91 protein-coding genes, 1 tRNA gene, 1 pseudogene and 1 riboswitch (1 of these 94 running past the window's edge) are annotated in these 115343 nt (G+C 56.7%); of the genes and pseudogenes, 41 read left to right on the forward strand and 52 right to left on the reverse strand.

Annotated elements, in window-relative coordinates; translation table 11 throughout:
- Nucleotides 1-86: 86 nt before the first annotated feature.
- The 3 genes from AC2A6O_RS26575 to AC2A6O_RS26585 all read right to left on the reverse strand — a co-directional run bounded on the left by AC2A6O_RS26575 (nucleotide 87) and on the right by AC2A6O_RS26585 (nucleotide 5057).
- On the reverse strand, nucleotides 87-2372 hold the full coding sequence (locus AC2A6O_RS26575; RefSeq protein ID WP_498931643.1) for a right-handed parallel beta-helix repeat-containing protein: 2286 nt from the start codon (nucleotides 2370-2372) through the stop codon (nucleotides 87-89).
- Nucleotides 2373-2451: 79 nt separating this feature from the next.
- Nucleotides 2452-4677 carry a tape measure protein gene (locus AC2A6O_RS26580; protein WP_498931645.1) on the reverse strand — a complete coding sequence of 742 codons (2226 nt, stop codon included), beginning with the start codon at nucleotides 4675-4677 and terminating at the stop codon, nucleotides 2452-2454.
- Nucleotides 4677-5057 carry a hypothetical protein gene (locus AC2A6O_RS26585; protein ID WP_498931647.1) on the reverse strand — a complete coding sequence of 127 codons (381 nt, stop codon included), beginning with the start codon at nucleotides 5055-5057 and terminating at the stop codon, nucleotides 4677-4679. The genes AC2A6O_RS26580 and AC2A6O_RS26585 overlap by 1 nt, the downstream gene beginning before the upstream one ends.
- 171 nt (nucleotides 5058-5228) lie before the next feature.
- Here AC2A6O_RS26585 and AC2A6O_RS26590 point away from each other — a divergent pair, with 171 nt between their 5' ends.
- Both AC2A6O_RS26590 and AC2A6O_RS26595 read left to right on the forward strand, forming a co-directional pair.
- Nucleotides 5229-5498: a hypothetical protein gene (locus AC2A6O_RS26590; RefSeq protein WP_498931649.1), complete on the forward strand. Its 270-nt coding sequence runs from the start codon at nucleotides 5229-5231 to the stop codon at nucleotides 5496-5498.
- A gap of 26 nt (nucleotides 5499-5524) precedes the next feature.
- The gene (locus tag AC2A6O_RS26595; RefSeq protein WP_498931651.1) at nucleotides 5525-5989 is read left to right on the forward strand and encodes a hypothetical protein; all 465 of its coding nucleotides are present in this window, start codon (nucleotides 5525-5527) and stop codon (nucleotides 5987-5989) included.
- An 11-nt stretch (nucleotides 5990-6000) separates the two neighbouring features.
- On the opposite strand, the gene AC2A6O_RS26600 is transcribed toward AC2A6O_RS26595, so the two are convergent.
- The 8 genes from AC2A6O_RS26600 to AC2A6O_RS26635 form a co-directional block, all read right to left on the reverse strand.
- Nucleotides 6001-6396: a hypothetical protein gene (locus AC2A6O_RS26600; protein ID WP_498931652.1), complete on the reverse strand. Its 396-nt coding sequence runs from the start codon at nucleotides 6394-6396 to the stop codon at nucleotides 6001-6003.
- Between the two features lie 118 nt (nucleotides 6397-6514).
- A complete protein-coding gene (locus AC2A6O_RS26605) occupies nucleotides 6515-7672 on the reverse strand; it encodes a phage major capsid protein (protein ID WP_498931654.1) in 1158 nt (385 codons plus the stop codon).
- A gap of 14 nt (nucleotides 7673-7686) precedes the next feature.
- The gene (locus AC2A6O_RS26610) at nucleotides 7687-8532 is read right to left on the reverse strand and encodes a head maturation protease, ClpP-related (protein ID WP_498931656.1); all 846 of its coding nucleotides are present in this window, start codon (nucleotides 8530-8532) and stop codon (nucleotides 7687-7689) included.
- Nucleotides 8513-9010 carry a MerR family transcriptional regulator gene (locus AC2A6O_RS26615; RefSeq protein WP_498931658.1) on the reverse strand — a complete coding sequence of 166 codons (498 nt, stop codon included), beginning with the start codon at nucleotides 9008-9010 and terminating at the stop codon, nucleotides 8513-8515. Before AC2A6O_RS26615 ends, AC2A6O_RS26610 begins: the two co-directional genes overlap by 20 nt.
- Before the next feature lie 152 nt (nucleotides 9011-9162).
- Nucleotides 9163-10044 carry a hypothetical protein gene (locus AC2A6O_RS26620; RefSeq protein ID WP_498931660.1) on the reverse strand — a complete coding sequence of 294 codons (882 nt, stop codon included), beginning with the start codon at nucleotides 10042-10044 and terminating at the stop codon, nucleotides 9163-9165.
- Between the two features lie 129 nt (nucleotides 10045-10173).
- Nucleotides 10174-11286, reverse strand: coding sequence for an AAA family ATPase (locus AC2A6O_RS26625; RefSeq protein WP_498931662.1), 1113 nt, complete (start codon nucleotides 11284-11286; stop codon nucleotides 10174-10176).
- Between the two features lie 245 nt (nucleotides 11287-11531).
- The gene (locus AC2A6O_RS26630) at nucleotides 11532-11741 is read right to left on the reverse strand and encodes a helix-turn-helix transcriptional regulator (RefSeq protein WP_498931663.1); all 210 of its coding nucleotides are present in this window, start codon (nucleotides 11739-11741) and stop codon (nucleotides 11532-11534) included.
- Nucleotides 11742-11815: 74 nt separating this feature from the next.
- Complete coding sequence (locus tag AC2A6O_RS26635) at nucleotides 11816-13009, reverse strand: tyrosine-type recombinase/integrase (RefSeq protein ID WP_498931666.1); 1194 nt, start codon at nucleotides 13007-13009, stop codon at nucleotides 11816-11818.
- Nucleotides 13010-13281: 272 nt separating this feature from the next.
- On the opposite strand from AC2A6O_RS26635, the gene AC2A6O_RS26640 reads away from it, so the two are divergent.
- The 15 genes from AC2A6O_RS26640 to AC2A6O_RS26710 all read left to right on the forward strand — a co-directional run bounded on the left by AC2A6O_RS26640 (nucleotide 13282) and on the right by AC2A6O_RS26710 (nucleotide 28026).
- Nucleotides 13282-14544: an MHYT domain-containing protein gene (locus AC2A6O_RS26640; protein WP_498931668.1), complete on the forward strand. Its 1263-nt coding sequence runs from the start codon at nucleotides 13282-13284 to the stop codon at nucleotides 14542-14544.
- Between the two features lie 422 nt (nucleotides 14545-14966).
- Complete coding sequence (locus tag AC2A6O_RS26645) at nucleotides 14967-15833, forward strand: FAD binding domain-containing protein (protein WP_498931670.1); 867 nt, start codon at nucleotides 14967-14969, stop codon at nucleotides 15831-15833.
- Between the two features lie 22 nt (nucleotides 15834-15855).
- Nucleotides 15856-16365, forward strand: coding sequence for a (2Fe-2S)-binding protein (locus AC2A6O_RS26650; protein WP_498931672.1), 510 nt, complete (start codon nucleotides 15856-15858; stop codon nucleotides 16363-16365).
- Nucleotides 16362-18782: an aerobic carbon-monoxide dehydrogenase large subunit gene (locus tag AC2A6O_RS26655; protein ID WP_498931674.1), complete on the forward strand. Its 2421-nt coding sequence runs from the start codon at nucleotides 16362-16364 to the stop codon at nucleotides 18780-18782. The genes AC2A6O_RS26650 and AC2A6O_RS26655 overlap by 4 nt, the downstream gene beginning before the upstream one ends.
- Nucleotides 18783-18912: 130 nt before the next feature.
- A complete protein-coding gene (locus tag AC2A6O_RS26660) occupies nucleotides 18913-19794 on the forward strand; it encodes an AAA family ATPase (protein WP_498931676.1) in 882 nt (293 codons plus the stop codon).
- 3 nt (nucleotides 19795-19797) lie between these two features.
- Complete coding sequence (locus tag AC2A6O_RS26665) at nucleotides 19798-20997, forward strand: vWA domain-containing protein (protein ID WP_498931678.1); 1200 nt, start codon at nucleotides 19798-19800, stop codon at nucleotides 20995-20997.
- A gap of 18 nt (nucleotides 20998-21015) precedes the next feature.
- On the forward strand, nucleotides 21016-21888 hold the full coding sequence (locus AC2A6O_RS26670; protein ID WP_498931680.1) for an XdhC family protein: 873 nt from the start codon (nucleotides 21016-21018) through the stop codon (nucleotides 21886-21888).
- Between the two features lie 21 nt (nucleotides 21889-21909).
- On the forward strand, nucleotides 21910-22515 hold the full coding sequence (locus tag AC2A6O_RS26675) for an SRPBCC family protein (protein WP_498931681.1): 606 nt from the start codon (nucleotides 21910-21912) through the stop codon (nucleotides 22513-22515).
- A gap of 60 nt (nucleotides 22516-22575) precedes the next feature.
- Nucleotides 22576-22761: a hypothetical protein gene (locus tag AC2A6O_RS26680; RefSeq protein WP_498931683.1), complete on the forward strand. Its 186-nt coding sequence runs from the start codon at nucleotides 22576-22578 to the stop codon at nucleotides 22759-22761.
- Between the two features lie 262 nt (nucleotides 22762-23023).
- A riboswitch (guanidine-I (ykkC/yxkD leader) is annotated at nucleotides 23024-23139 on the forward strand.
- A 107-nt stretch (nucleotides 23140-23246) separates the two neighbouring features.
- A complete protein-coding gene (locus AC2A6O_RS26685) occupies nucleotides 23247-24317 on the forward strand; it encodes a putative urea ABC transporter substrate-binding protein (protein WP_498931685.1) in 1071 nt (356 codons plus the stop codon).
- 73 nt (nucleotides 24318-24390) lie between these two features.
- Nucleotides 24391-25212, forward strand: coding sequence for an ABC transporter permease (locus AC2A6O_RS26690; protein ID WP_148586887.1), 822 nt, complete (start codon nucleotides 24391-24393; stop codon nucleotides 25210-25212).
- On the forward strand, nucleotides 25209-26027 hold the full coding sequence (locus AC2A6O_RS26695) for an ABC transporter ATP-binding protein (protein ID WP_498931687.1): 819 nt from the start codon (nucleotides 25209-25211) through the stop codon (nucleotides 26025-26027). Before AC2A6O_RS26690 ends, AC2A6O_RS26695 begins: the two co-directional genes overlap by 4 nt.
- Nucleotides 26028-26037: 10 nt before the next feature.
- Nucleotides 26038-27276 (forward strand): agmatinase family protein, encoded by a 1239-nt coding sequence (locus AC2A6O_RS26700; RefSeq protein ID WP_209001311.1) that lies wholly within the window; start codon nucleotides 26038-26040, stop codon nucleotides 27274-27276.
- A gap of 4 nt (nucleotides 27277-27280) precedes the next feature.
- Nucleotides 27281-27796 carry a hypothetical protein gene (locus AC2A6O_RS26705; RefSeq protein ID WP_498931690.1) on the forward strand — a complete coding sequence of 172 codons (516 nt, stop codon included), beginning with the start codon at nucleotides 27281-27283 and terminating at the stop codon, nucleotides 27794-27796.
- The gene (locus AC2A6O_RS26710) at nucleotides 27793-28026 is read left to right on the forward strand and encodes a hypothetical protein (RefSeq protein ID WP_498931692.1); all 234 of its coding nucleotides are present in this window, start codon (nucleotides 27793-27795) and stop codon (nucleotides 28024-28026) included. The genes AC2A6O_RS26705 and AC2A6O_RS26710 overlap by 4 nt, the downstream gene beginning before the upstream one ends.
- 37 nt (nucleotides 28027-28063) lie before the next feature.
- Here the strand turns inward: AC2A6O_RS26710 and AC2A6O_RS26715 are convergent, their stop codons facing one another.
- On the reverse strand, nucleotides 28064-30022 hold the full coding sequence (locus tag AC2A6O_RS26715) for a putative bifunctional diguanylate cyclase/phosphodiesterase (protein ID WP_148586891.1): 1959 nt from the start codon (nucleotides 30020-30022) through the stop codon (nucleotides 28064-28066).
- A gap of 470 nt (nucleotides 30023-30492) precedes the next feature.
- On the opposite strand from AC2A6O_RS26715, the gene AC2A6O_RS26720 reads away from it, so the two are divergent.
- Nucleotides 30493-32142 (forward strand): alpha/beta hydrolase, encoded by a 1650-nt coding sequence (locus tag AC2A6O_RS26720; protein ID WP_498931694.1) that lies wholly within the window; start codon nucleotides 30493-30495, stop codon nucleotides 32140-32142.
- Nucleotides 32143-32167: 25 nt separating this feature from the next.
- Here AC2A6O_RS26720 and AC2A6O_RS26725 read toward each other — a convergent pair whose 3' ends face one another.
- The 12 genes from AC2A6O_RS26725 to AC2A6O_RS26780 all read right to left on the reverse strand — a co-directional run bounded on the left by AC2A6O_RS26725 (nucleotide 32168) and on the right by AC2A6O_RS26780 (nucleotide 47184).
- On the reverse strand, nucleotides 32168-33112 hold the full coding sequence (locus tag AC2A6O_RS26725; RefSeq protein ID WP_498931696.1) for a patatin-like phospholipase family protein: 945 nt from the start codon (nucleotides 33110-33112) through the stop codon (nucleotides 32168-32170).
- A 221-nt stretch (nucleotides 33113-33333) separates the two neighbouring features.
- Nucleotides 33334-34398, reverse strand: a complete 1065-nt coding sequence (locus AC2A6O_RS26730) for a BMP family ABC transporter substrate-binding protein (protein WP_498931698.1) — start codon at nucleotides 34396-34398, stop codon at nucleotides 33334-33336.
- Between the two features lie 98 nt (nucleotides 34399-34496).
- A complete protein-coding gene (locus AC2A6O_RS26735) occupies nucleotides 34497-35411 on the reverse strand; it encodes an ABC transporter permease (RefSeq protein WP_498931700.1) in 915 nt (304 codons plus the stop codon).
- Entirely contained in the window at nucleotides 35404-36495 is a 1092-nt protein-coding gene (locus AC2A6O_RS26740; protein WP_498931816.1) for an ABC transporter permease, read from the reverse strand. The genes AC2A6O_RS26735 and AC2A6O_RS26740 overlap by 8 nt, the downstream gene beginning before the upstream one ends.
- The gene (locus AC2A6O_RS26745; RefSeq protein WP_162530130.1) at nucleotides 36492-38006 is read right to left on the reverse strand and encodes an ABC transporter ATP-binding protein; all 1515 of its coding nucleotides are present in this window, start codon (nucleotides 38004-38006) and stop codon (nucleotides 36492-36494) included. Before AC2A6O_RS26745 ends, AC2A6O_RS26740 begins: the two co-directional genes overlap by 4 nt.
- Before the next feature lie 93 nt (nucleotides 38007-38099).
- Complete coding sequence (gene xdhC, locus AC2A6O_RS26750; RefSeq protein WP_498931702.1) at nucleotides 38100-39113, reverse strand: xanthine dehydrogenase accessory protein XdhC; 1014 nt, start codon at nucleotides 39111-39113, stop codon at nucleotides 38100-38102.
- A complete protein-coding gene (gene xdhB, locus AC2A6O_RS26755) occupies nucleotides 39113-41449 on the reverse strand; it encodes a xanthine dehydrogenase molybdopterin binding subunit (RefSeq protein WP_498931704.1) in 2337 nt (778 codons plus the stop codon). Before xdhB ends, xdhC begins: the two co-directional genes overlap by 1 nt.
- Entirely contained in the window at nucleotides 41433-42917 is a 1485-nt protein-coding gene (xdhA, locus tag AC2A6O_RS26760; RefSeq protein ID WP_498931706.1) for a xanthine dehydrogenase small subunit, read from the reverse strand. The genes xdhB and xdhA overlap by 17 nt, the downstream gene beginning before the upstream one ends.
- Nucleotides 42918-43175: 258 nt before the next feature.
- Nucleotides 43176-44126 carry a LysR family transcriptional regulator gene (locus tag AC2A6O_RS26765; protein WP_498931708.1) on the reverse strand — a complete coding sequence of 317 codons (951 nt, stop codon included), beginning with the start codon at nucleotides 44124-44126 and terminating at the stop codon, nucleotides 43176-43178.
- Nucleotides 44127-44139: 13 nt separating this feature from the next.
- Nucleotides 44140-45117, reverse strand: a complete 978-nt coding sequence (locus tag AC2A6O_RS26770; protein ID WP_148586902.1) for a quinone oxidoreductase family protein — start codon at nucleotides 45115-45117, stop codon at nucleotides 44140-44142.
- Nucleotides 45118-45347: 230 nt separating this feature from the next.
- Entirely contained in the window at nucleotides 45348-46064 is a 717-nt protein-coding gene (locus AC2A6O_RS26775) for a CDP-alcohol phosphatidyltransferase family protein (RefSeq protein WP_148586903.1), read from the reverse strand.
- 184 nt (nucleotides 46065-46248) lie between these two features.
- Complete coding sequence (locus AC2A6O_RS26780) at nucleotides 46249-47184, reverse strand: DUF2182 domain-containing protein (RefSeq protein WP_498931711.1); 936 nt, start codon at nucleotides 47182-47184, stop codon at nucleotides 46249-46251.
- A gap of 179 nt (nucleotides 47185-47363) precedes the next feature.
- Between AC2A6O_RS26780 and AC2A6O_RS26785 the strand changes: the two genes are divergently transcribed.
- Complete coding sequence (locus AC2A6O_RS26785) at nucleotides 47364-48566, forward strand: UbiH/UbiF family hydroxylase (protein ID WP_148586905.1); 1203 nt, start codon at nucleotides 47364-47366, stop codon at nucleotides 48564-48566.
- A gap of 19 nt (nucleotides 48567-48585) precedes the next feature.
- Here AC2A6O_RS26785 and AC2A6O_RS26790 read toward each other — a convergent pair whose 3' ends face one another.
- Together AC2A6O_RS26790 and AC2A6O_RS26795 are read right to left on the reverse strand one after the other, a co-directional pair.
- Nucleotides 48586-49008 (reverse strand): DUF1801 domain-containing protein, encoded by a 423-nt coding sequence (locus AC2A6O_RS26790; RefSeq protein ID WP_148586906.1) that lies wholly within the window; start codon nucleotides 49006-49008, stop codon nucleotides 48586-48588.
- 42 nt (nucleotides 49009-49050) lie between these two features.
- Nucleotides 49051-50007, reverse strand: coding sequence for an AEC family transporter (locus tag AC2A6O_RS26795; RefSeq protein ID WP_148586907.1), 957 nt, complete (start codon nucleotides 50005-50007; stop codon nucleotides 49051-49053).
- 224 nt (nucleotides 50008-50231) lie between these two features.
- Between AC2A6O_RS26795 and AC2A6O_RS26800 the strand changes: the two genes are divergently transcribed.
- The 3 genes from AC2A6O_RS26800 to hspQ all read left to right on the forward strand — a co-directional run bounded on the left by AC2A6O_RS26800 (nucleotide 50232) and on the right by hspQ (nucleotide 52745).
- The gene (locus tag AC2A6O_RS26800; RefSeq protein ID WP_498931714.1) at nucleotides 50232-51197 is read left to right on the forward strand and encodes a lysophospholipid acyltransferase family protein; all 966 of its coding nucleotides are present in this window, start codon (nucleotides 50232-50234) and stop codon (nucleotides 51195-51197) included.
- 81 nt (nucleotides 51198-51278) lie between these two features.
- Nucleotides 51279-52319, forward strand: a complete 1041-nt coding sequence (locus AC2A6O_RS26805; RefSeq protein WP_498931716.1) for an HpcH/HpaI aldolase/citrate lyase family protein — start codon at nucleotides 51279-51281, stop codon at nucleotides 52317-52319.
- Between the two features lie 102 nt (nucleotides 52320-52421).
- The gene (gene hspQ / locus AC2A6O_RS26810) at nucleotides 52422-52745 is read left to right on the forward strand and encodes a heat shock protein HspQ (RefSeq protein ID WP_022998644.1); all 324 of its coding nucleotides are present in this window, start codon (nucleotides 52422-52424) and stop codon (nucleotides 52743-52745) included.
- Nucleotides 52746-52848: 103 nt separating this feature from the next.
- Here the strand turns inward: hspQ and AC2A6O_RS26815 are convergent, their stop codons facing one another.
- On the reverse strand, nucleotides 52849-53460 hold the full coding sequence (locus AC2A6O_RS26815) for an invasion associated locus B family protein (protein ID WP_148587358.1): 612 nt from the start codon (nucleotides 53458-53460) through the stop codon (nucleotides 52849-52851).
- Between the two features lie 265 nt (nucleotides 53461-53725).
- Here AC2A6O_RS26815 and AC2A6O_RS26820 point away from each other — a divergent pair, with 265 nt between their 5' ends.
- The 4 genes from AC2A6O_RS26820 to AC2A6O_RS26835 all read left to right on the forward strand — a co-directional run bounded on the left by AC2A6O_RS26820 (nucleotide 53726) and on the right by AC2A6O_RS26835 (nucleotide 59242).
- Entirely contained in the window at nucleotides 53726-55597 is a 1872-nt protein-coding gene (locus AC2A6O_RS26820; protein ID WP_498931719.1) for an extracellular solute-binding protein, read from the forward strand.
- A gap of 24 nt (nucleotides 55598-55621) precedes the next feature.
- Complete coding sequence (locus tag AC2A6O_RS26825) at nucleotides 55622-57253, forward strand: AMP-binding protein (RefSeq protein WP_498931721.1); 1632 nt, start codon at nucleotides 55622-55624, stop codon at nucleotides 57251-57253.
- Between the two features lie 12 nt (nucleotides 57254-57265).
- Nucleotides 57266-58447: a PleD family two-component system response regulator gene (locus tag AC2A6O_RS26830; protein WP_498931723.1), complete on the forward strand. Its 1182-nt coding sequence runs from the start codon at nucleotides 57266-57268 to the stop codon at nucleotides 58445-58447.
- Nucleotides 58448-58567: 120 nt separating this feature from the next.
- Nucleotides 58568-59242 carry a DsbA family oxidoreductase gene (locus tag AC2A6O_RS26835; RefSeq protein WP_498931725.1) on the forward strand — a complete coding sequence of 225 codons (675 nt, stop codon included), beginning with the start codon at nucleotides 58568-58570 and terminating at the stop codon, nucleotides 59240-59242.
- Between the two features lie 80 nt (nucleotides 59243-59322).
- Here the strand turns inward: AC2A6O_RS26835 and eno are convergent, their stop codons facing one another.
- Nucleotides 59323-60597, reverse strand: coding sequence for a phosphopyruvate hydratase (gene eno, locus AC2A6O_RS26840; protein ID WP_498931727.1), 1275 nt, complete (start codon nucleotides 60595-60597; stop codon nucleotides 59323-59325).
- 143 nt (nucleotides 60598-60740) lie between these two features.
- On the reverse strand, nucleotides 60741-61589 hold the full coding sequence (gene kdsA, locus AC2A6O_RS26845) for a 3-deoxy-8-phosphooctulonate synthase (RefSeq protein WP_498931729.1): 849 nt from the start codon (nucleotides 61587-61589) through the stop codon (nucleotides 60741-60743).
- Nucleotides 61590-61979: 390 nt separating this feature from the next.
- On the opposite strand from kdsA, the gene galU reads away from it, so the two are divergent.
- The 3 genes from galU (at nucleotide 61980) to AC2A6O_RS26860 (ending at nucleotide 64910) form a co-directional block, all read left to right on the forward strand.
- Nucleotides 61980-62873: a UTP--glucose-1-phosphate uridylyltransferase GalU gene (galU, locus tag AC2A6O_RS26850; RefSeq protein ID WP_498931731.1), complete on the forward strand. Its 894-nt coding sequence runs from the start codon at nucleotides 61980-61982 to the stop codon at nucleotides 62871-62873.
- A 111-nt stretch (nucleotides 62874-62984) separates the two neighbouring features.
- A complete protein-coding gene (locus AC2A6O_RS26855; protein ID WP_498931733.1) occupies nucleotides 62985-64289 on the forward strand; it encodes a nucleotide sugar dehydrogenase in 1305 nt (434 codons plus the stop codon).
- 186 nt (nucleotides 64290-64475) lie between these two features.
- A complete protein-coding gene (locus tag AC2A6O_RS26860; protein ID WP_148586917.1) occupies nucleotides 64476-64910 on the forward strand; it encodes a DUF4864 domain-containing protein in 435 nt (144 codons plus the stop codon).
- A gap of 36 nt (nucleotides 64911-64946) precedes the next feature.
- On the opposite strand, the gene tgt is transcribed toward AC2A6O_RS26860, so the two are convergent.
- From tgt to coaD, 5 genes are all read right to left on the reverse strand, one after another.
- Nucleotides 64947-66101: a tRNA guanosine(34) transglycosylase Tgt gene (gene tgt, locus AC2A6O_RS26865; RefSeq protein WP_498931735.1), complete on the reverse strand. Its 1155-nt coding sequence runs from the start codon at nucleotides 66099-66101 to the stop codon at nucleotides 64947-64949.
- Between the two features lie 9 nt (nucleotides 66102-66110).
- On the reverse strand, nucleotides 66111-67184 hold the full coding sequence (gene queA / locus AC2A6O_RS26870; RefSeq protein WP_498931737.1) for a tRNA preQ1(34) S-adenosylmethionine ribosyltransferase-isomerase QueA: 1074 nt from the start codon (nucleotides 67182-67184) through the stop codon (nucleotides 66111-66113).
- Between the two features lie 194 nt (nucleotides 67185-67378).
- Nucleotides 67379-67852 (reverse strand): peptidylprolyl isomerase, encoded by a 474-nt coding sequence (locus tag AC2A6O_RS26875; protein ID WP_148586920.1) that lies wholly within the window; start codon nucleotides 67850-67852, stop codon nucleotides 67379-67381.
- A 44-nt stretch (nucleotides 67853-67896) separates the two neighbouring features.
- Nucleotides 67897-68436, reverse strand: a complete 540-nt coding sequence (locus AC2A6O_RS26880; protein WP_498931739.1) for a peptidylprolyl isomerase — start codon at nucleotides 68434-68436, stop codon at nucleotides 67897-67899.
- A gap of 40 nt (nucleotides 68437-68476) precedes the next feature.
- Nucleotides 68477-68983, reverse strand: a complete 507-nt coding sequence (coaD, locus tag AC2A6O_RS26885) for a pantetheine-phosphate adenylyltransferase (RefSeq protein ID WP_498931741.1) — start codon at nucleotides 68981-68983, stop codon at nucleotides 68477-68479.
- A gap of 165 nt (nucleotides 68984-69148) precedes the next feature.
- Between coaD and AC2A6O_RS26890 the strand changes: the two genes are divergently transcribed.
- Nucleotides 69149-69565, forward strand: coding sequence for a phosphopantetheine adenylyltransferase (locus tag AC2A6O_RS26890; RefSeq protein ID WP_498931743.1), 417 nt, complete (start codon nucleotides 69149-69151; stop codon nucleotides 69563-69565).
- A 94-nt stretch (nucleotides 69566-69659) separates the two neighbouring features.
- Here AC2A6O_RS26890 and gyrA read toward each other — a convergent pair whose 3' ends face one another.
- Complete coding sequence (gene gyrA / locus AC2A6O_RS26895) at nucleotides 69660-72470, reverse strand: DNA gyrase subunit A (RefSeq protein ID WP_498931744.1); 2811 nt, start codon at nucleotides 72468-72470, stop codon at nucleotides 69660-69662.
- Nucleotides 72471-72696: 226 nt separating this feature from the next.
- Between gyrA and AC2A6O_RS26900 the strand changes: the two genes are divergently transcribed.
- A complete protein-coding gene (locus AC2A6O_RS26900; protein WP_148586924.1) occupies nucleotides 72697-73332 on the forward strand; it encodes a MarC family protein in 636 nt (211 codons plus the stop codon).
- Between the two features lie 7 nt (nucleotides 73333-73339).
- Here AC2A6O_RS26900 and AC2A6O_RS26905 read toward each other — a convergent pair whose 3' ends face one another.
- The gene (locus tag AC2A6O_RS26905; RefSeq protein WP_498931746.1) at nucleotides 73340-73717 is read right to left on the reverse strand and encodes a hypothetical protein; all 378 of its coding nucleotides are present in this window, start codon (nucleotides 73715-73717) and stop codon (nucleotides 73340-73342) included.
- 124 nt (nucleotides 73718-73841) lie between these two features.
- On the opposite strand from AC2A6O_RS26905, the gene AC2A6O_RS26910 reads away from it, so the two are divergent.
- Both AC2A6O_RS26910 and AC2A6O_RS26915 read left to right on the forward strand, forming a co-directional pair.
- Nucleotides 73842-74804, forward strand: a complete 963-nt coding sequence (locus tag AC2A6O_RS26910; RefSeq protein ID WP_148586925.1) for a cation diffusion facilitator family transporter — start codon at nucleotides 73842-73844, stop codon at nucleotides 74802-74804.
- Nucleotides 74805-75060: 256 nt separating this feature from the next.
- Complete coding sequence (locus AC2A6O_RS26915) at nucleotides 75061-75279, forward strand: hypothetical protein (protein WP_498931748.1); 219 nt, start codon at nucleotides 75061-75063, stop codon at nucleotides 75277-75279.
- On the opposite strand, the gene AC2A6O_RS26920 is transcribed toward AC2A6O_RS26915, so the two are convergent.
- From AC2A6O_RS26920 to guaA, 3 genes are all read right to left on the reverse strand, one after another.
- A complete protein-coding gene (locus AC2A6O_RS26920; RefSeq protein WP_498931750.1) occupies nucleotides 75263-75790 on the reverse strand; it encodes a hypothetical protein in 528 nt (175 codons plus the stop codon). The genes AC2A6O_RS26915 and AC2A6O_RS26920 overlap by 17 nt on opposite strands.
- A gap of 114 nt (nucleotides 75791-75904) precedes the next feature.
- Complete coding sequence (locus AC2A6O_RS26925) at nucleotides 75905-76618, reverse strand: class I SAM-dependent methyltransferase (protein ID WP_498931752.1); 714 nt, start codon at nucleotides 76616-76618, stop codon at nucleotides 75905-75907.
- 294 nt (nucleotides 76619-76912) lie between these two features.
- Nucleotides 76913-78484, reverse strand: coding sequence for a glutamine-hydrolyzing GMP synthase (gene guaA / locus AC2A6O_RS26930; RefSeq protein ID WP_498931754.1), 1572 nt, complete (start codon nucleotides 78482-78484; stop codon nucleotides 76913-76915).
- A 266-nt stretch (nucleotides 78485-78750) separates the two neighbouring features.
- On the opposite strand from guaA, the gene AC2A6O_RS26935 reads away from it, so the two are divergent.
- Nucleotides 78751-79965: a tetratricopeptide repeat protein gene (locus AC2A6O_RS26935; protein ID WP_498931756.1), complete on the forward strand. Its 1215-nt coding sequence runs from the start codon at nucleotides 78751-78753 to the stop codon at nucleotides 79963-79965.
- A gap of 19 nt (nucleotides 79966-79984) precedes the next feature.
- Here AC2A6O_RS26935 and AC2A6O_RS26940 read toward each other — a convergent pair whose 3' ends face one another.
- The 4 genes from AC2A6O_RS26940 to AC2A6O_RS26955 all read right to left on the reverse strand — a co-directional run bounded on the left by AC2A6O_RS26940 (nucleotide 79985) and on the right by AC2A6O_RS26955 (nucleotide 85253).
- On the reverse strand, nucleotides 79985-81277 hold the full coding sequence (locus tag AC2A6O_RS26940) for an RsmB/NOP family class I SAM-dependent RNA methyltransferase (RefSeq protein ID WP_498931758.1): 1293 nt from the start codon (nucleotides 81275-81277) through the stop codon (nucleotides 79985-79987).
- A gap of 50 nt (nucleotides 81278-81327) precedes the next feature.
- Complete coding sequence (gene guaB / locus AC2A6O_RS26945; protein WP_148586932.1) at nucleotides 81328-82830, reverse strand: IMP dehydrogenase; 1503 nt, start codon at nucleotides 82828-82830, stop codon at nucleotides 81328-81330.
- A 207-nt stretch (nucleotides 82831-83037) separates the two neighbouring features.
- Complete coding sequence (locus AC2A6O_RS26950; protein ID WP_148586933.1) at nucleotides 83038-83745, reverse strand: RlmE family RNA methyltransferase; 708 nt, start codon at nucleotides 83743-83745, stop codon at nucleotides 83038-83040.
- Nucleotides 83742-85253, reverse strand: coding sequence for a Ppx/GppA phosphatase family protein (locus tag AC2A6O_RS26955; protein ID WP_498931818.1), 1512 nt, complete (start codon nucleotides 85251-85253; stop codon nucleotides 83742-83744). The genes AC2A6O_RS26950 and AC2A6O_RS26955 overlap by 4 nt, the downstream gene beginning before the upstream one ends.
- Nucleotides 85254-85756: 503 nt before the next feature.
- On the opposite strand from AC2A6O_RS26955, the gene AC2A6O_RS26960 reads away from it, so the two are divergent.
- A tRNA-Gln gene (locus tag AC2A6O_RS26960) sits at nucleotides 85757-85830 on the forward strand.
- Nucleotides 85831-86263: 433 nt separating this feature from the next.
- On the opposite strand, the gene AC2A6O_RS26965 is transcribed toward AC2A6O_RS26960, so the two are convergent.
- The 9 genes from AC2A6O_RS26965 to AC2A6O_RS27005 all read right to left on the reverse strand — a co-directional run bounded on the left by AC2A6O_RS26965 (nucleotide 86264) and on the right by AC2A6O_RS27005 (nucleotide 96727).
- Nucleotides 86264-87130, reverse strand: coding sequence for a formylglycine-generating enzyme family protein (locus AC2A6O_RS26965; RefSeq protein WP_498931760.1), 867 nt, complete (start codon nucleotides 87128-87130; stop codon nucleotides 86264-86266).
- Nucleotides 87131-87204: 74 nt separating this feature from the next.
- Nucleotides 87205-87462 carry a formylglycine-generating enzyme family protein gene (locus AC2A6O_RS26970; RefSeq protein WP_498931762.1) on the reverse strand — a complete coding sequence of 86 codons (258 nt, stop codon included), beginning with the start codon at nucleotides 87460-87462 and terminating at the stop codon, nucleotides 87205-87207.
- Entirely contained in the window at nucleotides 87431-88456 is a 1026-nt protein-coding gene (locus AC2A6O_RS26975) for a reverse transcriptase domain-containing protein (protein WP_498931764.1), read from the reverse strand. Before AC2A6O_RS26975 ends, AC2A6O_RS26970 begins: the two co-directional genes overlap by 32 nt.
- On the reverse strand, nucleotides 88453-88923 hold the full coding sequence (locus AC2A6O_RS26980; protein ID WP_498931766.1) for an HRDC domain-containing protein: 471 nt from the start codon (nucleotides 88921-88923) through the stop codon (nucleotides 88453-88455). Before AC2A6O_RS26980 ends, AC2A6O_RS26975 begins: the two co-directional genes overlap by 4 nt.
- A 27-nt stretch (nucleotides 88924-88950) precedes the next feature.
- Complete coding sequence (locus AC2A6O_RS26985) at nucleotides 88951-92901, reverse strand: formylglycine-generating enzyme family protein (protein ID WP_498931768.1); 3951 nt, start codon at nucleotides 92899-92901, stop codon at nucleotides 88951-88953.
- Nucleotides 92901-93917 carry an AAA family ATPase gene (locus AC2A6O_RS26990; RefSeq protein ID WP_498931770.1) on the reverse strand — a complete coding sequence of 339 codons (1017 nt, stop codon included), beginning with the start codon at nucleotides 93915-93917 and terminating at the stop codon, nucleotides 92901-92903. The genes AC2A6O_RS26985 and AC2A6O_RS26990 overlap by 1 nt, the downstream gene beginning before the upstream one ends.
- Nucleotides 93914-95428 carry a S1 family serine peptidase gene (locus tag AC2A6O_RS26995; RefSeq protein WP_498931772.1) on the reverse strand — a complete coding sequence of 505 codons (1515 nt, stop codon included), beginning with the start codon at nucleotides 95426-95428 and terminating at the stop codon, nucleotides 93914-93916. Before AC2A6O_RS26995 ends, AC2A6O_RS26990 begins: the two co-directional genes overlap by 4 nt.
- 12 nt (nucleotides 95429-95440) lie before the next feature.
- A complete protein-coding gene (locus tag AC2A6O_RS27000) occupies nucleotides 95441-95809 on the reverse strand; it encodes a trypco2 family protein (RefSeq protein ID WP_498931774.1) in 369 nt (122 codons plus the stop codon).
- An 84-nt stretch (nucleotides 95810-95893) separates the two neighbouring features.
- On the reverse strand, nucleotides 95894-96727 hold the full coding sequence (locus AC2A6O_RS27005; protein WP_498931776.1) for an IS5 family transposase: 834 nt from the start codon (nucleotides 96725-96727) through the stop codon (nucleotides 95894-95896).
- 191 nt (nucleotides 96728-96918) lie between these two features.
- On the opposite strand from AC2A6O_RS27005, the gene AC2A6O_RS27010 reads away from it, so the two are divergent.
- The 6 genes and pseudogenes from AC2A6O_RS27010 to AC2A6O_RS27035 form a co-directional block, all read left to right on the forward strand.
- Nucleotides 96919-97653: a hypothetical protein gene (locus tag AC2A6O_RS27010; protein ID WP_498931778.1), complete on the forward strand. Its 735-nt coding sequence runs from the start codon at nucleotides 96919-96921 to the stop codon at nucleotides 97651-97653.
- Nucleotides 97654-97825: 172 nt separating this feature from the next.
- Nucleotides 97826-98221, forward strand: a pseudogene (locus AC2A6O_RS27015) (transposase); the annotation flags it as partial.
- Nucleotides 98222-98757: 536 nt separating this feature from the next.
- On the forward strand, nucleotides 98758-99282 hold the full coding sequence (locus tag AC2A6O_RS27020; RefSeq protein ID WP_498931780.1) for a hypothetical protein: 525 nt from the start codon (nucleotides 98758-98760) through the stop codon (nucleotides 99280-99282).
- A 155-nt stretch (nucleotides 99283-99437) separates the two neighbouring features.
- On the forward strand, nucleotides 99438-109103 hold the full coding sequence (locus AC2A6O_RS27025) for a hypothetical protein (protein WP_498931782.1): 9666 nt from the start codon (nucleotides 99438-99440) through the stop codon (nucleotides 109101-109103).
- Between the two features lie 50 nt (nucleotides 109104-109153).
- A complete protein-coding gene (locus AC2A6O_RS27030; protein WP_498931784.1) occupies nucleotides 109154-114772 on the forward strand; it encodes a hypothetical protein in 5619 nt (1872 codons plus the stop codon).
- Nucleotides 114773-114787: 15 nt separating this feature from the next.
- Nucleotides 114788-115343, forward strand: the 5' portion of a protein-coding gene (locus AC2A6O_RS27035) for a M23 family metallopeptidase (RefSeq protein WP_498931785.1). The gene runs 365 nt beyond the window's last position; only the first 556 of its 921 coding nucleotides appear in the window; the start codon lies at nucleotides 114788-114790; the stop codon falls past the right edge of the window.

A 115343-nucleotide genomic window follows, 5' to 3' on the forward strand; every position in this document is an offset into this window, starting at 1 on the left:
CTTCGACATCCCTGATCTCCTTCTCGTCGAAGACCAGAAGACAACAAATCGTAGCTTACGTCAGTGTCCGATTTCCGGGGAGTAGCTCAAATGTCCCCTGCCGAAGAAATGTAGACGTTAGCCGCCGCCGCGATAGTACCGGCGTACGAAGCTCGCGATGCGAGGCCCCTGGTATTGGTGCCTGAGTCTACGAACGACAATCCGCTAAGGTTTGTGTACTCGTTTGAGTGCTCCCTAACGCCGGTCACGTTTGCCGCGACCACGACCCCGTCGTGCACGCCGTCGATTGTGTTGTTGCTGATAATAGAGTTGTCAGCGCCAATCATCACCGAACCGCCGACATAAGAGGCATTAATCCCAACGGTTTCATGGCCCGATGTCGTCGTTTCCGACCAATCAACCATAGTTATGGAGTTTCCAGTAACGACACAATTCGGAGCACGGACACGAACAGCTGCAACCGTACCGATGGTTTGCGCTGCGCCGTCGCTTATCCGCCTGCTGAAGTCCTCGAATTTGTTGTTTGCGATGACGCTTCCAGCGCCATTGGCTCCAATATCAATCGGCCATTCCTGGATCTTTTTGAAATAACAGGCCGTCACTGTCATTTCTTCGCCGCCGTTGTCGTCCAGCCCATCTGCTGTCGGGTTGTAGACAGCACGGCCACATTCCTCGAACGTGCAGCCTGTGATCAGTGTGTTTTTCTTGTTCCTCTTTGCCCCGATCGCATTCTCGCACCTGTAGAAGTGACACCCAATGATCTTGGTATTTTTCCCGCCTGACGCGGAGAGGTAGACACCAAGATCAGGCGCACCAATAAACAGACTTGAAGCAATGATGACTGTGTCGCAACTCGTGGCAAAAACGGACTGGTCGCCTCCACCAACACCGATTGCGTCCCCGCTCGGCGTGGTTGTTCCATGATCCCAGATGTTGTCACGAAGATTAAGACGCATCCCGCCAAGGCTGACCCCGCCAATTGTGGGAACACCTGACGTTGCCGCGGTCGTATCACTCAGATCGACGCGCCAACCACTAAACTCGAAGTCGTTTGTATCGTCTCCTGTGATGCGGAGAACGGTTCCAGGTTCATCTGCAGACTGTGCCGTTGCAGAGCGGATATCGTTATCAGCGAGGATCGTCGCGCCGTTGCCGATAAACCGCAAAGACTGAGACAGACCTTCACGAACGATTGCTTTCGCCTCGTCCACATCGTCGGGGTCATAGCTGGCAAAAAGATAGGTTGCGCCCGGAGAGCCTGAGAAGGTTGTGACACCGGTCAGCAAACCAAGATCGATCATCAAGCGCCAAGCCGGGCCGACATCTGTCGCACCAGTGTCATCAGCCCCAAACCATTCGGGCCGGTAGCCGTCCGGACCAAGCATGCGAACCCAAGCGCCGGAAGATGCTGCTATCGCGGTCGCTTTCACATAGACACCTTCAGCGGTGTCTTCAGCAACTTGCGTCGAGAAGTCGCCCGACTGAAAAACAAAATGACCGGTCCGACCAGCTTCTTTCAAATAGGCCACGGAGTTTTTTGAAGTGTCGACGGCTTTGAGCTCTGTGCGGTCAGACACATTCAGGATTACAACGTTGTTCGCAATTTTGGACAACGTGATGGAACCGTCGTTGACAACGCCGTCAAGAATTTCCAGCCAATCACCAGAACCTCCCGAAACCGGATTATCACCGGTCGCAGATGCAACTTTCAGCTGGTACCACTTATCATCGGAACCGGTAACCACCTGTCCTTCGGTGTAAGTCGTTCCGTTATCATACGCACCCTGGTGGTCAAACTGCGCACCCTCTGCAGAGCTGATAAGCTGACGCCATTCCGAACCGGAGCGGAAAAACACTGTACCAACGCCATCAACAATGTCTCCGATAGCGAGATTTGCCCCTGATGCGGCTTTAACACTTTCAGCACTATCGCCATTTAGAGCGATGGTTACAGTCGCACTGGTGTTGGTTCCAGGCGGATCAGGCAAGACAAGGACCAGCACTTCGGCTGGATCGACACCAGCGTCTGTGTCAGCCGTAATAGCATTCGCCGTGCCGCCAATATTGGTCAGCACCGCAGCCGTGTCAGGAAATCCGCGAAGCTTGGTCCAGGAGCCGCTCAACGACTGATACATGCCGTTGTTCGCCCCCGTAGAATCCGCGACAACCCAAGCCATCTGGTTATCTGTGGCGCCTGTATTGGCGTCGAGCTGAGCCTTCGTGCTATAAATCAGCGCGCCGAGAGATGCGCCCACAGCGAGCTGATTTAGAAGTGCGCGAATGTTTGCCTTTTTGGGCTTGTAACTTCCAGACGACGAAACACCGTCGACGTTGTAATCCCGAAATTCGGTATTTGGAGTGAGAACTGTCATGTAAATTCCAAAAAAATGACGGCGCAATGGCCGTCTCGTTTTAGTAAAAAGTCATTTCTCGAGGCGCTAATCTGATTGATCAACCATTCCTCTTCTTCGCATTCGCCAACAGGCTTGGCATGGACTTATCGACGGCCTTCACGCTAGATTGCACCGCTACCTGAACGATGGATCCGGATCTGGTGCGGATTTGCTGATCAGCAATTTCTGCCATCCTGCCGCTATCGTCCTGAAGGACAATACGAACAACATCATTCGACGCAGAACTGCCGCTGAAAGACGGAATGGACGGAGCGCCAACGGATCCACCATTTGCATAACCGCGGAGCCTCTTGCGCATTGCATCGAGAGCTCCAGGTCCGCCAGCCGCCCTGACCGAGTCCTGATCAAAGACATACTCGCCTTTGTGAACCACGCCGGCCGGCTGGTATTTTCCGCCAGGTCCTGTGTAGCCGCCCTTGTCGTAAGCGCCGAGCAGGCCGCCTAGCAGACTGGTGAATATCCCGCCAATGCCTCCACCGCCTTTACCGGGCATCGGGAACGCGGCGTTAATTGCGATATCGATCAGCTTGTCGCTGATCTTGGTCAGAGCATTGGAAAAGATCTCAGCAGCGTCTTTGCCATCACGAAAGCCGCGAATAATGTCGCCGGCCAACTCTCGCTGGAGGCCAACCATTTCTTCAGCTCGCTCGCGGATTTTATCCTGACTCTCAGCAAGCTTGTTGGACTCTTGCACCGCGGCGGCATATGCCGTGGATAGCCCGTCAACCTGCGCGGCAAGTTGCGGCGTGATTTCCAAACCGTTGCGTTTTGCATCGGCTAAAAGTTGCTGCGCCGTACTGGCTTTGGTGACCGAAAATCCAAAGTCGTCAATCAGCGGGTTAAGCCCACGCTGCGCCTCTGTTTCAGCCTTTAGAGCTTCCGTGCGCTCCCTGATTTGCGCAATGTCGTCAGCGAACTTGGCACCGCCACTCTTCTTGCCGCCACCGCGGCCGCCGCCAGGTTTAGACGGTGGTTTGAAATCTCCGAGAGAAACAGTCTTTGCCGCTTTTCTCCTAGGCCCGTTTCTCGCAGGCGGGCCGTATGAAAGCGGAGCATCACCAAGGCTCGGATTTGGCAACGTGGCTGGAATGTTTGCCGCCTCTGCTCTTAGAGCAGCGAGCGCGCCACGGACTTCGTTGAGCCGTGCTATGGCTTCGGTGTTGTCAACTTCGAGCTTGGTATTATTCTCAATCGCGGCCTGCAGAAGCTCAACTTCGCGCTCCAGGCCCCTGATCTTGGTTTCAGCCTCCGAAACGTCTGGATTTACGACATTTCCCTCTTCGTCCAGAAGGCCGAAAACCTTGTTCAGATCCTCGAATACGGAGGCATTACCGACGTTATTGAGGAATGTTTCAAACGCGCTTCCGGCGTCCTTGATCTTTGTAATGAAACCCGAGATATCGAAATCGTTGATCGCCTTTGCCGCAGCGTCGATACCGCCCGCAAAGTTCTCCGCGGCTCCAGTGCTGTTGTTGAACTCGCGAGTGGACCCGATGAACGCTGTCTGTAGATTTCCAAGTGCCTGGCTAACGGTCAGCTGCGCATCCGCAACCTTGTCTTCAAGGATGCTCGAACCAGCCTCGAAAGCCCGGAAAAAGGCCTCCGACGAAACCTTTCCGTCGACGACCAGCGTGCGGAGCTTTGCGACCGAACCGCCCGCCTCGTCCAACCCGGCCGCAGCCGCCTGGGCGATCGGCAACGCGCCTTCTAGGATGCTGTTGAATTCTTCTGCTCGAACCACACCTGCCCCGAGCGCTTGCGAAAGTTGGAGCAGCGCTCCAGATGACTCCGCGGCCGATTTACCGGATACGCGCAGGGCAACCGCAACCTTATCGGTGAAACCCAGGAGCTCTTCACCCGAGATTCCGAGCTCTTTCTGCACCAAGGCGGCACGGCCGTAGAGTTCGACTAGAGCCTCGATCGGTGCGGCATTCTTGATCGCGCTGTCGCGGAGCTTGCCGTACACGTCGTCCAGCTTTTCACCCGACAGGCCTGCTATCTTGAGGGAGTTGTCAATGCGGGTGGCAGCGTCTGAGAGGCGTTTGAATTGCTGAACAGTAAGTGCAGCGCCGAAGGCTGCGGCCAGGCGCTTGCCGAAGCCGAGGCCTACGCCGTCAAGTTTCTTATCTAAGGCGCGTGCTCTGGTTTCGATTGCGCGGAACTGCTTTGTGGTTTGGCCGCGAGCGCGAACGAGTGATCTCTCGTATTTTGTGATATCCGCGGAAAGCTGAACGACGAGGCGTTCCAAATCCTGTGCAGCCATTATGTCTTGTCGCGCTCCGAAACATACCTGCGCACGAGATCATCGGCATCCAGTTTGGTCTCAGCCGCGGCAAGCGCCAAGCCGACCGCTACCAATGCATCGGCAATTACGATGGCTTCCGCACCCGCCGCGGAAGCCTGCAGCACAAACGTGTCAACGCCAGAGGCAATCTCTTCGAAAGTGAAATTATTGTCTTCGTTCATGGAGACGTGACGGCCGTCGCACGAATAGTCTTTGCTGTTGAGACTATAGGTAGCTCCAACTTCAACAAGAGCTCGGCCAACGTAAAAGGGGGACGCACCCGCAACAATTGCGCCGACCGCAAAGCGGTTAAAGGCCTCTGTGAGTTCTTCATGGGTTATCTGATTTTCAGGGTTCATGTTTTTCCAATCAAAAGTAAAACAGGTTGCAACCTGTTTGGTTAGATGCTTCAGTTGTGCAATCTTTGGGGGAAGAGAATGCGAAAAATTGCCTTTGTGACAATCTGTTGCGTCGCTGTTTCTGCATGTGCTGTAACGCGCCCTGTCGTCGTTATCGGCGATAAAGGCGAAATGCTACGAGGCTCGGCGACAGCCAGTCTTGAAGGCGGGTCTTTCGAGGTATCCGGCAAATGGAATGGTAGGAACCTGACGTGTGCCGGTTCCTATAATTCGCTCGATACGTCGCCCACGATTTCCATGCCGGTTCACTGCAATGATGGCCGCAAAGGCATCGTCATCGCGACACGGTCGAACAGCGGATTGGATGGATCTGGTCGTGTCAGGTTGAATGACGGTACTGAGGCAGACTTCGTATTCGGTACGGCAGCGGCTGCGCTTTAATCTGATCCAATTAGGCGGAAACTATTATGCGAACGAATGTAATTCCAAAAAAATTCTCTGACTTGGAAGCTGGGAATATTTGTATTTACGCGAAAGACAAAGAAACATATCTTGTTCTAGTTGTCGAAGATGGTGAAGACGAAAATGCTTTATTAAAGCTACCATTTGACAAACTACCAGTGTTCGAAAATGTTTCGAATAGTACAATGCTACTTCTGCTCATCGATGCTCGATTTGAGGTAATCGCTTTACCAAACAACATCACAAAACCAGAAGTTCCAGAAGTCGGTAGTCTAGCATTGACGGAATTCGGGCCAGCTCTTGTTGTTCAAGATGAGTTTTCGAGTGGCAAAATGTATCTCGGAATACGTGATGGCAGACACATGAATCCGAAACCGCGCCACTTCTTCGTTTGTTCGCAGTGGAGGGTTACTCAAAAACTTTCAGGAATTGAAAACGAGGCTGTGGTCTACGACTCATCGTCAGAGTAAATTTTTTGAGTTTAGCAGCTCCACTCAAATAGCTCGTCTTCCGGATCTTCTTCCTGGGTCTGGAAATCCACTTTGGAGAAATCTGCCGGTGTCGCGCCCATCTGTCCTAGAATTTGGCGAAATAAGGTCTGCCGCTGAATTCCCACATCAGTTCCTGCCATAATCTGGCCCTGCAAGATCGCAGCCATACCAACAATCACGCGGTGCGATCGATTTAGCCAGGGTAATTTTTGAAAGAGCCTCCAGGCTGACTTAGCCCTGCATTCCGAGGTGTTTTTGATCCAACTTGGTGGTTCGCCAAGTGGCTCTGAGACGAGCGGCTCGCTACGGCTTTTGTAACGGCCGGGATCCTTGTTGATGGAGCCGTCTAACTTCGCCTGAGAGAGGCTTTTTCTAGGTCGTGGCATGTGTCGCCCTCCCCCATCATTTGAATTGCGGATGCGTGCAGAACGGGACCGCGCCGGTCCTAGGCTGGGCGACCCGTGAAGAACCGAAGGGGCATACCCCTCCGGTTGATTTATGGATTTAGGCGGCCACTTTCAGCAGCTTGATGGCTTCAGAATTCGCCACACCACCACCAACGCGGCGGCGGCCGTAAAACTTGGTATAACCCTTAGAGGTCAAAGGATCGCGGAGCAGTTTGATGCCAGGTCGGTCGATAACCGTGTAACCTTCCTCCCAATCACCAAATGCAATTGGAAGCGCGCCAGCACCAACGGCCGGCATTTCTTCTTCGAACTCCACTGGCTTGCCAAGCAGCGTCGGTGGAAGGTCCGCAGAGACACTGTCACGCCAAATATATCGCCCGTTGCCGTCCTTGATCTTATCCACTACGCCTGCGGTTGCGCTCGACATCACCCACTTGGCGTTCCTTCGATAAGGTGCACGTACTGCCCAAAAAAGATCTTTGATGCTATCAAAGTTAACATCAGTTGCCGAACCTGTTTTGACGTGCTGCAACACGCCCCAATCGCGGGTGTCATCATCTGTTTCGACGGAGTCGTAACTCAAGAATCCATGAGGCTTCCCGACACCATTACCGTTAACAAATGCAGCGTTCTCGGTGCGGACAAACTTGCTCGTGATCTTATCAACGACCCATGCGCCAATGTTCCACTGTGAGTCATCGAGCAGTCTTTGCGTCACCTTCTGAAGAGCATAGATTTCATCGAGCGTGATCTTCAACATCATCAGTTTCGGTGTGCTCGTTTCTGGACGTTCATCGGCTTCACCGACCCAACCAGCCCCAGACTCGTCAGCGTCAATTGGTTCCACCCATTCACTGCCCGATTCCATGGTAACGGTGCGGGCCAGTCGGCGCATTGTCACAGCGTCAAACAATTTCATGGTCATCGTCGATGAAACGGCCGGCAGAACCAGATATCCGCCATCAGGATCTGAGCCAACGCTCATCGATGCCTGAATTTCTTTAAGCTTGGAATCGTCGCCATTCGTGATTAGGGCACCGATTGCACAAAACTCGTCACGCAATGCTTGAGCATTCGGAGCGATGTTGTCGTTGTCAGGTTGCCAACCTCCAACACGTTTCATCGAGTTGTCGAGGCGGTCGATCTCGTTTTCCAATGCGGAAAGACCGGCTTCGAAATCCTCGAGCTTACCGTCAGTTTTTGAGCGCAGATCGTCCAGCGCGGCCTGAACAGCCGCGACATTATTGATTGTCAAATTTATCTTCCTGATTATTGAATAGATTGAGCCGCGGCCGATATTGCCGCTGCGATTGCTGCGAGCTCTTCAGCCTCACGCTGCGTTTCCGTCTCGCCGTGGTAGCCGTGCGCCGCCAGCGCCTTGGCTTGCGATCGTGACAACCCTGCCTCACGCAGAGCGGATTCAAGATCGCGAATTGAATTGATTTCCGCCTTGCCGACTTCCGCGGAAAGCGTCTCGGGCGCGTTTGCAAAAACGCTCAAGTCGAACCGGGCCTTAACTGGCGCTGCCTCGAGTTTGGTGTCGGCAAGGCCTGCTTCTATAGCCGCATCAGCGTCCAGCCAGGTTTCTGCCTCCAACATCTTCCTGATGGCGTCCTCTGAATTGCCTGATCGACCTGCATAGGTTCGCGCAAGCGCACCATCGACCTGCCGCAGCACTCCTGCTGTTTCGTTATGTGCGGCTTCGTTGCCGATCGTGCCAGCCCATGCCCTGTGAATCATCAGGAAGCTGTTGCTTGCCATGGCGATCTCATCACCAGACATGGCAATAATGCTGGCCGCCGAAGCAGCCACGCCCGTGATTTCAACCCTCACGTGGCCCTTGTGGTCTCGCAGGTCGTTAAAAATCGCCAGGCCATCGAAGACGGATCCGCCAGGGCTGTTGATGCGCAAGACAACATCGCCGGCACCGCGGAGTTCGTCGCGGATATCTTTGGCAGAGACTCCATAAGCGCCAATCTCGTCGTAGACTTCAATTACCGTCGCGCCATCGCGTTGCTGCGCTTTGAAATCTCGGCCTGTTGCGCGATTGAAAAAGCGTTGAGGAGCTACTTCAAGCTCAGGGACCTCGATGCGCTCAGGCCGCATAGAGCTCATCTTCCGTCATCGCGCCACAATACAAGGCTTCGCAGTTCTCAGCCACCGACTGGTAGTATTCGCCAACAGGGACGACGATACGAGAACCAGTTTCCGGGCCGTCGAGCTCGAACGAGATTACTTTGTCGTGCGCGATTTTCCGTCGCGAGACGCCGTCGCACGCGTGGAAGGCGGTATCGATGGCGGCATGAGGCGAATAACCGGCCGCAACCAGGTCGCGCACAACCCGGAGGACATAGACTTCATGCCCGGTGAACATCACGCGGCCGTCGCGCTGCTTTTCGCCTACTAGGCAGATGGCAGTTCGCTGTAGCCAGTTGCGAAGCGTGGTTTCTGAGGTGGCAGCGATTGCCGCGGCCTCTTTCACCGAAAATGCAGCATCGGTCATGCAGGAGTGGGGTTTGGCGGTAATCGGAACGTCAGCGCACACATCGGCACCGCCTCCGGCTTTCAATAATTCGTCGTTGACCAGAACCATTTCATTGGCGGCCTTTCGTCATTGGATTAATCGTTGTCTTGGCAAAAAAAGTCGTCCTTTTCCTCAATAAACAAGACGCGAGGAAAAGGACAAGTAAGTCGACCTTGCTGGTACCATCCAGCAGGAGTACAGGCAGCTAAACCACCTACTTACTATGCGTTCAATGCACGGAATAATGGATGTTTCTCGAAGATTAGTTCCGACAACTTTCGAAGCGCCTTAAAAACCTGCTGCTTTCCGCCTTCTCGACGTGCATATTCTCGAGACTGTCCGAGTGACACGCCGATTTCTGTCATCGTGGCAGAGCTAATGGCCATGTCGAGAATGCTGACGGTTTCGGCGCCTAACCTGGTGCGGAGAGCTTCGAAGTCGAGTTGCCGGATCAGGCGGTCTTCGAACGTGGAAAAGCAGGTTTCGGGAAGTGTTCCGGGGATCTCAGCAGACTTCGGGCACCCTTTGAACTTGTCGCGCATTTGGTAGTTGAGTGTCGGGTATTGCCAAGATCCGCGACGAAATTGGTATCTCAGTTCGCCCTCCCAATCGCGCGCCGCTCTCAGCCACTCATTTGGCGGCGATGTCATCTTTTCGGCTATGAAGTCTAAGGTCGGTTCGATCCTGAAAGCTGACTCGGGGTCACCAATGGGCACATATCGATCAGCCTCATCATCAAATTCCTTGCCGGCCTCTGACGTCATCGGCTCAAGATCAGACAATCGATCCCATTGGTCGAGCGCCAAAAACATCGCACCAACATCGATATATTCGCGCGTCACACCTTCAGCCGATAAAATGCGGAGCTTTCGCTCCAATAGCACCCGCGTTGGCCAAGCCTTTCTCTGGTCACCATTGCGCATCGCCAAGGCATAGGCCGCGTCAGCAACAGGGTTTTGTACCCAGGCGCGGCGGGCCGCCAGATCATTATGAAACTGTGCAGCGTGAATCGGTGCGCGGGATGCCCGCTTCGGTAGACGAATATGAGGGATATGCTTGGTGCGGTTGGATGGCTGGCTGGCCGCCCTTATGGATGGTTTCACTTCCAGATTCCTTGAGATTTGCGAAAGTCCGAATTGCTCTAACCACCCTCCTCAGAGTCCTTATAGTCCTGAGTCTTAGGACTCTGAGGAGTCTAAGGGGGTGTGTTAGAGAGTTTGAGACTTTCGCAGTCACGGACTTGCGCACGCCTCTTCGACAGCGGCCCGGTAACAGCCGTATCCAAACTTTTGAGCCTCTCCGGCTTCAACCATTTTGGCGATAAGGTAGTTGACGTTCCCAACCTTCATGCCTGTCTCTTTCGCGATTTCCGCGGGTGACAGCGGCAAGTCGGAACCCTTCAGCGCCTCCATAATTTGGCATCGCTGATCGGAGCGTTTCACGTCGGCAGCATTGCCAAGGACTGACCATTTGCCGGATTCGAAGCTGAGAGCTTTCTCAATCTCTTCAACATCACGCCCGCGGCCATAGAGTTTCGGTCCGTCCGACGTACGGTCGAGCACAAGGATGGAATCCGCTGCGCCAGTTAGACCGTTTGTGCCCGTAATCATTTCCAGCGGATCGTCTGCGGCCATCTTGCGCACGTGCGTGACGACGACGACGGCCAGTCGGTGCTCCCCGGCGTACTTCTGCAAGGGGGATAGCGCCTCATAATCGGCGCTATACGAGTCCTGGTTCCGGCGTTTTTCCGCCCGCACCATCGCAAGCGTGTCGATGATAATCAGGCGGGGATTTTCGACACCTTGTCGCCACGTCTCCAAAGCCTCAATGAGGCCAGTTCCAACCTTCGGGGCCTCTGTGAGAAGTGAGAGACGAGAGACATCTGGCCGGATGGATTTGAGTCGTGGAAGGAGCGCGTTTAAGCGGTCCTGAAGGCGGCGCTGGTTATCCTCCAAGGCGAGGTAAATCGCGTCACCCTGCTCGCAATCCGCACCAAGGGATTTGCCACCCGACGCAACAGCGATTCCGAAGTCCAACGCCAACCAGCTTTTGCCAAGCTTCGGCCGTCCGCCAAGGATTGTGAGCCCTTCGGCGACGTATCCCGGCACCACATATTTTATGGGCTCAAATTCCAACTCGAGGAGGGATTGTGCATTGATGAAAGCTGACGGCTGTTCTGGTTTTGATTTCTCGCTCAAGACTGCAGCCTTCGCGGCTACCGCCTGCCGGACCCAACCCATGATTTTGGGATCAATCTCCTCGAATTCATCTCCGAGTTCATATTCCCGTCGCGGCAGGGTGGCCGGATCTTTCCATTCGAACGGCTCAATCGTCGGCAATTTCAAATCGGGATACCCCCTCAAACGCCTCAACTGCGGCGCGTGTAATTTTTTCGTTCAATTCAGGTGTGAAAGTAGCGACAGGTGTTCGCCCGTAAGACGGCGAGAAGACCCGCCAGCCAGCTGCTGAGTCCTTCAGCATGAGATTGAAAAACCTCATGCCGAACGGAGTCTCTACGTCGAAGCGCGCGACAACGTTTCCGCCCCCTGGGTGTGGGCGGATGTCAAGTATGTTCATTGGATTCCTTGGATTATTGAAGGATTCTGCTTGAGATGCGCTCGTCAATCCAGGCTTGAACCTCTGAGCGCACGAAAGCGATCCGCTTAGCACCGAGCTTCACGGCTTGCGGAAATTCGCCTCGCGCACGTCTCTTATTGATTGTTGTGTGGCTCAGCGTAGTCAATTTGGCAGTGTCTGCCATAGAAATGAGACGAGGTGGATTTGCGCTTACTGAATTCATTCAAGACCTCCTTTGCAGATAACAAGAATGTATGCAGTAGTGTCAGTATCGTCATCTTGGGCTTTTTGAAATAATTAGTTTGACAGATTTTCAGGATGTGCACTTTTTCTGCAATAGTTGCTCCATTCGACCATTAAGGCGCGCCTTTTTTCCAAGGCATCGCCGCGCCGATATGCACGTTCAACCTCATTGCCAACTTGGTGCGCCAATGCCATCTCCGCAATTTCACGTGCAAACGAAGTTTCTTCGCCAGCCCAGTCGCGGAATGTACTTCTTAGGCCGTGAAGTGTTGCGGCCTTGTCTGGTGATGCCAGCCTCAACGCCTTCGTCATTGCGGTGGCGCTCACTGGGCTTCCATTTTTGCCGCCCGCAAAAACCATTGCGTTGGTAGCGCGCCGCTGCATTTCTTTGACGATCGCGATCGCGCGGTCGCACAACGGAACCCGGTGCTCTTTACCCGCTTTCATCCTTTCAGCCGGCACGGTCCAGATAGCCGCATCCAGATCGAACTCGGCGAAGTCAGCGCCCCTCACCTCTCCTGTGCGGCTGGCAGTCAAGGCGGCGAATTCAACGGCACGCGCGGCAACTCCTTTGGATCCACGAAGGCATTCAATAGTCTCGGGAGCAAGCCTGTAGTCCAAGGCCGCATGGTGTCCTCGTGCGAGCTTCTGAGGTGCGGGCAGCACCTTGTTCAGCAACCCCTTCCAACGGGCCGGATTTGCCGTCTTGCGCCACTCATGCGCTATTGCGTAGTCAATCACCGCTTCAATGCGACCGCGAAGCCTGGACGCCGTTTCTGGGCGTTCTTTCCAATGCTCTAGGAGAACGTCTTTTACGTCGCCCATGGCAATCTCTGCCACCGGCATGTCATGGAGAGGTTTGGCATATTCCTTAAGCGTCATATGCCATTGATCGCGATGTTTTTCATTTCGCCATTCTGAAGCTTTTGAATCCAGCAAATCCTTCATACATTTCTTGAAGGTGATCACGTCTACCTTGCATTTCGTGCCACGTGGGTCTTCCCCTCGCGCAAGACGTTCTCGAACCTCATCAGCCTTTTCGCGCGCGAGCTTCAGCGAAACGGGTGCCGTGCCGCGGCCGTATCCACCAAGTCCAATCTCGTTGCGTTTGCCGCTGCGCTTCCAAACGAACACCCAATTTCGACTGCCGCCCTTCTGAACGCGGATCCAAAGTCCGTCGCCGTCGCCATAAATTCCGGGCTTATCTAGGCTGCGAATTCTGGCTTCTGATAATTTGTAGCGCGCCAATTTTGTTCCCCGTTGTCATAACCGCCGCTATGCATTTAGGGAAAATACCGACTTTTGGCACCTAATGTGTCAGTAGTTTCAATAGTTTCATAGAAATCACGGACACCCTCACCGCCATTTTTCAATTTCACCTTCAGTATCTCGAATCCGAAAGCCGATGGCGGTTTTGGCGCAACTCGCAGTTTGATGCGTATTTCTCTTTCCCCTATCATCTGAACCTTGAGGAACCCGTCGCTCGATGCGGCGGCGGCTACTGGGAGGAGATAGCCGGCATGTCGGTGATGCACGAGCCCTGGCTTGTTGCGCTGTCCTTGTTGATGGCTTTTCAGGGCAGTTTTGTGGGTCTGAACCTTGCCATTCAGGTAAGAAACGCGGTTGATCAGCGTCGGCGGCTTCTGCTTGCGGGGGCTGCGCTGACGCTAGCGCTTGCCATCTGGTCCATGCATTTCGTCGGCATGCTGGCAGCGCAATTGCCGGTCGCTGTCGACTTTCTTGTTTTGCCGACGCTGTTGTCGTTTCTCGTCTGTGTTCTCGTTGTCGGCATTGCGGTTTTTGCCGCCAGCAATGCGCGCCTGACGCCTGTTCGGCTTGGCTTGTCCGCTTTCGTCATGGGAAGCGGTATCTGCACCATGCACTATCTCGGCATGTATGCCCTTTACGGGTCTTTGCGCATGCAGCATGACCCTGCCTACGTCTTTGCAAGCTTCCTGATTGCCTTCAACGCTGCCGGGCTTGCCATGTGGCTTCTTTTCGGGCTCGGCCGCCGCCCGCCTCTGGTCATTTCGGCGGCGGTTCTGGCACTTGCGATTTCGGCCATGCACTACACGGCCATGGCAGGGTTGACCTATGAAACACGGCAACCGATTGCCATGGGGCTTGCTCCGGCACTGAGCCCTGGAATGCTCGCCATTCTGGTTTCCTGCGTTGCGTTTCTTGTGTCTGGTCTGTTTCTTCTAGCGCTTGTTCCCGCGCAGGAAGATGAGACCGATTCCTCAAGGCAAACCAACACTGAGCCTGAAAACGCCCTGCAAGGAACAGGCGCGGAAAAGACGGATCTGTCAGAGCGACCCGTGTCAGCGACAACAGGCAAGTCAGCGTCCGGTTTACAGGCGGCAGCGCAAGCTGTTCGGCCGGGGCAACCTGCTGCCAAGGGAATGCTGCCGATTGAGCGGGATGGCCAGAAGACCAAGATTGGCATTGTAGACATTTGCGCCGTTCATGCGGATGCGCATTACACGCGCATCTGTGACGGCAACAGGGAGTTCTTCTGCCCCCTTTCCATCAGCGAGGCGGAACAGCAGCTTGATCCGAAAATTTTCAACCGGGTTCACCGCAGCCACATCGTCAACCTCAACCGTGTTGTCAGCTACAAGCGCTCCGGTGACGGCGGCGTTCTTGTTCTGGCCGGCCAGGCTGCGCAAAGTGTTCCAGTCAGCCGGTCTCGCTGGAGACGGGTGAAAGCGCGTCTGAAGACGCTTGGTCAAAACCGGCATCAAGGCCATGCGGGACGCGAACAGCCAGTTGCCGCGCAATAAGAACAGTTCCGCTTCGCTGACTTAGTCGTGTTGCAGTGCGTTTTCGGACTGAAAACACGCCGTTCGTGCAAACCTGCATGGTTGGAGGGCTTCCTTTGTGATTTGCCCTCGGCGCAGGAAAAGACACGGGAAGTCCCTGAAACTAAAAATGCCTTTCATGAATTTCGTGATTTTTCTTCATGATATGCGACAGCAAAACTGACGCAATTCGTGCAAGGCAATCCGCCGTCCGTGTGGACTTGCGAGCCGTTTGTGCAAGCAGCCTTGAGTGTGCGCCGCACCCTTCCGCACCCTTTGCAAATGTGAACTGTCCAGCCGTTTTGCGTCTGGATACGACATTGCCGGCCGAGGGTGAACCGTTGTCGTGGTTCGCAACGCTCGGCATCCGGTCCTTTTGCGGCCGGCAGAGGGAGGAGAAAGACGTGATACCTGGTGCATTCACCTATCACCGGCCATCGTCCGTTGCAGAAGCGGTAGCGATCCTGGTCAGTCATGGCGACGAGGCGCGGCCCCTGTCAGGCGGACATAGCCTGATCCCCATGATGAAGCTGCGCATGGCGGCGCCGGAACATCTGGTCGACCTTGGCGGCATCGCCGATCTCAAGGGCATTACGGATGACGGCAGCACGATCACCATTCGCGCCATGACGACGCAACACGAGTTGATTGCCTCGGACCTGCTTGCACAGAAACTGCCGATCATTCGTGAGACGGCGCTTCTGATCGCCGATCCGCAAATCAGGTACGTCGGCACGCTCGGCGGCAATGTCGCCAATGGAGATCCGGGCAACGACATGCCGGCGCTGATGCAGTGTCTGGATGCTGCCTATGTCCTGACCGGTCCGGATGGCGAGCGCGACGTTCCGGCGCGGGATTTCTATGAAGCGGCCTATTTCACCGCTCTTGCTCCGGAAGAAATTCTGACGGCCGTCAAAATTCCCGTCCCGCCAGCGGGCCACGGCTACGCTTATGAAAAGCTGAAGCGCAAGGTTGGCGACTATGCAACGGCTGCTGCGGCCGTGGTACTGACCCTGGACGGTGGCACCGTCACCTTCTGTTCCATCGCGCTCACCAATGTCTCCGATACGCCCCTTTATGGGCAGGAGGCCGGCGAGATCCTGACTGGCTCCACATTGGATACGGCAACCGTTGCCCGCGCTGTCGCGGCGGCTGAAGCCATCACCGAGCCCGCATCGGACGGACGGGGACCTGCGGAATACCGAACCAAGATGGCCGGCGTGATGCTGCAGAAGGCTCTCTCAAGAGCTGCAACACGCGCCGCAAGCTGAACCGGGACCCAGGAGATAAATCATGAGCGATATCGAACAGATCCCGGTCACCATGACCGTCAACGGCAAGAAGGTGCAGCGCTTCGTGGAACCACGCACGCTACTGATCCACTTTCTGCGCGAGGATCTTAACATCACCGGACCGCATATCGGCTGCGAGACCTCCCATTGCGGAGCTTGCACGGTGGAACTGAATGGTATGTCGGTGAAATCCTGCACCATGTTTGCCGTGCAGGCAGACGGCGCCGAACTCACCACCATTGAAGGCATGGCCAATGCGGATGGCACCCTATCCGCGCTTCAGGAAGGGTTTCGGCAGATGCACGGGCTGCAATGCGGCTTTTGTACGCCGGGCATGATCCTGCGCGCGCACACGCTGCTGAAGGAAAACCCGAACCCGACGGAAGAGGAAATCCGCATGGGCATTTCGGGAAACCTCTGCCGCTGCACCGGTTACCAGAGCATCGTCAAGGCGATCCAGTATGCCGCTGCCAAGCTGAACGGCACTGAATTTCAGGAGGCTGCAGAATGAACGACATGACCCCGACACGGGAACAGCGTGAGGCCGCCCTGGAAGGTATGGGCTGCAAGCGCAAGCGCGTGGAAGATATTCGCTTCACGCAGGGCAAGGGCCAGTATGTCGACGATCTGAAGTTGCCCGGCATGGTGTTCGGCGATTTTGTCCGCTCCTCCCATGCCCACGCGAAGATCACCAAGATCGACGCCTCCGAGGCCCTGAAACTGCCTGGCGTGATCGCCGTTCTGACGGCGGAAGATCTGAAAGGCGTCAACTTGGCGTGGATGCCGACCCTGGCCGGCGACGTGCAGATGGTGCTGGCCGACGGCAAGGTGCTTTACCAGAACCAGGAAGTTGCCTTTGTGGTGGCCGAAAACCGCTACGTCGCCGACGATGCCATTCAACTGGTGGAAGTCGAATACGAAGAGCTTCCCGTCCTGACCGATCCCTTCAAGTCGATGGACCCGGATGCCCCTGTTCTGCGGCCGGATCTCGATGGCAAGACAGAAGGGGCCCACGGGCCGCGCAAACACCACAACCACATTTTCACGTGGGAAGTGGGCGACCGCGAGGAAACCGACAAGGCCTTTGAGGAGGCCGATGTCACCATCAAGGAACTGATCTCCTATCACAGGACGCATCCCTCACCGCTTGAGACCTGTCAGTGCGTTGCGTCCATGGACAAGATCAAGGGTGAGCTGACGGTCTGGGGCACGTTCCAGGCCCCTCATGTCATCCGCACGGTCGCCTCGCTTCTGTCGACCATCCCCGAGCAGAAGATCCACGTGATTGCACCGGATATCGGCGGTGGCTTCGGTAACAAGGTCGGGGCTTATCCGGGTTACATCTGCGCCATAGTTGCCTCAATCGTCACCGGCGTTCCTGTGAAATGGGTCGAGGACCGGATGGAGAACCTTTCCACTACCTCTTTCGCCCGCGACTATCACATGACAGCTGAAATCGCCGCGAAGAACGACGGTACTGTTACCGGGCTCAAGGTGCATGTTCTGGCCGACCACGGCGGCTTCGATGCCTGCGCCGACCCGTCGAAATGGCCGGCAGGTTTCTTCAATATCGTGACCGGTTCCTATGATTTTCCGGCCGCGCATCTGGAAGTCGACGGCGTCTACACCAACAAGGCGCCCGGCGGAGTGGCCTATCGGTGTTCGTTCCGCGTGACGGAAGCTGCCTATTGCATCGAGCGGGCCATGGACATTCTGGCCCAGAAGCTCGACATGGATCCTGCGGACTTGCGGATGAAGAACTTCGTCAAGTCAGAACAGTTCCCTTATCACTCGGCCCTCGGCTGGGAATATGACAGCGGCGACTATCACACCGCCATGCGAAAGGCGATGGACACCATTGGCTATCGCGAGTTGCGCGCCGAACAAAAGGCCAAGCAGGAAGCCTTCAAACGCGGTGAGACCCGCGAGATCATGGGCATTGGCGTTTCGTTCTTTACCGAGATCGTCGGCGCCGGTCCGTCCAAGAATTGCGATATCCTGGGTGTCGCAATGTTCGACAGCGCCGAAATCCGCGTTCACCCGACCGGCTCGGTGATTTCCCGCATGGGCACCAAATCGCAAGGCCAGGGGCACGAGACCACGTGGGCCCAGATCATCGCGACAGAAATCGGCATTCCGGCAGCCGATATCATGGTGGAGGAAGGCAACACGGACACAGCCCCTTACGGTCTTGGGACCTATGGGTCGCGGTCCACGCCGGTGGCCGGTGCCGCGATCGCCCTTGCGTCTCGCAAGATCCGCAACAAGGCGCAGATGATCGCCGCCCATATGCTGGAAGTTTCTGAATACGATCTGGAATGGGATGTCGACGGCTTCCAGGTGAAGGGCAATCCGCAGGCGCGCAAGTCCATGAAGGAGATCGCCTGGGCTGCCTATCATGCCCCGCCTCCGGGCATGGAGCCCGGTCTTGAAGCGGTCAGTTATTACGACCCGCCCAATATGACCTATCCGTTCGGAGCGTATCTGTGCGTCATGGACATCGATGTTGATACCGGTGTTGCCAAGACACGGCGCTTTTATGCCCTCGACGACTGTGGCACCCGGATCAATCCGATGATCATTGAAGGACAGGTCCATGGCGGCCTGACAGAAGCCTTCGCCATCGCGATGGGACAGGAGATCCGCTACGACGAGATGGGCAATGTGCTCGGTGCCTCCTTCATGGACTTCTTCCTGCCGACGGCGGTTGAAACACCTCATTGGGAAACGGATTTCACCGTTACCCCCAGCCCGCACCATCCAATCGGTGCCAAAGGTGTGGGTGAAAGCCCGAATGTCGGTGGTGTGCCGGCGTTCTCCAACGCGGTGAACGACGCCTTCAAGTTCCTCGGGTCAACTCATATCCAGATGCCGCACGACGCATGGCGGATCTGGCAGGCGGCCAAGGATCTTGGCGCGCACGGGTAAAGGGCGCATCACCGCAGGCCGGTTCTGCCGGGAATTGGTCTGCGGTGCCTTTTCGTTCGTCCTCTGATGACCTGATCCCGGATCAGGCCGGGCGAATACGACGGAAGACCTTCTCACCAAACGGATCAGCATGACCCAGACCAAGGATCAGATAGCGCTTCAGCTCTCAGAAGCCGGATATATCGCGGACGAGGGACTTGCGACGGCGCTTCTCCTGACTTCAATGCTCGCGCGCCCGCTGCTTCTGGAAGGTGAAGCCGGGGTCGGCAAGACGGAAGTGGCCAAAGCCCTGGCGCGGCTGGAGAATACCGATCTCATCCGTCTGCAATGCTACGAAGGCCTTGACCGGTCAGACGCCATTTACGAATGGAACTACCAGCGACAGCTACTGGCCATCAAGGCGCGCGAAGGATCGGGTGACAGTGCAGAAACTGTCGAGGAGGCTGTGTTCTCCGAGAAATATCTTCTGGAGCGCCCTCTTCTGGCTGCCATCCGCCGGGACGTGCCGCCTGTTCTGCTGATCGATGAAATTGACCGGGCGGACGAGGAGTTCGAAGCCTTTTTGCTGGAGATCCTGTCTGACTTTCAGGTGTCCATTCCGGAGCTTGGAACGGTTCAGGCAACGTCTATTCCGCGCGTGGTTCTGACCTCCAATGGTACGCGCGAGCTCTCGGACGCGTTGCGTCGCCGCTGCCTCTATCATTTCGTCGATTACCCCTCACCCGACCGCGAAACCCGCATCCTGCTGGCGCGTGTCCCTGGTCTGGATGCCGCTCTCGCCGTGCAGATCGCTGATCTCATGGGCAAACTGCGCAAGGAAGACCTTGTGAAGGTTCCCGGCGTTGCAGAGACCATAGACTGGGCCGCTGCTCTGCTCGGTCTTGGTGCGAAGAACCTGAAGGATAACCGCGAACTCGTTTTCGAAACGCTTTCCTGTGTTCTGAAAACCCGGGAGGACAGTGCCCGGGTCAGCCGTGAAGTCACCGACAGGCTTCTGGGAAAGGTGGCCTGAGCGATGTCTGGCCTTCGCCTTGAAAGCAGTGCAGACATCGGTCCGGTGCTCAGGCTGCGTCTTGCCGGGTTCGTCCATTCGTTGCGCGACAGTGGGTTCAAGGTTGGTTTGGCTGAAACCCGGGACGCGAGCAGGCTGTTGTGTACGCAGGTGATCAAGCGCCCCGACAGTCTGAAAGCCGCTTTTCGCAGCCTTTTTTGCGGTCGGTTGTCCGACTGGCAGCGTTTCGACGAAATCTTCGACGCCTATTGGTCCGGCAAGGGTGTCAAATCGGGCGTCAAGGTCTCCGGTACGAGCACGCGCAAGGGTATGAAGACCATACGCGAGATGATCGATGCGAGTGGACGGCGTCAGGACACAATTGCCGGCGATGTTGAGCGCCTACCCGGGGAAGAGGATGAACTGAGCGATGACACACCCTCCGGGCGGCGGGAGGGAGCAAGCATTGCCGAAAATCTCGGGCAGGTCGATTTTCGGAATCTCAGCGATCCGGACGCGTTGAAGCAGGCGCATGACCTTGCCGAACGGCTGGCCCGGGCCATGCGCATAAGGCTGACCCGCAGGGACAGGCAGAAACGAACGGGCAAAAAGCTGGATCTGCGCAGAACCATTCGGCGTTCCATAGCCCATGGCGGAACGCCTATCGATCTTGTGCGCAAGGGGCCGCGCGAGAAACAGTTGCGGCTGGTTATTCTCCTTGATGCGTCTGGGTCGATGAACAATTACACCGGTGTTTTCACACGGTTTGTGCACGGTTTGCTGGACAGCTTCCGCGAGGCAGAAGCGTTTCTTTTTCACACCCGTCTTGTCCACGTTTCTTCCGCTCTCTCTGAGCGGGATGCAGGCCGTGCACTCGATCGCATGGGACTGATGGCGCAAGGGGTTGGCGGTGGCACGAAGATCGGTGCCGCATTGGCTGACTTCAACAGATGGCACGCTGCCCGTGTCGTCCATTCACGCACCTGCATCCTGATCCTGTCGGATGGCTATGACACCGGTGCACCGGAAGAGCTTGGGGATGAAATGGCAAGGTTGCGGCGACGGTGCCGGCGCATTGTCTGGCTCAACCCGCTGCTTGGCTGGCAGGGATATGAACCGACAGCCGGAGGCATGGCCGCTGCCCTGCCCTACGTCGATTTCTTCGCGCCGGCGCACAATCTCGCCAGTCTTTCAGCCCTGGAACCTTATCTGGCGAGACTTTGAACGATGGGAGATGTTCAGATGAAGCATTCCGTTCCCGTATCCGGCAAAAAAGCCTCGGCTGATGTCGTGCAAGACCTGCCGCGCCTGATGAATCGTTTGCAGGACGAGAACGAACCTTTCGTTCTGGCCACCGTCGTTCGCACCATTTCGGTGACCGCGGCCAAGGCGGGCGCCAAGGCCGTGATAGACCGGAATGGTGACATTGTCGGCGGCTGGATCGGTGGTGGGTGTGCAAAATCGGCTGTCGTCAAGGCGGCAAAGTCCGCCTTTGCGGATGGACAGACCCGACTGATCTCCCTTCAACCCGCAGAACTCCTGGCAGAAATCGGTGTGGCGGCTGGTGACGAACGCGAGGGCATCCAGTTTGCGAAAAACATGTGCCCCAGCCAGGGCACGATGGATATTTTCATAGAACCGGTCCTGCCCCGACCAACGCTTGTGATCTACGGCGCCAGCCCGGTCGCTGTGGCGCTGGCAAACCAGGCACCCGCCATCGGTTTCGATCTGACCTTGTGTGCGCCAGGCGACGATCTGTCGGTTTTTCCAGGTTCAGGTACAAGGGTGGACGGGTTCGAAAGTCCCGTTCCAAGCAACGGCCAGATCTACGCAATCATTTCCACCCAGGGGCGCGGTGATCTTGCGGCCCTGAAGGCAACGCTCATGACGGATGCCCGTCATATCGGGTTCGTCGGCAGTCGCCGAAAAATTGCGGCACTGAAGGAAAAGCTGCGCGAGGAAGGGGTATCGGAACAGACCCTTGATCGGATCAAGGGGCCGGCAGGCCTCGATCTGGGGGCCATTGCGCCGGAAGAAATCGCACTCTCCATCCTTGCCGAACTTTTGATGATCCGCCGAAGCGGGCATCGCGAAGCCGACACTCTCAATGTTTGAACCCATCGGGGAAACAGTCACATGCAAATGAATGACAGCCAGCGGATCGAAGCGCCCAAGCAAAAGGTCTGGAAAGCGTTGAATGACCCGGACGTCCTGAAGGCCTCCATCCCGGGGGGTGAAGAGTTGATCAAGCATTCCGACACCGAACTGGAGGCCAAGGTTCGCCTGAAGGTGGGGCCGGTCAAGGCAACGTTCGGCGGCAAGGTCACCCTCAACGATCTCGACCCGCCGAATGGCTATACTATCGAGGGTGAAGGTTCCGGTGGGGTCGCCGGCTTTGCCAGAGGAGCTGCCAAGGTGCGTCTGGAAGAAGACGGTCCTAACGCGACGATCCTTTACTACGATGTTGATGCAAAGGTTGGCGGTAAGCTGGCGCAGCTTGGTGCCAGATTGATCGACTCGACGGCCAAACGCCTGGCTGGCGAATTTTTTGCCGCTTTTGGCGAACAGGTCGCTCCGCAAACATCCGCAACAGGGGACCCGGCAGATGCCCCTACCCTCGAAGAAGACGCTCCCCCTGCTGGCAGTGAAGAGAAGACAGGGTGGATCAAAGGTATTTTCGGGGGCAAGAAAAAACAAGACGATCCTGGTGACAAGGGTAAGATCGACGAACCTGCCGAATAAGTCCTAACCTCAAGAGGCACCAGCTTGGCTCTTGAGAATATTCAAACCGGAGGAATTGTTATGGCACATACCAAAATTCAAACGCTGGGCGACATTCGCGAAGTTCTGCGCGATCCGACGCTTTTGCTGGCACTCGTTACCGGTTCTGCCTTGACCGCTTTTTTGCTGGTGGCTCACGCCTGCTGTCTGGGTATCACCGAACAGCATTTCCTGCCCGCGGTGCAAATCTGTTCCTTTGCGAACTAGCGACCTTTCGCATGCTCGAACGTTCACGGTTGGCTGCGAACCTAACCGCCATTTGAAGGTTTCGAGTGGTCATGCAGAAGGTGGCAGCTCAAAGTCCTGGCGTGGTGCAAACTTGACCACTGTGCCCAGAAACTGCCCATTGCAACGATCAGTTCCAGATCGGCTTGTAAGGGTATTTCACCATTTTCTTTTTAATTATCTGAAACCTAAAGATAAATTCGCCTCCTGACCTTTCTGGCACCCCTCTTGCTTAACAACTGATGTGCAGAGCGCCTAGGGATCCGATCGCAAGACGATGCAGGACCGAGAGGCGCAAGCCGGTTGCGTGGCATATGCCAACATAGACCGGTGACACGGCGGGACAAAAACCCGGGAGACAACTGCACGAGGTTTCGCGCGCGCGAACCTGCTCCCGGCCGTGCGCAAAAACCTCATGACGTAAGTCCGGTTCTGATGACCGGGCCCAAGACAGGAGACGCGCACAGATGTTGAAATCGATTGCCAAAGCTTCCCTCCTCGCCGCAGCGCTGACGCTGCCTCTTTCCCTCACTTCGGCCAAGGCCGAGGAAAAGACGGATTTCAAGGTTTGCTGGTCCATCTATGTGGGCTGGATGCCCTGGGGGTATCTGCAGGACAGCGGCCTTATGAAGAAATGGGCCGACAAATACGACATCTCCGTCGAGATTGTTCAGATCAATGACTATGTCGAGTCGATCAATCAATACACCGCCGGGGAATATGACGGCTGCTCCATGACCAATATGGACGCTCTTTCCATTCCTGCAGGCGGCGGCGTCGACACAACTGCGCTTATCGTTGGCGACTACTCCAATGGTAACGACGGCATCATCCTGAAGGACAAAAGCTCCCTCGCCGATATCAAGGGTCAGAATGTAAATCTGGTGGAGCTTTCGGTCTCTCACTACCTGCTTGCCCGGGCACTCGACACGGTTGACCTCAGCGAACAGGACCTGACTGTGGTCAACACATCCGATGCGGACATGATCGCAGCCTATCAGACGCCGGACGTTACGGCGGTGGTGACCTGGAACCCGCTCCTGTCTGAAATCGAGGCGGAACCAAATTCGACCAAGGTTTTCGACAGCTCGGGCATTCCAGGGGAAATCATCGATGTGATGATGGTCAATACCGAAACGCTTGCGGACAACCCTGCCTTCGGCAAGGCCCTGGTCGGCGCCTGGTACGAACTGATGTCGATCATGTCGTCCGATAGCGACGAAGGCGTCGCGGCACGCACCGCCATGGCCGAAGCGTCCGGCACCGATCTTGAGGGCTATGACGCTCAGCTTGCAACCACCAAGATGTTTTATACCCCCGAAGAGGCCGTGGAATTCACCAAATCCGCTGAACTTCCCAAGACGATGAAATTCGTTGCCGAGTTTCTCTTCGACAAGGGAATCCTGGGTGAAGGGGCTCCGAGCCCGGAATTCGTCGGCGTCTCTTTCCCGGACGGCTCGATCTATGGCGACAAGGGCAATGTGAAACTGAAATTCGACCCGAGTTTCATGGCAATGGCCGCAGAAGGCACGCTTTAAGCATCCGCTGTTGACCCGGCGGTTCCGGTGCCTTTGTGCCGGGACCGCAGCCAGAGACCGATCGGACCGTTTCATGCGCATCATCAACCGGAAACCCTCCCCGGTTACCGCCCTGGCGCTTGGGCTCCTGCCCTTCGCGCTGACGGTGATCACTTACGCGATTGCCAGTCATTATCGCCGGCTCGACAACCCGGCTGACAAACTACTTCCGTCCTTTGCCAGAATGGGGGAAGCCTTCTGGCGTATGGCGACTGTGCCGGACCGGCGGTCGGGCGATCTGCTGCTCTGGCTGGATAGTTTCGACAGCCTATGGCGGCTCGGGACGGGCATGGCGGTCTCAACGGTGCTGGCTCTTTCTTTCGGCATCGCCATCGGGTTCATTCCGCATGTGCGCAGCGCGCTGGCACCTTATCTGTCAACCTTCTCGCTCATCCCGCCGATCACCATCCTGCCGATCCTGTTCATCACTTTCGGTCTTGGCGAGCTTGCCAAGATTGCCCTGATCGTGATCGGCACGGCGCCGGTGATGATCCGCTCCACCGCACAGGCCGTTCTGGACATTCCGCGCGAGATGATCATCAAGGCGGAAACGCTTGGGGCAAGCGTCTGGCAAATGGTGACGCGGCTTGTTCTGCCGCAAGTCCTCCCGCACCTGATTACCAGCCTGCGCCTCTCTCTCGTGCCGGCATGGATCTTTCTGATCTCCGCTGAGGCCATCGCGTCCACTTCCGGCCTCGGTTACCGGATTTTCCTGGTTCGACGCTATCTCGCGATGGATATCATCCTGCCCTACGTCGTCTGGATCACGCTTCTTGCCTTCCTGCTCGACAGAGCTTTGCTCCTGTTGTCGCGCCGCGCCTTCCGCTGGCACCATCTGGGAGGGGACGCGCTATGACCACTTCGCCCAAACTCTCCGTCCAGGGCCTGGCAAAGTTTTACGATGGAATGCCTGTTCTGGAACGGGTCAACCTGGAAGTCGGAAGCGGATCCTTCTGCACCATCGTTGGTGCATCCGGCTGCGGCAAATCAACATTCCTGCGCATGCTGCTTTCACAGGAACATCCAAGCCAAGGCCAGATCCTGCTGGACGGAACATCTTTGCCGCTGGAACCAACACCGGACCGCGGGATCGTCTTTCAGAAATACTCGGTGTTTTCGCATCTGACCGTTGCTGAAAACTTGATACTGGCCCAGGAATTTGAAGCCTCGCGCTGGTCGGGACGGCTTTTCGGGGCGGCCCGCAAGGCGGCGTTTCAGACGATTGATGACCTGCTCGACAGGATCGGGTTGCAGCCGGCTGCAAACAAATACCCGGCGCAGCTCTCCGGCGGTATGCAGCAACGCCTCGCGATAGCTCAGGCCCTGGTCAAGAAGCCGAGCATTCTGCTGCTCGACGAACCGTTTGGCGCGCTGGATCCCGGCATACGCGTTGACATGCATGAATTGCTTCTGGGGCTCTGGAAAGAGCTCTCCATGACAGTGTTCATGGTGACCCACGATATCCATGAGGCCTTCAAGCTGGGGACGCGGTTGCTGGTGTTCGACAAGATCCGTCATGACGCGCAAGCGCCACAGGCCTATGGCGCGACCGTCACTTACGACCTGCCACTCAAATCGCCAACGAGACAGCCGGTGCAGTCTCCTGAGGCAATCGCCGGGGCCATCGGCGTGGCCCAACAATCACCCTTTACCAAAAACGCTCAGGAATGAGGACAAGCCCATGAGTTTCCATCGAACCTCAGGCCCCAGGACGCAACACCGTGTCGCGGGGTATGTCAACCGAGGCCCCAACCGGCGACAGCACCATCCAGACTTTGACAAATTGCAATTGCGTGGCTGGAAGGCTGCTGAAAAGGAAAGTGCCCTGCCCTCTGCCGCCTGGGAAAAGGAAAAAGCGTGGGCTCTGCGGATGGGACTGACCGGATCGGACAGTCTCACCGACAAATCCATCCCGACGTTCGCCCGTGGTGAACTGCCCCATTACGCGGGTATCAACACTTTCCTGAAGGCACCCTATATCGAGGATGTTACGAAGGTCGGCGCCTATGATGCGGCCGTCATCGGTATTCCTTTCGACGGTGGCACCACCTACAGGCCGGGCACACGGTTCGGGCCACAGGGCGTTCGCAAGATTTCCGCCCTCTACACGCCCTACAATTATGAGATGGGTGTGGACCTTCGGGAACAGATGACGCTTTGCGACGTCGGCGACATTTTCACCATTCCCGCCAATATTGAGAAGACCTTCGACCAGATCACGCGGGCAGTGTCCCACGTCGCTTCGTCCGGAGCCCTGCCGATCATGATTGGCGGCGATCACTCGATTGGTTTTCCCTGTGTCCGCGGGATTGCCCAATGCACGTCCAAACGTATCGGCATCGTGCATTTCGACCGGCATATCGACATTCAGGAAAAGGATCTGGATGAACGGATGCATACGACGCCCTGGTTCCACGCGACGGATCTCGTCAACGTGCCGGCTGTCAATCTGGTTCAGATCGGCATCGGTGGCTGGCAGGTGCCGCGTGAAGGGGTGGAGGTCGCCCGTCAACGCAACACCAACATCTTCACCATGCGTGATGTTGAGGAACTGGGACTGGCGGAAACGGCCGCCCGCGCTCTTGAGCTGGCGTGGAAGGATGCCGATGCGGTGTATATCTCGTTTGATATCGACAGTGTCGACTGCGGGTTTGTGCCAGGTACCGGATGGCCGGAACCGGGTGGCTTCCTGCCGAGAGAGGCGCTTGAGCTGGTGTCGCTGGTGGCCAAGGAAGGCATCTGCGGTCTTGAGGTTGTCGAAGTTTCACCGCCTTACGATTGCTCCGATATAACGGCCCTGCTTGCGACACGTGTGATTGTGGACGTCCTCGGTACGCTGGTTTCCCACGGCAAGATGGGCGCGCACAAATCCATCATCGACAAGCCGGTGTCCATTCCAGCCGGTCCGGACGTGGAGTAAGGAGATGGCGCGAAATCATCACACGCACGACCACCACTTTCACCATGGTCATCACGACCATCACCACCACCATCATTCCCATGAGCACTCGCACGATCATGGAGACCTCGCCGGCCACAATCATGCCGGACCGGACCATTTGCATTCACATGTGCATGGGGCTTCCCAAACAGACCGGGCGGAAGAACTGCAGGCGCTTGCGGAGAGCTTCATCGATGGCTTTCGGGCAGCGGAAGACAAGACCAGTTATCTGCGTCTTGCCGGTGTCCCATTTCACCGCCCCGGCACCGATGGTCTCGTGCAGCACCTGGTCGACGCCAAGATTGTCAGCAATTGGCAGGTGGGCACAGCTTCGCCCGCCTTCGCGTCCCGAGAGCTCGTCTACATGAGTTTTCCCGGCTCGATGGTCAAAGCCCGGGAAACCATGACCTTCACTTTCGTATCCCTGTCGGAGCGGTCAGACATCGACCTGATCGACATCCTCACCACTCGCCTGTCCCATGGAGATATCGCAGAATGAAACAGCTTGTGACGACGTCTATTCTTGCTGTGGCCTCTACACCGGCCCTCGCCCACCCTGGCGCGCATGATCATTTGACCGGCCTGGAAAGCGCAGGTGCGCACCTGCTTGGATCGCCATTCCATCAGCTTATGGTCGTTGCTGCCGTTGGAGGTCTCGTTCTGCTCGTTTCTCTGGTCAGGCAGTCGAGACAAACAAAGAAGCGGCTGGCAGCCAAACGCACATCTTGAGCAACGGCCGCTTAGGCGGGACTTTGCCTTTCGGCTGTCAAAGTCCCGCCAGGGTGCTTCTGGAGTGATCGGAAAAGAACAGTGTCGTGATGTCGTCAATCGCCATCGGGCCACCGAAGAGATAGCCTTGGCCAATGGTGCAGCCGATATCTACCAGTACATCGCGCTGCTCAACGGTCTCGATACCTTCGATCAAGACCTGTGAGCCCATGGTTTCGGCGATACCGAGAACCATCTTGAGAATGTCGCGCAGTTTCTTGTCCTTGACTGCCTTTGTTGCAAAGGAACGGTCGATCTTGATTTCGTCCCAGTCGAATTCCGTCAGATATGACAGAGCCGAATACCCGACGCCGAAATCGTCCAGCGAAATGCCTATGCCCAGCGACCGCAGTTCGGAAAGTGTCGTCTGTATGCGGCGCAAATCGCTCATCAGCGTTGTTTCGGTGACTTCCAGTTTCAGCCTGGACGCAGGCAATCCGGTGCGTCCCAGGCACTCGTCCAGCATGGCGACGACGTCATCACTGAGAATTTGAGCGACCGACAGGTTGACCGACAGACTCAGGTCCACGGGAAGCAACTGAACTTCAGAACAGGAAGTCTCCAGGATTTTCCAGCCAAGTGAGACGATGTCGCCATTGCGCTCAGCAATCGGGATGAATTCCGAGGGGGAAATCCAGCCCAATTCGGAATGATACCAGCGCGCCAGAGCTTCCACGCCGAAGATACGCCCGGTCATGAGGTTGAACTGAGGCTGGAAGTGAGGCAGGCACTCGTTCGCCTCGATAGCACGGGCAAGCGCATTTTCGACGATTGTGCGCCGTTCCATTTCCGCGCGCATGGCCGGTTCGTATGTCACGACGCGGCGGCGGCTGTAACTGACCGCGTTGCTGACAGCCAGATCAGCATTGCGGATAATGTCTGCCGCATCTCGCTCGACAGTTGACGAATCCGCGTAGCCGATGGCTGGCGAAATCAAGAATGAGCCTACCGTTGTGGGAACCGGACGCAGAAAAATATCGTGGATGCGCTTTGCTATCACAGATGCGGTGAGACCAAGGTCCTCGTCGCTGATAGTCATCAGCAAGAATCCCTTGCCGCCAGATCGAGCCAGACAGTTTTCTCCCTCCATCCGGTCAACGGCGTGTCGCAACAAGTCCGCAGTCGACGTTAGGATGGCTTCTTCGGTCGCCAGGCTGAATTTGTTGATCGCGGGCAGCCGGGACTCCAGATCGATATTGAGAATGCTCAAGGTCTGCCCATCCGATAGCTTTTCATGGGCAGACCGTACGGTTTCGGCAAAAATGCGATAGTTTATAAGACCGGTTACGCTGTCATGGTTTAACCGGTGCTCCAGAAGGTCTGTTTGCTCGCGGCTTGTATCCAGTTGGCGTTGCAGCATCTGGCTGCGCCTGTTGGCGAACCATATCCACCCGAGACTCGCCAGCAGGAACGCAACAACCAGAACGTCTTGTACGATCTGATGAAAGTGAAAGGTGTTTCTGGCCGCCGCCATCTGCGCACCGGCTTCCTCTGTCACCATCTGGTTTATCTGCTCAAGAGAACTTTCTATTCCCTGCAAAATGATGAGTGCGTTGCTGACAGATGTCTGGTCGTCGAGTGCGTCAAGGTACGGTTCAACCCGATTGCTCGCGTAGACAATGTTGATCAACTTTTGCTGGATATAGTCCGACGGACCAACGATCTCGCTGTAGGCATCGCTGGGCCATGTTTCGAAAGCGGTTACCAGGGTTTCGTATGTTTGCCTGGCTTCAGCAGCGTCTTCCGGGCTTTTCAGTGCGCCATACCGCGCAATCAGCTTTACAAGCGTCTTTGTGTTGAAACCCAGCGCATCAATGAGAACAGAGCGTTCCAACTGATCCTTGTGCAGGTAGTCAGCTTGTGCACGGTAGAGAGAAGAGGCGTTTGCACCAAGAAAAAGCGTAAGGGTAACGCAGAGCGCCGGAAACCCAATTCGCAACAGTTTATCAAAACGCATTGGCTTTACCGCCCTGATGACAGAGTCCTTAGCTCCCGAATGGAGCCTGTTAACAGTCCTGCCGGCCCAAATGTCTCTGCCTCAGACGAACCGGTGCCCCCCGGCTTGTCATGTCCGGTCATCAGCGAGAGATCTTGGACCTGCTGCGCTGGACCGGCATTGGATCACGTTCGTTTTTTAGCGCCGCAATCTTTCAAGGAAATTGCGAGCGACAAACAACGTGATCAATCTGCGCGGATAGATCCTTCTGCCCATCGATCCACGACAATGAAAATTAGAGCCGACAACGGTTAAGACCGTCTAAACTCCAAAAGACGCAGCGTAACTTTTTTCAACTTGAGGTGGATAACGGGGATTGGCAAAAGATTGCTTCAGTCCTGCCATTGTTTGCGCAAGGTTGTCTTGACGTCTCGTCTCCATCACGAAATTCTGCGGTAGACCAAGCAAAATGCATCGGGGAGTGTGTGCGAATGCCGGTCTTGAAGACATTCAGAGATGGGATTTCGCCGTTTGGTCTGATTGTTGCAGCCAGTTTCTTCGGCGCCGCTCTAACACCCTCGATGATGCCAAGAGAGCCGATTGTCCAGGCCGCCTTGGCTGCGGTTGCAGCGTCGGTCGGCTATGAAATAACCCTCTTTGCGCGAGGCATCTGGCGTTATCTGGACTTGCCGGAGCCGAAGGGGCGGTTCTGCTGGCTCTGGCTTCTCGCTGCCATCGGGATTTCACTCGCGATCATCGTCTATAGCCTTGCGAAAGCGGCCAGTTGGCAAAATGCCACCCGAGAAGCGGTTGGACTGCCTCCTCTAGAAACCGCCGCCCCCCTGTTCATCGTCACCGTCGGTTTGTTGATTGCTCTTGTTTTCTGGGTGATTTTCCGGATGGCAGGAGCTGCTCGGCGGGCCGTCGCCGCCATATTGCAGAAAGTTCTGCCCAGGCGTGTTGGTGTTGTCCTGTCCGTTGTTCTGGTCGGCTGGTTTCTTTGGGCCATCGTCGATGGAGCACTGGTGCGCAACGCATTTCGAGCGGCTGATGCATCCTTGCTGGCAGCCGACATGATGCTTGAACCGGACATCGAGAAGCCCGTGGCACCGGAAAAGACCGGTAGCAGCCAGTCGCTGGTTCGCTGGGAGGAAATGGGCCGCTGGGGCCGAAGCTACGTCGCAACCGCTCCTACGGCCAAAGAGATCGCCGAATTTTCGCCGGGCAACGCTATCGATCCGGTACGTGTCTATGTTGGACGCAGATCCAGCGACACCGCGGAAGAGCGTGCGCAACTTGCCTTGCGTGAACTGATCCGCGCAGGCGGTTTCGAAAGGTCCGCTCTTGTTGTCGTGGTGCCAACCGGCACAGGCTGGATGGACCCTGGAGCCTACGACACGCTTGATTTCATGCTTGGCGGCGATGTCGCAACGGTGGCTGTGCAGTATTCATATCTCTCCAGTTTTCTGGCGCTGCTTGCACATCCGGACTATGGCGTCGATCAGGCACGCGTTCTCTTCAAGACGGTGTACGCTCACTGGACGCAGTTGCCCAAGGACAGCCGGCCGGATCTTTATGTGCAAGGTCTCAGTCAGGGTGCTTTCAATTCCCAGGCAACACTGCCGCTCTTCGATATGTTGGGGGATCCGATACAGGGCGCCTTCTGGGCGGGGTCTCCCTTTTTCTCCCGCTATTGGTCGGAAGTTCGCAACCAGCGAAATGCCGGTAGTCCTGCCTGGCGTCCAACCTACGGGAATGGCTCGCTTGTCCGGGTGATGGATCAATATGGCGGACTGAAGGGCAATTATGCGCCGTGGGGTCCAATCCGCACTGTGTTTCTCAACTACGGCAGCGATCCGATTGTCAATTTCACGTTTGATACAGCTTTCAGACCGCCAGCCTGGATGGCGACGCCACGTGCGCCGGACGTATCGGAGAAACTGTCGTGGTTTCCGTTGGTGACGATGCTTCAGATCGCGCTGGATTCGTTGTTTGCACTGGATGTGCCCCGTCACGGTCACTACTACGTCGCACCGGATTACATCGACGGTTGGGCTGTGGTCATTGATCCGGAGGGATGGTCAGTTGAAAAAGCAGAGGTGCTGAAGAAAATTTTCGAGCGACGTGACAAGGCCAAGTAAGGAAATGCTGGAACCAGCAGAAAAGTTACCGGTTTTCCAGAAGGTCGGCCAAGCCGCGTTTGAAGGCGTCTCCAGCTGGTTCTGCAGCCTTTACAATGTCTGCAATCTTGAAGAATTCCATGGTTTTGAATCGGCCAATTGGCGGTTCGATCAACAGATCGGGTCTCAGACAGGCCAACTTGGCGGCGACAAGCGAGTGTAGCGTAATCGAGAACGAACCGATCCAGGTTTCCAGTCCAGTTGGAAGCCCGCTTTTTCGTTCCGTGAAATCACTTCCCGTCACATCGACTGCGACCGTCGCCACTCCGTCAACCGGGAAGACATCAAAGGGTGTCGGGTTGACGAAGCCGCCATCGATCAACACTTGCCCATCTATCTTGACCGGTGTCAGAAGCATGGGAAGAGCGGAAGATGCCGCGATCGCCGGCAGCAAAGGCCCGTCCTCGAGAATGACCTGCGATTGGGTATAGAAATCCGTTGCGATGATTTTCATCGGCATTTCCAAATCCGAGAAACGTTCCGCAAGGGCCGACGGGAAGAGCGTTTCAAACAGAACCACCGGATCGATGATCGCCGGGCGGACAACATTGAACAGCGACGACCATGTGCGGCCGTCCGTCAGAAACAGTTTTTGAATCAACTGCGTCTTTTGCGTGAAAAGATCGATTGCAAACTGTCTGATTTCACGGCCGCTCATACCACTTGCATAAAATGCGCCGAGGATGGAGCCCATTGACGTACCGGCTATCTCAACGGGTTTGACGCCCAGATCATCCATCGCTTCGAGAATGGGGATATGAGCAAAGGCCTTTGCGGCACCGCCCCCAAGGGCAAGTCTGAACCCCTTTTCCGCTTGGAGTTCCTGAGGAGCTGACTCAGTCTGCGCGGAGAGGTTTGCTGACGCCAGGTCGGCGATGCTGCCGGACCCGGCAGCGGCTGCAGCCAACATAAGTTCGCGGCGGCGGATCATACTTCACGGGTCCTGTATTGGTTCATGCCTTCAGTCCACCAGGATGAGGAACGGAGACCTTTGTTCTTTTTGCAAGGTGCCGGAAATAGGCTTCAGGCAATTGAAGCACAGACCGCGCCCGGCAACCAGTGCCATGGCTGATGGTCCAGACAACAGGCCTTGGATACAAAACGGCCCGGAACCGTAAGCTCCGGGCCGCATTTGATAGGCAAGAAATGCTCTTACTGGGGCAGCTTGTCGTCGATGCCCTTGACGTACCAGTTCATGCCGAGGATGGCGCCATCATCAAGGGTGACACCTTCTTCAGCCGCAACGGTACCGTCCTGCTTGGTGATCGGGCCGGTGAACGGTTCCCAGCCACCGGCGATATTGGCTTCGGTTTCCTTGGCCATGGCAACAACGTCATCCGGAAGGTTCGTGTAGGGGGCCATGACTACGTGGCCTTCTGCAAGACCTCCCCACGTGCTCTTGGATTCCCAGGTTCCGTCCATGACTTCCTGGATGCGTTCGATGTAATAGGGACCCCAATCATCGACGATTGCGGTGTACTGGGCTTCCGGAGCGAACTGAATCATGTCGGATGCCTGACCGAAGCCGTGAGCGCCGCGTTCCTGAGCTACCTGAAGAGGCGCCGTGGAATCGGTGTGCTGCGTGATGACGTCGGCACCCTGGTCGAGCAGGGCCTTGGCTGCATCAGCTTCCTTGCCCGGATCGAACCAGGAGTTGACCCAGACGACCTTCAGTTTGAAATCCGGATTGACCGACTGGGCACCCAGCAAAAACGCATTGATGCCGGAAACCACTTCCGGGATCGGGAATGAAGCGATGTACCCTGCGACGCCGGTCTTGGACTGTTTTGCCGCAATCTGACCGATAATGTAGCGGCCTTCATGGAACTTGGAGTTATAGGTCGCAACGTTGTCGGCTGTCTTGTAGCCGGTGGCGTGTTCGAATTTCACGTCCGGAAATTTCTTGGCAACCTTGATCGTCGGGTTCATGTAGCCGAACGAGGTCGTGAAGATGATGTTGCAGCCTTCGCGCGCAAAACGCTCGATCGCGCGTTCTGCATCCGGACCTTCCGGAACGCTTTCAAGATAGGCGGTTTCCAGCTTGTCGCCGAAATGTTTCTCTGCTTCAAGACGGCCCTGGTCGTGCTGGTAGGACCAGCCAAAGTCGCCGACCGGTCCGACATAGATGTAGCAGGCCTTAACGTCCGCAGCGTTTGCTGCGGAACCGGCTGCGGCGAAGGCAACGGCGGCGACGGTTGCTTTCAAAAGAGATTTCATCTGAATCTTTCCCCTATGGTTCGATTTCTTGGTTGCGATCTTGTTTCTGGCCGAACCCCCGATCGCACCGGGGCCTGGCCGACCGGTATCTGGGAGGCTTACCGGTCTGGAACGAAGGGTTTGCCGAGACATGCCGGCGTATTGACGAGCGTCAGTCTGCGGTTTGCAGAGATGAGTACAAGCACCACAATAGTCGCAAGGTACGGCAAGCTGGACAGAAGCTGCGAGGGTATGTCGAGTTCAACAGCCTGTGCATGAAGGTTCAGGACGCTGACCGCACCAAACAGATAGGCGCCGATCACGACACGCAGAGGCAACCAGGACGAAAACACGACAAGCGCAAGCGCAATCCAGCCCCTGCCCGCCGTCATGTTTTCAACCCACTGCGGCGTGTAGGCAAGCGACATGTAAGCGCCGGCAAGACCGGCGCAGGCGCCACCGAAGAGAACGGCCGCAAACCGGATCCGGATGACCGAATAGCCGAGCGCGTGGGCGGAACCATGATTGTCGCCGACGGAACGAAGCACGAGGCCAAGGCGCGTTCGGAACAGGAAATAGGCGACCGCAATGACCAGCGCGAAGCTGATGTAAACCAGAGCATCCTGCTGGAAGAAGACCGGCCCGATGAAGGGAATGTCCGACAGCCCCGGAATGTAGAGGTCCGGAAGTTTCAAACCCGGAATGCCGATGAAGGCTTCTCCGATCAGGCCGGAAAAGCCGATGCCGAGGATGGTCAAGGCGAGGCCCGTCGCGACCTGATTGGTGACCAGAACGAGGACCAGAAAACCAAACAGGGCCGACATGGCCATGCCGGCGGCAATTGCGGCAATGACGCCGAGCGTTCCGGACCCTGTTTGGTTGGCAACCGCGAAGCCGACGACGGCCCCCATGATCATCATGCCCTCGACACCCAGGTTCAGAACGCCGGAGCGTTCGACAACGAGTTCGCCGATTGCGGCAATCAGCAGCGGTGTGGCCGCGGTGATGATGGTTAGAAGAACAGCTTCAAACATGGGAGGCCTCCCCGGCAGACCCGCGCTGGCCGACAAATCGGACGCGATAGAGGATGAGCGTGTCGCAGGCGAGCACGAAGAACAGCAGCAGCCCCTGAATGACGCTGGCAATCTTGTTGGACACCCCCATGGCAGACTGTACCGCCTCCCCGCCGATATAGGACAATGCCAGGACGAAGCCCGCGACGATGATCCCGAACGGGTTCAGCCGCCCGAGAAAGGCAACGATGATCGCGGTAAAGCCATAGCCCGGTGAGATTGTCGGCAGGAGCTGGTTGAGCGCGCCGGACACTTCCATCGTTCCGGCAAGGCCCGCAAGTGCCCCGGCCGTCGCGAAGGAAAACAGGGTCAGCTTCTTGGCCGAGAAACCGGCGAAGCCACCCGCGCGGGGGCTTTCGCCCATCACCCTGATCTCAAAACCCTTGAGGGTCTTGCCAAGGACGACAGCCAGAACGATTGCGACGATCAAGGTGATCGGCGCCGCAAAGCTGATCGAGGTTCCGGGGATCGTGGACAAGGTGGCGGCGTCAGAGAAGAGCGCTGATTCCGGGAAATTGTAGCCACCTGGATCTCGCCATGGCCCGCGCACCAGATAGTCCAGAAGCAGGCTCGCGACATAAACCAGCATCAGGCTTGTCAGGATTTCATTGGTGTTGAACCTGGTTTTCAGCAGTGCTGGGATCAGCGCCCAGAGAGCTCCCCCGATCATGCCGAAGACCATCATCAACGGGAGCGTCGCCGCATTTTCGAAATCCGGCATCAGGATAGGTAGGGCAGACCCAAACAGCGCTCCAACGATGAACTGACCTTCCGCACCAATGTTCCAGTTGTTCGACAGGTAACAGACGGACAAGCCGCAAGCGATCAGGATAAGCGGTGTCGCCTTGGCAATCGTTGCGTTGAACGACCACTCCTGCGTGAGTGGTTCAATGAAGAATTTATATAGTCCAGACAACGGGTTGTGTCCGGATATTGAGAAAATGATTCCGGCTGCGATGGCGGTCAGTCCGACGGCGATCAAGGGGGACAACAGCGCCATTTTGCGGCTGCGTTCTTTACGTTTCACGAGTTCGACGCGCATCAGGCAACCTCCCCTTGCGCTTCCGCGCCGCCAGCCATGAGCAGCCCGACCCGCTCGCGATTCATGTTGTCCGTTGGCTCTGCTTCTGACAGATATCCTCTTGAAATCACCGCGATACGGTCTGCAATTTCAAAGATTTCATCGAGATCCTGGCTGATCACCAGAACCGCCGATCCCGAACGGGCAAGATCGATCAATGCCTGCCGGATAAGGGCGGCGGCACCGGCATCTACACCCCAGGTTGGCTGATTGACGATTAGCACACCGGGCTTTCGGTCAAGTTCCCGGCCAACGACGAATTTCTGCAGATTGCCCCCGGACAGAGACCGGGCCTCCGGGTCGTCGTGGGACATACGCACGTCGAAGGTTTTCTTGATGCGTTGTTCCATCTTGCCGGCGTTGGCGGTTGAAACGAATGCGGCGTTCACCAGCTTGTCGCCCGTGCTGTGACGTGTCAGCACGATATTTTGTGACAGTTTCATGCCTGGTACGGCACCGTGACCGAGCCGTTCTTCTGGAACGAAAGCCGCCTTCTGCCGGCGGCGCCAGGTTATGTTCCTGTTACCGCAAGGCTTTCCGTCCAGGACGACCATATCGGCTGCGAGCGGCATTTCGCCGGAAATTGCATCGAACAACTCACCCTGACCATTGCCGGCAACCCCCGCAATCGCGACAACCTCACCGGCACGAAGATCCAGGGAGATGTTGTTGAGGGCCGTTGCAAAGGGTGTCGCGGCTTTCGCGGACAGGTTCTTCAAGGCAAGGCGCGTTTCACCGATGACCGGTTTTTGAGAACTGGCACTGACGGAGGCAACATCCGCGCCCACCATCATGCTGGCCAGCGAAGCTGGTGTTTCCTTTGTCGGGTCACACTCGCGCACCACCTGGCCATGGCGAAGGATCGTGGCGTGGTGACAGATGCGTTTCACCTCTTCCAGCCTGTGGCTGATGTAAAGGACAGCGCAACCTTCCTTTGCCAGACGTTCCAACGTCAGGAACAGGAGGTCCGCTTCCTGAGGGGTGAGCACCGAAGTCGGCTCGTCCATGATGATCAGCTGCGGTTCCTGAAGCAGACACCGGACGATCTCGATGCGCTGCCGGATACCGACCGGTAAATCCGCGACAATGTCATTGGGGTTGAGTGGCAAACCATAGTCGCGCGACACGGTCTGGATGCGGTTTGAGAGGTCCGACATCCGTCCGGGATTTGGCAAAGCCAGCGCGATGTTTTCAACGACACTCAAGGCTTCGAACAGCGAAAAGTGCTGGAACACCATTCCGATGCCGAGATCGCGCGCTGCAGCAGGATTGCCGATGTCCACCCGGTGGCCCTGCCACAGGATTTCTCCGCCATCCGGTTCCAGCGAGCCGTAGAACATCTTGACCAGGGTGGACTTTCCCGCGCCGTTTTCACCCAGAAGCGCATGTATCTCGCCCCTGTTGATGACGAGATCGACCCTGTCGTTTGCCAAAATGTCGCCGAAGCGTTTGGTCAGCCCCCGGGCGTCTAGCAAAGTATCCTTGCCGGATCTGCTTTGCCGTCCCGTGTTGGCGTCCCCTGTCTTTGTTACCGTTTCTGCCACGCCGTCCCCCGAGCGAATGCCGCCTTATTGACCAAGTGTTAGTTTTTGTGCAAGCCCCCCGCCTGCAGCTGCCTGTTGACTATTTCCAGCTTCGTCCCGAACCAGAAGATCGACAGCTATTCCTGCGGCGATTGACGCAGGCTCTTTTGATCTGACAGTTGTCACGCCCACCGGACAGACCATGTTGGACGTCAAGGCGTCGGTCAGCCCTCGCGCTTTCAGGCGTTTCAGGAAGCGCGCGCGTTTGGTTTTGGAGCCGATGACACCGCAATAGGCAAAGCGCTGATGAAGCAGGGCACGTGCCATGATGTCTTCATCCAGTGCGTGTGAATGGGTCATCGCCAGAACAAACGCTCCATCGGAAGCCTGATCGAGGATAGCAGCCGGATCTGTACTGGCGATTTTCCTGACATTTCCGGGAACTGCGCCTGGAAACTGGTCTGCTCTGCTATCAACCCACGTCACGCTGAAGGGCAGCGGTGCAAGGGCCAGAACCACCGCCTTGCCGACGTGACCAGCCCCGAACAGATAAAGCTCGCGCCGTTGGCTACCGAATTTCTCGACCAGCAACTGATTGCCCGTTTCCTGATCGTGCTGAAGAGATATTCTGCTCGTTGGATCATCCGTAAGCAGGCGACGCTGTTGCACGACGTCATCCACAATCAGAGCCTCGGTTGAAAATGGGTGACGTTCGGCCTCTTTCTGCGAGAGTGCCTGCGCCATTTCAAGCGATGCCCTTGTCAGAACCTCGATGGCAATCTGTGTGCGGCCACCGCAGCACTGGCCGAGATCGGGTCCGAGAGACACATTTTGGAGTACGAAGGAAGCGACACCTTCACGGATCGCTGCAACAGAGCGGCGGATAGCTTCGAACTCAAGGGTGCCGCCCCCTATGGTGCCATAAAAGCCGCCTTCAGCCGTTACCACCATTCGCGCACCGTCTTCGCGTGGTGTCGAGCCATCGGCGCGGGCAACGGTTACGAGAGCACAAGCGCCGCTCCGCTTCAAACAGTCGGCAATGTGCCCCCAGACCCTCATCAGGAGATTTTCCTCCGGCGCATATCCTGCACGGCCTTCATGATCGCCTCAGGCGTTGCAGGGGCATCCAGGTTCGGTACAAGGCCAGGACTGAGGCTGGCTACCGCATCGTTGATAGCGCAAAACACCGCATTGGCCAGCATGACAGGCGGTTCGCCGACAGCCTTTGACCGGTAAACGGTTGCCTGCGGATTTCCGCTGCCCTGATAAAGCCGGACATTGAATTCCTCAGGTATATCTGAGGCGGTCGGGATCTTGTAGGTGGAAGGCGCATGGGTGCGCAGGCGTCCCGTCTCGTCCCAGACCAGCTCTTCGGTGGTAAGCCAACCCATGCCCTGCACGAATCCGCCTTCGATCTGACCAAGGTCGATGGCCGGGTTCAGGGAATGGCCGACGTCGTGAAGAATATCCACGCGGTCCACGGTCATTTCACCGGTCATGGTGTCGATTGTTACCTCTGCGCAAGCGCCGCCAAAGGCAAAGTAGAAGAAAGGACGGCCGGTTGCGCTGTCCCTGTCCCAGGTGATGCCGGGCGTTGCGTAATACCCGGCATGGGACAACTGGATGCGCGCCATATGCGCTTGTTTGGCGACATCCGCCAGAGAAAAGCTCTGGTCTCCGACAACCACCTTGTTGTCACCGAAGAAGATCGCTTCCGGGCCGCATTGGTGTTGCTCACACAGGAAGGTGATGAGGCGGTTCTTGATTTCCTTGGCTGCCAGTTTAGCCGCCATGGCGTTCAGGTCGGTGCCGGAGGAGGCCGCGGTCGGGCCGGTGTTGGGAACCTTGGAAGTGTTGGTGGCGGTGATACGCACCTTGTTCAGGCTGACGCCGAATTCCTCCGCAACAACCTGGGCCACCTTCTGGTAGAGCCCCTGCCCCATCTCGGTGCCGCCATGGTTCAGATGAACGGAACCGTCGGTATAAAGGTGGACGAGCGCGCCGGCCTGATTGAGATGTTTCAGCGTGAAGGAAATGCCGAACTTGACCGGCGTCAGGGCCAGCCCCTTTTTCAGAACGGCGTTGTTTTCGTTGAAAAAACGAACATCATCCCGGCGGGCCCAATAGTCTGAACTTTCCTCCAACTGGGCAATCAGGTCATGCATGACCTGAAATTCTTCGACCGGCATGCCGAAGGGAGTCAGGTTTCGTTCGCCGTCATAGAAATTCAGTTTGCGAATTTCCAGCGGGTCCTTGTCGAGAGTGATCGCGATCGCATCGATCATTCGTTCGGCGGCGAGCATGCCCTGAGGACCACCAAAACCGCGGAACGCCGTGTTGGAGCAAGTGTCCGTCCTGAGACGGCGGGAGCGGATGAGCGCGTCTGGGTAGAAGTAACTGGAATCGGCATGAAAAAGCGTTCGGTCGTTCACGCCGAGCGAGAGGTCGACCGAATAGCCGCAGCGGGCCAGGAACTCCATGTCGACAGCGCGGATGCGGCCCTCGCCGTCATGTCCGACCTGCCAATTGACCTTAAAGTCGTGGCGCTTGCCGGTCATGATCATGTCATCATCGCGGTCCAGGCGGATCTTGCAGGCCCGCCCGGTGTGGCTGGCGGCGATCGACGCGAGGGCTGCCCATTGGTTTGCCTGCGATTCCTTGCCCCCGAAGCCACCGCCCATGCGCCGCACTTCAGCCGTGACGGCTGCATCTGGAACGCCAAGTACCTTGGCAACCGTGTGCTGGATTTCGGTCGGATGCTGCGTTGAGGAATAGACCAGCATCCCGCCGTCTTCCTGCGGCAGCGCCATGGCAACCTGGCCTTCCAGATAGAAATGCTCCTGACCGCCGATTTGCATGCTTCCGGAAAGAATCTCCTCGGCTGCATTCATCCCGGTTTCGGGGGACCCGCGCCGGAACTGATAGTCAGGAAGAACCGTCGTGTCGGCATCCACCGCGTCTTCCGCCGTCAGAATGGGCGTGATCGAGGCAACGTCTATCTTTGCCTTCAGCGCTGCTTTTCGCGCCTGATCTCTCGTTTCGGCAACGACTGCGAAAACGGCCTGACCGTAAAACAGGATTTCACCTTCTGCGAGAACCGGGTCGTCACCAAAGGCAGACGAACAGTCATTCTTTCCAGGGATATCTTCTGCAGTCAGGACGGCAACCACACCCGGGGCCGACCTGACCTCGTCAAGATCCGTTGACAGGATCTTGCCTCTGACAGCCTGCCGCGACCAGCCTGGGACCACGTGAAGTGTGCCGACAGGTTCGACCATGTCATCGATATAGGTCGCCGTCCCGGAAACGTGCTTTGCTGCACTGTCGTGCGGTAACGCCTTGCGGACGTGCTTCAAAGGTGTGTCCAGATCGTTAGGGTCAAGCTGCGCGGTCATGGCCTGCCTCCCGCTTCGCAAGCACCCGAACTTCTTCCGGTGCAGTTCCGCTGACCTCCATCAGGGCCTTGGCGAGCAAGGCCCTTGCGGTCTCCATGCGATACTCGGCGCTAGCGCGCATATCCGTCAGGGGTGTGAAGTCTGACAGGAGCGCCTGCATGGCTGCTCCCCATGTGGACGGGTCGTCCAGCGTGGCTCCGTTCAAGGCGGTCTCCGCTCCTGATGCCCGTTTCGGCGTGCCCGCCATGCCGCCAAAGGCGATCCGCGCCTCCGTTATCACGCCCCCCTCGTCCAGCGTCAGCCGGAAAGCTCCCATGACAGAGGAAATATCCTGATCGAAGCGTTTCGTAATCTTGTAGCAGCGGAACGCCTGATTGGCGGAAAGCCGGGGCACGAAAAGACCGGTGACGAATTCTCCCTGCTGACGGTCCTGTTTGCCGTAGTCGACGAAATAGTCCTCAAGCGGCAGGGCTCTGGAGCCATCCGCCGAATGCAGTTCAAGGGTCGTTCCAAGTGCAATCAATGCGGGCGGTGTATCGCCGATCGGCGAGCCGTTGGCGATGTTTCCACCGACTGTTCCCGAGGCGCGTACCTGTTTTGAGCCGATCCGGCGCCAGAGTTCGCCCAGATTCGAGGACAAGCCGGTCATCGCCTCCTCAGTGGCGGCATAGGTTGCTGTTGCGCCGATGAGAACGCCCGACGGGCTGTCTTCCACACGGTCGAGACCTTCTATCCGGCCAAGCCAGATCATCCTGGGAAGGTCACGTAAATGCTTGGTGATCCACAAACCAACATCGGTTGCGCCGGCGACCAGCGTTGCGTTCGGGTGCTGACCATAAAGCGCCGCCAGACCGTCAAGTGATGCCGGGGCGGAAAAGAAGCAGTCGCTGTCTCCAATGAAGATGTCACTGCTGTCAGACAATTGCCGGAGTTGTTCCCGCGTTTCGTGCGCCCGCCAGGAGAAAGCATCGTCGGCAGCGTCGAAACAGGCTTCGAGCGCGGCATCTATGATCGGCCGGTAACCTGTGCAACGGCATAAATTTCCCGCAAGCCATTCAGTCACGGTCTTCCGTGATTTTTCCGCCCCCGCGTCGTGATAGAGCGTGAACATCGTCATGATGAAGCCCGGTGTGCAGAACCCGCATTGGGATCCGTGCATTTCGACCATGGCGGCCTGGACGGGGTGGAGCCTTGTGTCCTGCGAAAGATCTTCCACGGTCACCAGCTCAGCACCGTCAATCATGCCAAGCAACTGGATGCAACTGTTGACGGGTTGGTAGACCAGCTTGCCATCGACGAGGCGGCCAAGCGCCACGGTGCAGGCGCCGCAATCGCCCTCGCCACAACCTTCCTTCGTACCAGTTTCGCGGCGGCGCAGGCGCAGGTAATCGAGAACTGTTTCCGTTGGGCCGACATTTCCCAGTTCGACAACCTTGCCACCTTTGAGAAAACGAACCGTATCACGCATGGTGGAGCTCTCCTTCTTCCGCAAAAGGTCGGACGGCGTCCAAAGAGGCTACAAGAAACGAAAGAAAAGCGCATGTGCAGCTTCTCAGTCTGGCGATCAGGCGCCCGGCTGAGCTTTCCAAGGCTGGGTACAGAACCTGCGTTGACAAACGCCCCATCAATTTTCTCCCTCGTGCGGCGCGCTGCCGCAAAACTGTCACAAAAAATGTGCCTTAAAAAAACTAGGAACCAAAGCGCTCATTTGAGACCGTAATGATGCCTATTTGGCATCAAGAGGCGGAAGTTGGTCCTTCAAAGCGAGCACGGCGTGATCGAAAAACATGCCAGGCGCAAGCGCAAGAGCACGTAGAGACGACGTTACCACACAGAGTCTGTCGGCCTGAAGCGGCGCATCGGACAGCGGTTTGAAGATCAGAACACCGTTGGCGAGATCGTCTTCACAGCCAATCATCGTCTGAAAGCCGATCACCTGTTCCTCCCGGGCAAGAGCCCGCATCAACCTGAGAGAATTGGCTTCAACATACGTGCGGGACGCTCCGGGGATCCGGCTGCGGACGATGTCGAGGCGCGTGCGGAGCGACAGGCCTTCCGCGGGAAGCGCGACCGGATATTTCAGGCAGTCCTGCAGACCGAGAGACTTGGCACCTGCGAGCGGGTGATCCGGACGCATCAGTGCTCCGATAACGAGATCGTGGTGAAAGGCGATGGTCAGGGCAGAGGTTTCCGGCGGATCAAACGTGAAGCCAACATCCGCTTCCGCTGCCTCCACCTTGCGAGCGGCTTCCTTTGAAGATGAAATCGAGACATTCACATGAATGCCGGGATAACTCTTGCGGAATGTGCTGATGACTGCCGGGAGAAGTTTTTCGGCAACGCTTTCCACACTTGCGATAGACACCGTCCCGCGGCGCAGTCCTTTCAGCGCGTCGAGTTCGGCAACCGTACCTTCAAAGTCTGAATAGGTGCGCCGGATATGTGCCAGCAGTAACTCCCCTGCCTGAGACAGGCGCAAGCGACGGCCGACACGGTCGAACAACTGCAGGCCGAGGGCTTGTTCCAGCCAGAGAACCTGTCTGTTGACGGCAGAGGATGCCACATTGAGATCTCGTGAGGCGGCGCGGATCGAGCCAGCGTCGGCGACGGCCAGAAAATAGCGCATCGCCGGGCTGTAGAGATTTCGAGACAGATCCTGTGCTCGTGCGGACCGCATGAGATTGCCGGCCTTACGGGATCAGAACTGTGGTGCCGGTGGTCTTTCGGCCTTCAAGGTCCTGATGCGCCTGCACCGCATCGGCGAGCCGGTACTCCTGATTGACGCCAATCTTGACGATGCCTTTCTGAACGACATCGAACAATTCTCCAGCGGTCGTTTCCAGCGCTTCGCGAGTTGCAATATAGCTGAAGAGAGAAGGACGGGTCGCAAATAGCGAGCCTTTCTGGGCGAGTAGAGCCAGGTTGAAGTCGGTGATCGGGCCGGAGGATTGTCCGAAAGTGACCCACAGGCCACGCGGCTTCAGGCAATCGAGCGATCCGGGATAGGTGTCCTTGCCGACGCTGTCATAAACGACGTCACAGCCTTTGCCGCTGGTTATGTCCTTCACTCTGTCGACGAAGTTTTCTGTCCGGTAGTTGATGACGTGGTCGTAGCCATGCGCTTTTGCCAGCTCGACCTTGGCTTCCGAACCCGCGGTGCCGATGACGGTCGCGCCAAGGTGCGATGCCCATTGACCGGCAATAAGCCCGACGCCTCCGGCGGCCGCATGGAACAGCAGCGTTGTACCGGGGCCGACGGAATAGGTCTGGCGCAGAAGGTATTGCGCAGTCATGCCCTTCAGCATCATGCCGGCTGCTGTCTTATCATCGATCCCCTCCGGCAGAACAACGAGACGGTCTGCAGGGACAAGTCTTTCCTGAGCATAGGAGCCGAGCGGGCCGACATAAGCCACCCGGTCTCCCGGATTGAGGTGTGTCACGCCCTCGCCGACCGTAAGAACAACCCCTGCCCCTTCATTGCCAGGCGTGAAAGGCACGCCATTGGGCGCTGGATAGAGACCGGACCGGAAATAGGTATCGATGAAATTGAGGCCAACCGCGGTGTGCCGGATACGTGCCTCGCCTGGGCCGGGTTCACCGACTTCAATGTGTTCCCAACGCATGACATCCGGTCCACCAGTTTCGTGTAGGCAGATTGCTTGAACCATGACTTTTACCCCGAAGTGATGGGCCGAGACCGTTTTTGGTCTTGCGGCAATTGATGTTGGCAAGACCATAAATGATTTCAACGCGATCGGGAAAGGTCATTCAGAAACGGAAATGCCTTTCGGCAATCCGTGGACCGCGTGCTGACCGGGTGCCAGGAGAAATAGCACGGCTCTTCACCGGCGCTAAACGGTGCGCCGATGCAGACAAAATCTCTCAAGTGTCGAAAAGATCAGTCGACCCTATCCAGCAATTGCTGAACGGCAGAGACCAGAAGCAGGTAAAAGCTGGCTGCCGTGAACACCCATGCGGCCGGGCCATTGAGCGCCATGCCATCAAGAATGGCGTAGGCGGCCAGTCCCATCCAGAGCAACGTCACCGGCAAGGTGATCATGCGCCACCGGCGTACGCGGACAGGATGGACAAAGCGAATGGGAGCAAAAGTCAATGCACAGCACAAGAGCACGAAGAAGATCGTGAAGGTCTGTGATGGTGACAATACCATCAGGCCGAACACTGCCATGTTCCAGCCAGCGGGAAAGCCCTTGAAAGAGCCGTCCGGCGTCTTCATGCCGTTGTCGGCAAAATAGAGCGCGCCGGTAAACACCACGAGACCGCCGCAAATCCAGTTCCAGGGACTGGACAGCATCAGGCTCCAGGAAAGCGCGAAAGCGGGAAGAAACACGTAGGTGGCGTAGTCGATAACAAAATCCAGTGACGCACCTGACCAGCGAGGCAGGCGCTCCGCGATCTTGTAGCGGCGAGCCAGGGGACCATCGATACCGTCAACGAAAAAGGCGAGCCCCAGCCAGGCGAACATTTCGGCCCAGTCTTCCCGGGCACCTGCCAGAAGGGCGATCAGAGCGATTGGAGCGCCAGAAGCCGTCAGGATATGGATCAGGAACAGAGCGGGCTCGGTCCTCTCTTTGCCTGGTGTGATATCCGCCACGGGGTTTCCTCGCTTTTGTGATCCGAACACGACATGTCGGAGCGTTGGCGTCGTTCTGAGATGTGCCCTGCCCGCGATGGGCCTCAGACCCGATGGAGCACACACCTATGCTGACACGATCCTTTATTGCAATCGTATGACAGTGTGAACTGAAAAAACAGTCCCAACGCCAATAGCCGTGAATTTAGCCTGCCGCGTTTCCCAAAAGGATGAGCGAAACAAGGATGCCTGCCCACACAAGCAGAACGGTGCCGATTGCCGGTGGCAGGATTTTGCTCGGGAAGGTCTTTTCGACGGCCATCAATGCCCCGAGCAAGGCGATCCAGACGATGTTCATCAACCCGACCGCAAACATGACGGTCATGACGGCCCAGCAGCAACCAAGGCAAACCCACCCTTGGACCAGCCCTTCCCGTAATCCAGACAAGACGCCGGCGGACGCCTCGTCCGTGACGAAGACCCAGCGAGGATACCAGCATCGGCTGAGGCAGGCCTTTTTGGCCGGCGTGAATTGGTACAACCCGGCGGAAAGAAGGACGGACGCCGTCAAGGCCATGCTGGCGGGCGCCATCATGGTCGTCATGGCGCCGGCAACAGACAATGCCCATTGAGCTGCTGTGGCCACAACGGCATACCCAAGCCAAACTGCCAGGTAACCGACCATGGCGGCGACCACAGGTCTTCCGGGTTGAGCTGTCTTGCCGGGACGGGCCGCGAGCGCGGAATGATAAGCGCGCAGCATCGGCACGGCCGTTGGCAGCATCATCGCGAGAGCCATCATTGCCCACATGAGGAAGATCTTCGCCAGATCGACAGCTGTCATATCTGTGCCTGGCATGCCGAAGGTCGCGCTGGTTGGCAGGCAAAGCACGGCGAGTGCGGCTCTTGCTTCTTCCGGCAAACCCGCGAACTGGTTGAAACTGTTGAGAATCACCATGCCGGGCCCGGCTTCGCTCATGTCCATCACCGGGATCATGTCGGCGACCATCGCAATCAGATACGCCCAGCCACAGGCAGTCAAAAGGGCAACAAGCGCCAGAACAAGTGGCCAGCCACGCAGGTTCTGCTCCTGAGGAGTGGAACCGGTTTCGTTGGAACGGATGGTGCGCAAACTCGTCATGGTGGCCGTAAAGCGATGTTTCTCTTGGTTGCAATCGAGATGTCTTAGAGCATTTTTCCGGTCTGGTGTTTGATTTTGCTCATAACTGGCTGCGGATGCCCTGCGTGTATTCGTCCCGTTGATTTTCGATCGGCAAACAGCAATTAAGTCGGTACGCATAAACCAGATGGATTTTCAGCATGTCCAGCAGCCACTCGCCGGAAAAATTCGATATCGCAATCGTCGGCGGAGGTCCCTCCGGGCGCATCGCCGCTCTTGCGTTGGTTCAGCAGGGGCTTTCCTGCGTTCTGATTGCACCATCGGCGAACCGAGAGGATGGCCGCACCACCGCATTGTGGCAGCGATCCATAGATCTGCTTCGTGATATTGGCGTCTGGTCGGCTATTGAAGGCAGCGCTGAGGCCTTGAAGAAGATGCGGATGATCGACAGCACAGGGCGGCTCTTCCGAGCGCCCGAAGTCGTCTTCGACTGCAGCGAACTTGGTTTGGAAGAGTTCGGTTTCAATATCTTGAATAGCGAACTTAATGTAGTTCTTGAAAAGGCCTGTGCTGCTCAATCCGGTCTTGAGGTGATATCGGACACCGTCAAGACCGCCGAGTTCGGTGATGAGCGGGCTACACTTTTCACAAGTGGCGGCAGGACAATTTCCGCAAGGCTTGCCGTTGCCGCAGATGGCCGTAGGTCCACACTGCGTGAAGCCGCCGGGATCGAGGTCAAGCGCTGGTCTTATCCGCAGGTTGCGGTGGTTCTGAACCTGGAGCACCGTCTTCCGCACCAGCAGATTTCGACAGAGTTTCATGCAGCAACGGGGCCGTTCACTCTGGTACCGTTGCCCGGCAGGCAATCATCGCTGGTTTGCGTGGAGACTGCGGAAGGTGCAGCAAACCTGTTGGCGATGACCCAGGAGGAGCTGGAAGCGGAGCTTGAGCGGCGGGCCCATTCAATTCTGGGGAGCTTCAAACTTGCATCTAAACCGCAAAGTTTTCCGCTTGCAGGTCTCACCGCGACGTCTCTCGTGGGGCCGCGCCTTGCCCTCGTTGGTGAAACCGCTCACGTGTTCCCGCCCATCGGTGCGCAAGGGCTGAATCTCTCCTTGAGAGACATTCGCGATCTGACCACCGTCGTCGCTGCAGCTACGCGTTCGCACGCAGACATAGGGGCCGCGGCCTTACTCGCCTCTTATGAAAAGAAACGGTTCAGTGATATCCGGTCCCGTACCAACGCGGTTGACGTGCTGAACAGATCGCTGTTGACGGAATTCCTGCCGGTTCAGGCTGCGCGAAGCGCCGGTATGTATCTGACCGGCAAGGTCGGGCCGTTGCGTCGCATTCTCATGCGGGAAGGCCTGGCGCCGGGAACGGCGTTCCAACTTCACAGATAGGGACAAGGGCGCGCTGCGTTCAAGCGCGTGGTTTGGCCGCCGTTCGCTTGGCGGCGTGGTACGTCAGCGCCATGGCAATCATCTGGCGAAGCATGTCCTCGGGCAGTGGCTTTGCCAGACTGAAGTGAACGCTTCTGTCGCCGCCAAAGACAAGATCCGGGAACATCGCACGCCAATCGGAAACAAGCGACGATTGGCAATTGACGAAAAGAGCAACGTCCCCTGCCCCTGATTTGTCACGGTCGATCCTGATGGTGGTTCCGGTCTTGGGCCGCTTTGTTACATAGCTGGCCTGACCCCATTTCAGGGTTTCTTCGAGCTCTCCGATATCGTCCCGCTGCGTAGCTGTGTCTAAGATCATCGCCCTGATCGTCAGCACGCAGTCTCGTATGTCCGATGGAAAGCTTTCAAAAAGTGCCAGAACGTCCGGATTGTCTTTCACGGAATGACCTCTTGATCTCGAACGGCGGTTCAATCGGGCAGTTTAGCCACCGGTTGGCAGGAACCCACTGGTCAAGGCCCAGATGAAACCTGTCACCGTGATGATCGACAGGGCAGTTCCGATGAGAACGAAACTCGACGCCCGCTGTACATAGGTTCCATATTGCTGCGCGATGACAAAGACGTTTGTGGCCGGTGGAAGACAGGACATCAAGACAGCGGTCGCAATCCAGTTGGGATCAAAGCCTCCCAGCCAGGTCAACAGCAGGAAAATCAGGATCGGGTGCAGCAAGAGCTTCACCCCAAGCACAATCGGCAGTTCCAGAGGAATCCGGCCGATGGGCCGCAAGGCTATGCTCACACCCATCGCAAACAAGGCACAGGGAGCAGCTGCGTTGCTGAGATAGCGCAACAGCGTGTCCACTGCTTCCGGTGGCTTGATCTGGAAGGCGGCGGCTATGACCCCGGCAATGGTCGCCAGGATAAAGGGGTGGGTGAAGATCCTGATTCCGATCTTCTTCAAGGTTCCGAGGATCGATTCGTCGTCCGTACCGGCCAGAGCCATCATCAGCGGCGCCAGAATGAACATCAGCGCGTTGTCGAAGGCCAGAATGAGGGCTGTTGGAACAGTCGCCTGTTCTCCCAGAACCGCCAGCGTCAGTCCCGGCCCCATGTAGCCGATGTTGGAATAGGCACCTGCGATGCCCAGGATTGTGGATTCGCCAATGTTGCCGCGTGTTGCCACAACGCCAATGCAGAAGGAGATCGCAAACACGATGTAGGTCGTGAAGGTCGTTGCAGTGATGTAGGACGCGTTTGCCAGTTCCTCGATGGGCGTTTCCGACAACAGGCGGAAAAACAGCGCCGGAAGCGCCAGGTAGATTACGAAGAAGTTCATCCAGCTCAGGCCTGCCTCAGGCAGGTTTTTGATCTTGCCAGCTCCGAAGCCGAGAAGGATCAGCCCGAAAAACGGAAGAGCCAGTGAAATGACATTCTGCATTCAATTACCAAAGATGAAGACGACGCGCTGCACGGCGGTTTGGTGGGTCTCAAGGCGCTTGCATCTTGCGCCTGGCTTGGATATGGACGCGTGACTAGAGGGTCACCCCGGTGATCCGCATTCCAATCAGGTCTGAAGGCGCATCGCAAGGCCCATTCATTCGGACAAGGTCGGAAGTGCCCTCTTTTCAGGACGGGCGGACAACATGAAAGCATTCGGTCGTAATGTCCCGCAAAAAAAAGCAGCGTAAACACCCGAAGCTGACAGCTGTGCAAAACCGGGTGGAAGGCTTTGCGCTGACTTGGGCCATCTGGCTTTTCCGCCTGATCCCCGTCGACATTGCTTCCTACGTCATGGGCGCTTTCTGGCGCCGGCTGGCGCCCTTCAATGCCAGGCATAAACGCGCCCTTCGGCATCTGAAGAAGGCTTTTCCCAATATGCCGCGCGCAGAGCGAGAAAAGATTGTGCGCGGGATGTGGGAAAACCTTGGCCGTGTGGCGGCGGAGACCTTCCATATCGACCGACTTCTGAAGCAAGACTACCGGTTCGAGGCGGTGGCGGACGAGACCGCTGAACAGGTTCTGAACGGTGAACGGTCCTGCCTGTTCGTGTCGTTTCACAGCGCAAACTGGGAACTGTGCGTTCAGCCTGCAGTACGCCGCGGCATTGAAATCACAGGTGTTTACCAGGCGCTCCGCAATCCGGAAGCCGACAAGGCTCTTCAGGCGCTCAGAAAAGATCTCTACAAGGGCGGTCTCTTGTCGAAAGGCCATCAGACAGCACGCAAGATCCTGGCGACCCTTAAGGGCGACGGGATTGTTGCCATGATGGGCGATCTGCGCGAAACACGGGGCGTGCAAGTTCCCTTCTTCAACCAGATGGCCTACGCGACGCCCGTTCCGGCCTCTCTTGCCAGGTCTTGTAATGTGCCGATTGTTCTGGGCCGGGTCGTGCGCAAGAAGGGCGTTCATTTCCGAATAGAAGCCCAGGCTGTCGAAGTGCCCGTAACGGACAACCGCCAGGCGGATATCGAGGCGGCAACAGCACAAATCCATTCGATTTTCGAGGGATGGATCCGCGAACATCCCGAACAATGGATGTGGATCCACAAGAAGTGGGCGCCTCCGGGAAAAACGTCCGCGCAGAAGCAGGCCCGACGTGCGGCGGCGGCGCGGCTGGAAGACGATTAGCCTGTTCTCCTTTCGGGGTATGGTTGCAGCGCAACATTGACGTTATAGCTATGACTTCAACTGGTGGAGGACAGCTGTTTCATGAAAACCCCAAGCGCATTCTACAAGCCGCTCGCCATCGGCGCGCCCGACCCGTTCCGTGAGCTTCCCGTCTCGCTGGAGCGCATGATCCATTTTGTCCCGCCGCATATCGAGAAGATGCGGTCCAAGGTGCCGGATCTGATCAAGAACGTCGATGTCGTGCTTGGCAACCTGGAAGACGCCATTCCCGCAGATGCCAAGACGGATGCCCGCAGAGGCTTTATCCAGATCGCACAGGATAACGACTTCGGCACCACGGGTCTGTGGACCAGGGTAAACTGTCTCAACAGCCCATGGTTCTTGGATGACCTTCTGGAAATCGTCCCCGCGGTCGGTGAAAAGCTTGATGTGGTGATGCTGCCCAAGGTCGAAGGCGCGTGGGATATTCACTACCTTGACCAATTGCTGGCGCAGCTGGAAGCCAAGGCCGGATTTTCCAAACCGATCATGATCCACGCCATTCTGGAAACGGCGGAAGGCGTGAAGAACGTTGAGGAGATTGCGGCGGCAAGCCCACGAATGCATGGCATGAGCCTTGGACCGGCAGATCTCGCAGCATCTCGCGGCATGAAAACCACAAGGGTCGGCGGCGGCCACCCGGACTACGCGGTCCTGTCCGACGTCGACGGTGCAAACGGGCGAACGGCTTATCAGCAAGATTTGTGGCATTACACGGTCGGCAAGATGGTCGATGCCTGCCTGTCTTACGGCCTGAAGCCCTTCTATGGGCCTTTCGGCGATTTTTCCGACGCAGACGCTTGCGAAAGCCAGTTCCGCAATGCCTTTCTAATGGGGTGTCTGGGGGCCTGGTCCCTGCATCCGACACAGATCCAGATCGCCAAAAAGGTCTTTTCTCCAGACCCGGGCGAAGTTGCATTCGCGCGCAAAATCCTTGATGCAATGCCTGACGGCACCGGTGCGGTGATGATCGATGGCAAGATGCAGGATGATGCAACCTGGAAACAGGCGAAGGTGATCGTGGATCTTGCAAAACTGGTTGCATCGAAGGATTCGGAACTCGCGGAGGTCTATGGCCTTTAGACTTTCGCAATGCTCGTCATTTAAGGTTTAATGTTACAATGCTTGCACGCCGGGGGCTGACACGGTATCCCGGCAGTGCATGCAGTATGCGGACGAGTAACCATGCGAACGGCAAAATTCAGAATTGGCCAGGTCGTCCGGCACCGGATTTACCCCTTCCGTGGCGTTATTTTCGATGTCGATCCGACCTTCAGCAATACGGAAGAATGGTGGAACGCGATCCCGGAAGACGTGCGTCCTCTGCGCGATCAGCCGTTTTATCACCTCCTCGCCGAAAACGAGGAAACCGAATATGTGGCCTATGTCAGCGAACAGAACCTGGAAGCAGACATGACCGGTGAACCGGTGCGCCATCCGCAGGTGGAAGAAATTTTCGAGGAACAGACCGACGGGTCCTATCTGCCGCGCAGCGTGGAGATCCACTGAACGGACGATGTATCCGGTTTGTCTGCTGACATGGCAGTTCAAATACGAAGAAGGCCGGAACCTTGAAAGTTCCGGCCTTCTTCAATTCTGAAAACGCAGTTTCTTACTGGCTTTGCTTCTGAGCGTCGATCAGCTTCTGACGTGCTTCGTCAGCCCGCTTCTGCAATTCGCTCTGCAGCTCTTCCTGACGCTTTTGCAGTTCAGCAAGGTTCATGGGCTCGCCGTCGTATACCTTGGTGAAGCCGATCAGGGTCATCTTGAAGACGATTTCCTTGGCCTGCTGGTTATACGGAGCCACGATCATTTCGCCGCCCTGCTTCATGGTGTTGATGAAGGAGTCATCAATCGCCAGTTCTGCATAGCAGGCGTTGGGTGCGCAGATGCTGTACTTGCCCTGAACGGGCTTGCCATCATCGATCTGAATGCGAACGCCGGGCTGGATCAGAACGCCGGTCGGTACGGCGACCAGCAGCTTCTTGCGGGCTTCCCCTTCAGTTTCCTGAATAGCAATGTTGCTCAGGAACTGTCCGGTATTGGTGCGCAATTCAATCGAAATAAAGCAGATTTGCTTCTGCGTGTTCGGATTGGTGTTACACGCTTTCGTCCATGGGCTTTTTTCCTCCTGGGCGATTGCGGGTGTACCAGCAAAAGAAGATAGGGCCACGAATGCACCTACTGCACATCCGAACAATCCTCTTTTCAAAACACTCGTCATCGAAACGTCCTCAATCGTGCGTGTACGAAACTTTCGCGTTGTTCTGGGGCATTCCGGAACCAACCGCAAGGCCCGTAACAACATTCAAACCGTGAAACCATGGTAAGACACTTAATTTGGGCGAGAGGGTGGCCGATTTGCAACGCACGCCCAATGGGCAATTCAGAGCTGAATATCTTGAGGTTTGTTGTTTGTCCCGGGCGCTTCCCTGTTAACCGTGTGTTATTCTGAACGCTGGGAATCAATAGAATCTCCGGCGGTGGTGATGCGTAGTTCGACAGTTTCCGGTCTTCTTTTTCGTGCCGGCCGGGCGATCGGTTTGGCGGCCTCGAGCGTTTGTGTGCTCGCCATCTCTTTCTGCCTGCCTGCGATTGCGGATGAAGAAACCGTACCCTGGACGCATGCCATCGCCATGCATGGAACGCCCGCTCTAGGTCCAAACGAAGCATTTCCCTACGCCAATCCCGATGCGCCCAAAGGCGGTACGATTACTCTTGGTGTACAGGGAACCTTCGACAGCCTGAATTCCTTCATTGTTCAGGGAGGTTGGACTTCGGCCCGTGGCATGCGGGAACGCGAATTCGGCAACAACGTTCTGGAAAGCCTGATGGTTCGCTCTTATGCGGAACCTTTTTCGCTTTATGGGCTTCTGGCTCAACGTGTGCGCATGCCGGAGAGCCGGGAATGGATCGAATTTGAGCTAAATCCGGATGCCAAGTTTTCCGACGGGACGCCAGTTACCGTAGATGACGTCATCTTTTCTCTGGACGTGATCCGCGACAAGGGACGCCCGCCTTACAGGAACTGGTATGCGGCCATCACCGAGAAACAGGTGACCGCACCCAACCGGCTGAAGCTGGTGTTTGAAAACGGCGACAATCGCGAATTGCCTCTCCTGATAGCTTTGGCCCCGATCTACTCAAAGGCCAGCACAGATGCGGAGAATTTTGACAAGTCCTCTCTAAACCCGCCGGTGGGAAGCGGGCCTTACACGTTCAAGACGATCGAGCCGGGCCGGCTGGTTGTATATGAGAAGAACCCGGATTACTGGGCCAAGGATCTGCCTGTAAAAGCCGGTTTCGACAACTTCGATGAAATCAGGATCGAATATTTCCGCGATGAGACCACCTTGCAGGAATCCTTCAAAAAGGGCCTGGTTCAGGCTCTTCAGTTTAGGGATCCGGCCCGCTGGGCAACCGGCCTCGATTTTCCGGCAGTGGAAAATGGTGACGTGCTCAAGCGGTCACTTCCGCTCGGTATCCCGGCCGCCATGCAGGGCATTGCGTTCAACACCCGTCGAGACCAATTCTCCGATCCAGCTGTGCGCAAGGCTTTGCGCATTCTGTTCGATTTCGAGTGGGTTAACCGTAACCTTTATTACGGTCTTTATACGCGTACTGCTGGTTACTGGGACAATTCTGAGCTGTCGTCGATCGGCCGCCCGGCGAGCGATCGCGAAAAGGAACTGCTTGCCCCCTTCCCCGATGCAGTGGATCCAGAGGTCATGGACGGCACCTGGCGTCCGGCCCAGGGGGATGGTTCCGGGCGGGACAGGAAGGTGCTTCGGGCGGCGCTCGAAGCGTTCGGCAAAGCCGGTTACAGGCTGAAGGACGGGAAACTCGTTCACGCTGAAACCGGAAACCAGCTTTCTTTTGAAATACTTGCCAAGAACGAAGACGAAGAAAAACTGGCTCTCGCCTACATTCGGACGCTGGAGTTGCTCGGCATTGACGCAAGCGTGCGCAGTGTCGACCCATCCCAGTTTGAAGACCGCAGAACGAAACGCGATTTCGATATGGTGTTCAACACCTGGTACGCCTCACTGTCTCCCGGTGCCGAGCAATATGGCCGCTGGTCGTCAAAAGCCGCGGAGGCGGAAGGCTCCTTCAACTTTGTTGGCGCCCACGAGCCGGCAATCGATGCGATGATCGACGAGATCGTCGGCGCGCGGAGCCGGGATGATTTCATCGCAGCTGTTCGCGCATTCGATCGCGTCCTGATTTCCGGGGCCTACGCAGTTCCGCTCTACCACGTCGCAGATGATTGGGTTGCTCACTGGAAGCAGATCGTTCCACCTCAAAACGAGTCGCTTTATGGCCATGAGTACGACACCTGGTGGTCAGCCAAAGCGCAATAATCGGACCAATGGACGAAGAAAAAAATGAAAGCCACGCCTGAAAGCCTGTCCGAGGAATACCATCAAAGCGGAGCCTGGTCCGATGTGCCGCTTGATGAAATGTTCCGAAAGACAGCCGCTGAACACCCCGACCGGGTCGCTCTGGTCGATGCTCCGGACAGGGCCAACTGGACCGGCGGCGCCCCACGTGCGCTGACTTATGCAGAGGCTGACCGGGAGATCGACCGGCTTGCGGCGTTTTATACGACCGTTGGCCTTTCATCCGATCACGTTGTCGGTGTTCAGGCCCCCAACACGGTCGATACCGTCATTGCGATCCTGGCTGCGCTGCGGGCTGATCTGATCATTTCCCCCCTGCCACTGCACTGGCGGCAGAAAAACGTTCTGGAAGCCCTGAATTCCATCGGCGCCAAGGGGTTTGTCGCTGCAGACCGTGTCGAAACGCGTCAGGTCGGCGTTGCCGCACGTGATGTTGCAGCGGATCTGTTCTCGTTGCGGTTTATTTTCGGGCTTGGCAAGGATATTCCCGACGGCTTGATCGAGCTTGGTCCGATGCTTGCCGAAATGGGTGACGAGTTGAAGTTCACACCGAGTGAGCGCCCAGATCCGGCGGACCACACCGCCACCATTTGCTGGAGCCGCAGCGGCGAAGAAAACGTACCTGTCACACGCTGCCATAATCACTGGGTGTCCGTCGCGCAAATGATCGTGCAGGAAGCCCATGTGCGCGATGCCAGCTCGATCGTTCTGCCTTACTCGCTCAGCGGTCTGACCGGCCTTGGCGGAGGACTTGCGCCCTGGCTTTTGACCGGCAGTACGTTGCACCTGCATCACCCGACATCACTTGCAAATCTCGCCGCACATGCAAACGAGGTTCAAGCGGATATCGTAATGACGCCCGGACCGCTTGCGCAGACGCTCGACCGGAAACTGGAAAACACAAAAACAACCCTGCTTGCGGCCTGGAACATTGCGGCGCCTCACCCGACAACTTTTGTTGCCAGGCGCCGGCTCGTAGACCTTCAAATCGCTGACGAGTTTGCTCTCGTGGCAAAGGCACGAGGTCCTTCGGCAAAAATGAAAGCCACTGCGCTGGGAAAGCATAGTGGGCCAATCGGGTGCGAAAGCGGGCCAGCCCTCCTTGAAATTGCGGTCACCGACGAGGTGGAAGAGCAATTTCCAACGCTTCTGGTGAAGGGGCCCATCGTTCCCGATGTCGGCTGGCGCACCATCAACGGTGATCAGCGGCGCGTTCGTTGGGAAGGTACCGGTTTTTTGAACACCAACATCAAGGTCGAACTGACAGATGGCGGTATCGCCGGATTCGGAGTGCCGGGGCATTACGCCCTTGGTACTGGAAATCTCGAGACGATAGATGGGGTCTATGCTGGTTATCCGGGGATCAGGGAAGCAGCAGCCTTCATTGTGGAAGATCCTCTCCTGGGAGCCAGGATGTATGCAGCGCTCGTACCAGAGGCCGGGCATGTGCCTGACGCAGGCGCCTTTTTTGCCTATCTGGATGCCGAGGGTGTGGATCTTGCCAAGATCCCCCATCGTGTGTTGATTTTGCAGTCTCTGCCGCGGAACGCGGATGGAACGATCAACCGGGAACGGCTGACCATGCGGACGCAGCGATTGCCTGCTGCCGTGGCGTAGGTGGGATAGCGTATGGATGTTGAAACGTCGCTTTCCTGGCGCGGCCCTTATTGGTATGCCGGACGGCGCCCGAGGCGAAGCAGCAGTGGCGATGCGCCTGAGGATTTAGACGTCTCTCTCGTCAACATGTACGAACGGCGCAGCATGCTTCCCATGGCTCTGCCAGCCGCGATCGTTGTCGATATCAGCAGCCTTGAGAGCGAGCACCGCGACGACTTCTTTTCCTGGCTGCTGCCCCAGATCAAAAATCTTGCGAGCGAAGTCCCGTTTTACGTTCTCACCGGTAGCGATGATATTCTTCCAAACGGCCTCCAACCGACAGCGATCATCGATAGAGTGGTGCCCGACGAAGTGCTGTTGATGCTGATCTGCGTTCATCAGCGTGCCTTGCTCCGATCAGACGAGGCACAACTTCGCAGACGTATCTTTGGCAGAATTCCGGGTTTCGGTCGCGCCCCGCATCATTCCGGAACGAGTAGCCTGCTTGTGGTTGGCCTCAGCGGCCGGTTTCTGGAGTGGCAAGATGCCAGCGAGGAAAAGGTGGAAGTTGTTGGCGCTTTCGACGGGAACATGGCAGTCGAATTCATGTCGAAGCGTGCATTCGACGCGGTTGTGATCGACGCGCCGTTTGATGACGCCGTCGATTACATGCAGCAGATCAGAAGGGATGCCCGCTTTGCCGGACTGCCGGTGCTGGCAGTTTGCGAGCGTGAGGAAGATCTCGCGCATCTCTTCAGGAATGGTGCTTCCGACGTTCTTGTTGGAGAAAACCGAAAGGACACCCTGGCCCGACGCCTGAACACCGCGACCCGGTTTGGCAAACGGCGGCGCCTTGCTGACAGAGTGCTTGCGGAAAGTCACATGTGGTTGCGCCAGCAAATCACCCAAGGCGGTCTTGGAGTGGAAGAGTACACCAGGTATCTGGAAGCCTGCAGCAATGCCCTTGCCGCGCGAGGGCTCGATCTTTGGGAAATGAGGCTTCAACCGGAAAGTTTCGGCATTGTCGCTTCGTCTCCTGAGGAACTGGAAGATATCAATACGACGTTGTTGTCCATTGCCGACGCGACCAGCCGGGACGAAGATCTCGTCTGTCTCGTGAAGGACTTCGGGCCGGTGGCTGTTTTGAAAAATGAAGCCGGCACAACCAGGTTACAGAAACGGATCGGCTCGATCCTTACGCACACTGTTCTGTGAAGGTATGCAGTTCCTGCGGTATGTTTTGGTGATTGCCTTAACACTGCCGCGAATTTGGGGTTGGCATATTTGTCAGAGCCTTTAGCCTGATAAAATTATCTCCAACGTTCTGGATGTCCGATGACCTTACCGTCCGCTCTTACCGTCGATGTCGTATCCGATGTGATGTGCCCCTGGTGCTTCATTGGAAAAAGGCGCCTGGAAGCGGCGCTGAAGTCGGTTCCCCAACTCGATGTGCTGGTTCGTTGGCATCCATTCCAGCTCGACGCGACCTTGCCCAAATCGGGCAAGGACCGAAAACAGTACCTGAGCGACAAATTTGGCGGCCTGGACAAGGCGGAAGCTTTCTACAGTCAGATCAGGGCCGCAGGGCAGGAAGAAGGCATAGACTTTGCCTTTGAAGACATCACCTTGTCGCCTAACACGCTCGACTGTCACAGGCTGATCCTCTGGTCTCGTGATGATGATCTGCAGGATGAGGTCGTTGAGCTGCTCTTCAAGGCTTACTTCCTGAACGGGGAAGACCTTACGCGCTCAGAGGTTCTGGTTCGCATTGCCGAGGAAGCGGGTATGCAATCCGATCTGGTAGAGCACCTACTGGGAACGGAAACAGATCTCGACAAGGTTGAGGCGCAGATTGCCAATGCGCACAAGTCCGGCATCACCGGAGTGCCCTGTTTCATCATAGACGGCCGGTTTGTGCTGGCCGGCGCTGAAAAACCCGAGACTATTGCTGCGGCACTTCTCCACGCGGAAGAAACACGAACCGATCCGCAGGCCGCAATCTCCAACTAGTGAATTCCTCTTGAGGTCAAAACCTAAAAAAGCCCCGCACGAAAGTACGGGGCTTTTTCGATTTTCAGTTCTGACGGAAATCAGCCGCGCAGGATTGAACGACCTGCGTAAACGGCCTGTGCGCCCAGTTCTTCCTCGATACGGATAAGCTGGTTGTACTTTGCAAGCCGGTCGGAACGCGCCAGCGAACCGGTTTTGATCTGGCCGCAGTTGGTGGCAACAGCCAGGTCGGCAATGGTGCTGTCTTCGGTTTCGCCCGAGCGGTGGGACATGACTGCGGTGTAGGCAGCCTTGTGGGCGGTCTCAACCGCGTCCAGCGTTTCAGAAAGCGTTCCGATCTGGTTGACCTTGATCAGGATCGAGTTGGCCACACCAAGGTCGATGCCCTTGCGAAGGCGATCAGAGTTGGTCACGAACAGATCGTCCCCGACCAGCTGGCATTTGTTGCCGATAAGGTCGGTTGTTGCTTTCCAGCCGTCCCAGTCATCTTCTGCAAGGCCATCTTCGATCGAAATGATCGGGTAGCGGGATGCGAGGTCAGCGAGGTATTTCGCCATTTCTTCAGGCGCCAGGGTCTTGCCCTCGCCTTCCAGCAGATATTTGCCGTCCTTGAAGAACTCGGTCGAAGCTGCATCGAGAGCCAGGAAGACATCTTCGCCTGGCTTGTAGCCGGCAGTTTCGATTGCCTTCATGACGAAGCCGATAGCAGCATCGGTGGATTCCAGATTGGGGGCAAAACCGCCTTCGTCGCCAACATTGGTGTTGTGACCGGCTGCGCTCAGCGCCTTCTTCAGCGTGTGGAAAATTTCCGACCCCATGCGTACGGCATCGCCAAGGGACTCGGCACCGACCGGCATGATCATGAATTCCTGGAAGTCGATCGGATTGTCTGCATGCGCGCCGCCGTTGATGATGTTCATCATGGGAACCGGCAGAGTACGGGCAGACGTGCCGCCAACATAGCGGTAGAGCGGCAGGCCGGACGCCTGGGCGGCAGCGCGGGCGACGGCAAGCGAAACACCCAGGATCGCGTTGGCGCCAAGGCGAGACTTGTTGTGGGTGCCATCGAGATCGATCATCGCCTGGTCAATCTGAAGCTGGTCTTCAGCATCCAGACCGCCAACGATCTCGAAGAGTTCCCCGTTGACAGCGTCAACGGCGTTCTGGACACCTTTGCCCATGAAACGGTCGCCGCCATCGCGCAGCTCGACAGCTTCATGTGCGCCGGTGGAAGCACCGGACGGAACAGCAGCCCGGCCAAAGGAGCCATCCTCCAGGAAAACGTCGACTTCTACGGTCGGGTTACCACGGCTGTCGAAAATCTGACGGCCGATGACATCGATAATGGCGGTCATGGAAAGAACTCCCTTGTCGCATGCACCTGAATTGAAAGTTCGCCGGAGATTCTCCGGCCGTTCGGAAGCCGGAATACCGGCGGTTTTTCCGGGAGCGTTTGCCCCACAAAAGAAAGCCGCACACAAGGCGCGGCTTAATTGAATTATTCTGCGGCGACGGCCGGGGCCTTGACGACGTTGTCGAGAGCCTTCAACTGCGCCAGCAACGCTTCGAGCTGATTGAGCGGCACCATGTTCGGACCGTCCGACGGAGCGTTGTCCGGATCGGGGTGCGTCTCGATGAAAAGACTGGCAACGCCAACAGCGACGGCCGCGCGGGCAAGAACAGGCACCATGGTCCGGTCACCACCGGTGGATGCCCCCTGCCCGCCCGGTTGCTGAACCGAATGGGTCGCATCAAAAATAACCGGAGCACCGGTCTGTGCCATGATCGGCAGTGAGCGCATGTCTGTGACCAGCGTGTTGTAACCGAAGCTGGCTCCGCGTTCGGTCAACATCACGTTTGCGTTGCCTGAACCGGTTACCTTGCCCAGAACATTCTTCATGTCCCAAGGCGCCAGAAACTGGCCTTTCTTGACATTGATCACGCGTCCAGTCTTCGCTGCGGCAACAAGTAGGTCAGTCTGGCGGCAGAGAAATGCAGGAATTTGCAAAACGTCCACGATTTCCGCAACCGGTGCGCATTGCTCAGGGCTGTGCACATCGGTCAAAACCGGCATGCCGAATTTTTCTTTCACTTCCGCGAAAATTGGCAGAGCTTCGTTGATGCCGACTCCACGTTTTCCAGCGAGTGATGTCCGGTTGGCCTTGTCGTAAGACGTCTTGTAAACGACGCCGATTCCAAGACGATCTGCAATTTCCTTGATGGCCGCAGCACATTCCAGAGCGTGTTCGCGGCTTTCAAGCTGACATGGGCCGGCAATGAGGCTGAAAGGTGCGTCATTGCTGAAAGTTACATTGCCAACGGAAACTACGCGGTTTGCCTCGGTCATTTTCCACCATTCGCCGTAAGGTTGTCGCTTGTGTGCAGCAACTCATTGCAAGAAAAAGATCCGATACCGGAACTTGCGCTGTTCCATAGCGCTCTTTTGCTCTCCTCGCAACATTGCTCTGGTGGAACGCGATTCGACCTTAAATCGATTTAAAAGTGTGAAAGCGATCAACGACATAATATGATCACTTTGTAGAAGTTATTGCGCTAGCATTGCAGTTCACAAGCCCACAACCCGCGATAGGCAACTGGTCCGGTTGTCGCTTGCGGTACGGGGCATAAGGTCGAGATAACGGACGAACTGAGTATTGAACGTGCGTTTGACGGCTCTTGTGACTATTAGTGAAAAAAACGATTGAGTTCGTATTTGTAGACAATCGGAAGGCCTGACATGAACAAGCCCATTCGCAAAGCGATCCTGCCGGTGGCAGGTCTTGGTACGCGTTTTTTGCCCGCAACCAAGGCAGTCCCCAAGGAAATGCTGACAATCGTCGATCGGCCGATCATCCAGTATGTGGTGGACGAAGCGCGGGCCGCCGGCATTGAACATATTGTTTTCGTTACAGGGCGAAACAAACACGTCATCGAAGACCATTTCGACATTGCCTATGAGCTTGAAGATACGCTCAAGGCGAGAAACAAGACGGCGGCGCTGGAATTGCTTGAAAAGCACCGGCCTGTTCCCGGCTCAACCTCCTTTACCCGCCAGCAGGCTCCACTCGGCCTCGGCCACGCGATCTGGTGCGCGCGCGATATCATTGGCGAGGAACCCTTTGCCATCCTGCTGCCGGACGTGATCATCAAGTCCCAGGTAAGCTGCCTCAAGCAGATGGTCGATCTTTATGAAAATGTTGGTGGCAACATCATAGCCGTGGAAGAGATTCCGGAAGATCAGACCGACCAATACGGCATCGTGGAACTTGCCGGAGAAATCGGAGACAACGCTCACAAGATCTCCAACATGGTCGAGAAACCTGCCCCCGGTACGGCCCCGTCCAATTTGATGATCACGGGGCGGTACATTCTGCAGCCGCAGATTTTCGATCTTCTGTCCAATCAAGGCAAGGGTGCAGGCGGCGAGATCCAGCTGACCGACAGCATGCTTGCATTGATGAAGGAACAACACTTCGCGTCGCTCAAATTTGCAGGTCGAAGCTATGATTGCGGCAACAAGGCCGGTTTCCTGAGCGCCAATATCGCATTCGGCATGGACGATCCAAAACTGGCTCGGGAACTGGTTCCGTTCATGGAAGAGATGATCCGCAAACCGTTGGCCGCAGAATAAACCGCGACCGTCTTCACTGCGGACTTGAAAAGGTTCGCCAGAAGCCTTTAGGAGTGGGCCGGGTCTTGCGCAGACCCGGCCTATTTCGTTCGCACCAATCCCGGATGCCTTATGCACGACAACTCCATTTACGCCACCAGGATCGCAGTCATCGGTCTTGGCTATGTCGGTTTGCCGGTCGCAACCGCCTTCGCCGCGAAGGGGTTTGATGTTCTCGGGTTTGATATCAACGAAAACCGGCTAAGCGAATTACGCAGCGGATGCGACAGCACGGCCTCCGTCGGGCAAGCTGATTTGCGGCAGGAAACGCTCGTTTTCTCCAGCCAGGAAACCGATCTGAACGACCGGGATGTTCTGATCGTGGCTGTGCCGACACCGGTTGACCATGCAAAGCGGCCCGACCTGTCGCCTTTCAGGAGCGCAGCAGCAACTGTTGGCCGCAACCTGAAATCCGGCGCCATCGTTGTTTTTGAATCGACCGTCTACCCAGGGGCAACCGAGGAAGTTGCCGTTCCAATTCTGGAGCAACAATCGGGGCTGACCCTCGGAAGGGACTTCGCTGTTGGCTATTCTCCGGAACGGATCAACCCGGGCGACACCGAACGCGGATTTGCGGACATCACCAAAATCGTTTCGGGCTCAAGCCCGGAAGCGGCAGATACGCTCGCCAAACTCTATGGTGCAGTCGTAACGGCCGGAATTCATCTTGCGCCGTCGATTCGGGTGGCGGAAGCGGCGAAAGTCATCGAGAACACGCAGCGCGATCTCAATATCGCTCTCATGAACGAACTGGCGATGCTGTTTGACCAGATGGGCATCGACACAAGGGATGTGCTGGAGGGCTCTTCAACCAAGTGGAACTTCCTGCCATTTCAGCCGGGATTGGTCGGTGGTCACTGCATCGGTGTTGATCCCTATTACCTGACGCACAAGGCGCATGAAATCGGCATGACACCTCAGGTCATTCTGGCTGGTCGCGGGACCAACGAGGCAATGCCGGCGTTCATTGCCGGCAAGATTTTTCAGGAAAGCGTAAAGCTCGGCATGCCCATGCCGCCAAAGGTCGTTGTTCTCGGCATCACCTACAAGGCAAATGTGCCCGACACGCGCAATTCCAAGGTTGTCGATCTCATCCGGGAGTTGGAGAAGTTCGGCGCAAGCGTTCAGGTCTGCGACCCGCTCGCGCATCCTGATGAGGTAACCGCAGAATACGGAATCACTCTGACTCCTGCCGATGAACTTGCCGCTGCAGACGTCGCCGTTCTGGCTGTCCCGCATCAGCATTTTTTCCATGATGGCACGGGGTGGCAGGTGTTGAAGGATGTCCTGAAAAACGAGCGCGGTCTTGTTGCTGATATTCCCGCACTGCTCGACCGGTCAACGTGTCCGGATGGAATTCGGCTTTGGCGTCTTTGATTTTACAGAACTTTTCTCTTGGACGAAGCGCAGACCACCACGCACCGTCTGGAAACGACGACAGGAACCTGCCTCCAAATGCTTCAGCTTGCTGATAATTACCGCAGAGGATTGCTGGTATTTTAGCAATCTGAAAAGGGTTTTGAGCCGTATACTTATCGGGTTTCAGGAAAGGAGACACCGAACATGGCTCATGCTCGTTTCTGGAAGATGGTGGCGGTTGCCGGCGTCAGTGCCTTGCTGGCCTCCGGGTCAGTCCGTGCCGAGGACAGCCTCGACAGCAGTGCCTTTCACAACATCATCAAAAATCAGATGAGTGCCTTTGCAAAGGGAAATGCCCAGGCGGCCTTCTCTTTTGCTACAAGTTCCTTGCAACAGAGATTCCAGACGCCTGAGTTCTTCATGGAAATGGTGCGTCAAGGCTATCAACCGGTCTATAAGCCTAAAAGCGTCACGTTCGGCCGATCGAAAATGACCAAGCTAGGGCCGACACAGGAAGTCTATGTGACAGGTCCAAAAGGCAAGAATTGGCTGGCGCTCTATAGCTTCGAGCAGCAGGAAGACGGTACGTGGAAAATTTCCGGCTGCTACCTGACAACAGCGGATGGGTTTTCCGCCTAGTCTGTTTCTGCCGGAGCCAAGATTGACTGTGCGGGGTTACAGCGCCGCGATATCTCCGCGCGACCAGTCTTCCTTTGTTTTGGCATAGAAGTCCTCGAAGCGCCCGTTCTCGATCGCATCGCGCATGCCCTGCATCAGGAACTGGTAGTAGGCAATGTTGTTCCAGGTAAGCAGCATGCCGCCCAGCCCTTCCCCTGTGCGAACAAGATGGTGCAGATAGGCGCGGCTGTAGACGCTTGTTGCGGGACAGGCATTTGCCTCATCCAGCGGACGGGGGTCTTCCTGGTGGCGGGCATTCTTCAGATTGACCTTGCCATAGCGGGTATAAGCCAGACCGTGACGTCCGGCTCTCGTCGGCATCACGCAATCGAATTGATCAATGCCGCGCTTCACACTTTCCAGAAGATCGTCCGGTGTTCCGACACCCATCAGGTAACGGGGTTTGTCCACCGGCATCACCGGTGTGGTGATGTCGAGCATGCTCAGCATGACGTCTTGCGGCTCTCCAACCGCCAGTCCGCCGACCGAGTAACCTTCAAACGGCATCTTGCCGAGCTCTTCCGCAGACCGAATCCGAAGATCCGACTGGTCGCCGCCCTGAACGATGCCATATAGCCCCTGCCCCTTGCCAGGCCCGCCCATGGCTTCGAACTGGGTGCGGGAACGCTCTGCCCATCTGAGCGACAATTCCATCGCTCTTTGGACTTCTTCACGCGGGCTCGGCAATTTGATGCACTCATCCAGCTGCATCTGAATGTCTGACCCGAGCAGTCCCTGGATCTCGACAGAACGTTCCGGCGTCAGATGGTACTTCTGACCATCGATATGGCTTTGGAAGCGCACCCCGTCTTCATCCAGCTTGCGAAGTTGCGCAAGTGACATCACCTGGAACCCGCCGCTATCGGTCAGGATCGTGTGCGGCCAGTTCATGAAGGTGTGGAGCCCGCCAAGTTTCGCAACCCGTTCCGCGGTTGGACGCAGCATCAGGTGATAGGTATTTCCGAGAACGACGTCGGCCCCCGTTTCACGTACCTGTTCCGGGTACATCGCCTTTACAGTCGCCTGGGTGCCGACCGGCATGAAAGCAGGCGTGCGGACGACGCCGTGAGGTGTGGTGATCTCACCTCGCCGAGCCGCACCGTCGGTCGTGATAAGCTTGAAGCCGAATGTCTTGCCGGTTTCTTCAGTCATGTTCGGTCCTCAGAGAGCCCCTTCCTGCGGAAACAGCAGTGAAGCGTCGCCGTAGCTGTAAAAACGATATTCCTGCGAGATCGCGTGTGCATAGGCCTCACGCATTGTGTCCAGGCCCGAAAGAGCCGACACCAGCATGAAGAGCGTGGAGCGCGGAAGGTGGAAGTTGGTCATCAACGCATCGATTGCCCTGAAACGGTAGCCCGGCGTGATGAAAATCGACGTTTCACCGGCAAATGCGGCAATGGCACCGGTTTTCTGGGCTGAGCTTTCAAGGATACGCAGGGATGTGGTGCCGACGCTGACGACCTTGTTTCCCCGCGCCTTGACAGCCAGGAGGGCCGCGGCGGTCTCTTCGGAGATTTCGCCCCATTCGGCGTGCATCTTGTGTTCGGACGTGTCTTCCGCCTTCACCGGCAGGAAGGTGCCCGCGCCGACATGCAGCGTTACGCGGTGTTGCTCAATACCGCGATCGCTCAAGGCCTGCAGCAATTCCGGTGTAAAATGAAGCCCCGCCGTCGGCGCGGCAACCGCACCGTCCTTCTCGGCAAATATCGTCTGGTAGTCCTTGCGATCCTGGTCGTCCTCACCACGCTTTTGCGCGATATAGGGTGGCAAGGGTATGTGTCCGACAGAAGCTATGGCTACGTCGAGGTCAGGGCCGGAACGGTCGAATGTCAGCAGCACTTCGCCGCTGTCGCCTTTTTCAGTCACGTCCGCCGTCAACCGGGTACCGAATCCTTCGAACAGCACTGTATCGCCGACCTGGAGCTTCTTTGCCGGCCTGACAAAAGCCTTCCAGCGGTCGGGTCCTGCACGCATGTGAAGCGTCGCACCAATGCCTGCGCTAATTTCACCACGCAGGCGCGTTCCTTCGAGTTGCGCCGGGATTACCCTGGTGTCGTTGAAGACCAACGCATCGCCAGGTTCCAGCAGTTGCGGCAGTTCACGAACCCCGGCGTCAGATAGCTGCGGTTGCTGATCTGGTCGCACAACAAGCATGCGGGCAGAATCGCGCGGTCGGGCGGGACGCAGGGCGATCCGTTCGTTTGGGAGCTCAAAATCGAATTGGTCGACGCGCATGGCGTTTTGCTACTGCCAAATATCTGGAAAGCTTCAGGATGCAGCGCCAGATCCGTTTCGACCGGTAACCGCACATACTGTAAGCGGCTCTTACTGGTGACGGAGAAGCAGGTCAACCATCTGGAGCCTGATCCAAAACAAAACAGCGCGGGTGTTTGCCCGCGCTGCCTCAAGACCAATGATTTTCAGCAGGCTCAGGCTGCGTCAGCCGCCACCTTCAGGGACGCGATGTTGTCCGGATTGGACACCGGCTCACCACGTTTGATCTTGTCGACATTGTCCATGCCTTCGATGACTTTGCCCCAAACGGTGTATTGACCGTCAAGCCAGGGTGCGTCGGTGAAGCAAATGAAGAACTGGCTGTCGCCGGAGTTCGGGTCCATGGCACGGGCCATGGAACAGGTGCCACGCACGTGCTTTTCGTTGCTGAACTCCGCTTTCAGCTTCTTGCCGGAACCGCCGGTGCCGGTTCCCTGCGGGCAACCGGTCTGGGCCATGAAGCCGTCGATCACGCGGTGAAAGACGACACCGTCATAGAAGCCTTCGCGAACCAGTTCCTTGATGCGGGCGACATGGGTTGGTGCAAGATCGGGTTTCATCTCGATCACGACCGGACCCTGGCTGGTTTCCATGAGAAGGGTGTTTTCGGCGTCTTTGATATCAGCCATCGAGTATCTCCTTAAGTGTCTTTGAAATCTGTGAGGCCAGATGCTTATTGTGCGTCTGCAGCGACTTGCATCTTGATGATCTTGTCTGGGTTCGCCGGCGGTTCGCCACGCTTGATGTTGTCGACGTATTCCATGCCATCGACGACTTCACCGAATACAGTGTACTGACCGTTCAGCCAATCACCGTCCGCGAACATGATGAAGAACTGCGAATTTGCGCTATCCGGGCTGGCAGACCGGGCCATGCCGAGCGTGCCACGCTTGAACGGCGCGTCGGAAAATTCGGCTTTCAGGTTGGGCTCGTCGGAGCGGCCAGTGCCTGTGCCGGTGGGGTCACCGGTCTGTGCCATGAATCCGTCGATCACGCGGTGAAAGACGATACCGTCGTAAAACCCTTCGCGGGCAAGCTTCTTGATGCGCTCGACGTGCGCCGGTGCAAGATCCGGGCGCAATTGGATGACGACCCGACCGTCTTTCAGGTCGAGATAAAGAGTGTTTTCAGGATCATTTGCCTGGGCGTTAACAGCTGACGGCAGGATCAAGAGCGATGCCAGAATGGCAAAAACTGCAAAAAAGCGCGACACTGGAGACTCCTAAGGTTCAGGTCTAGAGCTTGGCTTCGGTTCATGCGCCGGTAGTTGCCCGCAGCCGTAATGGTTCGGCTACCGGTTCCGGAACAAAAGCGGAAATTTCACCGCCCATCTTTGCGATTTGACGCACCAAGGTGGCCGTGATGTGGCGCACCGTCGGGGATGCAGGAAGAAATACCGTTCGAATGTCCGGCTCCAGCGTGCCGTTCATGCCGGCCATCTGCATTTCGTAGTCAAGATCGGTGCCATCCCGCAGGCCGCGAACCAGATAGGCAGCCTTCTGCTGTCTTGCTGTCTCGATCACCAGATCGTCGAACGCAATGACATCAATCCTATCAGCTTCGTCTGCTGTGAACTCGGACCTTGCGGATGCGTGGATCAGTTCGACCCGTTCCTTGAAGGAAAACAGGGGTGTCTTGCCGGGATGGACGCCAATGGCAACCACAACCTTGTCTGCCAGCGCAAGCGACTGGCGCAATATATCCATGTGGCCGTTTGTGACAGGATCAAAGGATCCTGGATAAAGCGCAATACGATTCATGGCCCCTTCCTTACTCTGCCTGCTTCGGCCTAACAAGTGGAACGCAGACCCGAACGAGACTTTTGCCAGTAACTGACAATGTGTGACGGTCGTCACATCTCTCTATGCAGGCTTGGGTAATGTTGGCTCCATCGAAATCAATTGGCGTGAGCAGGAGCCAGCACCATGAGGAGCACTACCACAATCGACAGGACCGCAACCGCAATCGCGCTGCGCCCGTTTTCATTTCCGGCCAAGGCAATCGATCCGGCCGGCCATTTCAAGATGGCAGCCATTTTCGTTCTGGCTTTGCTTACCATGATTGGGGCGGGCATGATGACCATGTACCCGGGCAACGCATCCCAGGCGCAAGGTCTGACCAGCATGGCAACGCAGGGGCTTGCAAGCACCAAATCAGACCGCGCGGTGCAGGTTCCCGCCACGAAAGTTTGCGAATCCCAAGCCTGGGGCGCCTGGAGCGAAGATTGTGCTGCGGCCCTGACTGGTGCCACTAGCGTTCGCAATGTTTCCTTTGTTACAGTCGAAAGAAGCGCGCCGACTGTCAACGAGACCATTCTGGCGCGTTATCCCGTGGCCAACTGAGTTTCGCCTCAGACCTCCCTTCCCCGTAACGGCAAACAGCGGCTCAGGTTCCACCCTGGCCGCTGTTGTCGTTTAAAGGTTAGCCAATCAGAGATCAGGCTTCAGGAGGTGTGTCATCTCCTTCAGCCGTGTCGGTACCGGCATCCTTCTCTTCGCCTGGGGCAGCAGAGCCCTCGCTGTCTCCTTCCAGGCCATCTTCGAGAACATCTTCCTCGTCGGCTTCGGAGATCCCTTCGACCGCAACAACCTTTTCGTCGGCTGCCGTCTTGAAGACGATAACCCCCTGCGTTGCTCGGCCGGCGATGCGGATACCGTGCACCGGACAGCGGATCAGCTGACCGCCATCCGTGACCAGCATGATCTGGTGGCCGTCTTCAACGGGGAAGGACGATACCAGACCGCCATTCCGGCTGTTGACGGCCATGGCCGTGATGCCTTTTCCGCCTCGGCCCGTGACCCTGTATTCGAACGAAGAGGTCCGCTTTCCGTAGCCGTTTTCCGAAATGGTCAGGATGATCTGTTCAGCCGCGCTCATCTGTGCGTAGCGTTCCTGCGGCAGCTCACCGGCGACAACGCCTTCTTCATCTGCGCCATTGCCGTTTTCATCCGCTTCACCGCGCATCGCCCGGGAAAGTTTCAGATAGGCTGCGCGCTCTTCCGCGCTCACATCGATGTGGTGCAGGATCTGCATGGAGATCACACGGTCCTCATCGGCAAGACGGATCCCGCGCACCCCGACGGAATTACGGCCAGCGAACACGCGAACATCGGTGACGGGGAAGCGGATACATTGACCGAAGTTGGTCGTGAGCATCACATCGTCATGTTCGGAACAGGTGTCGACGCCGACAATGCCATCGCCCTCTTCCAGCTTCATGGCAATCTTGCCGTTCCGGTTGATGTTGACGAAATCGGACAGTTTGTTGCGGCGGATGGTGCCCCGAATGGTGGCGAACATCACATCCAGGTTTGCCCAGCTGTCCTCGTCCTCCGGCAACGGAAGAATTGAGGTGATCTGCTCGCCCTGCTCAAGCGGCAGCAGGTTGATCAATGCCTTTCCGCGCGAGGTAGGTCCGCCGAGCGGTAGACGCCATACCTTCATCTTGTAACAGATGCCGCGCGACGAGAAGAACAGAACCGGCGTGTGGGTGTTGGCAACGAACAGCCGGGTGACGAAATCCTCGTCCTTGGTCGCCATGCCGGACCGGCCCTTGCCACCCCGCCGCTGTGCCCGGTAGGTGGCCAGCGGTACACGCTTGATGTATCCGCCGTGAGAGACCGTCACGACCATGTCTTCGCGCTGGATCAGGTCTTCTTCATCGAAGTCGGCGCCACCTTCGATAATTTCCGTTTTGCGTGGCGTGGCGAACTCTTGCTTGATTTCAAGCATTTCGTCGCGGACGATCTCCTGGATCCTGGCCCGTGAGCGCAGGATGTCGAGATAGTCGGAAATTTCCGCACCGATCTTGTTGAGTTCTTCCTCGATTTCGTCGCGGCCCATCGCCGTCAGACGCTGCAGACGCAGTTCAAGAATAGCTCGCGCCTGTTCTTCAGACAGTTTGTAGGTGCCGTCGTCCTGCACCATGTGGCGCGGGTCGTCGATCAGAAGAATGAGCGATTCCACATCCTTTGCCGGCCAGTTGCGCTCCATGAGCTGCGCTCTGGCCGTCGCAGGGTCCGGTGCCGCACGGATCAGCTTGATGACTTCATCAATATTGGCAACTGCGATACCCAGACCGACCAAGATGTGGGCCCTGTCACGCGCCTTTTTCAGAAGGTAACGGGTGCGCCGCTGGATCACTTCCTCACGGAACGCTACGAAGGCGCGCAGCATGTCGGAGAGGGTCATCTGCTCCGGCTTGCCACCGTTCAGCGCAACGATGTTCGCGCCGAAGGACGTCTGCAACTGGCTGAACCGGTAAAGCTGGTTCAGGATCACGTCCGGAACCGCATCACGCTTCAGTTCAATCACGACACGCATGCCAGAGCGGTCGCTTTCATCGCGGATGTCGGAGATGCCTTCGATACGTTTGTCGCGCACCAGTTCGGCAATCTTTTCGATCATGGTCGATTTGTTGACCTGATACGGGATCTCCGTAACGATCAGGGCGGTGCGGTCCTTGCGCACTTCCTCGACATCGACCTTTGCCCGCATGACGATGGATCCGCGGGCAGTCTCATAAGCACTGCGAATGCCAGACCGACCCAGGATCATGCCACCTGTCGGAAAGTCCGGACCAGGGACGATCTGCATCAGCTCTTCAAGCGACATCGCCGGATTTTCCATCACGGCAATGGCGGCGTCGATGACTTCGCCCAGGTTATGCGGCGGGATGTTGGTGGCCATGCCGACCGCAATACCGCCGGCCCCGTTGACAAGAAGATTCGGGAACTTGGCAGGAAGAACAACAGGTTCGCTTTCGGAGTTATCGTAGTTCTCCTGAAAGTCGACCGTTTCCTTGTCGATATCGTCCAGCAACTTGTGGGCGACTTTTTGCAGCCGGCACTCGGTATAACGCATGGCCGCGGCCGGGTCGCCGTCGATGGACCCAAAGTTGCCCTGCCCGTCGATAAGCGGCAGCCGCAGCGAGAAATTCTGCGCCATCCGCACGAGAGCATCGTAAATCGCGCTGTCGCCGTGCGGGTGATATTTCCCCATCACGTCACCGACCACGCGGGCGGACTTGCGATAGGGCTTGTTCCACTCGTAGCCGTTCTCGTGCATCGAGTAGAGAATGCGCCGGTGAACCGGTTTGAGGCCGTCGCGGACGTCAGGCAGCGCACGCGAAACGATCACGCTCATCGCGTAATCGAGATAGCTGCGCTTCATTTCATCGACGATGGAGACCGGTTTGATATCGGACGGAAGACCGTCAGTGGGCGTGCTATTGTCCTGGTCAGCCAAGGAAGACACTCATTTCATTGTTATTGCTGCTCCTTTTATATCCGATTCAAGACGCCGCTCCAAATTCCCGGAGCTTTTCCGCCAAAGTAATAAGGTCTAACTTTCAATGTGTTACGAGAAATATACACAGGGATTGAAAATCATTTCGCCGGACAAGGTCTGCGGACCCCGCAAAGCACTATAGTAAGGTGGCAAAAGCACCTGAAAAACCGGCCCGGGAATCGATATGCTGGACTACTACATCAATGCCTTCGCGACGCTATTCGTCACCATCGATCCGGTTGGTTTGGCCCCGATGTTTCTGGCAATCACGGCGGGAATGAGCAAGCACGACAGGCGCAAAGTCGCCGTTCGGGCAACCATCACGGCTGCTGGCATTCTTCTGATTTTCTATGCGTCGGGACAGACGGTGCTCAATGTTCTCGGAATATCCGTGTCGGCCTTCCGAGTTGCCGGCGGCATCCTCTTGTTCCTGATCGCCATCGAGATGATTTTCGGCAAACGTCAGGCCCGCAAAACCGAGACCGCCGAAAAGGCGATGGAATCTGAAACGCATCACGGAACGCTGAACGAACTGGCTATCTTTCCGTTGGCGATCCCCCTGATCTCCGGACCAGCCGCAATTTCGGCAATCATTCTGCTGTCCAGCCAGGCCCCGGACACGCTTGCTTATGCAGGGCTGGGCGCCGTCATCGCGATTATTCTGTTGAGTTGCATGGGTGCGTTTCTGCTGGCCGACAAGATCGAAAGGCTTTTGGGGGAGACCGCGCAACTGGTGATTACCCGCCTGCTGGGGGTGCTTCTTGCCGCGCTCTCCGTTCAGTTTGTGGCAGACGGCGTGCTGGCTTTCATCCGCACCTGAAACCGCTTCAGCGCGTCAAGTCCAGCTTGTATTCTTGTGAAGAGACGCCATGCACCGTGTCTCGCGCCCGAATTACGACTTGCGAAACGGTTTCAGGGATCTTGACGCCTGAAAGCGAGCGCGTGAAGGGTTGTTCGTCAACATGCGGGTGGAGAAGAACCCGCTCGCCGAGCAGGTGTCCCTCTGGCGTATAGACCTGCCAGAGATCCGCATAATGATCCCAACCTGTGTCGTCATGTTTGAGGGTTACTGAGAAGGTCCATCCTCTTGTGGAGCTGCTTGCCTTTGCCGTGACTATCTCCACCTCGCCCGCAATGGACCCATTCAGTCCATACCCTGACAGGACCACAAACAGCGCAACCACTGCCGAATTTCTGACAATCATGAAACAAGTCTCCCTTGGCGTATGCGGGGGTATCCTTGCAATGCAGCGTGCTTGAACAAAGTCACGAATGCGTCATAGGCTGCGGTGCAAAGAGACAGGAACAAGCCGACCGGAAAGGGCAAGCATGGCAGGCCATGGATCCAGAAAAGTGATATTCGCGGCCCTTGCGGGCAACTCCCTGATCGCCATAACGAAGTTTGCGGCGGCAGCCTACACCGGTTCTTCGGCGATGCTGTCGGAGGGTATCCACTCTCTCGTCGATACCGGCAACCAGGGCCTGCTTCTCTATGGCCTGAAGAAAGCCAAGCAGCCGGCAGACAAGAGACACCCCTTCGGTTACGGAGCCGAACTCTATTTCTGGTCCTTTGTCGTTGCGATCCTAATTTTTGCCGTCGGTGCCGGTGTCTCTATTTACGAAGGAATCCAGAAGGTCCTGCATCCTCATCCTGTGTCCGATCCTTACGTTGCTTACATCGTTCTGGCACTTGCGATGATTTTCGAGGCCACGGCCTGGTGGATTGCGTTCAAGGAATTCGACAAGGCGCGGGGAAAGAAGTCCATCTTTTCTGCCGTCCAGGACAGCAAGGACCCAACTGTCTTCACCGTCCTGTTTGAAGATTCCGCTGCCATGCTCGGTCTGGTCGTCGCATTTGTCGGATTGCTCGGTGTGCAGTTTCTGGGCCTCCCCTGGCTGGACGGTGTTGCTTCAATCCTGATCGGCGTCATCCTCGGGGGAACAGCTACCCTGCTTGCCTATGAAACCAAGGGACTGCTGATTGGCGAAGGCGCGTCGCCGGAAATTATCGCAAAGATAGAAGCCATCATCGACGCGACTGCTGCCATCAATAACCTGAATGAAATTCGGACATTGCATCGCGGGCCCCAGGATATCCTGCTCGCACTTTCCGTCGACTTCATTGACGAAGTGACAGCAGGGACTGTGGAAGAAACGATCTATTCCCTGGAAAGAACCATCAAGATGGAAATGCCTGCGGTGACACGTCTGTTCATCGAAGTTCAGGCAAAGGAACATCATGAACAGATGCTGGCCGAGGAGCAGGCTGCCGCCCTTGAGCTTAAGGAATAGCGGATGGCATGTGCCTCCACGGGTCACATCTACATCGACCCGCTGGACGTCGACGTGTTCGCTCGTGACGTCCGGACGATCAGCCACAGTGCCTAGGCTGAAGGAGGTGTCTGTTCTGCGGAATCATGCAGTATGACAAACCAAGTGAGGCGCTTCCTGGTCGATGAGGCGCTGGCAAGATCAGGAAGCGCTGACAGCCCAACTTTCGGGAGGCTGAAACAGCGGCATTCCTGGCAATCTGGGGGCTGGATGAAAGTTGACCCTAGATCGCACCGTGTTTGGGAAGAAGTGCGCGGTCTCAATTGAACCGCTGGACCAGCGCCAAGGCATGATGCTCTTTCATGATCCCATTAAGGCTGTCGCCGGCTTCAGGTCGCCCGCCCACTGCATGTTTGGTGCGCGCCTGTTCGTCGATGAAGCGATGATTGAATGCGCCGGAAAAACCCTTTGGCGTTTCTTCAACGCGGTATGTTGATATGCCGACGAAGGCCAGTGAGGAAATCTGAGACCTGACGCGAGGCTTCGACCAACGGAAATTCCCTCAGTCTTGCTTCGGTCCATTCCGTTTGAGGAGCAAGCTGAAGCTGGAGCTCCGAAAGTTCCAGTTGTTCCGATTTGCCAAGAGGGAGTTTTTCGGCGGCTGACAACAGCAGCAACTTTTCATGAATTTGACGAAGGACCGAGAGCGCGTCGCCCATCCGCGTCATTAGCCCGGGATCATCCCGCCAGGAGCGCCCATCAAACACTTCTTGTGTCACCACCTGGCCTGCCCCATGACAATCATAGGCAATGCAGCCGCTGAACCCGAGTCGGGACCTGTCGTCAAAAATGCTGCAGCTACCGTTACAATCCAGGTTTGGACAAACCTCGCCTGCTGCCTTGTCGATGCCGAAGGACTCGGACTGATCAAACGCAAAAACAACGCAGCAAAGCGCAGCGCACGATGCGCAGTCTGCTGTCAGATCTGGATGCCGCGCTGTGTTCATTCAGGTCCAAACTCAAAAAACTGTCACAAGTGCCAAGCCTGCTCAATCACGGCGCCCACTTAAGGGAGTTGCCTATTTTCCGCATCGAAAGGCGCCTGCGGACAGCCTTTCGTGTCAGGACGAGACCTTGTCACCGTCCTGCCTGACAGCCATGAAGGATTTGGTCAAAAACAGTATCTTTTCTTTTTTGATCAACGCGTCATCAAAAAGCGCCTGGTACATGGCTTTGCTCAACAGACGAGCACTTTCGACAATTTCGACGGCTTCGTCCGTGTTAGCGCCTTTTGGCCAGTGCCCTAGTGAAAAGCGGGTAACAAGCCAGACCCTGAGCGGTTTCGGCAACCAATGAAAAAAGAGCGTCAAGCAGTGCGGTTCAACAGGAAACCAGAAATTGGGAGTCTGAACAAAATATCCGCCATGGAATTTTTTGATATTTGACGCAAACTTCCTCATTTGGGCCCAATCACCCACATGTTCGATCACTGAATTTGAATGTATCAGGTCGAAGTCCTGCTGGTTCAACTGGCTCCAGATGTCATCCGTTGCGTCTCCAGTCAGAAAATCAAATCTGCCAACAGCCTCAAACGCCTGCGACTCCGGTAGATTGAGAAGCGTTATCTGTACCTTGTTTCGATCAAGAAATTCTTCGTCGATTATCTTCCAGTATTGAACGGTTCCACCGATATCGAGAATTTTTACCGATCCCTTTTGGTTGAACACCTTTTCAATAAGGTCGCAAAAGTTTTTAACTCTTCTTTTTCTTGCAATTTTCCCTAGGCTGAAGCCATCACCTTCATATCCAGCAATAATTTTAGTAAATATACTCACTATTTATCTTCCTGTCCTGCGCCTGAAAAAGGGATTTGCTCGGCGTTGGTCTGGTTCATCAAACGTTGAACGCCTACAGGTATTCAGTCAAACAACCGCTACCTGTAGATGGCTCACGGTTAAAGAGCGAGTTGTGGAAAACGACCACCCTTTTCAATTCACGGGTGTCTTCCAGCTTCAGTCCAAATTTACGTCAATTCTTGCGGCGCCTGGTGGGCCTTGCCGCCCCCCATCCAACTCTATGGATACGTCTTGCCTGCGGAGCCGGACCTGTGCGATCCGGCTTGCCCGCTTTTATTCCCATTCAATCGTGCCGGGAGGTTTTGACGTGATGTCGTAGGTTACCCGGTTGATGCCCTGTACCTCGTTGATGATGCGGGTTGCCGTTTCTCCCAGGAAGTCATGCGTGAAAGGATAGTAGTCGGCTGTCATTCCGTCGACCGACGTTACTGCTCTCAGAGCGCAGGCATAATCGTAGGTTCGTCCATCGCCCATAACGCCGACTGTGCGTACGGGCAGGATCGCAACGAAAGCCTGCCAGATATCGTCATAGAGGCCATGTTTGCGGATCTGGTCGATATAAACAGCATCCGCCTTGCGCAGGATATCCAGTTTATCGCGCGTAATTTCGCCCGGACAACGGATTGCAAGACCTGGTCCTGGGAACGGATGACGGCCGATGAACGTCTCGGGCAAGCCGAGTTCTCGACCAAGCGCCCTCACCTCATCCTTGAAGAGTTCACGAAGCGGCTCGACCAGCTTCAGGCCCATCTTTTCCGGCAGACCGCCGACGTTGTGATGCGACTTGATCGTTACGGACGGACCGCCGGAAAAACTGACGCTTTCGATGACGTCGGGATAGAGCGTGCCTTGAGCTAGGAAATCTGCGCCTTCGATTTCATTAGCGTGTTTCTGGAACACGTCGATGAACAGCTTCCCGATGATCTTGCGTTTGGTTTCCGGGTCGGAAACGCCGTCCAGTTCTCCAAGGAACAGGTCGCTTTCGTCCGCATGGATCAGGGGAATGTTGTAGTTGTCGCGGAACATGGAGACCACTTCATCGGCCTCATTCAGGCGCAACAAGCCGTGGTCGACGAAGACGCATGTAAGCTGATCCCCGATCGCCTCGTGGATCAGGACAGCGGCAACGGAACTGTCGACACCGCCGGACAGACCGCAAATGACTTTCTTGTCGCCAACCTGTTCACGGATCCTGGCAATGGCGTCATCCTTGTAGGCGCCCATGGTCCAGTCACCGGAAAAGCCGGCCAGGCGGACAAAATTTTCATAAATCTTCTTGCCGTTCGGCGTGTGATGCACTTCCGGATGGAACTGAACGGCGTAGAAGTTTTTCGCCTTGTCTGCCGTAATCGCGAAAGGCGCGTTCGGGGAGGTTCCAAAAACCTCGAAGCCTGGAGCGATCTGGCTGACATGGTCGCCGTGGCTCATCCAGACCTGCTCTTTTCCGTCCGCGAACCAACCATCGAGCAAAGAAATCTTGCTTTCGGCAGGTGTCACAAAGGCCCTGCCGAATTCCGCCGTTCCGCCACCGCCGGAGATCTTGCCGCCGTCGACCTGCCCGCCCAGCTGCTGCATCATGACCTGTTGGCCGTAGCAGATCCCCAGGATCGGAACGCCCATTGCGTAGACGCTTTCCGGCGGACGCGGTGAACCGGCTCGCGTAACCGAATCCGGACCTCCCGAGAAGATCACCGCCTTTGGCGCGAAGTCGGCCAGAAATGCGTCGGTGACGTTCTGATAGGGGTGAATTTCGCAATAAACGTTCAACTCGCGCAGGCGCCGCGCGATGAGCTGCGTGACCTGGGAGCCGAAGTCGATGATAAGGAGGCGCTGATGGTGGGTCATGGCCAGCTTTTAACCGGTCTTTTCAGTAAATTGAACCCGAATTTCACACCAGTTGCTGTCCCGCACAATATTTTACCAGCGTAGTCGCTTCCATGGCATTCCTGTGGCCTAAGTTTGGCTGACGGACGTTTCCGGCGGACAAGCTGTGTACGGCTGAATTTCGCTTTTGACCGGGGCCCACCCGCTCCTTAGGTTAACCATAAGCCCCCTGCTTCGTCTCCGGTGAGACAAGCTGCAGGCAGGTGCTTTTAGGAAAAACGACCCAGATGACCGCAGCCGCCCGTAAAGCGTTCGAAGAAGCCATTGCTCTGGAGAATTCCGGCAATCTCGACAGGGCGTTGGTATCTTATCTCAAGGCGCAGGAACTTTCTCCCGACGACACGGAAATTGCCTATAGAACGGCATCCGCCCTTCTTCAAACCGGGTATCTGGACGAAGCACAATCGCAGCTGCGCCGGATTGTCTTTGCCGAACCCGATCATTTGAATGCGCGCGCCAGCCTAGGCAATTGCCAGCTGCTGCTCGGCGATACGGTGAATGCCCAGCAAAATTTTGCAGATGTGCTCGCCCTTTCGCCCGACAATCGCAATGCCCTATATGGTCTTGCCAGCGTGTTGCTGAAAGAAGACAAGCCCGAGGAAGCCTCTGCCCCAGCCAGACGGCTGGTGGAGCTTCTGCCCGATACGCCGGCGGTCTTGTCGCTTTTTGCCGACACTCAGGCACGTATCGATCAGAAGGCGGCGGCGATTGCGGCCTACCGGAAAGCCCTCAAGGCCGATCCGGATTACGGACCGGCGCTGATCGGGCTTTCGCAGACACTGTTGCTGCGAAAACGATTTGACGAAGTTATCGAACTGACCATTCGCGCAAATGAACGCGCACCGGCCGATCCGCTGCCGCTTGATCTCTTGTCCGATGCTCTGGTTGGGAAAGGCGCATTGGAAGATGCAAGGGAAGCCGCCCTTGCCGCTTTGGAACTTTCTCCCCGCTCCATCCCGACGCACGTCCGGCTCAGCAGTATTGCGCGCAAGTTTGGCGATCATGGCGCTGCACTGAAACACGCCCTGGCTGCGCATGATCTGGACAAATCGGCGAAGGAGCCTCTGAACGCTCTGGGGGCTGCTCTGGCAGCTCTGAAATATTCGAACCAGGCCCGTTCCGTCCTTACGGCCATGTCTCGCGGTGACGGCCTTGAGCCAGCAATTCGCAAACTTGTTGAAGGCCTGGCCGACGCCGACAACAACAAGACCGAAACCAAGGCGGTGACGGAACAGTCGCATTCGGCAGAAGAAGATGGGTCTTCAGAAACACCTGACAGCGCGCCTCCGAACACTTCAGAAGCTGAAGGCGCACAACAGGCAAAACCAGATCAGGAAAAAGATAAACCCAAAGAGAAGCCTGCCGGGTCAAAACAGCATATCGGCACTGATGGCGATCAGTTGCCGAATGTTCTCGGGCTACGCCGTCAGGACAGATCCTGACGGCAAAACCCGCGAGACATCACTGCTCCCGCTGAAACAGGGCAATAAAGAAACCGTCGGTATTTGTTGAGGCCGGCGTCAGCAAGATATCGCCGCGGTCGGAAACATATTTGGGAAGCTGAGCTTCAGGCAGCGTCTTTTCCCAGATATCCAGTGCGGAAACAGGCTTGAATGACGGATTTTGCTCCAGGAACCAGCTTGCCTGATCCTGGTTTTCCTCGCGCAGGACTGAACAGGTGGCGTACGCAAGCCGCCCGCCCGGCTTCACGTATTTGCTCGCGGCCTCCAGAACACGGCGCTGATCTTCGATCCGATCCTGCAGTGCCTTTTCCGCCAGTTTCCATTTTGAGTCCGGCCGACGGCGCCATACACCCGTCCCCGTGCAGGGTGCGTCAATGAACACCAGGTCCATCTGACCTATCAGTTCGTCCAGGCTGGAACTCGCAGGGTCCTTCACCTGAATGTTGCGAACGCCAGCCCGCTGCAGCCGCTCATGGATTGGAGCCAATCTAAGGCGGTCGGCGTCATAGGCATAAAGCTGGCCCTTGTTCTGCATGGCAGCAGCAAGGGCCAACGTCTTCCCTCCTCCGCCAGCGCAGAAATCCAGTACCTGTTCCCCGGGTTTGGCCTGGGCGAGATGCGCTGCCAATTGGCTCGCTTCGTCCTGCAATTCGAACCAGCCCTTGCGGTACCCTTCTTCAGCCTGAACATGCGGCATGCGGCCAAGATCCGGCTTTGCCTCGATGCGTGTGCCGACGGGTGACAGCGGTGTTGGCTTCGCTCCGGTGTGCGCCAAGCGTTTGAGAACCTTGTCACGATCAGCCTTCAGCGTGTTGGCTCTCATGTCGACAGGAGCGCGCGTTGCCAGCGTCTGCCCCTCTTCGACGGCATCTTCACCGAAGATAGATTCGAACAGTGGCCACAGCCATTGCGGAACATCTGCCTGCTCATGGGGAGCCGGTGTTTCGTCCTCAGCTGCCGTCAGGCGGGCGATTTCTGTTTCTGACAAGGCCTCAGGTGCGTGATGGTCCTTTTCCAGGACATCCGTCAGCGCTTCCAGTCCCTTGCCCCAGCTTACGCAATAGGTTGCCATTACGACCGCGCGCGCCGAATTGTCGTTCATCCTCGCGCCAAGAGAGGCCTTGTTGCGAAGAGCGTCGAACACGAGGTTGCCAATGACCGTGCGATCACCAGACCCTGCAAACCGGTGCGCGGCGCCCCAGTCTTTCAAGGCGAGTTGCACCGGTCTGTGGCGTGTTTCCACTTCTGTCAGAACTTCTATCGCCGCCGCAAGGCGTCCGCCGTCTTTCATGCTTTTCCTTTGCGGGGGCGCCTGTCATCAGGTGCCCCGATGCCGGGTGATTATACGTTGGACGGGTAGTTCGGGCTTTCCCGCGTAATGGTAACATCGTGCGCATGGCTTTCGCGCAGGCCAGCTCCGGAAATACGCACAAAACGTGCCTTTTCCTGGAAGTCGGGAATCGTTTTGCCGCCAACGTAGCCCATGGCAGCTCTCAGACCGCCGGCAAGCTGATGCAGTACGCTGCTAAGGGGGCCCTTGTAAGGCACTTGGCCTTCAATCCCCTCCGGAACGAGCTTGAGGCTGTCGGTTACTTCTGCCTGGAAGTAGCGGTCGGCAGAGCCGCGCGCCATGGCTCCAACGGATCCCATACCACGATAGGATTTGTAGGAGCGTCCCTGGTGCAGATAGACATCGCCTGGGCTTTCCTCGGTGCCAGCCAGCAGTGAACCGACCATGACAGATGCCGCACCGGCGGCAATTGCCTTGGCAAGGTCGCCCGAAAACTTGATGCCGCCGTCCGCGACAACCGGCACGCCCTGCTTGTCTGCTTCGTTCACCGAATCCATGATCGCGGTAAGCTGCGGCACGCCGACGCCCGCGACAATTCTGGTGGTGCAAATGGATCCCGGCCCAATGCCGACCTTCACGGCATCTGCACCTGCATCGATAAGGGCCTTTGTCGCTTCGGTCGTTGCCACGTTTCCAGCAAGAACCTGAACGGAGTTGGACAGGCTTTTCACTCGGCCAACCATGTCCAGAACCTTCTGGGAATGGCCGTGCGCGGTATCAACGACAAGAAGATCGACGCCAGCGTCGATCAGACGTTCCGCACGTGAAAAGCCTTCTTCGCCGACGCTGGTTGCCGCGGCAACCCGCAAGCGCCCTTGATCGTCTTTCGACGCATTGGGATTGAGCTGGGCCTTTTCCATATCCTTGACGGTGATCAGGCCGATGCAGTTGCGGTTTTCATCAACAACCAGCAGTTTTTCGATCCTGTTGTGATGCAGGAGACGCTTGGCGTCGTCCTGGGTGACATTCTCGTTCACTGTGACGAGATCTTCTTTCGTCATCAGCTCATGAATTTTCTGGTCCGGATTTGAGGCAAAACGAACATCCCGGTTCGTCAGGATGCCGACCAGCTTGCCACTGGTCTGACCGCCCGATCCGCCGTTTTGCACGACCGGAACACCGGAGATGCCGTATCGTTTCATCAGATCCAGCGCATCCTGAAGCGTCGCGTCCGGTCCAATCACCAGCGGATTGACGACCATTCCGGACTCGAACTTCTTGACCATCCGAACCTCTTCGGCCTGCTGGTCGAGAGACAGGTTGCGGTGGATAACGCCAATGCCGCCAGCCTGAGCCATGGCAATCGCCAGACGACCCTCGGTGACGGTATCCATGGCGGACGAAATGATCGGAATGTTAAGTTCAAGTTCCCGCGTGACGCGGGTCCGCAGATCGACCTCACCCGGCATAACTTCCGAGTGGCCGGGGATCAGCAGGACGTCGTCGAACGTCAGGGCTTGCTGTCCGGTGGTAGGGACGTAGAAGGATGCCATTGCCAATTCCCCTTTGTAAAAAAATAGCTGAGACGCACGCTTTTTTTCAAAAGCCTGCATCTTTCGAGTCGCTTCGGCTGTGCCGGAGAAGTTGGCGCGGGTCAATAACACGCAGGTGACAGAAAGAAAAGGGGGTGCCGACCGCTCTGCGATGTTCCCCCTCGTGCGTAGCAGAAAGCCGGTGCCCGGTATTGCCCGGCAATCACATCAGTCAGGATCGAGATCGCTACCGCGAAAGCCTTTGGCGATCACGTAAAGTTCCGGACTTTCCTTGCGGCTTGCCGGAGGCTTGAGGTGGGCGACTGACTTGAATTCCCGCTTCAGATCGTTCAGCAGAGCGTGCTCCGTTCCGCCACGAAAGACCTTTGCCAGGAAGGAGCCGCCTGGCACGAGATTGCGTCTCGCGAAATCGATCGCGATTTCGAACAGATGGGTCGTCCGTAGGTGATCTGTCTGTTTGTGACCGGTTGTGGGAGCCGCCATGTCGGACAGGACGACATCCGGTTTGTGCCCTCCCAGAGCTTCCAGCAAGGCAGCTGGTGCATCGTCGTCCAGAAAGTCTTTCTGCAGAAACGTCGTGCCGCGCACGTGGTCCATTTCCAGGTAATCGATGCCGACCACCTTGGGCGCTTCGACAGACGATTGCACACGCTCCACGGCCACCTGGCACCAGCCACCTGGTGCGCAGCCCAGATCGACCACCCGATAGCCGGGCTTCAACACTTTGTGCTTGTCGTCGATCTCTATCAGTTTATAGGCGGCGCGCGACCTGTAGCCGTCCATTTTGGCCCTGCGAACGTAAGGGTCATTCAATTGCCGATGAAGCCAGCGGGTTGAGGATTCTCTCCGGCCCGCTGAGGTCTTCACCTTGACATTGAGACCCCGGTCACCCGTTCCTTTTTTGCCTCGGCTCATGTTCTGTTCCTTTGGCGCCCACGATCCTGGCGCGCGCCGTTTTTCCTGTGCGACCAGACACCGTCCGCCGCCATCAATTCCGTAAGAATGCCTTCGCGCAGCCCCCTGTCCGCAACACGCAGACGCGAGCAACTCCAGCGGCGCCGTATGGCTTCCAGAATGGCGCAGCCCGCCAAAACCAGATCAGCCCGATCCGCACCAATGCAGGGATTATCCACGCGCGCCTCATAAGGCATGTCACGCAGTTGATCAATCATTCTGGAGACGTCACCGTCCTCCAGCCATGTTCCGTCAACTCTGCGTCGGTCATAGCGTTTCAAGCCCAGATGAACACCTGCCAGGGTCGTGACTGTGCCCGATGTGCCCAGCATATGCACCCTTCCAGAGGCAATAGCTTCTGTCAGGTTGTTGGCAAGGTTAAAGGCCGAGAGGTGTTCAGCCGCATCTTCGATCATGGCCTCGAAGATATCTGGGGTCACATGGACACCACCATGCCTTTCGGCAAGATTAACCACGCCGACAGGCAGGGAAATCCACGACCGGATAAAGCGGGTCAACGCATAGCCTCGCGCGCCGCAACGGTTGCGCAGATCCAGCCAGACGATTTCTGAAGAGCCGCCACCAATGTCGAACAGAATCACACCGTCTGCATCGTGATCCACAAGCGAGGCGCAGCCGGCAACGGCGAGCCTGGCTTCCGTCTCGCGATTGACGACTTCCAGAGCCAGTCCTGTTTCCGCCTGGACCCTCTCGATGAAAGCGGCGCCATTTTCTGCGGCGCGGCAGGCTTCGGTCGCAATTAGCCTGGACCTGACAACACCTCTGTCGGCAAGTTTCCGATGGCACTGCGCCAAGGCATCGATGGCCCTTTCCATTGCGGCGTCGCTCAACAATCTGTTGGAGTCGACGCCTTCTCCAAGGCGAACAATTCTGGAGTAAGCGTCGACGACACGAAATCCCCGCTCTTCCGGCCGGGCGATCAAGAGGCGGCAATTGTTGGTTCCCAAGTCGAGCGCGGCATAAAGTGGCGCACTGAATCGGCTTGAAGATCTTTCATAGGTCGCGCCGCTTCGAGCCCCGTCCCCTTGCTCCCTGTGGCCGGAGGGAAAACGGTTTTCGCCGTTCCTGCGCGAACGTGTCTCCTGATTTCGGTCCACAGGCGTAGATTGGCTACGACCGGTGGAGTGCGGAGAGACCGCGATGCTGGCTTCTGCATTTTGAGCAGCAACAGACCGTTCAGCACCTCTGGAAGCTTGTTTGCGGCGACGACCACGCCTGCGCGCAGCTTTCTTGCCTTTCAGACTGGTTGCTGTGTCTGATTGCGGTTGCGATCCATCCTGAACAGAAGCGCCATGTGCAGCGACCGTACCAACCGGTTGCGCACCGTCAGCCTTCTGGGTGTGCCCGCGTTTTCTTTTCTTGCGGCGCTTCTGGGATGATGACGCACCCTCCCCCTTGCGCGCAGGTTGTCCCTGCACGGAGAGTGCTTGGTCGACGGGTCCGTTCACAGCCTTGGACGGATTTTGCCCGTCCGTTGGAGGCGCACCATTTTCGGCACAGTTCGCCTGTGCCGCAGGATTGCCTTTGGGGCCCTTGCCGGACTTGCGCTTTCGGCGCCGTCTGGACGGTCCCCTGGACTCCATGGGAGCCCCGCTGGTTCCGGACACATCAGGGGTACGACGCCCTTTTTCGGGCGGTTCCTGGCCTGACTGAGTCACGTTATTGCCTTTCAGATCTTCAGAGCTTCCGCCGTTTCAAAGGGGCGCTTCTGAAGACCGCGTCTTTCGTTGCCAAAACTGTAACAGGTTGCCCGTCGCTGGAAAAGCTCTCCGTGACACGAATGCATGCAGTCTTTCGCCAGACTTTCCACAGGTGTTCGATTTCAGAAAAAAGTCCGAGGCAGGTCTTGCAATCGCCGATGTGATAGATGTATATGCGGCACACCAATCGGGAGCGAGACACCCTTCTTGCTCACTACCGATCGATTGGCAGCTCATCTGATGAGCCGTGTTGGGGAATAGGTTAACGGTAGACCCACGGACTCTGACTCCGTTAGTCCTGGTTCGAATCCAGGTTCCCCAGCCAACTCTTTCGTGAATGAAATCAATAAGTTCCAGAAATTGGTCAGTCGGATTTCTTGTTGCGCATGTCGCAAACGACTTCCGCCAAATTCCCCGGATCTCCGCCGTTTTCTCGGGAGTGCCGGAGACTCCATGCAACATATCTGCGACATGTGTGGGCGTCACGCGCTGTCTAAAATGGTTGAAACGCATGCGAAAGCAGATTCCACCCGTGAGAACTCGAGGCATCCCCTCAGTGCCGTTCTGACCCATCTGGTTTTCCTTTTGCGCTATGGGTCTGTCCAAGAGCAACGCGGCCGTAGGCTGCGAAATTTTCCGCGCACTCGAGCCAAAACCCGCCACCAGTCAAGCTGCGCTCCGCGCCGCTTGAGCCCCGGTTGATCCCAAGGGCGTGAACCGTCCCGGTTCAGCGCCCCGGGATCCTTGCCAGCCTGAGCTCAGCCCGACCTCGCAGCGCAGCGGAAGCCCAGAAAGTCGTTCCGGATCGACGGCACGAGCCCGGTGCGGTACGCCGAGCGCACGAGCCGAGCCTCACTGTACCAGGACCCGCCCCGGAACACCCGGTACGGCTCGCCAACGGACTCTGAAGAAGCCTGCTCAAGCCAGGCAGCGCCATCTTTTGGAGCGCCCTCATAGCTGTCATGCCAATAGTCCTCACACCACTCCCAGACATTGCCCAGCATGCCATAAAGCCCGAAAGCATTCCGCTCTTTCAAGGCAACCGAATGCGTTTCGCCGTCCGAGTTTTGTCTGAACCAGGCGATCTTGTCCAAAACGGATCTGTCGGCCGTTTCGTCATTTATCGTAAGCTGGCCCGCATAGGTGCTTTCCCTGGTGCCTGCCCGGCAGGCGTATTCCCATACTGCTTCGCTCGGCAATTTCAAGTCGATGCCGGGCAAGTGGCTTTTCATATTCGACACGAACTCTCGCGCGTCCGTCCAGCTCACATTCTCAACCGGTCGATCCTTGCCCTCAAAACGGCTCGGGTTTTTGGTCATCACCGCCTGCCAGAGCGCCTGCGTCACTGGCGTGTCAAACAGCCAGAAGCCATCCGGGATCACCCGTTCGTGCTGCGGGCCTTCAGATTGAAAACGCCCAGGTTCTTTCTGATCAGAACCCATCAAGAATTTTCCAGGTGGGATCCAGCGCAGTTTTTGTGTGACCTCCCGCACTGTCAGTTCAGTGAACACGCCAGCCCTGTCCTGCCCCCAACCGCTTGCCCATGCCGGCGGCAGGCCTGTTTCGAGAGGATGCCGGCTGGGGTCTATCAGCTCACCTTCAAACTCAAACACCTCATGCAGCATTCTTCCTCCGAGCGGACACCGGTGAGGTTTCGCTAAGGCCACAGCCAACAGCTACTTGCACACCGGTGTCCTTTTCATTTCGGGATATCGGATTTGTACCGTTTACCCCATTGAGCCTGCCCTGGTCGGCAGCAGCGGTTCAGCACCGTTGCCGAGCTCGCAGCGCAGCGGAAGCCCAGATTGTTGTTCCGGTTCGACGGCTCGTTCCTGTTGCGGTACGCCGAGCGCACGTTCCGTGCCTCATTGTTCCAGGACCCGCCCCGGATCACCCGGTTCGGCTCGCCATCGGGCATGCCCAACTCAACCGTACCGGGCAGCAAGGCACGGCTCAAGCGGTCTCTGGCACAATTCGGCTGCACGCCAGTTTCTTGCATCCGCGTGCAAGGTTGTTGCCAGAACAGAAGCATAGCCTTTCTGCAAGTCAAGATCATCGATAAGGTCCAAAGCGGCCACCTGCTCCAGCCGCCTGCGCATATCGCGATAGCGCTGCTTGAGGCGCTTCGACAAGCGAAGTTCCCGTGGGTAGATCCGATAGCCACAAAAATACAGTCCTTCCGGACTGCGCCCGAACCGGTAGGGTGTTTTGACCGTCAAGAGAAGATCGCCTTCAAGCACCGTCAGGATGCGACTAAGGGAGACTTCGACAGCTTCCCGGCTATCGCCCGACCAGATCAGGTCGTCCATGTAGCGCACAAATCCACCAACACGAATTGTCTCGGTCAGGAAACGATCTGCGGATGAGAGATAGACATTCGCGAAAACCTGCGAGGTCAGCGCCCCGATGGGCAGGCCCTTGCCGGGTTCTGCCTGATGAAACCTGATGATCCTTGAAGCAAGGCGGAGCAGCGCCCTGTTTTTGAACCTGCTCGCAAGCATGACCTCCAGCCGCGCATGATCGATCGCCGGAAAATAGCCCTTGATGTCAATCTGGCAGAACCAGTTGTTTCGCCGCAGATGTCGTTGCGCCCGACGCACCGCCGCGAGAGAACCCTTGCCTTCCCGGCAAGCGAAGGTGTCGGCGATCAGGCACCTGTCGAGAACAGGCCCCATGACCGCCATCAGGGCATGATGCAGGACACGGTCGCGAAAATACGGCGCATGGATCAAGCGTGGTTTCGGGTCGCGGATCATGAACGCTTTCATTGGGCCGGGCTGAAAGGTTCCGCTCAAAATTTCTGCGCGAAGACCGGCAAGCTCCCTTTCAAGACCGCTCTCAAAAGCTGCAACATCAGCCCGCCGCCGCTTGCCCTTTGCCGCACGCCGGAAAGCCGAAGCAAGGTTGTTCCAGCTTGCAACGTCCTCCAGATCGGCGCCGCTGCGTTTCAAGAGGGAATGGCCTCCAATACCGCACAAGCCTGCAATTCTTTCAAAAAGATGTCCGCGTATTTTTCGACCCGCGCCTGGCCGACACCTTCTATTGACCCGAGGGCGGCCTTGCTCGCAGCCTTTTGCTTAACCATCGCAGCCAACTGCTCGTTTGTGAAAACGGCATAAGGCGGCACCCCCTCATGCTGGGCGACCTGCTTGCGCAACTCGCGCAAGCGCGCATAGATCGAAAAGTCTTCAGGGCTGAGCACATCGCGGTAATCGATTTTCTCATAGCGTCCTCCCGACGGCTTTTGCCCTCCAGACTTGCCATCAGTGCCAATGCACACGGCCCAAAAACTGTTTGCACCGTCGGCAACAAACTGTCTATCCGTAAACACTATCCGGTCCGAGGAAAGTATCTTGTTCATTTCATCCGCCTGTGCCTCACCGCCAACACAAGGAATTTGAAAAAACAGATACTTCATGCTTGCCTCCGTCTTGGTTCAGGCATTCTATTTTCGCTGCGGTTTCAAGGCCTGAGATTTCTGGACCTTTGGCATCTGCTGCGGATTTTTCTCACCGCCCTTGCCTGCCCGCTGGACGGTTCCGGTCTGGCCTGCGCCGCGCGGCTCCGCACGCGCGTCTTCAGCCAGCCCGCCACCGTCCTCCGATTCTCGAGCGCTCCGCGCACCCCGCCCGCCCGGCCTCGCGGCGCAGCGGAAGCCCAGAACGTCGTCCCGGTACGACGGCCCGTCCCCGAGGCGGTACGCCGAGCGCACGAGCCGAGCCTCATCGTACCAGGACCCGCCCCGGGACACCCGGTCCGGCCCGCCATCGGACTCTGAAGAGACCCGGTCCAGCCAGGCGGAGCCATCCTCCGGAGCGCCTTCGTAGCTGCCATGCCAATGGTCCTCACACCACTCCCACACATTGCCCAGCATATCGTAAAGGCCAAAACCATTGGGCCGTTTCAATCCGACAACCCGGCTGCCACCCTTACGATCTTTTGCGTATTGCCTCTCATTCCAATCGGAGATGTCAAACCCATCCTTAAGATCGAAATCACGCCCACAATTGCCACCATACCAGGCGACCTCATCCAGTATGGGGGCATTATGTTCACCCAGGATATCCATCGGCCCGGAATATGTCGCTTCCTGCGTTCCTGCCCGGCAGGCATACTCCCATTCCGCTTCGCTCGGCAGATCAAAGTGCAACGCTGCGATCCGGCCAGATATTGCTTCGCAAAAGCTCTTCGCCTGGTTCCAGTCAACCCGTTCGACCGGGCGATCCGGGTGGAGAAACTCGCTCGGGTTGTCACCTAGCACCGCTTCCCAGAGCTTTTGCGTGACCGGCGTGTCGAACAGCCAGAAGCCGGTGCCGATGGTCACGTTGCGCTGTGGGCCTTCATCGTCATCGCGACCCGCCTCTTCATCGGGCGACCCCATCAGGAACCCGCCAGGCGGGATCCAGCGCAGCTTCTGGGTCACCTGTTCGATGGTTACATCCGCATAAAGCCCGAACCGGTCCCGACCGAAACTGCTTGCCCAGTCCGGTTGCGTCATCGGAGCAAGCGTCAGGCTGGCCCTGTCCGTGCGGATCAGCACACGTGTCGTTGGCAAAGGGGACAGGGCAATGGTCCCGGCAGGGTTCGACAAGTCAACCACCGCACGGCGCGCGTCCGAGTGAGCGCTGCCCGGCAGGGCCTTGGCCTGCTCCACGCGGCTCCGCCCGCGTGTCACCGGCCAGGCCCGCCTCCCCAAGGCGCTCCGCGCCGCCGGCCTGACCTCGCCCGACCTCGCAGCGCAGCGGAAGCCCAGACCGCCGATCCGGCCCGACGGCACGTACACGCCGCGGTACGCCGAGCGCACGTACCGAGCCCCATCGAGCCAGGACCCGCCCCGGAACACCCGGTCCGGCTCTCCATCGGACTCTGAAGATGCCTGGTCCAGCCAGGCAGAGCCATCGTTCGGAGCGCCCTCATAGTTTTCATGCCAATGGTCCTGACACCATTCATCAACATTGCCAATCATGTCATATAGGCCAAAATCGTTGGGCTGCTTTTGGGCAACCGAATGGGTTTCGCCGCCTGCATTTTCGTCATACCAGGCAATGCTTTCCAACGAATCGCGGACACCTTCATCATCGGCTTCGTGCTCTTGAAATTCTCTTTCATCGTCATCCGGTTCAGGATCGAAAAACGGGTGTTCGGGTAACACCTTGGCAGATGAAGGATTGTTGCTGTCAGATGCGGTCTCAGGTGTTCCGGAATACATCGATTGAGACGTTTTGCTGCCAGAAACACCGTAGTCAGGACCGCTCGTACCTGCTCTACACGCATACTCCCACTCAGCCTCGCTCGGCAGCGCGAGATCAAGTCCCGGAACTTGCGCATTCAGCTCGTCAACAAACTCTGTCGCATCGGTCCAGGAAACGGATTCAACAGGACGCTCCGCCCCACCGAAGTTGCCTCGCGCACTCTGCATCACTGCCTGCCAAAGGGCTTGTGTCACCGGGGTTTCAAACAGCCAGAACCCTTTTTCGATACTTCTTTCGTGTTGTGGACCTTCGTCATCCCAACGGCCCGGTTCGCTTTCAGGCGACCCCATCAGGAATCGTCCCGGCGGGATCCAACGCAGGATTTGCGTAACCCGGTATGTCTGGTTCAAGATCGTTTCCGACTGATCTTCCCGGTCTTCATCGCGCACGAACACCGAAAACTGCGCCCAGGGGCCAAATTCATCAATGCCCCAGTCCTCTGCCCAGTGCGGCGCGTGTCCTGCAGCCCAGAACCCGCCCTCATCCAGACCGTCGCAGGCGCGCCAGTCATCGATTTCGACAACGCCATTGGTTGATGGCAGGGACGCCAGGGGGCTTGCGACGGGCTTGCCGCTTGAAGTCGCGGAGACCTGAACCTCGATACCTCGGTGGGACAGGCCAAGATCGACCTGGGAGACGTCAATGTCTCCGCGGTCTACCTTGTCTGGTGGAACTGGGGGATTGTAGTGCGGGTCGTACCGACGTTTGGCCTCAGTCACCACGGAACACACGGAGCTTTCTTCCAGGCTTTCCTTCCCGCGATCTGCAACACGTGAGAGCCAGGCGCACATGTTTACGCTACCTGCACCTTGTGCCGCCTGCAGCGCAGTTTTTAAAGATCTGAAATACGCACGGGCATTTTTGAAATCCTGACGGTAGCTTTGTTCCAGAATGGTCTTGGAAGCTTGTGGCAGGTTCAATAACTCTTCAAAATAAATCTCGTCCGGAAGGTCCCGTCGCCACTGCCTTAGAATTTCCAACGCATTCATCTGCGTGTCCTTCGGCAGCTTTCCGAAGCCTTCGCGATACTTGGCTATTTCGTTGACAGACCAACTAGCCGCGACAGCCGACGGATGCTCGACCGCCGGGTGGTTCCACGTCTGAATATCGAGATAAATCCCTCCGTCCGGAAAGAAAGTTTGTCGCATTTGGCTTAGCAAGCCAGGCTCGAGCCGGTTCGCAGGGCTGACCAGAGTTAGCAGAAGTTCAGACGCCTCGAAAACGTTTCGGGGGGCACTTTTTTGATCCGTACAGATAACATTCCAGGCTCGGTGCAGTTCTGAAATATACGTGCCTGGGCTGCCGGGAAAAAACACAAATGGCTTTACACCTGCCTGACTAAAGGTCCTCGCAAGGCTCTTCCAAATGTCGCGGGCGTTTCGGCCATCATCAACATAAGCCCCAACATCTCCCATCACGAGTACCGGCCCCAGCGCTGGATCGGGCTCAGATGTGACAAGCAAGCCCTTACGTTCAATGACGAATTCACGGTTGATCCCGTCGAAAACGAAACACTGGAGGCTTGATGAACAATTCTCCCTCAACCAGAGCAGAATTTCACTGGCCATACCCCAAAACGGCAATAAATGCGGACTCCGATCGATAACGATTTGAAGACGGGCGGCCTGTTTCCGTCTTTCTTTGTGCGGAAGCTTTTCAAGATGTCGGCCTTCTGCCAGGCACCGGACTGCCTTTGGAATGTCAACGCGACGCTGCCTTGCGAATGGGGCAACAAACCCACGAAGCAATTTTTCCAGCACCCTGTCATTCGCAAAGTGCTTTAACGCCGGAGAGCCCGTGGGTTTGTTCTCCCAATAATTAGCAACCCTCCTTCCTGAAGGATCAGGGTCAGACTGTTTCTCGTCTGAAAACTTCAGTAGCTCGAGTTCCTGCGGGCACAAGAAAGTTACGCTTTTTAGCGGAAGCGCGTCGGGTTCTGGTGAAACCAATGGGCTTTCGGAGACCAAGTCTTCCCGTTGATCGACCTGTTGCGTTTCTTTTTTTTTGTCAATCACGCTTTCGTCAAAACTGTAGCCCAGCAATGCCGCCCTGCGGATCACGTCGGGGGCAGGAACGGCGTCTACTGTTGAGCCATTATCCAGTGCCAACAGGTCTGCGCGACCTTTCATCGACCCGCGTGACATCAACGCTGGTCCGGATGTTTCTTCAGGAAAAAACCATGAAGTCGATCAAGCCGGTCCAGCATCGCCTGCGCTTGACCTCCAGAAACATCTACAACAGCTCGCAACAGATCCAGATACTCGGCCTGTCCGGGACGGGGCGAAACCCTCTCTTCTTTGGCCGTCTGTCTGTCCCGAATTGTTAAATCAGCAGCTTTTTCAAGGACGCTGTTGGGCACAGACGGAAAGTGCGCTTTACCTCTCGTGACAAGATGGCTCTTCAACCCAGCGACTGTTTCACCGTTCTCAACAGTGTCGTCGACATGCTCCGGAAGGGCGATGTTATGCACCACGCAGCGGCGAAGAAAAGCATCCGGCAACATACGCTCTTCATTTGTCGTAATGACAACCAGTGGCCAGGACTTCGCCGAGACTGGTAGTGCGCTTTCCGGTGTTCGAAAAGCCCGGGCACCCAAAGCTTCCAAAAGACCATTCGGCACGTCTGTGTCTGCTTTGTCGATCTCGTCCAGCAAAACGACCATGCCGTTTTCGGGGTCACAGGCTTCAACAGGTTGTGCGGGCACCGGTGTTTTGGACGTTGCCGCCTGTTTTCGGGCATCCTCCCAGTCGAATGCCCACCAGAGCGGCCCCGGTTGAACGTAGTTCATACGTCCCAGTTTGGCTCTGAGCTTCTTGCCCTCTCCATCTTCGGAACTGTAAGCACCTATCAGCTGGGCATCAGCTAATCGTGCGACCGCATCTTCCCGCCACCGCAAGTCACGGGCTTCCGTCATTCCGTCCACAACGAACTGGCAATAGCCCCTCTTCAAGACGACGGCTGCTGCAAGTGCCAGTTGCGACTTGCCCACGCCGGGCTCGCCGCGAACCAACAATGGCCGGCGCGCGTTGAGCGCAGCCTCAATGGCGTCGATATCCGACTGTTCAAAGACGTGTACTTCCCTGTCGGCTTCTTCGGAACTCTCGGTAGCCATCTCCCGCAGTTGGATCGCTTCACCGGCTTTGACATCAAGACTGATCAATTTTCTTCACCTTGCATTGGCAACATGAACGGAAAGTCACCGAGAGCATCCTCGTCGGCACCTCTTAGCGATGCCTCAATCTCGAAAACGAGAAGGTCCGGCAGTACGGACCGAATTTCCTCAATGGCGCCATTCAGCTGTTCGAGTTGAGGCAAGTCCATGCCCTGCGTTGGAATGGCCAGGTAAAACCGAAACTTGCGGGCCGAAAAGATGCGCTTCAAACGTCTTGCTATATCTTGAAGTTCGGTGCGAACGTCCTGTTGCGCTGTGCCAGCTCTGTATTCGTGTACATTCTCTTTGCGGAAAAACGCAGTCAGTGCGTCCTGCCAGGTACTTCCTACCAGTCGCTCCTCCAGATCCTCCAGGACCCATTTTGCGATGCATAGTTGCGCATCTGCACCGGCACCGGCCTCTGGAAAGAGAGGCAGACTTCTGCGCCCCTTTGCATATTCGAATTCTCCCCTGCGCGGGCGAAAGTCCGCAACACGGCCGTCCAGAGCGGCTGCCACGAGCTCGGCCATAGTGCCAAGTCCAACGCTTCCGTCATAAACAGAACCCAGCGGACGGCTTGCCGTGCACCGGAAATACCCGACTATTGCGGGTGCCAAAGCGGTAGCGAGCTTGCGAACGCTGTTTTTATCGATATTCGAGCGCGTGTGTAGTTCGTGGAGTTTGCTCAGAACTTCGTCGGCAGGTACATCACTCGTAAGCAAATGCTGCGCGAACTGGACATGGCCACCTTGCAATGCGTTTTGTGCAGCTGCACCCATCAGTGCGGCTAGATCCGAAAGCCAAGCAGGATTGTCCGCCAACGCATCAATAATGGATTGCAGCAATTGGCGTTTGCGTTCCTGTATCGCTGCGTCCGATTCAATTAGCGCCCGAAACCGCTCGTTTTCCCAGAGTTTCCAAGTAGGTGTCGCGCGCAGACGTCCTGCGTTGAACCCGTACGGCACAGACCTGCAGACTGCGATGATCTGACTGCGGTCTTGCGAGACGATTGGCATCCCGGAAGAGCCACCCCAGAGTTCTTCCTCTTCGAGCGGGTTGTCCACCGGCAGATCAATATGGTCTTGCGCATCCGGGGCAGAGTGCAGATCGCCGGCAAAACTGACGGCAGGCCTTTGTTTCGATATCTTGGCCACCCTTGCAAAACCCTCGCTCTCCCACCTGATCGAGCTGTGGGGCTTGCGATAATCGAGGTCTACATAGCCAAGTATATCTTCAGGCGGCTTGCATTTGATCAGCGCTGCGTCGAGATCAACATCGCTCCATAGAATGTTCTCCCGGCTCACGGACTCAAACACGCGAACCTGTTCGCCCTCGACCTCGTTGCGGGCAGCGCTGCCCCACCAGCATAACTTGATGTGGTCATCAATTGCTTCATCGCCAAACAACACATGTCGAGCCGTCAAGACGCAGTCATTGGCGACAGGAATCCCCGTGCCCCACTTGCCTTTGTTTTCACTTGTCGGTGCAAAAATTGCGACGAGATGGTTTTTCCATACCATTGCGATAGCCCGTCATTGCGGAGCGTCGTCTTCGTCACCAACCTCAAGCGGGCCTCTATTTTCGCCATTGCCATCGGTTGTCCCTGTGACCTTCAATTTCAAGCTGAGTTTCTGCGTCGCCGCTTCGGACACCTTCGCGCCAGCCTTGGCGGTAAACACCGACCAGACACTCGCGCCAGCTTCGCCACAGACTTCGCCGGTGGCCACCAGTTGCAGATCCAGGGAAACTTCCTCAATCGCAAACTTGATATCCTTGCCATCACCCTCTTTCTGAGCAATTGCAAGTTCGCTTCTAAGGTCTTCCAGGGCTTTGGAAAGTGCAATCAGTTCATCTGCCATGTCGAAACCCAAAAAAATTAACAATGCAAAACCGTCTCTCACGCTAGGGTATATGTCAATCGGATTTTCGCCCTATGCCGAAGTGGGCTGGTTCCCGAGCTTCTCAGAGTCCGATTCAAAAGTTCATTAGGGCACGCAATAGGTTGCGAGCCTTCGGATCATGATCTTGCTGCTGGCAATATTGACCCATGCGGTTGAGCTTTCGATGGAATTCTCCCAATCCTTAGCCAATCGACGGCATCTGCCAAGCCATGCGAAGGTGCGTTCCACGACCCATCTGCGAGGCAAGACCTCGAAGCCTTTGGCGGCGTCGGAACGTTTGATGATCTCTATCGTCCAGTTGCCGTTTCCGACCAAGGCGACGCGAAGCTTTTCGCCGGCATAGCCGCCGTCGGCAAAGACATGACGCAACCAGGGGAACCGGTACCGGATGGCCTTCAGGACATCGGGTGCTCCGTCCCGGTCCTGGATGTCGGCGGCATGGACAAGCACAAACAGCATCAGCCCAAGCGTATCGGTGATGATGTGGCGCTTGCGGCCTTTGATCTTCTTGCCTGCGTCATAGCCGCAAGTCCCGCTGCTTTCCGTGGTTTTCACGCTTTGACTGTCGATGACCCCGGCGGTGGGCGAGGCTTCACGCCCCTCCAGTTCCCGCGTGGCGGCGACAAGGATCTGGTTGATGGTCTGCCAAAGCCCGATGTCGCGCCAGGAACAGAAATAACCCCGTACCGTCGAGGCTGGAGGAAAGTCTCTCGGCAGCGCACGCCACTGACTGCCGCTGCCCGCGAGATAGAGGATCGCGTTCATCACTTCCCTCATGTCGGTCGTCCGCGGCCGTCCCCCGGACTTGGCCGGTGGGATCAAAGGCCCCACCACGGCCCATTCCCGGTCCGTCAAATCGCTTGGATAACGAAGATGATCCCGGTTATGTTGCTTGCGAGTGATATCATCCCAGGGCATTCGATACTCCATCTTCTCGACAAAGACGGTTGAATCACAACCCTTTGATATCACTCAACTACTTTTAAATCGGGCTCTAAGCCGCGCCGGCAGAAGGTTGGGTAGCAGAGCAGCTATGGCGCTACGGTGGTCTACGTCTTAATCCGTTAGAGTTTCTTTTAGTTTGCAAAAGTAAAAAATTAGGTGACGTAATGAAACGAGAAACTGGGTTTATAGATAGAAGGACGTTGCTGGTTCTTTCCACGTCAGCAGTTTTTGGTGGAAACATTGCGATACCTGCCGTTGCGCAGGACTGCAGTACGAGCCGAATCTCTGAGCTAAAAAACCAGTGTCTGATGATTTTGAATGATATCGCATCGACGATACAAACTGGGCGAAACCTTGAAACCCTTGCGTGGAGCAAAGCACAAGAAGCCATCGAGCCAAGCTATGATTGCGCAAAGGGTGGTTACGACTTGGGTCTAGCACTTTTCAAAGACTGTAATCCATCTAGCCCAGGGGTCAATCCAGTGGCCTGCGTAGAAACACTCGTCGGTGTTCCAGACACAATTAAAGCTTGCAGAACTGCGATTACCTTGGTGCAAGAAGCATCGTCTCTTTATGGTCAGGCAGCCTTTACCTTTGGGGCCGCCGAAGTCGCCTTTTTTGATCAGGGAGGTGGTGAGATAGCGGAAGAGCTAGATAAGTGCGGCGAAGCCAGCTGTATGCTTCTGGGTCGCGAAATGTCGGAGTATGCACAGCAGAACAAAGAGCGCGCTCAGCGAAACAAAGATCGCCTTACAGAGCATGAAAATCAATTAACGGTGGTTCGAGACATGCTCGAAAGATGTGAACAAGATTCGGATTCGTGCGTCGAACTGCCTCGACATGAGTTCCCAGGACTGGAACCCGCAGATACGGGGCCTCCAGAAATTAATTTGAACTGAGGTCATTCTTCTTAAAGACGTGCCGTGTTTTTCCCACGTATGGTAGAAAAGCCGCAACGTGAGACCTGGTCTTGACCCTTGAAAGTGGTCGGAATTGATTGCGAATTTTTGGGTACATTTCTGATAAGAGAGGAGTGTGCCAATGCCGAAAAGGCGTTTTTCAGACGAGTAGATCGCGTTTGCGCTGACGCAAGCGGAATCTGGTACGACGATTGGCGATATTTGTCGGAAAATGGGTATTGCCGAGGCGACATTTTATCGCTGGAAGAAGATCTATGCCGGCATGGGTGTTTCTGAGATCCGACGACTTAAGCTGCTTGAGGATGAGAATTCGAAGCTGAAGCGCCTGGTAGCGGATCTGACGTTGGACAAGACGATGCTTCAGGACGCGTTGAGAAAAAGTAGTGAAGCCTGTTCGCCGCCGAGAAGTCGTACGTCACTATCAGGATGTCTTTGAAGTATCGGAACAGTGCGCCTGCAATGCTAAGGGCTTGTGCGAGCTTCCCATCGATTTTGTTCCAGGCGAGACTCTGAAGTGGCGCTGAGGATGCGTCTGAGAGATTTGGCGTAAAACCCGTCGTGGAGGTTCATATCATTCGTCGGGCGCTCAATCTAATAGCTTCTACCTTAGGATTAAAAATTTCTTTACAATTTTCTCTAGTTGAATACAATCTTTGATTGATAAGAGAAGGGGGGGCATGCGCAAATAGTCTATACCGCTGCTATTATTTCTAGGGGTTTTTTTTGAATTGGGCCATACAAGGCGGATTGGGTAGAGAACACACTCTCAGTGATTCAACCCTTTGAAAGATGGTTGCAGATACCGTTAGTCCAGATTTTATCGCAAAAAAAGCGGTAAGTTCTAACAATCAGCCGAAAATTCTTGCGTAATTCCCCTGGCCCACAAAGAAAAGGCAACGCAATGCTGCTGCAGAGGGTAATGGACACGCAAAAGACTGGCGGTTTTGGCGTCTATTACGTGTCTTTATACTGCCTCCAAATTAAAACAATAAAACGTACTTCGGTGCCTTCTCGTTTCTTGACGGAGTTAATAGCAACTTGAATTAACAGAAATAACTTAATCTAAGAGTAAGGAGAAATGTTGTGAATAAAAATATAAAAAAATATTTAGCGATACTTATTCTTGCTGTTTTTCCTACTTCTAGTTTTGGAAGCGATATAACATATATCGATAAGAGAGTACGCTCAGAACTTCAAGAATACGCAGTCGTTTTTGCAGCTTACGACGGTGAGTACGGACATGCTTTTGTCACTCTAGTTTGGGGAGATGAAGTCCAAAACGCGACGCTTAAAAAAGGAGTAGGCTTCTACCCAGGGAATTCTAAGAAGAACCTGAAAGCTGCATTCGGAGGGAAAGGGGTTCTGCACAACGACACTTGGACCGACGCTCAAATCATACTCAGCGTGTTGGTAAACAAAGAAGTCTACGACAAAGCATTGGCTGTAGTTTCCAAGTGGGAAAAACCTAAACCTTACTTTCTTGGCATTAATGACTGCACAACTTTCGTACAACAGATGTCAGAAGCGGTTGGATTGAATACTCCCAGCAGGGTATTCGCACCCTACCCCATTGACTTCGTTAAGAAACTTATTGCCGACAATGGCTGATCCCGCACATCAGGTCTGTATTTAGAGACGACTGGTCCCTCGGTTGGCGTGGCTCAAGCGACCTGTGTCGCAGCGCCCCCAGTAAATCAACCTAGCTCTCAAGTGCCTTCGAGTATTTTCAACTCTCAACTCTTTGTTTCGGTTAGGAGTTTTTGATGAAAGACGACGAGTCTACACTCCAGATTACACGTAGGACTTTTTTGGCCTCATCCGCTGCGACGGTCGTGACGCCAGCCTTAGCCAGTACATCAATTGACCCCGCCGAGTTCACCGACCTCCGACTAAACGTTGCCCGTGCCAACGGAGCAATAACACGACTAGAGATCATTCTCTCCGCCCCGGTGTCACCGCACATGAACACGGAGGACACCACAGCGCCCGCTCCACTCAAAATCGCACTGGTGCCCGAAAGCTTTGGTGTCGCCCTTAGTGAGCAGGGCGACAATGGCTCCAATGTTATACTTGAGGTAACAGGTATACCGAATCGGGCTGGCGTTTTCGAGATCGACCACCGCACCAAACTCACGATTATAGCGCGCGGCGCAGAAGCTTTCCGGCACAATCAGGGCAACACTTTTAAGGGTAGCCGAGATATCGCCTATTCGTTTGATTTGAGTTTCAAAAATCTCAACGGCGAAAGCAAAGGTGGCCATTGGTGCGCCAGTTTCCAAACCAACATCTGGCGCACAACCAATGCAGGACAAGACTACGCTATCAAGTTCTTTGAAATTGGAGGTTACACATCGCGCACAACTCCTTTGACCCAGTTCATCAAACCCGGCCCCGCGAGCTTCCATCTTGTACTCGGCAACAAACGGACCACCGGAACGCTTGAGCGTATAACCGGCCTTCCGTTCTTGCTTGGCACGGAGAATGACAAGGTGTCTGCCAAGTTCTCATGGAAGACGGACGACTCACCCTCTGTTGACGGTGTGATCGCACCGGCATTGGCAACATGGACGCTGGAGCCGCTGTCGATTGGAGGAACAAAGCGCTTCTCCACCTTCGCCAATCTGTTCTCCTTTGAGCGAGTCAGCTTTCATTGGCAAAAAATAACCGCCGAACAGCCGCAATTCCTGTTCACGATTGATGGGGCAAATATTAATGGCGGCACCTACCGATCAATCCAGAATGAGGGCACGGAATTCTCGCTGATCTCGGAAGACCCAGAAAGCACTTCAGTGATTTTCCGCTGCGAAACGGTGGAAAAAACATTCGAAGACAAACGTCTTCCGCAACGCCAAACACGCGTGGTGTTGAGTGGAGACTTTACCGCGCGTGTCGGCACCACAAACGAGACCTATGCCACCGTTGACTTACTCCCGACGCAAATCACTGACAATTCAGCCGACACCACCGGAATACCCGAAGATGCGCGTCGGATCGAGCTGGTCCCAGACCAGGGTAGCGCAACCAACCATGTCCTGATCATCGACGCACCGACCGCCCTGCGTGTTCACGAAAATGCCGGCGACACCGGCGCCGCGGCAGATGACCTCGCCCGCCTGCCCGGCTTCATGCCCTCGAAGGCGCCCATTCCTACAGCTCGTTTCGGTGCAGCCGACGCGGCTTCCGAAGCAAAACGTCCAACCCGCCTGAGGGCAATTGTTAGTGATAGCAGCGGCTCAAAAACCTTGTCTAACTTTGTCTGGCGCGCCGATTTAAGCCGACTACCGATCTGGCTGGAAGATGCGGATCACCAAGGGCTTCTCGGCCTAGTAGCGTCAGACAAAAGCCCTCGCCGCCCGCTTTTTATTCTCGAAGGCCTCGACACTCCCGGCGTTTCCGCATTCGAGCAAAGCTACCATGGCGTGATCAGTCTCGACGGCCCGACGCTGAACGTACCTCTGGACGGTTCTGTTCTATCGACCCGCCGCGCCCGCGACTTCCTAGTGCTAGATTTCCGATTTGCTAATTTACGAACCCAATGGAATGACGCCAATGAGCGATTTGAAATCCTTCGCACGGTAGATCTGCCGGAGGAGGCAGAAACGCCGTTTGATACCCCGCGTGAGGCTGTTCTGGTTGCCGAGTTCCCGCCGCAACACGTGGCTGAGCAGGCCTATCTGCGTCTGCGCAATCGTGCCATCAACCCACCGGATCCGGATTGGGCGGAAATCCTCAAGTTCCTGCGCGAGAAAACGGCTGACACCTCCAGTATTCAAGATCCCACACCGCTGTTTTCAAAGCTAAAAGTCGGCTCTCGCTCCGACAAGCGCTCAACCAGAGAGCAAATCAAAAACCTGGCAGCAGAATGGATTACGCAGTTCGCCAACTTGCCTGAACTTGGTGACGAAGAGAAGGTCGTTGCCGATCGACTGGCCGACAGTCTTAACAAGATGCTGGACTTCTCGAGCCGATTTCCAGCACCCCAAACCCAAAAGCTGCCTCAGGATCAAAGTGTTTATATCGGCCTCACAGATTGCGACCCAGACGCCGCCAAGATCGCGTGGGACATGGTTGGAACCTCCGAAACGGCGCAGTTAACCGCCGCTTTCAAGGAGCGGCTCTCCCGGATCGAAGGCTGGCCCAAATTCGGAGACAATGCCAGCTACCGACCGGACCCAAAGGCTAAAGACGCCCTAATTACTATCGCTAGAGCGCTCTTTGGCAAAGAGCCCGATCAGCTTGACTACGAGCAGGCACGCGACGTCCAAGCCGAAATGACCGGGCTCAAGGAACAGCTCGGCGTGGACTACGCCGCCTTCCGCACCCTCTGGCGCGAGGAACTGCTGCATCCCCGCAATGCGCTGCGCCAGCAGCTTGACGACGACGGCTTCGACGAGGTCCGGGAATTCATCTCCTCCCGCTGGGCGGAGCAACACCCCTTGAACATCGTCCGTGCACAATACTCCGCGATGCTCACAAAATTCACTGACCCCACCGGCCAATCCCGCGACCCCTATGAGGTGATCTCCCGCGCCCGCTTTTCCGGGCGCTCCAGACTGGCGTTCAGATGGGATTGGACCCCGGAGGAGGCCGGCGTCGAACGCGCACCGCTGTCCCTGGCCCGCCTCCTGCTATGGAACCGCATGGACCAGGCAGTCACCCGCCGCGCAAGGGTATTGCGCGAACCGGTCATGGAAGACGGTAGCCTACGTCGTATCGCTGATGACCAGGCTGAGCTGCGGTATCAGGGCATCCGCTCCAAACCAGGCAAGACCTCTGGCGAACATATGGCCGAGGTATATAGCGCCGCTGCCGTAGCGCCAACTTCCTTTGAAACCGCCATCGAAATGCCCTTCCGCTTACAGCTTTCCACGGCACAGGACGCCACGCTTCGTCTACCGCACCCACTGTCACACGATTACCAGATACAGAAGGCCAAAGAAGAAGACCGCGAACTTGCCGAAGACGAGACTACGCCAGCCGTCTATCCGATTTTCAACGTCAGCCTCTCCAAACATTTCGAAAATCCGTTGTTGCGCGCGGTCTGGTCCAATGATTTCCGTCCTGAAACTTTGATTGGGGAAACCGCGCTGCTCGACGAGGCGCACTATACACGGCTTAACGGAGAGATAACCACGGATCTTAAAACTAAATTTCGCCTCTTCAACGCCGTTTACAACCCGCCGCCGCGCGGCGCATTGGCGCCTTGGAACCTGCCTCAGGTGCTGCGCAGGGACGGTGAGATTGAATTGGTGCAGCCCGAGGTTGGTCCTGACGGTTTAGCCCCCCGCTTCCGCGCATCGATGGATGCCTATGACCGTGATCAAATCGTCTGGCAAAGTTCTGTTCCCGGACTCCCGGTAGCTGTGGGGCGCAAGGACAAAACATTTGAAATTCGTAAGGATGCCAGCGCCTTTGATCCTCCGGAAAACTATCAGCTTCACGATCTGGAAACCACCGAGATCACACTTGAGGATGGTTCAGTCATCCGCCGAGATCTCAGCGGAATATATCGTCCAAAACCACTTGATTTCAGCGAATTGCGCCTCATGGCACCGGGCGGAACCATCAATCTGGACACGTCCTTTGAACCACCTGTCTCGCCTCGTCGGGTCGACGCGAAGTCCCTTTACCAAGCACGTTCACTGGAACGCTGGCGTCACCGCGCGATTGTGGGTCGCGATGCCAAGGTCGAATTAGTATACCGCGGCTATCTATTCCCCTTTGGCAACCGCGCGGCACTGATCAAGGTCACCGATCGAGTCTATGACGAAATTGTGCCAGGACGCGGCCCCACCGCCGTTCCAGTGCAGCGCTTTTTCATCAGCGTGTCCCAACCAATCAAGACACGCTGGTATGGCCAACCGGACGAAGGACGGGGTTGGCCCTGTGACCGGTTGGAACTTTTGACCACAGAGACTCCCGATCTGGTGGACCCGCTGGAAGGGGCGCCAAACATAGAAGGCGGCGACCAAAACGCTGTTAGAGAAAACCCAAACGGACGCCTGTCGCTCGGCCCAAACGGTCGTGGGCTCGTCTTCTGGCCTCGCACCTCGCCAAGCGAAGTCGCCAACTTCCGTTTCGAGTTCCTGATTGACGGGCGTGGTCGCAAGATTTCCATGCCGTTGATCTTTGTAGACAACGTCGCCGCGAACGAGCCCGAAAGCATCGCCACGCTCGTGGATTACTACAATGATCGTGACATCGGACTCGCGTTCAACGACGACTACATCGCGCCAGAGCTTGATCCCGCTTCCCCGCGTGTTGCTCTACACTACGGCACCAAGCGCCGCTACGGTCCGGAGGTCAGCGAGGGAGACTGCACCTATGAAACGCTAGGCTGGGCCATAGGTGCAGAAGGCCGCGCCGGGGGCAACGGGTTTGGGTTATCTGGAAAGCTGCGTGATGAAAGGAAAAAATATCTCGGCCAACGGGAGAATTACATCTTTGGGCCGCTCTTAAGATCGGATGACCAACCACCTTTTTATCCCTTCATGCAGGTGGCAACGATCCGACTTGACCGCCTCGCTCGCCTCGTTGGCGAACGCCGCGGTCAAGTCGCACTTTCAGCACATGATGCTGACTTCATTGTCAACGGCCTGAAGGACCCCGATGAAACTATAGGTGGGAATGACGGGGTCAAGGCGCTTATGGGCGTACTCTCCAGCGTGGACATGGACGTTAAGAACAAGGGCGACCGGGTTGGCGCGATCGGGCGTCCAAGCGGTCGGGTGCGCATTCTGGCACGCCGCGAAGGTCCGGTCACGGTAAAACGCACCGAAACCGGTTGGGTCAAGCCCGACCATCTGTACCGCCCCCCAGCTTTCGGCCAAAAGCTCAAAACCAATGTGGAAGCCCGGCCCCAGAAAAGCGCCACTTTAGATCTCCCGAGCAATCACCCCCCTGCTTTTCTCCAGAAGCTAAAAACCAACATGGAAGCCCAGCCTCTGAAGATTGCCGCGTTAAATTTCCCGAACAACTACCTTCCTGATTTCTTTAAGAACCTCAAATCTAATGTGGACAACCGGTCGTTAAGGACCGCTGCCTTAGCTCTTCCAGAGAACCAGATCACCGGCACCGATGCACTGACTCAGATACTTGACCGCATACTTGGCGACAGCAACGCCAAGTTCCTCGGTGTCTTCAAGCTGACTGAGATCATCAAATTCGCGCTTATGAGTCTTGAAGATAACGTGCCTCAGGTGCGCGAAACTCTGGACTTCGCCAGCGGTGCCATTGACGACGCGGTCGCCTTTGCAAGATCCCTGCTGGTCCCGCTCGAAGAGGCACTGGAAGAATTGCAGCGGGCCTTCGAAGAGGCTGCGCTCGATATTGGGAGCAAATCTCTCGAGATCGCCCGCGTTTATCCCGATCTCGGCAGCGCAATTGCTCGTTTACGAAGCGCAATCAACCGTCTGCGCATCACCGAGGATCAATCCGCCGCTGTGGCTCTCCTGCCGGAACTACCCGCTGCAGGTAAGGCGCTTATGAAGGCCATCGACAAGGTCGCCAGCGACCCGGTCTCTCCCCTCAAACTCGAACTACAACGCCTCTTCGCCTCCGAACTTGCGGAGTTTGAGAAGATTCAGGAGCAGTTCAGAAGCCTGGTTGAGTTGTTGGGCAATCTCAAGCAGCTTGCGGACAAAGCCATTTGCATAGCCTATGAAGAACTTAGCCAAATCGTCGCCGAGGTGCTCCCCGAAATTCAGGCCACTGTGCGGGAAATGGCACCACTCGGATTGCCCGAGGGGGAGATCTACGACGACCTGAACACCGAGATCATTGTCACCGCCGACAGTTTCATTGCTACTAGCATAACGAGCATCATCCCGACAGCGAACGCTGACGGCGTCTGTCGGATCGAAGACTTGCCAAAAGCCATCCAATCCTGGGCTCCACAGGACCACATTGACCAAGCCCTGCGGCGCGACGGCAACGGCAACTTGCTGCTACTGATCGAACTCGAAAAGCTCGGCAAGGACCTTGCTGACCCGCTCTGGCGGGCGATCAAGGCCGAGTTGCAGAACTATCAGGACCTTAAGAAGGCCATAGAAGACCTCGTGCAGGATCTGGAAACCGCACGGGAAGCTTTAAAGGCGGAAAAGGCTAAGGCGGAAAACGACGCCACCGAGGTCGTCGCCCGATTGGAACGCCAAGCCGACGCGCTTAAGAGAACGGAGCAGGCCTTGCGGGATCAACTGCCTGAAATCCTCCGCCGCCTCGCCAACAGCTTCTTCGGCATCGACGTTGACCGCGCGATCGCGGATGCAAACCAGATCGTGGAAGCCGTTGAGGCTATTGGTGGCGCCTCTGAGCCTCTGGAGCAGCTGGAACATACCCTAGCCGCCTTACGCCTCGTGGATAAGATGTTCCTACAGGGCACCTACACCAACCGCGTGAACGCGGCGATTGCAGAGACCGCGTCAGTGGCGCTTGATCCCGCCAAAAAGATCGCAATCACCATTCTGGACGTCTATGAAACGGCCCTGTTGCACACCCGCTCCATCGCCTTTGCAACTCGGCCAGTAACCGGCGGCGTGACCGATACCTTCCTGACCGATGTACACTCCGCCGTTGTCGAGATCGAAGCCGTCGCAGGCGAAGTGGCCGAGGCAAAATCAGATTTCGAACAAAAGCTCTCCGATGCCATTGCAAGACTTGACGGCACTACGCGCAACGTCACCGCCGAGGACGGCCACGCTGCCTTTGTCCCGATTTGCGACTGCGCTGCCAATGTCCTGATGGCGCAAAGCGCTTTTGCAGCAGAAGCAAAAAAGATCGGCGAAGGAGAGCAGCAACCGGTCCTGACCGAACTGGGCCAGACAACCCTGAACGCCCTGCGCCAGACCGCAAATAGCTTTGCTCGCGGTATCGTGGTGTATGACGCCTTCGACGCCAAGGCCAATTCGGCCGAAGCCGCCATAAACACAGCGCGGACAGCAATTCAGTCCGCCACGACGCCGCAGCAAATCCAGTCTATTCTGCAAGACACGCTCAACGGTATCCCGCGTGCAGAAATCATGGCCCTTCTGGACGTCTGGCCTCAGATCGGCTCCGACGTCGCTCGTCAGTTGAAACGAGTACTTGATGCCTTCGGGCTCCTGGATGAGGCGCTTCAAGGCGAGTTGGAGTCTGCCATAAAGGCACAGAAGCAGGATCTGGCAAAAGCCCTTACCAAATTGCAGGCTGACCTGTTGACGGCGGCCCAAAAGGTGATCGACGATGTATTGGCCCAGATCGAAACTGAACTTAAAGACCTTGCACAAGCCGTCACCGATTCACTGGCTGGGCCCACCCAAGGCACCCAGCAAAGCTTGCTTCAATACCGTTCTGCCTTCCTACGCAATATGCGCGAGGTGCGCGAAGCGCTTGATGCCGCCGCTGCGCAATATCCCCCAGTAGCGCTTTTGCACGGTCACCTCAGGGCTGCGCTCAACAGGCTAGAGGACCAACCTCTATTTGATGCCCTGGACAATGCGCGCACCGATCTAAAATCCAAGGCCAAAGCGTTTGAGGACGCCGTTAATGAATATGCCGCCGCTGCCCATGACCAAGACAAGTTGAAGAAGGTCAGTGAAAAGCGCGCGGAGCTGCTAAAGTCCAAAAACACCCTCCTGGAAACGTTCCAACGAACCCTGCATGGCGTCAGCGAAGCTACTAGTGTCGAAGCCCGACAACTAGGGGACAACCTTCGCGAAGCCGCTGCTGCCGAGTCTATCCGGATGATCGCCGCTGTTCAGCACGCCGCCGGAGAGGCCGCCGAAAGCGCGCTGGCTTGGGCCGCAAGCGCAGTTTTTCCAGGCAACACAATCGGCGATCTGGAGAGGGCGCTGACGGCGCTGCAGGACGAACGCAACGAGATCCTGCAATCTTTTCTGACGAATACTCTCGCGGAAAGGATTGAAAAAATTACGAAGTACCTCGGTCTAGGTGCCAAAGGGGACGGTATCGTGCCCGCCCACCTTTTAATCGCACTTCAAAACACGCCCGAGGATCCGGTTAAGGAAGCTGACCAGAAAAAAAAGCTGCTAGTCGCGAGCGCCGAAAATCCGCAGGATCTGCTGCACCAGGAAGCCGTCTGGACCACGCTGCTCAACGCACCCGACGCCGCCGGAGCCAAAAAGCTAGCGGCACTGCGCCAAATTTTTAACCATTTCGAAAAAGGCGGGCAACCTTCCGGTGCGATCATCGTGCGGACCTTTGTCGAAACAGTGCAGGAAATCCTTCGCGCCGACATTAGCCGAATAGTCAGCTTTGATCACGTCCGCGATCTCGTTGAAAGAGAGGTTCGCAAACTAATCCCAACCCGTGCCACCACGACGATGGATTTCAAGTTGCCGGTTCAGTCCTTCAAGGGCATTTTCGAACCGGTGGGCAACGGCGTCTTCACGCTGAGTTCGCGCACTACCGTGGACTTGGCCGAGATCGACCTGGGGAATCTCAAACCGCCGCGCATCACCGCCGCGGCCAACGCGGTTATGTCGCCCTTCAGTATCAAGCTTCTAGGTAGTTTTGACGCGATCACCCTGCATTTCTCCGCCGCCCGAATGGGCTGGACTTCGGGCTCCAACCCGACATTCGATCTGGATTTTCTCAACTACGAAATAGGCCCGCAGCTTGAGTTTGTGCAGCAACTGGCCGAATCCCTCACCGCCAGTTCCGGCGGTGCCTTCATCCGCCCTGCGCGCGCCATGCTGGGAATCGAGGCGGGGTATGGCATCAACATTCCCGGTATCAATCTTGGCGGCGTGACTTTCATGAACGTCGGGCTCAACGCTTACGCGCGCCTGCCTTTCGAACCCAAGAAGGCAGAGTTCGGCGCTTCCCTCTCAAGCCGCCACAGCCCCTTCATCATCATCGCGGGTATTTGGGGAGGAGGCGGCCATTTCGGCCTCGTTTCAGATGGTCGTCGGATCGTGTCCTTCGACGCGAGCTTCAACGTAAATGGCGGCGGCGCCGTGGCCTATGGCCCTTTGACCCTGCAGGGCCGCGTCAGCGTCGGAATATTCATCCGTAAGGCCGGCAGCGTGACCGAAATCTCCGGTGATTTCTTTGTTGGCGGCTCCGGCAAGATCGGCATTTTCGGGGTATCTGCCAGCCTCATGGTAACCATGGGCATGGATCGCGCAGGCGACATGACTGGCTCCGCCGTTTTCACCTTCTCCTTCTCCATCAGCTTCGCCAAGGTCAAGTTTTCGGTGATCCTGTTTAAGAAGGAAGGCAAGGGATTCAACGGAACCGGCGCGGAACAATCCGCCGCGCTCTGGCAAGGTGGCCCGGTTCGCTTTGCTTCCACCAGCAATGACATGAAGGACTTTCTAAACCAACATTGGCCCGAGATCGCGGAAGTCAAGGTCGACACCAAACGCGCCGACCAGGACTACAAAGAGTGGACGTCTTATTTCACGGACCTCCGGCCAGTGGGGTATTGATCATGGTAACCCACAGCACAACGACCCAAACCCCGCGGGCTGCAAACACCGTGAACGCGCTTGTGCGCGTTGTTGCCAACGGCACCCACAACGGTCGCCCACGCCTCACTCTAGCCCTACGTCCGGTCCGGCCTGCAAAGGTAACTCGACAGCCGGAACGCTTTCATGACGGCGCGCTGGCGCTCGCTTCCTGGCCCAGTAAGGTCGAAGAAACGACGGATAATCTGCGGTTGGAATTCCTGATCGCTCCGCTTACATGCAAGACGGGCAAGGTCACCCCCGCACAGGTGCAAAAGAACGGCGTCGACTGGAAAAGGGTAACCGTCCCCCTCGCCCGCCTTTTTGGCGAGGACAGCAACCTCGACCGCACCGACCGTCTTTGGCAGGAAGTTATGCCAGCAGAGCCAAAAAACGGCTTTGACGAATTCTTCACAAACTTGCCACCCCTGAGGCCCGAAGTAACGCTATTGGAAGAATCACAGTCGGGCACCGGCGTCTGCATCTCCGGTGGAGAAGGCGACATCGCGCTTCTAACAAAAATCGCCCGCGCCCGCGAAACCCAGCGGCTGATGGAAGGCGACCAGGACGATGTTAGCCGCCAGATTTTTGAGGATGCACTGACCGCCACGAACGAATTCCTGAATAACGCGGACTTCTCGGCGTTCCGTGATCTCTACAGCCAGACGCTGAACTTTGGCGAGGACGAAGAGGCTAGTCCTGGCGCGCCGGAAAACACCATCCCCGCCGGCGAAGGCGATCCGCTCACCAACACCGCAGTCACCCGCAACAAGACCGAAACCGCCGTAAAGATCGCGCTCGACGCCCTCAAAGACGACTGCGCCAATGCACGGGTTGCTGCCGAAAAGCTCTGCGAAGGCGACATCGCCACCTGCTGCAAGGTGATCGAGGACAAGATTAAGGCCACGGGTTGTGCGTCCGAATTCGTGGCGGCAGAGCTGCCCTCTATCTATACACAGCTCCTGAAACTGCGCGCCCGATTGATGGTTGCCCGCGCCATTCACGAAGACGAGCTTGCCAAACTGGAAAGCCCAGAGTCCACGAAACCGCCTGAGGAGATGCAGGAGGAACACGCCACCAAAACCCGTGACAAGTGGAAGAAACAGCTGCCCGCCAACCGCCTCTTTGGTCTAGACCAAATTCCAGACCTTGGTCGTCTCTTCCGCACCTTCGTTGACTGCCAGATCACCAGCGCAGGGTGGACCGATCTCGGTGCAAAGTTGGGCAAGGGGTCAGAACGGTTTGTCTTCCTGCGCGTGACGCCGAACGACGCGCTCGCAAAGAAGGGGATACAAACTGAAGACGCTCACACCGAGCATTTCCGATGGTCGCTAGCCAAGATCAAGATTAACGCAAATGGCGTGATCACTCATTTCCTTCCCGCCACCCGCGAGGAATTTTTCCTGTGCCTCTCTGGCCGCAACTGCTCTGGCCTGCTCAGTCAGAGGGACGGTCTCCTGATGCTGGGCGCCTGCGGACCGGATGGGCGGCCAGCTTACGAACTGGTCTCCACCGACATCCGCGTTGCTACGCAGGAATTTGAAAGCCGCGCCGACCGGATGATGACCCGCGCCGTGCGTCGTGCAGCCAATGAACCCGAATGGGAAAGCGGTAATCCTGAGGGCTACCAACTTTCCCCCTCGCTCTTGCGCTCCGGCGGCTTTTCGGTGGTCAATTTCGCCGCCGCCCGGCAGATGTCGCACCGCGAAGGCTTCGCCGAAGCCGCCGAAGACTTGCCCAATGACGAGACCTTTCTGGATGCCGACGACCTGATGACCGGCCGCGTGCCATACGCGGCGATGGTTGTGCAGGGCTCGAATGGCAGCGCCAGACGCATCTGGTTCGCACTCAGCCGGAAAAAGGTCAAGTACTCCAGCCTGGACCCAGATAGCCGCAATCGCTTCGACTGGGACACCCATTGGATACAGCGGGAAATGCAGAAGCTAGCCCCCGGAGGGGAACTCTCTCGCTTACAGCTCACCATCGATCAGGCCGGCGGGCGCGAAACCAAGCTCAAGGATCCGAGAGACCCGGAAACTCCGGTCAGGGGCACCGTCTTTGCAGAGGAGGAATTCACTTATCAAGGCGACCCGGCGGGTGTCGAGACCGGCATGTTGCAAGAAGGATTTAAAATCCACCCGCTGAAGGATTTCAACATGTGGCGTAAGGTGTCGCTGCCGAAAAAGAACTCTGTCGGCACCAGTCTAGATGATCTTACCATTCCCCTTCGATTCGGCATGCCACTGCGCGTTGGTTTCGCCGCCAGCTACCTCGGCGGCGGGGGTGTGACACCCAAGGACGCGGGGGCCAGCTTTGACGGCAACCGTGATGCCATGGTGCCGCGTGCTGCTGATGCCGTATCCACCGACCGCACCCGGCAAGGCCGCCGCCACCTGCGATCCGAAGCTATCGCCCCGGTTGCGGTTCTCCTACCGGAATACGAAGCAGAGAACGTCAAGAACCAGCTTCCAGACATCCGCCGCCACCCCTTCCCAATGGACACCACCGGCACCATCATATTGCGTAGCTTTGCCGAGGACACGGCTCCAACCAAGGCGGTAGTGGAACGCGTCATTCTGCCCCCCGTTGTCGATCTCGACTTTGCCGAGAAACATGGCGTGTTTGATACTCAATCTCCGGCAATCTTCCAGACACCCGCCAAGGCAAAACGGGTCGAGAGCGTAAGCGACGTGATTCAGTCTCTCACCGAGCCACAAACAAGGGCCCGCGTCCGCCGTCCACGCGAAGGCCTGCGCGACTTGGCCTTTGACGCCGCATGGGGAGGCGTTCCTGTTCTCGCCATGGGATCTCGCACCGCTGAGGACGGGCGGCGCGCCTTCGTGAGCGCACAAACCTCGGACGGTAAAAGTGATTGGCTTCCCAAGCACATAAAATGGGTCAATGATGGCCGCCCCTCAGGTGGGCAGGCCTCCACGCCGTCCGGTGACGGGGTTTTCCGTCGTCGCCGCTGGCAACAACAGAAGCGCACAACGCCGTTTTACCCTGACCCGATGGCCAACGGGCTTGTGTTGCGCCTTCGCCGGGACAGCGACCGCCCCGGCGAAGCTGGCCTAGCCCACGCAATAGTGCCCTTTGTGCAGGCGGCAGATTACCCCGATGTAGTACCGATTGTGCTGCGCGTCGCGCACGGCGAAACCGCCACTATAACCGACACGGCCACCACTAAGAAGATCGACGAAATTGACTGTCGAGTCGTCAACGTCACCGTGCCTCCCGGTGAAACTCTTGATCTGGATTGCTGGGCGGCCCCTAACACCGAAGCGCTCGCCTTTTGGTCCGAATTGACAGACACAATATCGACACTGGACAAGGCCACCTGCGTTCCAGAGGAAGACGCCTGCGGTCTGCTGGGCCGCCCTGCTCCATCGCAGGCGGAACTGGAGGCACAGGCTCGCAAGCTGCACGGCTACCTATGCAAGCGCCCGCTACCGGAACTGTCCAAGACCCGCACCATCGCGATAACCTACGCAGTTGAAAAGCCGCTTGAGGCCCCAAAACCCGTTCTAATCCAAGACGAGAGCAATCCGATTTACTTGCGCCGCGCGCTCGACACGCCCAGTGAGTTTGAAGACGACTCACCCATGGGTGCCGATGTGTTGGACTCGCCCGCGCACTTGCCGGACGGCTGGTATCACAAACCCGGTGAGTTAATGAACGCCGTGCCCCGCGCAACCGAGGCGGATGTCGGAGGCTACCTACAGCTTCACCTGCCCACCACAGGTTCGTTGGAAATCGAGGCCTTCGCCGCGGCGCCCGACGGCGCTGCCTTTGACGACATCTCTCGAAGCCGTTCCCGCGAACAACGGCGAGATGGCGTGTTCCCGCGACGCCCAAACAGTGAAAAATGGATGAGTGCCGATGAGGTCTATGGCTTCCGCCTCAACGAGGATGGCACTGCCGCGCCGCTGAAATCCGAAGCCCTTTGGGCGCGGATGCGAAAGATCCCCGACGACACCAGCGCTGATAACCCGACTGGGCTAATCTCCCTGCACGCTCTTTTTGGCCCCCGCCCCAAGCAGCCGGAAAATGCCAAGCTGGGCGAGAACCCGATCGAGGCCGAGATCACCCCGCTCTTTGTGGACACCAAGGCCCGCAAGATCGCGCTGAACTTCCGATCGGTCAGCCGCCACAGCACCGCCTTCCTGCGCCGCGGTTATGTCTCAGGCAAGCTCTTCAGACCGCCGGTGCCGGTGAGTCGCGAAAACGGTCGCTTCAAGGTTCTGCCTCCCGTAACGGACGAGAACAAGCAGACCGTGTACGTCAACGAAACTGGATTTGCCCACACCGTATGGCTACCCGCCTCTGAACGCCCCGCCGCGCCAAAACCCGCCGCCGAGGCCCACCCAGTCGAAGGAGAAGTGACCACCCAATTGAACGGCGCAACCCAAACCGCCAGCTCCCGCCGCATTACAAAGACGCGCCTTTGGCTGGAACGCCCGTGGTGGTCCTCGGGCGAGGGCGAGAAACTTGGCATCGTGCTCTGGCCAAGGGTGTCTGGCGAAAGCTACGAATCCCTGCTCAAGTACATCCTGTCGAGGAATTTCTGGAAGCCAAACGCATACAAATCTACGTTGACCTTCCCCCGCCCCAGCATCGCCGACAGCGGCCCAGATTTAACCTCTGAGGACATGATGAAGCTCAATCACTTCCGCGACCAATATATGAAAGACGCCGCGCCATTCTTTTCCCGCTGGGGGTCTGACCCGATCGAAGGTGTCTCCAAGGACGGCTGGATGGACTGGGTCATACCCTGCGAAATTTTCGCGGATTTCCAATACGATAAGCAGCGGAACACGCTTGTCCCGCTTATCGATCACGCCAATTTCGTGCCCAATGTGAAAATGCCCATCCCTGTTGCCGAGGACACGGTGGAAAAAAAGGGCCGGAATGAGCCTACAAAGGACTCCTCAGACGTGCGCGGCCAGCGCTACCCAAACGTTGACCTGATTTGCTACACGCCGCGCTTCGACATCGACCGTGAACAATGGTATGTCGACGTAGCGCTGGATGCTGCTGTTATGGTGTCGCCCTTCGTGCGCCTCGGAGCGGTGCGTTATCAGAAACACGCCCCGCGCGACCTGCAACTCTCCTTCCCCGCCCAACCCTTTGAGTGCCAGGTCATGCCCCGCCGGTTATCAAAGGTCACCCGTAGCCGCGACGGCGCCGACAAAACCCGCCTGAGCGTAACGATCTCGGGTCCCGCCACCTCAGATCCGCAAGACGAGGCTGCCTTCGTCAACCCGCAAGAACTGTCCGAGGAAAAAATTCGCGTAAAACTTGCGCATGATGCCGCTTCCGCCACACGGATGCATGTCCACCTGATCGGCCGCAACACCAAAACCGGCGCGCTTGAGATAACCCTGCAACAACGCCTTGCCCCCACGAAGTCTCCTGAAAAGACAGAAGCCCTTACAATGGAATGGAGTGGGCATTTCACCCTGCCAAATTCGATGGCCGATCGCACCGACTTGTCCCTCAGCCTGCACATCGAGGAGCGCGTCTACCGCGCCACCACAAGCCCCGATCCGGCTGACGCCGATTTTAACGAAGCCCGCACCGGCGAGAAACTCAGCGCGTCTAGTCCGCGCTATCTTTGCGTCTTAACCGTGCCGGGCGCGGACAACAAATAGGGAACGACGCACCTGATGCTCAGATTGCTTATCTACGCCCTGCTGCTCTGCCTGACTACAACCGCCGCTATTGCGCAGGATAATTGGCCCTACCAATGGTCCCCGCCGCTACAGCTCAGCCCGGAGGACGGCATCCTTCGGTTTTCTCCAAAATCGCTCACCCGCAAAGCAGACGACCCGGACCAAGGTAGCTTCCTAACCGGTATATGTCAGGCAACCTACCTCGGCTGTGATTCAAACCCCTTCGTCGGTCTCTTCGGCAACTCCCGTCTGCGCGGGCAGGGCAAGTTCAAGTTCCATGCTGGAATCGACATTCTCGCCACCCGCGGCGCACCAGTCCTTGCAATCGCTGCTGGTACTGTCGTGGTTTACAATCTTAATTATTTCGGCTCCCAGACGGTGGGCCTGCGCACCCAACTTTGCGGGATGGATATGGAAGTGATCTATGCCCATCTGGACAGCGCATACGTGTCCACCGGCGCCCAGGTCAGCGCGGGACAGCCCCTCGGTGAAACCGGCCGAAACGGGACACAGTTCAGCGGCATCGGCATTCCCACCCATTTACATTTGG

The organism is Labrenzia sp. ATLA3 (assembly GCF_057180185.1).

Excerpts from the sequence above, each read along its gene's own strand:
- AC2A6O_RS26575 (WP_498931643.1), bottom strand. The coding sequence starts at position 2,372 with ATGACAGTTCTCACTCCAAATACCGAATTTCGGGATTACAACGTCGAC.
- AC2A6O_RS26580 (WP_498931645.1), bottom strand. The coding sequence starts at position 4,677 with ATGGCTGCACAGGATTTGGAACGCCTCGTCGTTCAGCTTTCCGCGGAT.
- AC2A6O_RS26585 (WP_498931647.1), bottom strand. The coding sequence starts at position 5,057 with ATGAACCCTGAAAATCAGATAACCCATGAAGAACTCACAGAGGCCTTT.
- AC2A6O_RS26590 (WP_498931649.1), top strand. The coding sequence starts at position 5,229 with ATGCTACGAGGCTCGGCGACAGCCAGTCTTGAAGGCGGGTCTTTCGAG.
- AC2A6O_RS26595 (WP_498931651.1), top strand. The coding sequence starts at position 5,525 with ATGCGAACGAATGTAATTCCAAAAAAATTCTCTGACTTGGAAGCTGGG.
- AC2A6O_RS26600 (WP_498931652.1), bottom strand. The coding sequence starts at position 6,396 with ATGCCACGACCTAGAAAAAGCCTCTCTCAGGCGAAGTTAGACGGCTCC.
- AC2A6O_RS26610 (WP_498931656.1), bottom strand. The coding sequence starts at position 8,532 with ATGAGCTCTATGCGGCCTGAGCGCATCGAGGTCCCTGAGCTTGAAGTA.
- AC2A6O_RS26615 (WP_498931658.1), bottom strand. The coding sequence starts at position 9,010 with ATGGTTCTGGTCAACGACGAATTATTGAAAGCCGGAGGCGGTGCCGAT.
- AC2A6O_RS26630 (WP_498931663.1), bottom strand. The coding sequence starts at position 11,741 with ATGAATTCAGTAAGCGCAAATCCACCTCGTCTCATTTCTATGGCAGAC.
- AC2A6O_RS26640 (WP_498931668.1), top strand. The coding sequence starts at position 13,282 with ATGTCGGTGATGCACGAGCCCTGGCTTGTTGCGCTGTCCTTGTTGATG.
- AC2A6O_RS26650 (WP_498931672.1), top strand. The coding sequence starts at position 15,856 with ATGAGCGATATCGAACAGATCCCGGTCACCATGACCGTCAACGGCAAG.
- AC2A6O_RS26655 (WP_498931674.1), top strand. The coding sequence starts at position 16,362 with ATGAACGACATGACCCCGACACGGGAACAGCGTGAGGCCGCCCTGGAA.
- AC2A6O_RS26660 (WP_498931676.1), top strand. The coding sequence starts at position 18,913 with ATGACCCAGACCAAGGATCAGATAGCGCTTCAGCTCTCAGAAGCCGGA.
- AC2A6O_RS26665 (WP_498931678.1), top strand. The coding sequence starts at position 19,798 with ATGTCTGGCCTTCGCCTTGAAAGCAGTGCAGACATCGGTCCGGTGCTC.
- AC2A6O_RS26670 (WP_498931680.1), top strand. The coding sequence starts at position 21,016 with ATGAAGCATTCCGTTCCCGTATCCGGCAAAAAAGCCTCGGCTGATGTC.
- AC2A6O_RS26675 (WP_498931681.1), top strand. The coding sequence starts at position 21,910 with ATGCAAATGAATGACAGCCAGCGGATCGAAGCGCCCAAGCAAAAGGTC.
- AC2A6O_RS26680 (WP_498931683.1), top strand. The coding sequence starts at position 22,576 with ATGGCACATACCAAAATTCAAACGCTGGGCGACATTCGCGAAGTTCTG.
- AC2A6O_RS26685 (WP_498931685.1), top strand. The coding sequence starts at position 23,247 with ATGTTGAAATCGATTGCCAAAGCTTCCCTCCTCGCCGCAGCGCTGACG.
- AC2A6O_RS26690 (WP_148586887.1), top strand. The coding sequence starts at position 24,391 with ATGCGCATCATCAACCGGAAACCCTCCCCGGTTACCGCCCTGGCGCTT.
- AC2A6O_RS26695 (WP_498931687.1), top strand. The coding sequence starts at position 25,209 with ATGACCACTTCGCCCAAACTCTCCGTCCAGGGCCTGGCAAAGTTTTAC.
- AC2A6O_RS26700 (WP_209001311.1), top strand. The coding sequence starts at position 26,038 with ATGAGTTTCCATCGAACCTCAGGCCCCAGGACGCAACACCGTGTCGCG.
- AC2A6O_RS26705 (WP_498931690.1), top strand. The coding sequence starts at position 27,281 with ATGGCGCGAAATCATCACACGCACGACCACCACTTTCACCATGGTCAT.
- AC2A6O_RS26710 (WP_498931692.1), top strand. The coding sequence starts at position 27,793 with ATGAAACAGCTTGTGACGACGTCTATTCTTGCTGTGGCCTCTACACCG.
- AC2A6O_RS26715 (WP_148586891.1), bottom strand. The coding sequence starts at position 30,022 with ATGCGTTTTGATAAACTGTTGCGAATTGGGTTTCCGGCGCTCTGCGTT.
- AC2A6O_RS26720 (WP_498931694.1), top strand. The coding sequence starts at position 30,493 with ATGCCGGTCTTGAAGACATTCAGAGATGGGATTTCGCCGTTTGGTCTG.
- AC2A6O_RS26725 (WP_498931696.1), bottom strand. The coding sequence starts at position 33,112 with ATGATCCGCCGCCGCGAACTTATGTTGGCTGCAGCCGCTGCCGGGTCC.
- AC2A6O_RS26730 (WP_498931698.1), bottom strand. The coding sequence starts at position 34,398 with ATGAAATCTCTTTTGAAAGCAACCGTCGCCGCCGTTGCCTTCGCCGCA.
- AC2A6O_RS26735 (WP_498931700.1), bottom strand. The coding sequence starts at position 35,411 with ATGTTTGAAGCTGTTCTTCTAACCATCATCACCGCGGCCACACCGCTG.
- xdhC (WP_498931702.1), bottom strand. The coding sequence starts at position 39,113 with ATGAGGGTCTGGGGGCACATTGCCGACTGTTTGAAGCGGAGCGGCGCT.
- xdhB (WP_498931704.1), bottom strand. The coding sequence starts at position 41,449 with ATGACCGCGCAGCTTGACCCTAACGATCTGGACACACCTTTGAAGCAC.
- xdhA (WP_498931706.1), bottom strand. The coding sequence starts at position 42,917 with ATGCGTGATACGGTTCGTTTTCTCAAAGGTGGCAAGGTTGTCGAACTG.
- AC2A6O_RS26765 (WP_498931708.1), bottom strand. The coding sequence starts at position 44,126 with ATGCGGTCCGCACGAGCACAGGATCTGTCTCGAAATCTCTACAGCCCG.
- AC2A6O_RS26770 (WP_148586902.1), bottom strand. The coding sequence starts at position 45,117 with ATGGTTCAAGCAATCTGCCTACACGAAACTGGTGGACCGGATGTCATG.
- AC2A6O_RS26780 (WP_498931711.1), bottom strand. The coding sequence starts at position 47,184 with ATGACGAGTTTGCGCACCATCCGTTCCAACGAAACCGGTTCCACTCCT.
- AC2A6O_RS26785 (WP_148586905.1), top strand. The coding sequence starts at position 47,364 with ATGTCCAGCAGCCACTCGCCGGAAAAATTCGATATCGCAATCGTCGGC.
- AC2A6O_RS26795 (WP_148586907.1), bottom strand. The coding sequence starts at position 50,007 with ATGCAGAATGTCATTTCACTGGCTCTTCCGTTTTTCGGGCTGATCCTT.
- AC2A6O_RS26800 (WP_498931714.1), top strand. The coding sequence starts at position 50,232 with ATGTCCCGCAAAAAAAAGCAGCGTAAACACCCGAAGCTGACAGCTGTG.
- AC2A6O_RS26805 (WP_498931716.1), top strand. The coding sequence starts at position 51,279 with ATGAAAACCCCAAGCGCATTCTACAAGCCGCTCGCCATCGGCGCGCCC.
- hspQ (WP_022998644.1), top strand. The coding sequence starts at position 52,422 with ATGCGAACGGCAAAATTCAGAATTGGCCAGGTCGTCCGGCACCGGATT.
- AC2A6O_RS26815 (WP_148587358.1), bottom strand. The coding sequence starts at position 53,460 with ATGACGAGTGTTTTGAAAAGAGGATTGTTCGGATGTGCAGTAGGTGCA.
- AC2A6O_RS26820 (WP_498931719.1), top strand. The coding sequence starts at position 53,726 with ATGCGTAGTTCGACAGTTTCCGGTCTTCTTTTTCGTGCCGGCCGGGCG.
- AC2A6O_RS26825 (WP_498931721.1), top strand. The coding sequence starts at position 55,622 with ATGAAAGCCACGCCTGAAAGCCTGTCCGAGGAATACCATCAAAGCGGA.
- AC2A6O_RS26830 (WP_498931723.1), top strand. The coding sequence starts at position 57,266 with ATGGATGTTGAAACGTCGCTTTCCTGGCGCGGCCCTTATTGGTATGCC.
- AC2A6O_RS26835 (WP_498931725.1), top strand. The coding sequence starts at position 58,568 with ATGACCTTACCGTCCGCTCTTACCGTCGATGTCGTATCCGATGTGATG.
- eno (WP_498931727.1), bottom strand. The coding sequence starts at position 60,597 with ATGACCGCCATTATCGATGTCATCGGCCGTCAGATTTTCGACAGCCGT.
- kdsA (WP_498931729.1), bottom strand. The coding sequence starts at position 61,589 with ATGACCGAGGCAAACCGCGTAGTTTCCGTTGGCAATGTAACTTTCAGC.
- galU (WP_498931731.1), top strand. The coding sequence starts at position 61,980 with ATGAACAAGCCCATTCGCAAAGCGATCCTGCCGGTGGCAGGTCTTGGT.
- AC2A6O_RS26855 (WP_498931733.1), top strand. The coding sequence starts at position 62,985 with ATGCACGACAACTCCATTTACGCCACCAGGATCGCAGTCATCGGTCTT.
- AC2A6O_RS26860 (WP_148586917.1), top strand. The coding sequence starts at position 64,476 with ATGGCTCATGCTCGTTTCTGGAAGATGGTGGCGGTTGCCGGCGTCAGT.
- tgt (WP_498931735.1), bottom strand. The coding sequence starts at position 66,101 with ATGACTGAAGAAACCGGCAAGACATTCGGCTTCAAGCTTATCACGACC.
- queA (WP_498931737.1), bottom strand. The coding sequence starts at position 67,184 with ATGCGCGTCGACCAATTCGATTTTGAGCTCCCAAACGAACGGATCGCC.
- AC2A6O_RS26875 (WP_148586920.1), bottom strand. The coding sequence starts at position 67,852 with ATGGCTGATATCAAAGACGCCGAAAACACCCTTCTCATGGAAACCAGC.
- coaD (WP_498931741.1), bottom strand. The coding sequence starts at position 68,983 with ATGAATCGTATTGCGCTTTATCCAGGATCCTTTGATCCTGTCACAAAC.
- AC2A6O_RS26890 (WP_498931743.1), top strand. The coding sequence starts at position 69,149 with ATGAGGAGCACTACCACAATCGACAGGACCGCAACCGCAATCGCGCTG.
- AC2A6O_RS26900 (WP_148586924.1), top strand. The coding sequence starts at position 72,697 with ATGCTGGACTACTACATCAATGCCTTCGCGACGCTATTCGTCACCATC.
- AC2A6O_RS26905 (WP_498931746.1), bottom strand. The coding sequence starts at position 73,717 with ATGATTGTCAGAAATTCGGCAGTGGTTGCGCTGTTTGTGGTCCTGTCA.
- AC2A6O_RS26910 (WP_148586925.1), top strand. The coding sequence starts at position 73,842 with ATGGCAGGCCATGGATCCAGAAAAGTGATATTCGCGGCCCTTGCGGGC.
- AC2A6O_RS26920 (WP_498931750.1), bottom strand. The coding sequence starts at position 75,790 with ATGAACACAGCGCGGCATCCAGATCTGACAGCAGACTGCGCATCGTGC.
- guaA (WP_498931754.1), bottom strand. The coding sequence starts at position 78,484 with ATGACCCACCATCAGCGCCTCCTTATCATCGACTTCGGCTCCCAGGTC.
- AC2A6O_RS26935 (WP_498931756.1), top strand. The coding sequence starts at position 78,751 with ATGACCGCAGCCGCCCGTAAAGCGTTCGAAGAAGCCATTGCTCTGGAG.
- AC2A6O_RS26940 (WP_498931758.1), bottom strand. The coding sequence starts at position 81,277 with ATGAAAGACGGCGGACGCCTTGCGGCGGCGATAGAAGTTCTGACAGAA.
- guaB (WP_148586932.1), bottom strand. The coding sequence starts at position 82,830 with ATGGCATCCTTCTACGTCCCTACCACCGGACAGCAAGCCCTGACGTTC.
- AC2A6O_RS26950 (WP_148586933.1), bottom strand. The coding sequence starts at position 83,745 with ATGAGCCGAGGCAAAAAAGGAACGGGTGACCGGGGTCTCAATGTCAAG.
- AC2A6O_RS26965 (WP_498931760.1), bottom strand. The coding sequence starts at position 87,130 with ATGCTGCATGAGGTGTTTGAGTTTGAAGGTGAGCTGATAGACCCCAGC.
- AC2A6O_RS26980 (WP_498931766.1), bottom strand. The coding sequence starts at position 88,923 with ATGAAGTATCTGTTTTTTCAAATTCCTTGTGTTGGCGGTGAGGCACAG.
- AC2A6O_RS26985 (WP_498931768.1), bottom strand. The coding sequence starts at position 92,901 with ATGTCACGCGGGTCGATGAAAGGTCGCGCAGACCTGTTGGCACTGGAT.
- AC2A6O_RS26995 (WP_498931772.1), bottom strand. The coding sequence starts at position 95,428 with ATGGTATGGAAAAACCATCTCGTCGCAATTTTTGCACCGACAAGTGAA.
- AC2A6O_RS27005 (WP_498931776.1), bottom strand. The coding sequence starts at position 96,727 with ATGCCCTGGGATGATATCACTCGCAAGCAACATAACCGGGATCATCTT.
- AC2A6O_RS27010 (WP_498931778.1), top strand. The coding sequence starts at position 96,919 with ATGAAACGAGAAACTGGGTTTATAGATAGAAGGACGTTGCTGGTTCTT.
- AC2A6O_RS27025 (WP_498931782.1), top strand. The coding sequence starts at position 99,438 with ATGAAAGACGACGAGTCTACACTCCAGATTACACGTAGGACTTTTTTG.